This window comes from Gilvimarinus sp. 2_MG-2023 (assembly GCF_030547685.1).
Taxonomy (GTDB): domain Bacteria; phylum Pseudomonadota; class Gammaproteobacteria; order Pseudomonadales; family Cellvibrionaceae; genus Gilvimarinus.
In genome coordinates this window covers 115,343-219,486 of sequence record NZ_JAUOQM010000049.1, presented here as the reverse complement: position 1 = coordinate 219,486, position 104,144 = coordinate 115,343, and the positions used below count along the sequence as shown (strand labels likewise).

The following is a 104,144-nucleotide window of genomic DNA, read 5'->3' as shown; positions in this document are numbered from 1 at the left end:
ACGCTGAACGCTGAACGCTATAGTCATAGCATTTATTTTAATGAAAACCGTGGCGGTTGATGGGTGTTTGTATGGCGAGTACGGTGGAGCTTAAATGTTTTTGTGGGCAGTTGCGCGGCTCGTTGCAGGTGGTGCCGAGTTCCAGTTTTCATGTTCACTGTCTGTGTTGCGATTGTCAGAAGTACGCCGAGGTTTTGGGTGCTAAAGAGCGCATTCTCGATGAGCACGGTGGCTCGGAATTATTCCAAACCTATCCTGCCTTTCTCAAAATTACCCAAGGCCATGAGCACATTAGTTGTGTGCAGCTTGAGCCCAAGGGTATCTATCGCTGGTATGCATCCTGTTGCAACGCGCCTTTAGCTAACACCATGGGTAAGGCGTCGGTGCCGTTTGTGGGAGTGTCGGTAAAATTAATGCAGTTTGCCGGTGAAGACGAAAAGCGCAGAGCGCTTGGCCCGGTCTGCCTGAAAGCGTTTGGTAAGTACGCGGTGGGCGAGGCAATGCCTGTCGATGTACATCCGCGGTTTCCGGTCAGTTTTATGCCTAGAATTCTTTGGTTTATGCTTAAAGGTGCGCTGTCGGGTAAAGCCAAACCCTCTCCATTTTTTGCCGATGGCCGGCCAGTGGCTAAGGTGCTGCGCGCTGGCGTGTAAGCGTCAACATTTTAGTATTAACTCTTAATACTTAAGTTCGGCTCACATCTGGGCCTAACGTGCGTTCTGCAACCATTACCTCAAACACTAATTGTTCTGGTTCATTGTCTTGACGAGGTCGCAATACTTGCACAGTGACCTTGGTGCCGGGGTCGATATCCGCCACCTCATTTAGTCCCTGACGTTCAGTGCCTATCGGTTGGCCATCAATGTGAGTGAGTACATCCCCGGGGCGAATGCCAGCTACATAAGCCGGGTCGTTGATGGGGGTCTCGGTCACCAGTACCCCGGCAGTGCTGCCGAGTTTTAGTTCGTGCACCAGTGCCGGGGTTAATCGTTCAACGGTTAACCCGAGCCAGCCGCGCACAGCACGCCCGTATTTAATAATGTCTTTCAGTGAGTCGAAAGCGTCGTCGGCGGGTACCGCAAAGCCAATGCCGACCGTGTCGAAAATAATGGCGGCGTTAATGCCCAGTAAATTGCCTTGGGTGTCGATAAGAGCGCCGCCGGAGTTGCCGGGATTAATCGCGGCATCGGTCTGAATGTAATTCTCGTAGGTGCTAAGCCCAAGCCCGTAACGACTTAAGGCACTGACAATGCCTTGGGTGACGGTTTGGCCGACACCGAAGGGGTTGCCAATGGCGAGTACCACATCACCCACGCGGGTTTTGGTTGGGTCACCAATGGAGATGGGGGTGAGGTTGTCCAGTTCAATTTTTAGCACCGCGAGGTCGCTTTCCGGGTCATTGCCGATAAAGGTAGCACCTGCCCGACGACCATCGTGTAGCAGTACTAATATTTCATCGGCACCGTCGATAACGTGATTGTTGGTGAGCAAATAACCCTCGGCACTGACGATAACGCCGGAGCCTAGTGCCGATTGCACGCGCTTTTGTTGTTTGGGGTTGCGGTACAGCTGCTCAAACAAGGGGTGGTCGGCCAATGGATGGCGGCGGGTGGCAATCACTTTGCGCGAATAGATGTTGACCACCGAGCTGGCGGCGCGATCTACTGCATCGGCGTAAGAGGTTGCTTGTGTAGGCTCAGCTTTTTGACTTGCGGGGTTGGGCAGCTGCCAGGGCATCAAACCTGGAAACGCAATAAAAATAACCAGTGCGATACACAGGCCCGCCAAAGCGGGCCAAAAAACAAATTGCAGGGCGCGAGCAGTCATAGGGAGTTGGCCTGCCCGCTATTTATGGGCATCGGTTACGCCATCCTCGGGGAGGTTGTCACCGGTTGCTGGGGCGGGTTCTTCCATGCCGTAATCTTCACTCAGTGTGCCTTTGCTACCGGCGCGTTTGGGGGCCCAGTCGCGGGGCGCTTCAACATCTGTGTGTTCTAAATCGTGGCCTTTGTGGCCGGGCAGGTGGTGCTGGGACTCGTCCAGCAATTGGCGACCGATTTCAGGAGTGCTGAGTTTGAGGGCGCTGGACGCTAAATGCTCGTGCATGTCTCGGTAGCTGGCATTGAGGCTGTTGACCAGCTCAGTGGTGCGGGCGAAGTGATCGGTTACATCGTGTTGGTAGCTGTCCAGTGCCTGCTCGGCCTCTTGTAGGCGATTTTGCAAATCGCTGGAGCGATTGCTGCCGTTGCTGTTGCGCGACAGTAGATAACCCACAAGGCAGCCCACAAAGGTGGCTATTAATGCGGTGACTATAAGGGTGATCAATGAGTACACAAAACATCTCCTGACTGAATGCCTAACGTTGTAACACGCCGCAATTTCATTCGTGCGTGTTCAACCTCCTAATGAAACGGTATTATACGGCGTTTTCACTTGTAAAGAGAGGCCAGAGTCGCAGCTGGACCAATTCTTTTACAGGGTAGTCGCTTTAAAGTGGTCTTTCATGTCTGAATTACTGACTCAATCATCAACATTAATAGCTGGCCCCGCAGGCTCGCTGGAGGTGGCCGGTTCGCTGGGGCGCGAGACGGGCCCTTACTATCAAAGTGGTGCGGTGGCTGTGGTATGCCACCCGCACCCTTTACATGGCGGCACCATGAACAACAAGGTGGTAACCACGCTGGCCAGAACCTATCGCGATTTAGGGGTGGGTGTTCTGCGTTTTAATTTTCGCGGTGTGGGGCGCAGCGGTGGTGAGCATGACCACGCCCGTGGCGAGGTGGATGACGCCGTCGCGGTGGCCAGTGCTTTGCTGCAAGAGCGCCCTAAGGCGCCTTTATTGTTGGCCGGTTTTTCTTTTGGCGCGTCGGTCGCCGCTCAGGCCAGTTACCGGTTGCCCTGTCGGCACCTGACGCTGGTTGCGCCGCCTGTGCCGCGCTATGCGTTTGAACAGGGTGGCCGATTTGCCGCGCCGGTTACGGTGTTGCAGGGGGATCGGGATGAGCGCGTCGATGAGCTGACAGTGGAGGCCTGGGCGGGGCAGTTGGCGGGCAGTGTGGTTTACCGCTGCTTTGATGAGGCCGGCCATTTTTTTCACGGGCGTTTGACCGAATTGAAGCAATCGATGGCCGAGACGCTATTAGAGCAATTGCCGAGCGAGGCGTTATTGTGAGTCACAATCAGTTAAGCCCTGTAGGGCGCTATCAGTACGACCTGAAGTCTGAGGGCTTTCAGTATGATGCTGCACAAGAGCAGGCCGTGCTTCACTTGCAGCGACTGTACGAGCGTTTACAGAGGCCGCGGGTAGGCCCTGGTTTTTGGGCGAAATTAACGGGTAAAGCCAAATTGGAGCCTGAAAAAGGGCTGTATTTTTGGGGCGGAGTCGGCCGAGGCAAAACCTACTTGATGGACAACTTTTACGAGAGCTTGCCCTTTGAGCAGAAAATGCGTGTTCATTTTCATCGGTTTATGCGTCGGATTCATCGCGAGTTAAAATCGTTGGCAGGGCAAAAAAATCCATTGGAGCGGGTGGCAGAGAATATAGCCGCCGAGGCGAAGGTGATTTGTTTTGATGAGTTTTTTGTCAGTGACATCACTGATGCCATGATGTTAGCCGGACTGCTGGATGGGCTTTTTCGTCGCGGCGTGACCTTGGTGGCAACTTCGAATATTGAGCCGGCGGGCCTCTATAAAGATGGGTTGCAGCGCGCCCGATTTTTGCCGGCCATTGCTTTGCTGGAGCGGCATACGCAAGTGGTGAATGTGGATGGCGGGGTGGACTATCGGCTCAGAGCGCTAGAGCAGGCTGAGCTTTATTACACGCCGCTGGATGCGAATGCCGAGGTCGGGCTGGATGGCGCGTTTGCGCGCCTGTGTCCGCCGGGGGCCGAAGTTCGTTATCGGCAGCGCCTAGAGGTGGAAGGGCGCCACTTGCTGGCGGAGCGGGTGGCAGACGATGTCGCCTGGTTTAACTTCGGGCAATTGTGCGATGGGCCGCGTTCGCAAAACGATTACATTGAGCTGGCTCGTGAGTTTCACGCGGTAATCGTCTCCGATGTGCCGCAGCTGGGGCGCGAGCGCGACGATCAGACGCGCCGGTTTATTAACTTGGTTGATGAATTTTACGATCGCAATGTAAAGCTGGTACTGTCAGTGGCGGTACCCTTGACCGAGCTGTACGCTGGCGGGCGTTTAACCTTCGAGATTGAGCGCACCCAGAGTCGGCTGTTGGAGATGCGCAGCCACGACTATCTGGCCCGCCCACACCGCCCGTAAGCTTAATGATGCGGCTTGGTGTGGGCTGTAAATAATTCCTAAAAAGTGCTTGAAAAGCTGCAGCTCCTTATGTAGTATTCGCGCTCTTTTGTGGGAAGCACCACCTAGTAGGCAGGTATAACATGAAGACATATAGTGCTAAAGCAGAATCAGTCGTACGCGATTGGTTCGTGATTGATGCAGAAGGTAAAACTCTTGGCCGCATGGCGTCTGAGATTGCTACTCGTCTGCGCGGAAAGCACAAACCTGAGTACACCCCGCATGTTGACACCGGTGACTACATTGTAGTTATTAACGCAGAGAAAGTAGCTGTGACCGGTAAAAAAGCGACTGACAAGATGTATTATCGTCACACCGGCTATATTGGTGGCATCAAGTCAATAAGCTTTGAAAAGCTGATCGATAAGGCCCCAGAGCGTGTTATTCAGAGTGCTGTAAAAGGCATGCTGCCGCGCGGTCCTCTTGGTCGAGCTATGTTCAACAAGCTAAAAGTGTACGCAGGTAGTGAGCATCCGCACACTGCTCAGCAGCCGCAAGAACTCAACATCTAAACGGAAAGCTGATTATGGCAGTTACTCAATATTACGGTACCGGCCGTCGTAAGACCTCGACCGCTCGAGTGTTCATTACTCCAGGTAACGGTACAATCACCATCAATGGTCGTTCGCTTGATCAGTACTTCGGTCGCGATGTTGCACGCATGGTCGTGCGTCAGCCGCTGGAGAAGGTCGAGCTGCTCGAGAAATTTGACGTTAAAGCCACCGTCGCTGGCGGCGGTAGCTTTGGTCAGGCCGGTGCGATTCGCCACGGTTTGACTCGCGCGCTAATGGAGTATGACGAGACCTTACGTCAGCCTCTGCGCGGCGCCGGTTACGTGACTCGCGATTCTCGTGAAGTTGAACGTAAGAAAATCGGTCTGCGTAAAGCACGTAAGAAGCCACAATTTTCCAAGCGTTAATTTGGCTCTTCGACAGCTGTTACAGCGTGTTCGATCAAAAAAAGCGCTCAGGGGAAACCCTGGGCGCTTTTTTGTTTTGGGTTTAACCTAAATAAATGCCTGCAGGGGTGAGATTGGGTTGATTTGAGGCTGATTGAAATGCGTGCCACGTCTTTGCAGCCCTTATGTGGCGCGGGGTGGTAGGCTTTACCTTGTAACGGCTGAGTAATTTCATTAATATTGGCAAATTTTTAAAGACAATAAAATCTATCTAAATATTTGAAAATCAGTGAATTTTAGCCGTCGATGCTGTTAGGGGAGAAGTCGTCATGAGTAATGACGTTGTCAACAAAACACGCCGTCGCGTACTTACCGGTGCCACCACAGTTGTGGGTGCTATTGGTGCAGTAGGCGCAGCGGTTCCTTTTGTCGGATCTTGGAATCCGAGCGCAAAAGCCAAAGCGGCCGGGGCACCGGTCAAAGTGAATATCAGTAAAATAGAACCCGGTGCCATGATCACTGTAGAGTGGCGTGGCAAGCCGGTGTACATCGTGCGCCGCACCCAAGAGGCCCTGACTGGCTTAGAAAAAACAGCCGATCTCGTCAGTGACCCCAGCTCTGAAGAGCCTCAGCAGCCCGAATACGCTCAGAATGAGACCCGGTCGATTAAGCCCGAGTTATTGATTCTATTGGGGCTCTGTACCCATTTGGGGTGTGCTCCGATGTTCCGCCCCGATGTTGGCGCTCAAGATTTGGGTGGCGACAAGTGGCAGGGTGGTTTCTTCTGCCCGTGTCACGGTTCTAAATTCGACTTGGCGGGTCGTGTGTTCAAAGGTGTACCTGCTCCGATTAATCTGGAAGTTCCCCCCCACGCCTACGATGGCGATGATTGGGTAACGATTGGCGTGGATCAGGAGGCCTAAACATGAATTGGATGAAAGGATTGTGGACTTGGGTTGACGCCCGTCTGCCCGTGCAGCGCGCTTGGGATACCCATATGGGTAAATACTATGCGCCGAAAAACTTTAACTTTTGGTATTTCTTTGGTGTGCTGTCGATTCTGGTGCTGGTTAATCAGCTGATCACCGGTATCTGGCTGACCATGAACTACACCCCGAGTGCCGAAGAAGCCTTTGCCTCGGTCGAGTACATTATGCGCGATGTCGATTACGGCTGGATTCTGCGCTATATGCACTCCACGGGCGCCTCTGCCTTCTTTGTTGTGGTCTACCTGCACATGTTCCGCGGTTTGATGTACGGCTCTTACAAAGCGCCACGCGAGCTCGTTTGGATTTTTGGTATGACCATCTACCTGGTGCTGATGGCCGAAGCGTTTATGGGTTACGTTCTCCCCTGGGGGCAGATGTCCTATTGGGGTGCGCAAGTAATCGTATCTCTGGTGGGGGCTATCCCGGTTGTGGGTGAGTCTCTGGTGGAGTGGATTCGCGGTGACTACCTGATCTCGGGCATTACCCTGAACCGATTCTTCGCCTTGCACGTAGTGGCCTTGCCGATTGTGCTATTGGGCTTAGTGGTACTGCACTTGCTGGCTCTGCACGAAGTGGGTTCTAACAACCCGGACGGCATCGAAATTAAGAAAAACAAAGACGAAAACGGCATTCCTAAAGACGGCGTGGCTTTCCACCCCTTCTACACTGTGCACGATCTTGTGGGCGTTTCGGTCTTCCTGTTTGTGTTCTGCTTTGTCATGTTCTTTATGCCAGAGATGGGCGGGTTCTTCCTGGAGTACGCCAACTTTGAAGAAGCGAACAACTTAAAGACTCCTGCGCATATTGCTCCGGTGTGGTACTTCACGCCTTTCTACGCAATTTTGCGGGCGATTAACTTTCCGATTGGTCCTTTGGATGCCAAGTTCCTCGGTCTGGTTGCCATGGGTGCTGCTATCGCGATCTTATTTGTGCTGCCATGGCTGGATCGCAGCCCGGTTAAGTCAATGCGCTACAAAGGCAACTTTAGCCGTATTGCGCTGATTGTGTTTGCGGCCGCTTTTGTGATTCTGGGTTACCTTGGTGTGAAATCACCGACTCCAGGCCGTACTTACTTAGCACAGGCGTGTACCTTCCTGTACTTCGCCTATTTTATCGGTATGCCATTTTGGACCCGACGGGAAAAAACCTTGCCGGAGCCTAAGCGTGTGCAGATGAAAGGTTTACCTCTGCACTTGGTGCTCGGTGGTTTTGCCCTGTTTGTCTTCCTGGTTGTTGTACCCATTAAAGCGGTTGGTGCCGAAGGCAGCTTTGCCTGCGGTGCTGTCCCGTGCGATACCATGGAGCCCGATTTGGAAAACAAGGCATCGCTACAGCGCGGTGCCAAGTATTTCGTCAACTACTGTATGGGTTGTCACTCGGCCAAGTTCTCTCGCTATCAGCGAGTGGCCGATGATCTGGATATTCCACACGACTTGATGATGGATAACATGGTGTTTGGCGCCGATGATAAGCGTGTGGGTGATTTGATGAATAATGCCATGAGCGCCGACTTGGGAAAGCAGTGGTTTGGTGCAGCCCCACCGGACTTAACCTTGGTGGCTCGCGCTCGTTCACCTGAGTGGCTGTATACCTATCTGCGCAACTTCTATAAAGATGAGGAGCGCCCACTGGGTGTTAATAACCGAGTCTTTGCTAACGTGGGTATGCCCCATGTAATGATGGAGCTGCAAGGGCTATTGGAGTGTGGCGCCGGTCCTAAATTGGATTCACACGGTCATACCGAGCGCGATGACCTAGGTAATCCTGTCATAGAAGAACACTGCGGTGCACTGGTTGAAGGTGAGACCAAAGGCAGTATGACTGGTGAAGAGTTTGATCGGGCTATGTTTGATCTGGTCAACTTTCTTGAGTATGTGGCCGAGCCATCGCAGTTAGATCGCAAACGTATTGGCGTGTTTGTACTGCTGTTTATTTGTGTATTGTTTATATTTACCTACCTGCTCAATCGTGAATACTGGAAAGGTATTCATTGATTACATGGGCGAGTTTAAGCTCGCCCTTCGTTTTACATTTAATTGTTGAGGTGACCTAATGGGTGTTGTGACTAAGCGCTCATCCATGACTTTATTTTCTGGCCCAAGTGATCATTACAGTCATCGAGTACGCATTGTACTGGCTGAAAAAGGTGTTTCAGTAGATACAGTGGAAGTGGATACCGATAGTAAGCCCCGTGAGTTGGCGGATTTAAACCCCTATAATTCACTGCCTACATTGGTGGATCGAGACTTATCGCTCTATGAGTCGAAAGTTATCATGGAATACTTGGACGAGCGCTTTCCGCACCCGCCATTGCTACCTGTTTATCCGGTTGCACGGGCGCAGAGCCGTCTTTGGATGTATCGGTTAGAGCGCGATTGGGCGCCCAAAGTCGATGCAATATTGCAAGACCCTAACGGTACTAACTCCGACAAAGTTCGTAAGGACCTGCTGGATAGCCTGTTAAGTATTGCGCCGATCTTTAGTGAAATGCCATTCTTTATGAGTGACGAATTCACTATTGTCGACTGCTGTTTGGGGCCTATCTTGTGGCGCTTGGAAATGCTCGGGGTCGCTATACCGAATACCCGCCAAAGTCAGCCTTTAACGCAGTATATGGAGCGCTTGTTCAGTCGCGACTCTTTCCAGCAGAGCCTAACCGAAGCCGAGCGAGAGATGCGCGCAGCGGCTTAAATTCGTGGCAGCTAACCCTGCCCTTTGTAAACAGAGGTATTGATATGTCCATGAGTTCCAGACGCCCGTATATGCTTCGTGCACTTTACGAGTGGATCGTGGATAACAGTTGTACACCCTATGTTTTGGTCAATGCCAAAGCCACCGGGGTGGAGGTGCCTCTGGAGCATGTGAATAAAGATGGGCAAATTGTACTCAATATATCGCCTACCTCGGTAGTGGATTTGGATTTAGGTTTGGAGAGTGTGTCGTTCTCGGCGCGCTTTGGCGGTGTGCCTCGCGATTTATTTATTCCTATTTACGCGGTTTTGGGAATTTATGCCCGAGAAAATGGCCAAGGAATAGTTTTTGAGGCCGAGCCCGAACCACCCACACCACCTGAACCTACCCAGCCGGAAGGTGATAGTGATGCGAAACGACCCAGCTTACGGGTAGTGAAGTAACAAAAGGCGCTTAGGCGCCTTTTTTGTTTGTGATATATATTTTTCTCTATTTAAAAGCGACAGTTATATAGCGATTTCTTATTTGTTGCTGTTGCACAGCCCTTGTTATCTTTGACCTACAGACAGTGTTTCGAATAATAAGAACGACCGAAGTAGGAGTAGTAATTATGGCAATGTTCCAACACACCTTGGGTATTTTCACCAACCCTGACCGCGAGTGGCAACGTATTCGCAGTGAAGAGCAGAGCTTCTTTCGTGTCTATTGGACCCACGTACCTCTGTTAGCTCTAATACCGGTTATTTGCGCCTATTTTGGTGTGACTCAACAGGGGTGGAGTATTGGCAATGGCGGTGTGGTCAAGCTGACCTCTGACAGTGCGCTGATCCTGTGTGGCTTTGCGTATCTTGCCCAATTGGCTGCCGTCTATATTCTGGGAGAGTACATCAACTGGATGAGTCAGAGCTTTGGCGTATCGGATGAGCCCAATAAGCGTCACTATGAGGGCACCGCACTGGCGGTGTATTCCGCCGCTCCGATGATGCTGGCGGGCGTGGTTCTGCTATGGCCGGAACTGTGGCTGGTAGCGGGCGTTTTCATTGCGGCAGCATGTTACTCCATTTATTTGATTTATGAGGGTATTCCTATCTTGATGAATATCCCCCAGGAGCGCGGCTTTATCTACGCCAGCTCTGTTATTACCGTTGGCTTGGTGCTGGCTATCGTGGTGATGGTAGCCACCGTTATTGTCTGGGCTTCAGGCATGGGACCAATCTATGTAAGTTGATGCATTTTTAGAACGACAAATTCTATATACGACTTAAAAGCGGCTCCGGCCGCTTTTTTGTTGGCCCTGCAATAGTAACTGCTGGTTAGGGTTACCGGAATGTGACAGTTTCTTTACCGGCTGTCACATAACTGTCATAAACCCTCGATAGAGTGCGCCCAATGACCAAGTGGACTCAACCGAGGAATCATCCATGAACGTAAAAACATTCATCAAGAGCTTGACGGTAGCCGCTTCGCTGACCTGTGCGCCAGTGTTTGCCGATGTAGACCCCAACTTAGAAGATTACCAAACCACCTCCGGTATCTCGGGCAACATCAGCAGTATCGGTTCCGATACCCTGAATAACCTGATGACCCTGTGGGCGGAAGAGTTCGCCAAATTTTACCCTAACGTCAATATTCAAATTCAAGGTGCTGGTTCATCGACCGCTCCCCCCGCACTGACCGAAGGCACTGCCAACTTTGGCCCGATGAGCCGTGAAATGAAAAGCTCAGAGATTCAGTCCTTTGAAGCGCACTTCGGTTACAAGCCCACCGCTGTGCCCGTTGCAATCGATGTGGTTGCGGTTTACGTAAACAAAGACAACCCGATTGAAGGTTTGACCATGGCTCAGGTGGATGCCATTTTTTCTGCGACGCGCAGCTGTGGTCACAATGAGGATATTACCCGCTGGGGGCAGGTTGGCCTGGAAGGCAATTGGGAGAACCGCGATTTTACAATGTACAGCCGCAACGCGGTGTCAGGTACTTACGGCTACTTTAAAGATATCGCCCTGTGTGGTGGAGACTTTAAGGCCAGCATCAACGAGCAACCGGGCTCGGCCTCTGTGGTTCAGGGCGTGAGTGAATCGATTAACGGCATTGGTTACTCGGGTATTGGTTATGTGACTTCTAGTGTACGTGCCTTGCCTCTGGCCGCCGAAGAAGGCATGCCTTATGCGCCAGCGGACGCCGAGCACTCAGCTGACGGCAGCTACCCAATGGCGCGTTTCCTCTACGTTTACATTAACAAGCACCCCAACCGCGATCTCGACCCTATGCAAGCGGAGTTCCTGAAAATGGTGACTTCTAAGCAAGGGCAAGAGGTTGTTGTACGCGACGGCTATATCCCATTACCAGCCGCCGTTGCAGAGCGTGTTCACAAAGAGTTAGGCCTGTAATTTACAGTTTGCCAGACGTCTAATAATGCGCCTACGGGCGCATTATTACTTTGTAACAAAAATGTCATAAATCGTTGCTACGATCGCCGCCGATGGCAAAGTAAACGCGGCGTACCACGTCTAAACATCCGGTCAACATAATCAGGAACCAGACTATGAGCGAGACATCTCCCGCTGTGAACGGGACAGAGAGTCTGATGCCAAGTGCCAGTGAAAGGGCTAGGCTGCGAAACGTGAGGCGCCTTAAGGATAGTATATCCAAATGGGGCATCACGACAGCGGGCTTGGCGGTTGTAGGTGCTCTCGGCCTAATCTTTTTCTACTTATTTTCCGAAGTCTTTCCCCTGATGAAAGACGCCGATGTGAACGTGATTGAGAGTTACCCGGTCAGTCAGGTGAGCAGCGCCGACAATCGCCATATGGTGTTGGAGCGCTACGAGCAGATTGGCGCCTCTCTAACCAGCGCTGGCAGCGTCGAGTTTTTTGCCGCCGACCAAGGTAAGACCATGTCCCGCACGCAGTTACCTCTGCCGGCGGGTGCGAAGGTTACCAGTGTGGGTACCAGTACACCCAATGAACGCCTGGCGGCTTACGGCTTATCCAGCGGTGAAATGCTCGTAACGCGCATTGACTACTCACTGTCCTATCCCAACGATCAGCGCAAAATTACCCCAGAAGTGGTGTTCCCTCTAGGAGAGGCGCCTATCGCACTGGACCCGCAAGGGCAGAGTTTGCGCGCTGTGGCCGTGCAAGCCACCGGACGCGGACATGTGCTGGCCGGTATTACGGCAGATAATCGTATTCAGCTGGGGGTCTACACCAGCCGAACGAATATGATCACAGGCAAAGTAAGTACTAGCGGTAAAGTCTATACGCTGCCCAGACTCCCCGATGGTGCTCAAGCCCAAATAATTCAGGTCGATAAGACCGCGCGCCATCTGTTGGTGGCCGATGACAGCGCGCAAGTACATTTGTTTTCTGTGGAAAAGCCTGCTGTTGCGACGCTTACCGGGTCGGTGGCAACCGAGCGTGGTCAGATAACGGCAATGGAGTTTTTGGTGGGCACAGGTTCGGTCGTGATTGGCACCGAAGAGGGCAGTGTCAGTCAGTGGCTTTTGGTGCGCAACCCGAACAATATTTATCACTTACTACCTACTCGCGACTTTGACAGCTTGCCCGGCGCGATCACTACCATAGCGCCGGAATATACACGCCGCGGGTTTTTGGTGGGTGACAGTGAGGGCTACCTGGGTATTTACCACGGCACGGCTGCACGCACCCTGTTAGTTGAACAGGTGGCCGATGCGCCGATTGAGCAGTTAGCGATTTCGCCTATTAACGGCAAAATGCTGATTCTCGATCAAGCGGGGTTGGTACAAGTGACCGAGCTGTGGAACGAGCACCCAGAAATATCTTTCAGTTCGCTCTGGCAAAAAGTGTGGTACGAGGGTCGGTCCGAGCCCGAGTATGTTTGGCAGGCATCGTCGGGTGGCGATGAGTTCGAACCCAAAATGAGTTTGGTGCCCTTGTCCATTGGCACATTAAAAGCCGCACTGTTTGCCATGCTGTTCGCTATTCCGCTAGGCATTATGGGTGCACTATACACCGCATATTTTATGACGCCGAAAATGCGCGGCTTGGTTAAACCGACCATTGAAATTATGGAAGCCCTGCCTACGGTTATTTTGGGTTTCTTGGCCGGTCTGTGGTTGGCGCCATTTTTGGAAAATCATTTACCGGCTGTGTTCAGTGTGCTGATCCTAATGCCGCTGATGATGGTGATGGTTGGCTACGGTTGGTCGCATTTGCCCCAATCGATTCGTCACCGCGTCTCCGACGGTTGGGAAGCAGCCATCTTGATTGTTCCCATTTTGCTTACCGGTTGGTTCTGCGTGGCCATATCGCCGCACATCGAGGTGTGGTTCTTCGACGGCAGTATGCGCCAGTGGTTTACCAACAACGGCATCAACTACGATCAGCGCAACGCTCTGGTGGTGGGGATTGCCATGGGCTTTGCCGTTATTCCAACGATTTTCTCAATCGCTGAGGATGCCGTTTTTAACGTGCCGCGTCACCTCACTCAAGGTTCACTGGCGCTGGGCGCGACCCGTTGGCAAACCGTTATTGGGGTTGTTTTACCGACCGCGAGCCCGGGTATTTTTTCCGCCGTTATGATGGGTTTTGGTCGCGCCGTGGGTGAAACCATGATTGTACTGATGGCGACGGGTAACAGCCCGGTGGTTAACTTCAATATCTTTGAAGGGATGCGCACTCTGTCGGCCAATGTCGCCGTAGAGCTGCCAGAAACTGCCGTTGACAGTACACACTTTAGGGTGCTGTTTTTGGCCTCGCTGGTGCTCTTGGCGTTGACCTTTGTTGTTAACACCTGTGCCGAAATTATTCGCCAGCGCTTACGCAAGCGCTATAGCAACCTGTAAGTAGAGGCGATCACGAAATGAAAAATTGGATGAAAAGTGGTGCCCCCTGGATTTGGCTTAATGGCGGTGCGGTGGCTTTGTGTATTGTGATGGTGGTCGGCCTGCTCGGGTTGATTGCCATTCGAGGTTTCGGTCATTTTTGGCCGGCCGATATTGTGCAAACCACCATTATTAATAAAGCGGGTCAAGAGAAAGCCATCCTGGGTGAGCGGGTGCGCTCGGAGGTCATTCCGGCGGCTGTTGCGCGCGATGGCGGTTATGAAGTCGCGAGCGATGTTGAATTGATTACTCGCTTTTTGATTAAAGAGGGTAATCGCGATGTCAGCCCGCGCGATTTTAATTGGTACCTTGAAACAGGTATGGGCGAGCTGAATTACCCCGAGAACGCAGTATCAATTGAACGTCGGGAGTGGGGCAACTTTTACGGTTTTCCTCAGGCATTGACAGAAAACGGTAAAGTGATTGCCACTATCGATGATGAAAACTTTTGGCAGGAGCTTTCCCAGCGAGTGGAGCGTAGTGTCGATCTTCACTCTGACATCAACCATATTGAAAAAGTCGATATTGGGCGAATAAACCATAAGCTAGAGCGTATGCGTTTGGACAAGCGCCGTCTGGAGCTACAAAACGCAGATTCGGCCACCATGGCCGAAGCCGAGGCAGAGTTTAGCGCTCAACGGGCGGAGTTGGATGCTCAGTATCTGGAAGTGAAGGCAGAGCGCGATGCTTTGTACAAATTGCTCGAGCGAGACAGCCTTTTGGCCACCATAGCCAGCGGCAAAGAGACCAGTATTGCACTGCAAAACATTGTGCGTGTGACCCGGCCTAACGCCATGGGTGTGTTTGGCAAAATGGGCCAATACGTGGAGCGTTTTTGGGAGTTCTTAACCGACGAGCCGCGCGAAGCGAATACCGAAGGGGGTATCTTCCCCGCGATCTTTGGTACTGTCACCATGGTAATGGTGATGTCCATCATTGTGACGCCCTTTGGTGTTCTGGCGGCGATTTACCTGCGTGAATACGCGAAACAAGGGCCTATTCTTCGCCTGATACGAATTTCGGTGTACAACCTCGCCGGTGTCCCGTCCATTGTGTACGGTGTGTTTGGTCTGGGCTTTTTTGTCTACTTTCTCGGTGGCAGTTTGGATGAGTTGTTCTATCCCGAGTCTCTACCGGCGCCGACGTTTGGTACCCCCGGCTTGTTTTGGGCCTCATTAACCCTGGCCCTGCTGACCCTGCCGGTGGTTATTGTCTCCACCGAAGAGGGTTTGTCCCGTATACCGACCACTATCCGTCAAGGCTCTTTAGCGCTGGGTGCGACTAAGGCGGAAACTCTGTGGAAAGTGGTAGTGCCCCTGGCGACACCGGCTATGATGACCGGCTTAATTCTCGCGATTGCCCGCGCAGCGGGTGAGGTGGCGCCATTGATGTTGGTAGGTGTGGTCAAGTTGGCTCCATCGCTTCCGATTGATGGCAATTACCCATATCTTCACCTCGACCAGAAAATTATGCATCTGGGTTTTCATATTTACGATGTGGGTTTTCAAAGCCCCAACGTTGAGGCCGCGCGCCCGCTGGTATATGCCACGGCACTGACTCTGGTGTTGTTAATTATTGTGTTAAACCTGACCGCGATTCGCATCCGCAACAGCTTGCGGGAAAAATATCGCAGTGCATCCGATTGATCACGGGGACTAAATCATGTTAGAAACCACAGATGTTGTCGAACGCAGCGACATAAGTACCGATAGCGGTCAAGCCACTGAGCAGGCCGCCGGTGAACAACTAGGCAGCCAACAGACTTTTGCAACTACAGATACTTACCCTATGGATAATGAAACAGTGAAGCTCGAGGTGAAAGACCTCAACTTGTACTACGGCTCTGATAAAGCATTGAAAAATATTAGCTTACAGATTCCTGAGAAGAAGGTTACGGCTTTTATTGGTCCGTCCGGCTGTGGTAAGTCTACTTTGCTGCGCTGTTTCAACCGAATGAATGATTTGGTGGATAGCTGCCGTATCGAGGGTGAAATAGTGCTCGATGGCAGTGATATTTACGCGCCGGGTGTGGATGTTGCCGAGTTGCGCCGCCAGGTGGGAATGGTGTTTCAAAAGCCCAACCCCTTCCCCAAATCTATTTATGAAAATGTGGCTTATGGGTTGCGATTGCAGGGGGTAAAATCAAAGCGAGTGCTCGACACCGTCGTTGAAAACTCTCTGCGCGGCGCGGCCTTGTGGGATGAGGTTAAAGATCGTTTGCACGACAATGCATTTGGCTTGTCCGGCGGTCAACAGCAGCGTTTGGTGATTGCCCGCGCAATCGCCATCGAGCCCGAAGTCATTCTGTTGGATGAGCCGGCCTCGGCATTGGACCCGATCTCAACCCTTAAGATTGAAGAGTTGATTTACGAGTTAAAAGATAAGTACACCATCGTGATTGTGACGCACAACATGCAGCAAGCTGCGCGGGTATCGGACTACACGGCCTTTATGTATATGGGGGATCTGATTGAGTTTGGTGATACAGACACCCTGTTTACCAACCCGAGCAAGAAGAAAACAGAAGATTATATTACAGGGCGTTACGGCTAATTGCTTGCCTTGACAGGAATGAACACCCGGTCATTATGACCCTTTGAAACAAGCGAAGGTCGCTATGGAAATTACCAGTCATACTCATCATATTTCTCAACAGTTTAACATTGAGCTGGATGACATCAAAACTCATCTGTCGGAAATGGGCGGCATGGCCGAGCGTCAGGTGAACGACGCGATTACGGCTATGATCGAAGTGGACATCGAGAAGGCTGAGCAAGTTGTGCGCGGTGACCGCAAAGTAAACTCGATGGAAGTGTCTATTGACGAAGAGTGTGCGCGTATCCTGGCCAAACGTCAGCCGGCTGCGGGCGATTTGCGGTTGGTAATCACGGTGACTAAGGCGATCACAGATTTAGAGCGTATCGGTGATGAAGCAGCCAAGATAGCCCGCCAGGCTATGGCACTGGGGCGCGATGGCGCGGCACCGCGTGGCTACGTAGAGATGCGCCATATCGGCCAGCATGTATCGCGTATGTTGCACGACTCGCTCGATGCCTTCGCGCGTCTGGATCTGGATGTGGCGCTTAAGGTGGTGCAAACCGACAAAACGGTAGACATGGAATACAGTACCGCCATGCGCGAAATGATCACCTATATGATCGAAGACCCGCGCAGTATTACTCGTGTGCTCAATATCATGTGGTCTCTGCGCTCGTTGGAGCGTATTGGCGATCACGCGCGCAATATTGCTCAGTATGTGGTTTACCTGGTTATGGGTGAAGATGTGCGTCACGGCAGTTATGAAGAGATTGAAGAGCAAGTACAGCAGGAGCAGCAGGAGCAAAAGAACTCAGATAAATCCTAGCCTCTTGCGGTAGGGGTTTGCATACATAGGGCCGGCTTTGCCGGCCTTTTGCGTGTTTGGGTGCATTTACATTTGTGCGCTGAGGCGGTTAAATGAGCTGACACTATAATCGAGGAGGTCATATGGCTCGTACACCGTCCAACATGCTGCCGCTGGGTACAGCTCTACCAGAGGTGCTGCTGCCCGACGGCGCCGGAGACTCATACCCATTGCGAGATAGCGTCAAGAACAATGGTTTGTTGGTGATGTTTATTTGCAATCACTGTCCCTTTGTTTTGCATATTGCCGATTATCTACCTACCTTAGCGCGAGAATTATCAGCACTGGAGATCGGTACGGTGGCGATAAGTTCCAATGACGCGGTGCAGCACCCCGAGGATGGCCCCGACAAAATGGTGGCTTTTGCGGCCCACCACAATTTCCCATTCCCCTATTTGTACGATGAGGCCCAGACCGTGGCGCAAGCGTTTGATGCCGCCTGCACACCCGACTTCTTTTTGTTTGATGGCAATTTAAATCTGGCCTACCGTGGGCAGATTGATGCTGCCCGGCCGGGTAATGACACCCCGGTCAATGGCGTGGATGTTTTGGCTGCAGCCCGGGCACTTGCCGCTCAAGAGAAAGTCAGTGATCGGCAAGTACCTAGCCTGGGGTGTGGTATCAAGTGGAAGCTCTAAATGAGTATCCATCTCTTAGTGTTAATCTTTCACTTCGCTCCCGGGTAGCTTGACGGTAAAGCGCGCTCCCCCCAAAGGCGAGCGAGATATTTTTAATTGGCCGTGATAACCCGCGGCGATATCGGCACAAATAGCCAGCCCTATACCCTGGCCGGGTTTGGAGGTGTCCAAGCGCTGGCCCCGCTCCAGAGAATTGTCGCGCAAGGTTTCGGCAATACCGTCGCCGTCGTCGTCCACCGTAATCTGCAATTGCTCTTGTTGTAGCTGAGCGCTTAAGGTGACTTGTCCCTGGCCGTATTTGCAGGCGTTATCGAGCAAGTTGCCGAGTATTTCCAATAAGTCTTGTTCATCACCGACAAACGCCAACCTCGCGGGGACATCAATCGTGAAGTTGATGTTTTTATCGCGGTAGATTTTTTTTAATGATGCGGTAATACGCTCTGCCGCCTCGGTAAGTAAAATACGGCTGCGAGTCCCTGAGCCGTGTTGATTAGCGGCGCGTTGCAATTGATATTTCACGACTTGATCCATCCTTTCGATTTGTTCAAGCACCTGGCGTCCATACACGCCGGCCCCGTCGGGTATCGGTGCGGATTTTAACACTGCCAGCGGCGTTTTAAGGCTGTGAGCCAAATCGCTCAAACTGTCTCGGTAGCGTTGGCGCAAATGACTTTCGCTTTGCAGAACCCGGTTAAGCCGGGTGACTACTTCTTGTATTTCACCTGGGTATTCACCGCGTAATTGAGCGGTTTCGCCCCGGTGCATTTGGCCCAGCGCACGGGCTAAATAACTGAGTGGTCGCAGCGCCCAGACAAGCAGTAAAGCCTGTATGAATATCACCGATGCAGTGGCGAGTAAAAGACCGCGCCACTGCTGCTGGCGGAAGGCCTTAAGGGCACTGTAGTAGCTTTCGCCGCTGTGTACCAGAGCAAAACGGTATGGATTTGTAACACCTCGGTCCGTTTCCCACAAAACATCAAAGCTGGCGTAGAAGCTATCTTCAGCGTCGGTCGGCAAGTGCGAGAGAACAAGCTCGCCCGGAGATGGTTGAGCGCCAAAAACACCGGCTCCGGGGGTCGGCTCAATCAAGCGGCTAGAGCTAGACTGCCAGATTAAATCACCCTGTGCGTTATACACAAAAGCATAGACGCCGGAGTTGGTTTGTTCCAGATCGGGTTCAATCAGTACACTGGGCAGATTCAGTGAATCTCCATCCATTTCCGCCAAAGAGAATAGCAAATAAAAATAGCGCTCTAAGCGGACTTGCTCGGCGGCTGATAAGCTGCTGCGATAGGCTCGGTCTTGCGCGAGGCCCGCTAAAATCAATACCAGCGGCAATACTATCAACGAGCCGACCAGCAAGCGGGCTTTTAGCGTGGTTTGAGCCACTAGCCGTTTTGCTCCAGGTTAAAACGATAACCCAGCCCGCGCTGAGTGCTAATCATATTGAGGCTGCCATCGGGGTCGAGTTTTTTGCGCAGCCGGCCGATAAACACCTCAATAACATTGCTGTCGCGATCAAAATCTTGATCGTATAAATGCTCTGTTAGTTCAGTTTTGGAAATGGCTTTGCCGGTGTTGAGCGCTAGGTAGGCCAGAGTATTGTACTCGTAGCTGGTCAGCTCGATGATATTGCCATCCAGGCGAACGGTCTTGGCCTGGGTGTCTAGCGCTAAAGGACCAAAGTGAGCGACGTTTTTGGCCAAGCCGTGAGCGCGGCGCAGTAGCGCTTGCACCCGCGCCATCAATTCCTCGGGGTGAAAGGGTTTGGTTAAATAGTCGTCAGCGCCGGCCTCGAGCCCCTCAACCTTATCTTGCCAGGCGTCGCGTGCGGTGAGAATGAATACTGGGTAGAGGATGTTTTGCTCGCGCAGCCGGCGAATCAGGCTTATACCGTCAATTTCGGGTAGACCGAGGTCAATAATGGCCAGATCATAGGGGTTTTCACTGGCTAAAAATAGGCCTTCCCGGCCATCGGTGGCACTGTCACAGGCAAAGCCCGCTTGTTGGCATTTCTCTACGATGGTGTTGTTTAAAGTTACTTCGTCTTCGACTACGAGCAGTCGCATAGGGGTTACCCCATTGGGCGGCCATTAGCCGCGTCGATGATAACCGAGTGTATTCGTCCCGATTTTTGCAAAATCTTCACCCGATAAGCGCGCCGACCTTTCAGGTTGATGGCCTTGACATCAATCACCTTGCCGCCGTATTTCTTGCGGGCAATTTGGCTTGCTTGGGCGGCGCTAATAGCGCACTTGGCCGCTGTTAAATAGGGCGTGTTAGTAACTGGGCTGGCCCAGGCCGCCCCGTTGATGCATAACAGGCAAGAGAAAATAGCGCTAAGTAACAGTGGTTTCATGGTTGCGATTTCAGCTGCTTTGGTGGTGTTATTGTAGCACTATCGATGGTGCCTTTGCGGTCTGTGGTGCGATGCATGTTTGGGGGTTTGGCGACCGTGCAGCTCAATTCGGTGACCCGGCTTGTGAGGTGTCACCATGCTATAGGTGTCTCCATGGTAGCGATAGGTGACTCGATAGCCGGTCACAACCGTTTGGCGTTGGGTTTGGAATTGGGTGCTACAGTGGCGCAGCTTCGAGGTTGAGTGGCGATCAATACTGTGGCCGATTCCAGCCCCGATCAGACCGCCAATCAGTGCACCTTTGTGGTCGCGTTGTTGATGCAGGCCAACTATGCTGCCGATAGCACCACCGATGACGGTGTGTGCCCGCGAGCCTTTTGAGGATGTGCAGTGCTGCACCGGTTGACGGTTCACACGGGTCTCATACACAGGCTCACTATGTATCACCAGTCCGTAATCTGCGCGTGGCTGGTGGGCTTGGGTATGGCCACTCAAGGTTAGGGTCGAGACTGCCAAAAATACGGTAAAGGATGGAAGATATTTCATTGTCATTCTCCAGATATTAACCAGTTCAGGCTCAGTCTGACGTAAGTAGTCTGAACGGAAACTGAAGCATTAATTCGAACTGAGAATGCAGTAAACGTCACGAAGAGGCGACATCGGTGTCGCAGTTGGGGTAATAAGTCGTTTTGAGGGCATACTCAAATAGTATGAAAGGGCCTTAAGCAGGTATAATTGCCACCATTATATGAAAACGGCTACAGGTTGGATGATGTTGGATAAGGTCTCTGTCAAAGAATACATGGCTCGACTGGGTGTCGAGGCGCGAGCGGCTTCGCGTGTACTGGCGGCAAGCAGCACTGGGGTGAAAAATGAAGCGCTACAGGCGATGGCCCGTGCCCTCGATGCCAATCGCGAGCTGTTAACACAAGAAAATGCCAAAGATTTGGCCGCCGGTCGCAATAATGGCCTGGATGCTGCCTTACTGGATCGTTTGGCGCTGACGCCAAAAACCATTGATGGCATGATTGAAGGCTTGCTTCAGGTCGCAGCCTTGCCTGACCCCTGTGGTGAAATCACCGATATGAGTTTTCGCCCCAGTGGTATCCAGGTGGGTAAAATGCGAGTGCCTCTCGGGGTGGTCGGGATTATTTATGAATCTCGTCCCAACGTCACCATCGATGCGGCCAGTTTGTGTTTGAAGTCCGGCAATGCGGCTATTTTGCGCGGTGGTAAAGAGGCGATTCACTCCAATAAAGCCATTGCTCAGTGTATTGAAAAAGGCTTGGCCGAGGCAGGTCTGCCGCTGGGGTGCGTGCAAGTCGTGCAAACCACGGATCGCGCCGCGGTAGGTGAAATGATCACCATGCCCGACTATATCGATGTGATTGTACCGCGCGGTGGTAAAGGCTTGATCGAGCGTATCGCCAGCGATGCTCGCGTGCCCGTCATTAAACATTTGGATGGCATCTGCCACGTTTATATCGATGCCAAGGCCGACCTGGACAAAGCCTACAGCATTGCCTTGAATTCGAAGACTCATCGCTATGGTGTTTGTAATGCCATGGAAACCTTACTGGTGGATGAGTCTGTCGCGCCTGCGATCTTACCCAGACTTGCTACCGCCTATCTGGAAAAGGGGGTGGAGCTGCGCGGTTGTGCGAAAACCTGCGCCTTGATTGACGCTAAAGCGGCGAGTGAAGAAGATTGGGCAACCGAATATTTGGCGCCTGTATTGGCGATCCGTGTGGTGGCCTCGCTGGACGAAGCGATGGACCATATCGCACAGTACAGCTCGCAACATACAGAATCAATTGTGACGGAAGACTACACTCGCGGCCGCCGTTTTATTACCGAGGTCGACTCTAGCTCGGTGATGATTAACGCCTCAACGCGCTTTGCCGATGGCTTTGAGTATGGTCTGGGGGCTGAAATTGGCATTTCCACCGATAAAATTCACGCGCGTGGCCCCGTGGGGCTGGAGGGGTTAACCTCGCAGAAATGGCTCGTGCTGGGCGATGGCCATATTCGCACCTAATGCGGCGTAAAATCGCATTACTAGGCGGTACTTTTAACCCGATTCATCACGGTCATTTGCGGCTGGCCTTGGATTTGGTGGAATCGGTGGGCTTTGAGCAATTGCGTTTAGTGCCCTGCCATTTACCGCAGCATCGCCAGCAACCCACCGTTAGCAGTGACCGGCGGGCGCAAATGGTGGCCCAGGCTATTGCCGGGTGCGATGTTCTGCAGTTGGACCGATGTGAGTTGGAGCGCGGTAGTGCCACTTATTCGATCGATACCCTGACTCAGCTGCGGCGCGAACTTGGTGACGATGCATCGCTGACTATGGTGATGGGGATTGATGCCTATTTGGGTTTGCCTCGCTGGCACCGTTGGCGCGAACTTTTGACTCAGGCACACCTGTTAGTGGTGGCGCGGCCAGGTTATTCGTTTAAACCTGACGCGGAGCTGGCCGAATACGACCGGGTTCACCGAGCAGAGGTGGGCGTTTTGGCAGAAAAACCGGCGGGTAGTGTAGTGCATTTATCGGCGCGCCTACTGGATATCAGTGCCACAGAAGTGCGTGAGCTCACAGCCCAGGGGCGCTCAACACAGTATTTAATTCCCGATGCCGTTCGGCACTATATTTCCGAGCACGGCCTGTATTCGGCCGACGCTCATTCTTCGTAAAAGGTAAGGTATGACTGACAAATTAATTAACGTTCTGCACAGTGCATTGGACGATTTAAAAGCGAAAGATTTAACCCAAGTCGATGTGCGCGGTAAAAGTGACGTGACGGATGTATTAATGATTGCCTCGGGCACCTCTAATCGCCATGTTAAATCACTGGCTTCCAGTGCCGTAGAAGATGCCAAACAAGCGGGTTTTCAGCCTCTGGGGGTGGAAGGCTTGGAAGGTGGTGAATGGGTGTTGGTAGATTTTGGAGATATCGTACTGCATGTGATGAAGCCCGATACCCGAGAGTTTTATGACCTGGAAAAACTTTGGTCGGTGGAACCTGCCGGTCGCTCTGCTGACTAAATAAGGATTAGCTCCGTGCGCATCAAATTGATTGCCGTGGGAACCCGCATGCCTAGCTGGGTAGAAGAGGGCTATGGGGAATACGCTAAGCGTTTGCCGCGCGGTGATATGAGTGTTGAGCTGGTTGAGTTGCCACTGGCTAAACGAGGCAAAAACGCGGATATTCCCCGGGCAATGGAAAGTGAAGGGGAGGCTATGATTGCCGCCATCGGTAAAGGCGATCGCGTCATCGCCCTCGATGTCCAGGGCCGCAGTTTTAGTACTGAAAAACTGGCAGAGAAACTGGCCACTTGGCGCATGGATGGGCAAGGGATCAGTTTATTGGTGGGTGGGCCCGACGGCCTTTCGGCCAAGGCTTTAGCACTGGCCGATGAAAAATGGTCACTGTCAGCGTTAACCTTGCCACACCCTTTGGTGCGGGTATTGTTGATGGAACAGCTGTATCGAGCTTGGACGGTTTTACATAACCATCCCTACCATAAATAAAAACCTATAATGAACCTGCTGGAATTGCATGTCTGACGCACGTCATTTTAAAGACCACCATCGTGAAGCGAGAGTTTTTATTGCTCGTACGGTCTTTACCGCTGTGTTCATTATATTGTTAACCGGCTTGCTGGTGACGCGTTTCTATTCGCTGCAAGTGACTCATCACCAAGATTACGTTACCCAGTCGGATCGCAACCGCGTACATGTATTGCCTATCCCCCCAACTCGCGGCCTTGTCTACGATCGCAACGGTGAACTGTTAGCCGAAAACCGCGCCAGCTATACCCTATCTATCGTTTACGAACGGGTATCCGACTTGGAAGCAACGCTTGAAGTGGTGGGGGGGCTGGTTAATGTCTCTGCCAATGATATTGAAAAGTTTAACGATCAGCTGCGGCAAAAGCGCCGCCCATTTGACCCTGTGCCTTTGCGCTATAACCTAACAGAAGAAGAAATTGCTCGGTTGGCGGTCAATGAGTATCGGCTTGATGGGGTCGAGGTGCATGCTCAGTTGGTACGCAACTATACCCACGGCGAATTATTTGCACATACCTTGGGGTATGTGGGACGAATTAATGAAAGAGAGTTGGCCGGCTTCAGCGAAGAGGTATATCAACAATATATCGGCACCCATTCCATTGGTAAAATTGGTCTTGAGCGCGAGTACGAGCAACAACTGCTAGGGCAGGTAGGTTACCAAAACGTCGAAACTAACGCTCGGGGGCGTGTGCTTCGTGTATTGGACAGTCGAGCCCCTAAACCCGGGCAAGATATCGTGTTGCATATGGATAAGGCTCTGCAACGCGAAGCGTACCAAGCACTGGACGGGCGGCGCGGGGCGGTGGTCGCCATTGATGTGAACAGCGGTGGTGTACTGGCCGCTATTAGCGCCCCGAGCTTTGATGCCAATTTATTTGTAACCGGTATTAGCTATAAAGATTACCGTTTATTAAACCAATCGCGAGATTTGCCATTGTTCAACCGGTTTTTGCAGGGGCAATATCCGGCAGGCTCCACAATTAAACCTGTGATTGGCTTGGCAGGTTTACATCATGAAGTGATTACCCCGCAAGATACGATTTATGATCCTGGTTACTATCGACTCAAAAATGATAACCGCTTATACCGAGACTGGAAACGTCAGGGGCACGGCAGTGAGGTGGATATCACACAGGCGATTGTCGAATCCTGTGATACGTACTTTTATGATCTAGGGCATAACCTCGGCATCGATCGAATGCATAATTTTGGCGATCAATTTGGTTTGGGGGAAAAAACCGGGATTGATATTCCCAGTGAGCGCCGCGGGTTATGGCCCTCCAAACAGTGGAAGCGCGGTGCTCGCGGCGTGGGTTGGTACCCAGGTGACAGCCTGAATGTTTCTATTGGCCAAGGAGATGTGTTGACGACGCCCTTGCAGCTGGCGGTAATGACGGCCACCTTGGCGAATCAAGGCAAACATTTTCGTCCACAAGTGGTGAGTCAGGTGGGCGCAGAGGCCAAACAGCCTGAGTTAGTACAAAGTGTCGATGTCGCACAAGAGCATTGGGATGTCGTGCTCGACGCCATGCGCGAAGTAATTCACGGACGACATGGCACAGCCAAAAGTATCAGTGGTGGAGCAAACTATGAAATGGCCGGTAAAACTGGCACCGCCCAGGTGGTGGCGATTGCGCAGGGAGAGAAGTATGACTCAGACGCGCTGTCGGAGCGCAATCGGGATCATGCGCTGTTTGTTGGCTATGCCCCTTTTGATAAGCCGGAGATTGCTGTGGCTGTTATTCTGGAAAACGCCGAGTCTAGCTCATCGGCGGCAAAAATTTCGCGCCGATTGTTCGACAACTGGCTGAACCGTGAGAGTCGCTAATGCCTAACCAAGATTTCTTACGCCGCCTCCCCGAATCGGATCAAACCTTGCGACGGCGAGATCGTCTGCAGCAGCGCATCCATTTGGACTTTTGGCTCCTGTTGCTGCTTATAACCATCACCGCTGGAGGGTTGGTTGTTTTATTCAGTGCCAGTGATCAGTCGACCGGAACGATAAAGCGCCAAGGGGTGTATTTTATTATCGCTTATATTGCGATGTTTGTTGTCGCGCAAGTGCCCGTGCATTTTATGCGGCGTTTAGCACCTTGGGCCTATGTGGTGGCAGTGGGTTTGCTAGTGTTAGTGATTTTTTATGGTGTTGGCGCCAAAGGTGCGCAGCGTTGGTTGAGTATCGGCGGCTTTCGTTTCCAGCCCTCGGAATTAATGAAATTAGCCATGCCTGTCGCCATTGCGGCCTATCTGGGGCAGCGCCATCTTCCTCCTGCGTTCAAACACATTTTTTGGACACTTGTTTTTGTGGCGATGCCTGTGGTGCTAATCATTAAACAGCCAGACTTGGGTACTTCAATTTTGGTGGCGGCTTCGGGCCTGATGGTATTGTTTTACGCTGGTATTTCTTGGCGCTATATATTGGCGGCCCTGTGCGCTACGGTATTGAGTATTTGGCCGTTGTGGCAATTTGTTTTACATGATTATCAAAAACGCCGGGTATTAACTTTATTGAATCCAGAGGCTGATCGTTTAGGAGCCGGTTGGAATATTATCCAATCCAAAACCGCTATTGGCTCTGGCGGTGTGCCAGGCAAAGGGTGGCTGCAGGGCACTCAGTCACACTTAGAATTTTTGCCCGAAGGGCATACGGATTTTATTATTGCTGTGCTCGCTGAAGAGTTTGGCTTGATCGGTGTGTTGATGTTGATGGGTTTGTATTTATTGGTCGTTGCGCGCGGTTTGACGATTGCACTGCGGGCGCAGGATAGTTTTGGTCGGCTGTTGGCTGCAAGCATTACTCTGACATTTTTTGTGTATGTCTTTGTCAATATCGGTATGGTATCTGGCTTGTTGCCCGTAGTGGGTGTGCCTCTGCCTTTGGTTAGTCAGGGCGGGACCTCTCTGGTGACCCTAATGATTGGCTTTGGTATTTTAATGGCTATTGCCACCGAGCCGCGTAAGGTAATTCGATGAAAATATTCCAACGCCCTTATTGGCTGTGGGCTGTATGGCTTTGCTTTTGGCCTGTCTGTGCTAATGCTGACTATACTCAACACCCAAATGCTCAAGTGTTTATCGACCGTATGGTGCAGGAACATCGTTTTGAGCGCGAGCCAGTTTTGGCCATTTTAGCTGAAGCAAAACAACAACAATCTATTCTTGATGCCATAGCCCGTCCGGCGGAAAAAACCAAAACCTGGGCCGAGTATCGCCCGATTTTTTTGCAACCCCAGCGTATCGATAACGGTGTGCAGTTTTGGTTAGATAACCAACAAGCCTTGCAGCGAGCGGAACGCACTTATGGCGTACCCGCTGAATATATTGTCGCCATTATTGGGGTGGAAACCCTGTATGGAAAATTTACCGGTAAGCATCGGGTAATTGATGCGTTGAGTACACTGGCTTTTGACTATCCGCCGCGCAGTGATTTTTTCCGCAAAGAACTAGAGCAATATTTCCTACTTACCCGTGAGCATAATCAAGACCCACTGATAAACAAAGGTTCCTACGCCGGCGCCATGGGGTTGGGGCAATTTATGCCCTCCAGCTATCGAGAGTATGCGGTCGATTTTAGTGGCGACGACTGGCCTGACATTTGGCAAAATAAAGCAGATGCCATTGCCTCTGTGGCCAATTATTTGCACCGGCACGGTTGGCAAGCAGGGCAGTGGGTGGGCGTGCGAGCAAGGCCTGAAAACAAAATTGTGCTGGATGAACCTCTTTCCATCGCTCCGCCGTCACTTACTGTTGCCGACTGGCAAGCTCGGGGCTTACAACCGGTCATTGCTGTTGATGCCGCCAGCCAAGCCAACAGCCTTGCATTGATGGGGGTGTTGGGCACAGAATACTGGCTCACCTTTAATAACTTTTATGTCATCACTCGCTATAACCACAGTGCGCTTTATGCTATGGCCGTACACCAATTGGCGCAAGCTATTTATCGGCAGGGGTTTGAGAAAATACAGGAGAAAAAGCCACAATGAAGGTTTGTTTGCAGTGGGTCGTATGGGCAATGGTACTAACGCTGGTGGCTTGCTCGCAAAGTCAAAACTCTCGCTATTCCATGAAGCATGACACTGGCCCCGATGAACATATCGATGTTAGCCATATTCCCGACGCCGTACCTAAATATGAGCCGCGTACCCGTGCTGGTAATAAAAACCCTTACACGGTTTTAGGCAAAACTTATTACTTGTTAGAAGATGAAACGCGCTACAAAGAACGCGGTATTGCTTCTTGGTATGGGAAAAAATTCCACGGTCACGACACCTCCAATGGCGAAGTGTATGACATGTACGGTATGACCGCAGCGCATAAAACCCTACCGATCCCCTCCTACGTGCGGGTGACACATTTGGATAATAACCGCAGCGTTGTGGTTCGCGTCAATGATCGTGGTCCGTTTCACGAAGGGCGAATCATTGATCTAAGTTATGCTGCAGCGCAAAAGCTGGGTATTGCCAGCGCGGGTACGGGGCCGGTTGAAGTGGAGATTATTGTGCCTGGCGATGTACCGCCCCCGCCATTGCGCCCCGAGCATCGAGCTGCAACCGAGGCCAGTGGTGTGTACTTACAGGTAGGGGCTTTTGGCAGTTCGAACAATGCAGCGGCGCTGCGTGATGATATTACCGATCTGTTAGATGCGCGCGTATTTATCAGCGAGTTTATGGCGGCCAAACCCCTGTACCGTGTTCGTATAGGGCCGTTAAAGGGGATGACAGAAGTCAACCAAGTACGTGAGCGTCTTAATGAGGTGGGCTATCGCACCAGTCATATTGTTAACGACTAGTATGACAAATGAGTGCTTTAGGGCAGCAAAAATTTTAAATGTGAGGCGGGCGGGTGCCGAATGGCGCTAGATTGCGGTAAACTACGTGATACTTTTAATCAATGAAACGGGTGTAAACGGTCGAGACATGCTATCCAAAATACTCTCCTTCGCAGGAATTTTCACACTCTCTGTCGTCGCTCACGCGCAGCAGGTATTGATCCCGGCACCACCACAATTAGCGGCGACTGGCTATTTACTGTTGGATGCCGATACCGGTGAGGTTTTAGTTGAGCATAATGCAGATGAGCAGTTGCCACCAGCAAGCCTGACCAAAATGATGACCAGTTATATCGTCACCAATGAGCTGGAGCACGGCCGGTTAGGAGAGCAAGACCTCGTCAATGTGAGTGTAAAAGCCTGGAAAATGGGTGGCTCCAAAATGTTTGTGCGCGAGGGTACACAGGTGCCGGTCATGGATTTGCTCCGTGGCGTTATTATTCAATCGGGCAATGATGCCAGTGTCGCCTTGGCAGAACATATCGCCGGAGGTGAAGATGCTTTTGCCGATGTGATGAACCAGTCAGCCCGTTTATTGGGTATGAATAATACGCACTTTGTGAATAGCACCGGTTGGCCCGCTGAGGGGCACCTGACCACGGCTCGGGATTTGGCGCTGCTGGCCAAAGCCATTATTGAAGACCACCCTCAGTATTATCCGCTCTACGCGGAGAAGTATTTCGAATACAACGAAATTAACCAGCCCAACCGGAACCGCTTACTCTTTCGTGATGCCACCGTCGATGGCTTGAAAACTGGTCATACCGAAGCGGCAGGTTACTGCTTGGTGGCTTCGGCTAAGCGCAACAATATGCGTTTAATCTCGGTAGTGATGGGCACCAAAACTGAATCTTCACGGGCGGCAGAAACCCAAAAGCTGCTCGCATACGGGTTTCGTTATTTTGAGAATGCCACCCTCTACAGCGCGGGCGCCGAACTGGAGAGCGCGCCGGTCTGGTATGGTAAGTCCGATCGAGTGGCGCTATCGGTGGACGAAGATGTCATTATGACCATCCCCAGAGGCAGCCGCGACAACATTGAGGCTAACCTGACCGTTGCTGAAACCTTAAAAGCGCCCATTGCTAAGGGCGACGAGCTGGGGCAGCTGATTCTAACGCTCAACGGTGAAACACTGGCGACTTTGCCGGTGGTTGCCTCCCACGAGGTGGAACAGGCCGGTTTATTTGCCCGTTTGATTGACGCAATCAAACTCTTTATTGCCAGTTTATTGAGCTAACACCCCTTGAGCCGTGGGCGCACGCCCACGGCGATATACGGCTAATGGCTATAAACCTGCTACAATAGCGGGCTCGTTAAAGACTGTTGAAGGCCGCATGACTCAGCAAGAACCCCCTAAAATTGAATTTCCCTGCCCCGGCTACCCGATTAAGGTATTGGGTGAGGCTGGCGAGAGCTTGAAATCCACCGTAATCGAGGTGATGCAAAAGCACGCCCCCAGCTTCGACGCTACTCGACTGAAAATCAAAGACAGTGGTAAAGGGCGTTATCAATCGATAACGGTCTATATTACCGCTACAGGCATTGAGCAATTGGAAGCGATTCATCAAGATTTGCGGGCCAATCCAGTTGTGAAAATCGTTCTCTAATGAACGAGTTTTCTTCTGTGGCGAAGTCTCTTGCGGTAAAGTCTCTCGGGCTGCGCGACTATCCGTCGGTCTGGCAAGCCATGCAGGATTTTACCAACCAGCGAACTTCCGGGAGTCTCGATCAGCTTTGGTTGGTTGAGCACCCGCCGGTGTTTACCCAAGGCCAGGCTGGAAAAAGTGAGCACTTACTCTCGGTAAATGATATACCGATTGTCCAGTCTGATCGCGGCGGTCAGGTTACTTACCACGGTCCAGGCCAGCTGGTGGCTTATCCGCTGCTGGATTTACGCCGGCTCAAGCTGGGGGTGCGTGACCTGGTGACCGTGCTGGAGCAGAGCTTGGTTGCGCTGCTCCAACACTACGATATTAACGCTTACGCCAAACCCGATGCACCCGGTGTGTATATCGATGATAGCAAAATAGCCTCGCTAGGCTTACGAGTGCGCCGCGGTTGCAGCTTTCACGGTTTGGCGCTTAACGTGGATATGGACTTATCGCCTTTTGCCCAAATTAACCCCTGTGGGTATGCGGGCATGGCGATGACCGATATGACCCGCCAGCTCGGGCTTGCGCCCTCTATGGAGCAAGTGCAGTCGCGCTGGGTGGATTGTTTTGTACAGAAATTGTTCGACAAAACCGGTATAATGCTCGCGGCGCAAAACGCCGACCCGTCTACTATTTAAAGAGTTTTCTATGACCACCGATATCCCCGATATTCAACCGGTGAAACGTACTCGCCGCCACAAGCAAGGTGAGAAGCTGCGCGATGCTGACAAAGTAGAGCGTATACCGGTAAAAGTGATCGCCAGCGATTCCAACGACATTCCTCGCAAACCCGACTGGATACGGGTACGAGTACCCGCTTCGCCAGAGGTGGATAGAATTAAAAAATTGCTGCGTAAAAATGGCCTATCTTCCGTGTGTGAAGAAGCCAACTGCCCCAATTTGAGTGAGTGTTTCTCGGGCGGTACAGCCACCTTTATGATTATGGGTGACATCTGTACCCGCCGCTGCCCCTTTTGTGATGTAGGCCATGGTAAACCCAACCCGTTAGACAGCAAAGAGCCCACCCAGTTGGCCGAGGCTATTGCCGATATGGGGCTTAAATATGTCGTGATTACTTCGGTCGATCGCGATGATTTGCGCGATGGCGGAGCGGGACATTTTGCCGACTGCATCCGCGAGTCGCGCCAGCGCTCACCCAAACTTCAGGTGGAAATCCTGACGCCAGATTTCCGTGGTCGTATGGAGCCTGCGCTGGACATTCTGGAGCGCGAAGCGCCGGATGTGTTTAACCACAATTTGGAAACCGTTCCTCGCTTGTATCGCCAGGCTCGCCCTGGCGCCAACTACAAGTGGAGCCTTAAGCTGTTGGCGGAATATAAAAAACGCCGTCCCGATGTCTTAACCAAGTCGGGCTTAATGGTCGGCTTAGGGGAAACCAAAGAAGAGATTATCGAGGTGATGCGCGATATGCGTGAGCATCAAATCGACATGATTACCATCGGTCAGTACTTACAGCCTTCGCGGGATCACTTGCCGGTGGAACGCTATGTTCACCCGGATGAGTTCGCCGAATACACCGAACTTGCCAATGAGCTAGGTTTTAAACACGCCGCTTGCGGACCACTGGTACGCTCCTCTTATCACGCCGATAAACAGGCGCACGGTGAAGATGTGCAGTGGTTTGACACCAAGTCATAATGTCGTGGCGTTCGATTCAGGGACGAACGTCGCCATTAAAACCTTACGCCAAAGGCCGGACTTGCTCGATCAGGTTGCCGCTTGGCACCATCGTGAATGCCTGCGTCAGGGCATTCAGACCACTCTTGCCAAGCGCAAGACTCGCCTGCACAAACATTTGTCTACTGACAACGCTATCCCCCAAACATGGCTGGCACTAAATGCTCGCCATCTGGTGGGGTGCATCAGTCTAGTCAGCTACCACTTAACACCCATTGCGAGCCAAGAGCCTGAGCCCGAACCTTTATGGTTGAGCAATTTGTATGTGCAACCCGACTTTCGCTGCACGGGGGTGGGAACACAACTGGTGGACTTTGTGGCCGCGTTTGCACGCGGTGTCGGTGAGTCAGAGTTGTGGTTAATGGCCAGTGAACAGACCGAGTTTTATCACCAGCGCGGCTGGCAGCTTGTGCGCCAAGCTCGCATTGCTAAGCAGCCGGTCAATGTGATGCGTCGCGCGCTATAATTTTGTGGCAAGACATTGCTCTGTGCGGTCGGTAAAAACCGCATCGGCGCGCCACTGGGCCAGTTCGCGCCATTCCTCCGGATAATTCGCCGTATAAACCCAGCTTTGCATACCCCTTCTATGAATATCGTTTATCAATGCCGGCGTCGTTAGGTCGATATGGCTATTAAACGAATAAGCCTGCAGGGCGCTGGCGCAAGCAGAATAATCCAGACTTAACCCCGCCATTAATACCCCAATTTTTATGTCGGGTAGGGCTTGTTGGCAGGCAAATAGTTCGTGGTGATTGAAGCTTGAGAGTATTAAATGCTCCCGAGTTAATTGATGCTCGCGGCAGGCGCTGTCTAGCGCCTTGGCTAAAGCATTGGCCCCGCCGGCATTCTTTATCTCCAAATTAAGCAGGCAGCGGCCCTTAACAAGACGTAATACGTCGTAAAGGTCAGCCAGCGGCTCACCGTTACTAAGGCGAACAGAATTCAGCTCAGCTCGGGTAAGCGTGTCAATTCGGGCGTTGTTAGATTGCGGCAGGCGCCGATCGTGATAGACCCAAAAACGGTTTTGATAAAACCAAAGGTCTATTTCAATACCGTCCGCACCTAAATCCAGGGCAGCTTGGATAGCCGCTAATGAATTTTCTGGTCTATCTGGTGCACTGTATCCGCGATGAGCGATGCATTTCATATTCGAGCCTTGGCCCCGATTCGTTATGTATTACCAATGTGGCGTGGTGGGGCTCAACAGGGCTGAACCTACATGTGGTTTGGCTTGATTACGACTCAATTATGGGGCCGGGCCGACCGTAGAGAAACCCTTGAATTAAATGAATGCCCATCTCCCGGCACAACTGAGCCGTTCTTTCGGTTTCGACGCCCTCGGCTAGAGTTTTTATACCCAGCCCGCAAATAAGCTCATTTAATGTCGATAGCAGTTGGTAGCGGCCAGTGGTGGACCCTTCGAGATCGCGCACCAGTGCAATATCGAATTTTAGGTAATCTGGGGGAACCTCTACCACTTCTAATAGCCGCGCTTGGCCCGCGCCAAAGTCATCATAGGCCAGCCCGATGTCGAGCTTATTTAGAGCACGCCTAACCTCGGCCATGGCATCGAGGTCGGTAATAGCCGCCTCGTGCACCTCGAACACTAGCGTGAGCATGGGGAATAGTGTGCGCAAACGGGTAAGCTCACTCAGTAGCGTATCGAAGTCCTTCGATTCATTGGGGTGGGTATTAAAAAATAATGGCACATCGAGCTTTGCTTTGGCGGCGTCTGCAAAACATTCTTGCCGGAAAAGCTGGCTTAGAGCTACCTCAGAGTCGAGGGTTTCGGCCAAATTAAACAACACCGCCGGACTTTCACCTATGACAGGGTGCGCCCCTCGCCCCAAAAGTTCATAGCCAAAAGGGGTGCCGTCATTATGAGTAATGACCTGTTTATAGCCGTGAACCAGACGCTGTTGCAGCAATTCAAAAAATTCACGGGTGTGCAGCGGGAATTGGCTGGGAAGGTTGCCGATACCGACCCGGGTAGAGTCACGGGCAATCTGGGTGTGCGAGTCGGACTCGACCATTAAGCGAAATTCGTGATCACCTAAATGCAGTACATCCCCGGGATCGAGTTCAGTGGGCTCGGTGATCGACTGTCGATTGACGAAAGTACCATTGGTACTGCCCAAGTCGGTGACCAGCAACTTGCCGTTGAGGAGCTCAAAGCGAGCGTGTTGGCGAGAGACACTCTCCATATTCAACTGCAGAGCACAATCGGCATGCCGGCCTGCCACCGCTGGCAATTGGCGCAGTTCATAGCGTCGCGACTTCAAACTGTCGGCCGAATAACCTTCCAGATAGTAGTGAATACTCACCGCGTGCTCCAAGCTCCTGTCGTTATTAGAGATGCCTTTTAATAGTAGCGTTTTTCTGTGGGTAATAGCGGCAGCGCTCATGTCTAATCGTCATAAGCATTCAAGCTTTTATAAAACTTTGCTAATTGCTCTTGCTAAGTACGGCAGGTTACTCGCCGAAATTCCCGCAATATTAATGCGGCTGTTGTCGGTCATATACACACTGAACTCTTGTTTTAGGCGCTGCACTTGGCCAGAGCTTAGCCCCAAAAAGCTAAACATACCCTGTTCGCGTTGAATAAACGAAAAATCTCGTTCACTTTCCTGCGCGAGGGCCGCGACCAAATCCTGGCGCAATTGCTGGATGCGTTGGCGCATGGCGGTTAACTCTTCCAGCCATAAAGCGTTGAGAGTGTCGTCGTGGTAAACCCTATCCACAATCGCGGCGCCGTGAGCAGGTGGCATGGAATAGAGCCCGCGGGCGATACTCAATACTTGGCTTTGCACCGCTTGAGCCTGGCTCGCGGATTGACTAACTACACTTAAACTGCCCGCTCGCTCGCGATAGAGCCCTAGGTTTTTAGAGTAAGAGGTGGCTAAGACTAATTCTGGCAACTGTTCGGCCAAGGTGCGAACACCGAAGGCGTCTTGCTCAATGCCCTCGCCAAAGCCTTGGTAGGCCATATCAATAAAGGGGGTAAAGCCCTTTTGGTGCGCAAGCTCGGCTATGCTTTGCCACTGTTCGCGGTTAAGGTCGGCGCCGCTTGGGTTGTGGCAGCAAGCGTGCAGTAAGACAAGGTCGCCGGCTCGGGCATGGCTTAGGGCGCTGTGCATGGCATCAAAATCGATCGCGTGTTGGGCAAAGTCGTAATAGGGGTATTCAATCAATTCCAGCCCGGCGTTGCCCAACAGAGGGATATGGTTGGCCCAAGTGGGGGTGCTCACCCAAATGCGCGCATCGGGGCGGGATTTTTTTATTAATTCCGCCGCCAGTCTTAAGGCGCCACAGCCACCGGGGGTCTGCACTGTGGCAACTCGTTGCTCTATTAATACACGGTGTCCGGTGCCAAAAGCGAGTTGCTGCGAGGCGAAATTGGCACCATCAATGCCTGCAGGTGATGTATAAGACTTACTGGTTTGCTCGGTCAGCAGCTGAGCTTCGGCCTGGCTTACCGCCGCCAGAACTGGAGTCAGCCCCGCTTCTGTTTTGTAAACCCCCACGCCTAAATCGACCTTGAGGGGATTAGGGTCGGCTTTATAGGAGGCACTGAGCCCCAAAATGGGGTCGGCGGGGAGCAGGGGCAGCTCATTAAACATGGGGGGTTCCTTAGTGCTGTGAGTGAAACTGTGCTGATGATAGCGTAATTTATCCCAAAAGGTGGCATTCCTTATTCGCCGCGAGCACTTCAGGGTTGTTATAATCGAGCTTTTTAAAGGCGCTTATTGTATGTCCAAATACTGGAGTGAAGTTGTTCGAACCATCGAGCCCTATGTGCCCGGAGAGCAACCGCAAGTGGATGGCTTAATTAAGCTCAACACCAATGAGAGCCCCTACCCACCATCGCCTGAGGTCAACCGCGTTTTGTCGCAAGAGGTTGTCGATCGATTGCGCTTTTATCCCGACCCAAATGCAACCGAATTGCGCCAGTCGATTGCCCGCTATTACGACCTGGATGCAGGCTATGTATTTGCCGGCAATAGCTCCGATGAAGTGCTGGCGCAAACCTTTATGGCTTTTTTTCAGCAAGAACAACCGCTGTTGTTTCCTGATATTACCTACGGATTTTACCCAGTCTATTGCCAGTTGTTTGGTATTGAATCGAAAAAAATACCGCTGACAGAAGATTTTACTTTAGGTTTGGAACAGTACCGTCAGGCCAATGGCGGCATTATTTTTCCCAACCCTAACGCTCCCACCGGACAGCTAACGCCGCTGGAGGCTATTGAAGCGCTACTGGTGGATAATACCGAATCGGTGGTGGTCGTGGATGAAGCCTATATCGATTTCGGCGGAGCCAGTGCGGTATCATTGTTAGAGCGCTTTGAAAATTTATTGGTAGTGCAGACCTTTTCAAAATCCCGTGCCCTGGCGGGTATGCGAGTAGGATTTGCGCTGGGTAACCCGGCTTTAATCGAAGGGTTGGAGCGGGTTAAAAACTCGTTTAATTCTTACCCGCTGGATGCGATTGCCCAGCTAGCTGCTCAGGCGGCCATGGAAGATCGTGATTACTTTGATCAGTGTTGTCGCAAAGTTATTGCAACCCGTGTTACGACCATCGATGCTTTAGTGCAATTAGGGTTTGATGTTTTACCCTCTCAGGCCAACTTTGTTATGGCGAAACCACCCGCTCACATAACCGCAAAACACATGGCCGAAAAATTGCGAGAGCGAAAAATCATTGTTCGCTATTTTGCCAAGCCGCGTATTAGCGATTACCTTAGAATCAGCATCGGCACCGACGAACAGATGCAACAATTGCTTGTCTGTGTGCGCGAGATTCTTGAACTTACTGGCGTGGCCGAATAATAAATTCTTCGGTCAGGCCACTCCAAATCAGTCTTTTATACAGTTCACGACTGCATTGATTGAGAGAAATATCACCGCTGCCCGCTTTTTTTTGATCTTTAAAAAGCAATAGCATCGCCAGGCCTGACAAACTCATGTTATCGGTGTTTTTTAGATCGATTTCAAACTGGTGAATGCCGTTACCGGCGGTTTCTCGCAGTAATTGCTGCCACTGGTTGATCATTTTTAAATCCATATCGCCATGAATGCTGACGCGAATACCGTGGCCGTGGTTGATTGGGTGCCAATCAACCCGTGTGACCTGCACTTGTTTTTTTTTGTTGGATGCTGGCACAGTAATACTGGGCTTGGTTTTATGGGGGCGCGCAGGTATATTTTTATGTGCTTTATCGTCTAGGCTGTCGCTGCAATGATCAGCTTGCAATAGCTCATTTAGCAAAGCAGTCTCATCGCTAAAGGCATGATTGTCACCGTCCCGGGCGAAAAATTCTTCTCCTATAAAGGGCACTTGCTTCTTCATAGAGTGTTCTCGCGTTCGCCGCTTGAAAGCGGCGAATAAACTTTGTGTAATGTTTATTATAGCGCCACTTTAGCTTAATACTTAACCAGACTTGTAGTTTTTTAACCAAGTGCGAACAATAAATGTCAATTATGGTTTTTTATAAAACAATGAACTATATATTGTGATTTTTACTGTCAGTGGATATATGAGTTAAGGCTGCTGGCAACTCTGTTCTTTGGTTAATTCAAAAATATCTAAAATCCCCCCTTGCTTAGTCGGCATTATTCTAATAGATTGGGTTTTATTACTAGCCCTTATAGATAACAGCGTGAATATGCATAAAAGCCCAAATATCATGGGCATTGGGCTGTGTTGCCTAAGAGGCAGCCGTATTCACAGAGCGTGGCCGCACGTTTCTTGTACTGACTTAATGTCGATAAGTGTATTAACGGGTCATTCGCCGCTTGCGAATTGACAGTGTCCTGTGGAAGTATATGCAAGAGAAGTTAACAGCCGCATCGCTCATTAAAAAGTACCAACGATTATTTCAGCAATACGACCATCATCAAATTGCTGAAAGATTGGTCTGCATGGTGGCGGCAAAACAAGGTATTAACCGAGTCGCTCTCGTTCTGAAACGAGAGAGCGAGCCGGTATTGTGCGCTCTGGCGATGCACAACGATGATACGCTCGAATCGCGCAGCTTAACGGTGCCTCTGTCTAATTCTCGCAATCTTCCGGTCGACCTTATTTCCTCGGTTTTACACAGTGGTCAGCATTACAGTCTGTCCGCCAGCGAGCTGCAACCTTTTGCTGCACAAAGCGGCATTGTTATTCCTATTTTAGAAGTGGAAACTTGTCTAGCTGCTTTTTATATAGAGGCAAGTGTAGAGGCAGCTAAGCTAAGCTCTGTTGTTGAGCAGCTGGAGCCGATATGGTTGATGGCATCGCTGATGACTCGTCAGGTGTCGGATCGACAGTGTCTGGACGAGCAAGCCGAACGCCATCGGATGTCGGAACAGGCACTGTGGGCCAACGAAACCTATCTGAACGCTATATTGCGCTACTCGCCGGCTTTGATCGCTGTCAAAGACCTCAATGGCAATGTGGTAATGGCCAGCGATCATTACAAACAATTGGCACATATCGAAGATGATTCCCTGGTCGGAAAAAACGCGCTGGATATTTATCCAGAGAGTCTCGTGGAATCTCTGACAACCATGGAAGCGGCGGCGCTCGATAATAGCCGTCCCTATGAAACAGAGCTAGATTTACTGCACAAAGATGGCACTCTTCACACCTATTTGATGGTGAAGTTCCCGCTTAGTGATTGCAATGAAGAAGTGTTCGGTGTGTGTACTATTTGTACCGACGTGTCGGACCGAAAAATGGCAGAAAGTGCCCTACGTGAACAGCAGTCACGATTAAACTACATGGCTTTTCACGACTCATTAACCGCGTTGCCCAATCGTTCGTTATTTTATGATCGTATTAATAATGGCGTCGCACGGGCTACTCGCTCGGGGGGGAAACTCGCCTTAATGTTACTGGATGTCGACCGGTTTAAAAACATTAATGATAGCTTGGGACACGATTCGGGTGACTTGCTGCTTAAAGCGATTGCCGGCCGCTTGAGCGAAGGCGTTCGAGAAATGGATACCGTAGCCCGCTTGGGGGGGGATGAGTTCGTCGTTTTGTTGGAAGGTATTCAAGATTTGGACGATGTTCGTTTTGTCGCCAATAAATTATTGGCGCACGTCTCTCGTCCGATGGAAATAGCGGGGCATGACATTTCCATTACCGCCAGTATTGGTATCAGTGTTTATCCTACCGATGGCGACAATACCGATGAGTTATTGAAAAATGCCGATATCGCTATGTATAAAGCGAAAGAGGCTGGGAAAAACAACTGCCAGTTTTACGCTAAAGGTATGAGCGCTTCGGCGGTTAATTTTTTACTGCTGGAAAATGATTTACGTCGTGGTATCGAGCAAGATCAGCTGATACTGCATTATCAACCTCAAATCGATATGCGCACCGGTGCGTTGACGGGCGTTGAAGCTCTGGTGCGCTGGCAGCACCCTGAACGTGGAGTGGTTTCACCTGCTCACTTTATTCCGCTGGCCGAAGAGACGGGACTTATCGTGCCTCTGGGTGACTGGGTGTTAAAAGCCGCTTGCGAACAGCAAAAGCAATGGCTTAATGCGGGGTTAAATGTTCCGCAGATGGCGGTAAATTTATCCACGCGTCAGTTTCGACAAAGAGATTTTCCTGGCAAAGTGGCCACAGTCCTGCGAGAAACGGGATTGCCGGCGGAGTTTCTGGAGTTGGAAATTACCGAAAGCTGCGCCATGGAGCATGCCGGAGAAACCATTAATCAATTAAATCAGCTCAATCAAATGGGGCTGTCACTGTCTATTGATGATTTTGGTACAGGCTATTCTTCACTGGCGTATCTTAAGCGCTTTCCGATCGATAAACTAAAAATCGATAGCAGTTTTATTCACGACATTCCCATCGATCAAAACGACGCCGCTATCGCCAAATCTATTATTGGTTTGGCGCATAATATGCAATTAACTGTCGTGGCGGAAGGGGTCGAGCAAGAACAGCAAGCCAGTTGGCTGCGAGACAATGACTGCGACCAGGTGCAGGGCTATTTATTTGCCAAGCCTATGCCGGCGAGTAGCTTTGCCAGCCATTTTTGTGCGCGGGGCGAGTTTGATGTCACAGCAAATGTCGTCTCGCTAAAAGATTTTGCTCAAACCTAACCTCTAATTCTGCGGATATGAAATAGCCTTGATTACACACTTGGCTCAGTCGGCACTCTAATTAAGCAAAGACTCATCTTCGCCAATAAAAAAGGGCTCATCTTCGTCTTGAGAGGGGTCAAACGTTTCGTGAAAATCTACCACCTGGTCGGCCACTTGATGGATTTGCTTGCTGTAGTTAGCAAGGTGAAATAAAGCTTCGCCTTCATGCACTAAAGGCAGATTGGTTAGCCCAATCACAATGGATTCGGCCGGTGCGATTACCGGAATTTGTGTCATGCCAATGGGATCGGATACATAGGCTAGTGTGGTGCCTTTTTCGACCTTGGCGCCCAGTTGTACCAGAGGGCGCATCACCCCGCTCATGGGTGCGCGAACCCAGCGACTGTCATCGGCGATAGTCACTTTCGTTTCTTTTCCGATACGGCGTTTTTTGGGCAGCATATTCAGGTGACGCATCACATTGATAATGCCACGGGTGCCCGCTCGTATGCTGAACTCGTCAAAGCGCAGCGCTTCACCGGCCTCGTACAGTAGCAATGGAATACCCTGTTGGGCGGCCGTTTCTCGCAGTGATCCCTCTCGCAGCTTTGCATCCAGTACAACAGGGGAGCCAAAGGCCAAACCAAGGTCGCGGTTTTCTTCGAGAGATAAGTCAACGCGTATTTGCGGCAAATTCGCGCGGTGACGTGCTCCGGTGTGCAAATCGATACAGTGTGTGCAGTGCTGCAAAATATCGGTGACTAGGGTGTGGGCCACCCGGCCCGCCAGTGAGCCGCGTTGACTGCCCGGAAAGCAGCGGTTGAGGTCGCGCCCATCGGGCAGATAGCGCGACTGGTTTAAAAACCCGTGTACATTCACCACCGGAATTGCCAGTAACGTACCGCGCAGTTTATTAAGCTGCTTAATGCCGAGTACCCGGCGAATAATATCCACGCCATTAATCTCGTCACCGTGCACAGCGGCCGTTACCAATAAGCATGGCCCTGGACGTTTGCCGTGGATAACGTGAACGGTTAAGCCGACATCGGTGTGCGTGTACATGGCTGCCAGGGGAATATCGACACTGCGAGTTTCTCCGGGTGCAATTGTTTCTCCGCCAATAACAATCGGAGTATTTTTCTCGTTCATCCCTTACCTTTGGTTTTATTAGCGTGTGGCCTGGCATTCTCTTCAATAAATTTTATAATGGCGCCAGCTACATCTTTATTAGTGGCTCCTTCAATACCCTCGAGCCCGGGTGAAGAGTTAACCTCCATAATTAACGGGCCACGGGTGGAGCGCAATACATCAACCCCTGCCACTTTTAACCCCATGGTTTGCGCCGCTTTAATCGCAGTACTGCGCTCGTTGGGGCGCAATTTAACCAGCTCGGCACTGCCGCCACGATGCAAGTTAGAGCGAAACTCACCTTCGGGGGCGGTGCGTTGCATGGCCGCGATAACCTTAGTGCCAATAACCAAGCAGCGAATATCACTGCCGCCGGCCTCTTTGATAAACTCCTGCACTAGAAACTCGGCGCGCAGTTCGCGAAAGGCCTCGATCACACTTTCGGCGGCTTTGGCGGTTTCGGCCAAGACCACACCGCGCCCCTGGGTGCCTTCACACAGTTTTACTACCAAGGGGGCGCCACCGACCAATTTAATCAATTCTTTGGTGTTGTGGACGTTGTGGGCAAAGCTGGTTCGGGGCATTCCAATACCTTTGCGCGATAATAATTGCAGAGCGCGCAGCTTGTCGCGCGAGCGGCCCAACGCAACTGACTCTGTGAGGCAGTAAACCCCCATCATTTCAAATTGACGGATAACGGCTAAGCCGTAGTGGGTGACCGAAGCGCCAATACGCGGGATGACGGCATCAAACCCTTCCAGCTCTTCACCGCGATACCAAATAGCCGGCTTCGATGGGGTAATGTCCATATAACACTTTAGGATATCGATGACGTGAGGTTCGTGCCCGCGCTCCAGGCAAGCCTCTACCAATCGGCGGGTGGAGTAAAGTCGCGCGTTGCGTGACAGTATGGCAATTTTCATTTAGTGTCCTAAAGAAGTTGGAATATTTACGCTGAAAAAAAACGGTCTTTTTATGCCTTAGGCCCTGAGTCGGTATCGCCACCGCACAAAAAAGATGCCTGAGGGTCTACCACAAAGCGTCCAGCAAGAGAGTTGCGGCCCAGCAACATACGAAACAGCATAGTTTCTCGGTTCGTTAAGGTCATCTCGGTAACCAAAGTATGGCCGCCAATACGCAGAGCAGTTTCAATGACATAGCGCTCTTCTTGATGCCCCCCAGAGTCGGTGACTCTGCGCGTTTCAACCACCTTAGCTTCACAGGTGTACTCTGGGTCTAGTGTTTTTTGCATGGGGTGTAGGCCAAAGCGTACCCACGGTTCCCCATCGCGGCTAAACTCCTCAACAAAAAAAGCGTGAATGGCCGAGGTTTTAGCGCCTGTGTCTATTTTGGCTTTGACTGGGCAATCGACCAAATCGGGTAAATGCACCCATTCTCGCCAACCAACAGATTGCTTTTCATGCATATTCAGATCTCAATACAGAAAACATAGGAGTGCCCATAACTGTAGCGGGTATAGCTTGAAGGTCAAACCCAGATAAAGCAATTCCCTTTTGTAAAGAGAAAACAATAGAGCTCTAATGAATTTAAGGGGGATTATTAGTGTTTAAGGTCGCTGGGGTTTGAGCGGCTCTTTATTGACCGCTTACAACGCTGGCAACCTACCTTAAGTGTTGACTAAGCTAAAGCCGTTATGCGGACAATATTTAAGGATAAACCCGCTGAGATAGGCGCTAGAGGCTAGCCATTGGTGCAAGGGATGGTGCGCGCATTGTCCTGAGTGTGCACAGCTGTTGGTGTATCTATGCGACAAACCTGCTGAATTTGGTATAAGCTTAAAGTAACAATAACAAGCTTTGGAATCCGGTATGCCCCATAGCTGGCGATTAGAAACGGTACTCTTGCTGTTGGTTCTGGCCACTGCGCTGAGTATATTCGCGCGTGATACGTTGCTGCGTGAAACTTTGATCATTGAGCCGGGAGAAGACTATAGCGTACGACTTTATGATGATGGTCGCGACGGCGGTAGCACTGAGGCTGTCATGTTGCCGGACAATCAAAGCGGTTATCAGTGGCAGTGCGATTTAAAAGCCGATTATCAATACCCATACTGTGGTTTTGAGATCCGGTTGGTGCAAGGCTGGGATGGCCTAGAGCTATCCAGCTTTGATAAAGTCGAGCTGTGGTTGGATTACAGCGGGGCCAATAAATCAATTCGTATATTTCTACGTAATTATGACATTCGTTATTCCAACCCGAATGACGAAACCTCCACCAAGCATAATCAAATAGAGTTTTCTGCCGATCGAAAAGATCAGCACTATGAGTTTAGCTTCAGTGATTTCTTTGTTGCCAATTGGTGGTTGTTGGAAAATGACATTCCTCCTAATCTCTCGCACCCGCAATTCGATAATATTATCAGTTTTGATGTGCAAACCGGGTCGGAGCATAAGCTTGGGGTTCATAACTTTCACCTCAAAAAAGTGAAGTTCGTTGGTCAACGCATAGACACTGCAGACTGGTATCTTGCCATTATTAGCATTTGGTCTGTTTTAATACTTGGGTTTTTGGCGTATCGGATTGTTGTGCTTTCAAAAGAGGTTCGTGAGCGCCAAATGCGCGAGAAAGAATTGTTGGCAATAAATAAGCTATTGGATTTTCGCAGTCAAGAGTTGGAGGTGTTAAGTAAAACAGACCATCTAACAGGCGCCTTTAATCGTCAGGGCATAGAAGGCGCCATCAAAAGTGGGTTGTCGGAATGGCGCCGTGATGGTAAATCGTTGTCGGTAGTTATGATCGACATCGACTACTTCAAGGCGATTAATGATAACCATGGGCATGCGGTGGGTGATGCGGTATTAGCCGGTATCTCACAGTTAGTGCAAGAGCGAATACGTTCTTCTGATTTGTTTGCTCGTTGGGGCGGGGAAGAGTTTGTTTTAGTGTGTCGTGATACAAGCATGAATTATGCGGCGCACATTGCCGAAAAGCTTCGCCGTTTAATTGAAGAGTGCTCTTTTGCTGATATTAAGGGGGTGACGGCAAGCTTTGGGGTGGCGAGTTTGCAGGGTAATGCAGATGTTGATGATCTGTTTAAAAAAGCAGATGAAGCATTGTATCGAGCCAAAAGAAAGGGTCGGAATCGGGTAGAAGTGTCCGATAATGACTAACCTGAATGGTGCAGGCGATGATGTGCAGTAGCGTTGACTTTATGTGATAACTACTTACATTTTACTCGGAATATTTCACCATCGTTCAATCGCATAGCACTTAAGCAGCCGCCCCATACGCAACCGGTGTCCAGTGCGGTCACGTGCTCGGGCTCAGCTTTGCCCTCAAGCGCAGCCCAGTGGCCGAATACAATGCGCTGCCCGCCACACAGATGGTTGGGGTGCTCAAACCAAGGTAAAAACTCTGACGTATTACTGCTGCATGGTGCCGATTTGTTGGTCAGCTCCAGCTCGCCCTCGGCGTTGCAAAAGCGCATTCGGGTAAGGTAATTGGTAATCAGCCGTAGCCGGTCTTGGCCGATTAGTTTGTTTTTCCATTTGTTGGGCTGATTACCGTACATACCGCTTAGAAACTCTTCGATATAATCACTTTGCAGTACGGCTTCTACCTCGCGCGCGTGGGCTGTGGCCTCGGGTAGTGTCCAGTTGGGGGGGATGCCTGCATGCACCATGGTGTAACCGAGCTCGTGGTCGGTGTGCAGCAATTTCATATGGCGCAGCCAGTTAATCAATAAAGGGCCATCGGGTGCGGTGAGGATGGCATCCAGTGTGTCGGATGGGCCGCTCCTTTTTTTGCCCCAAGCCACCGCCAACAAATGCAAATCATGATTGCCTAAAACCGCTGTTACACAATGGCGAATAGAATACAAAAAGCGCAGAGTGGCCAGAGATTTGGGGCCGCGATTGACCAGGTCACCCGCTAGCCATAATCGATCAACGGTGGGGTCAAAGGCAACCTTGTCGAGCAGCTTGTGTAAAGGCTTGAGGCAACCTTGTAAATCGCCAACAGCGTAGGTACTCACGATGCGCAATCTCGGTGTTAATGTAGGGCGTTGGGTTCGACCAGGGCAAAGGTCGGTATTGTTGTTTCGTACTCGGTGCCATCTGCGGTACGCATTTGATAGCTGCCCTCCATGGTGCCGGCAAAAGTATGTAGAACCGCACCGCTGGTGTAGCGATAAAACGAGCCGGGCTCAATGGTTGGCTGCTCGCCGACCACACCAGCGCCGCGCACTTCGCGCACTTGGTCCTCGGCATCGGTGATGCGCCAGTAACGGCTTAACAGCTGCGCCGATTCGCTGCCCTGATTGTGAATGGTAACAGTATAACGAAAAGCAAAACGGTTTTGCTCGGGTTGTGACTGTTCCGGCAAATAACCGGTTTCCACTTCAATGTGTATATTGCTCATGATTCTTTCTGTATGTAGGGTTCAATGGCATCACTGAGTTCAACGAACTCCGCAATCGATAGCGCTTCAGCCCGCTTGCTTAAATCGACGGGCATTGTTTGTAGTTGTTCTGGGTCGCACAATGTTTTTAACGCATTGCGCAGTGTTTTGCGGCGCTGGCCAAACGCGGCCGTTACCAGTTTTTCCAGTACCGCTACATTGCGAGCCGGGTGGGGTAGTTGTTTATACGGCGCCAAGCGCACAATCGCCGAGTCGACCTTGGGCGCTGGGTCAAAGGAGCCTGGCGGCACATCAAACAACCAATTAATGTCGCAATAATACTGCGCCATTACCGTAAGGCGACCATAGGCTTTGCTGCCGGGTTGGGCGGCCAAGCGTTTAACCACCTCTTTTTGCAGCATAAAGTGCATATCTTGTACTTGCTGCGCGTAGCTGATGAGATGAAAAATCAGCGGAGTGGAAATATTATAAGGCAGGTTGCCAACGATACGCAGCGGGCGATCATCTTCGGCCAATTGAGCAAAGTCAAACTTTAGGGCATCGGCTTGGTGTAGGGCAAAGCCCGGATATTTTTCGAAACGCACTTTTAGCCAAGGCACCAAGTCGCGATCCAATTCAATGACATGTAATGTTTCCGCGCTTTCGGCCAAAGGCTCGGTAAGCGCGCCTTGGCCCGGGCCAATTTCTACCACGATATCGCCTGCACGCGGGGCAACCGAACGCGCAATTTGGTTGATAATGGTATGGTCAATCAAAAAGTTTTGGCCGAAACGTTTGCGCGCTTTATGGGGTGCGCCGGGATTAAAGTTCTGCTTCACGAGGTTAACCTCTTGCGGGCTTGAGTCATGGTTTGCGCGTAGCGTATAGCTGTATATAAGCTGCCACTATCGGCCTGGCCGGTGCCGGCCAAATCGAGCGCAGTGCCATGGTCAACCGAGGTGCGAATAATAGGCAGTCCGAGGGTGATGTTCACCGCTTGGCCAAAGCCTTTGTATTTCAGTACTGGTAAGCCTTGATCGTGATACATCGCCAGTACGGCGTCGGCTTGCTCTAAATACTTGGGCGTGAATAAAGTGTCGGCCGGTAGCGGTACCGATACATCGAGCCCTTGTTGTCTAAATTCGGCCAGTACCGGTTCTATAGTATCGATTTCTTCGTGCCCCATGTGACCACCTTCGCCAGCGTGAGGGTTTAACCCCGCCACTAAAATTGAGGGGGCCGCGATGGCAAACTTCTCTTGTAAATCGCGCCTGAGAATATCGATAATCTCCCGTAACAGCGGACGAGTGATAGCGCTTGCCACATCTTTTAAAGGCAGGTGGGTGGTCACTAGCGCGACCCGTAAGCCTTCGGTAGCTAACATCATGACCACGCGCGGAGTGTCGGTTTTGGCCGCCAAATATTCGGTGTGGCCGGAGAACGTAATACCGGCATCATTGATAACGCCTTTATGAACCGGGCCGGTAATCACAGCGGCAAAGTGTTGTTGCTGGCAGCCGGCAATAGCGCTATCAAGCGTGTCCAGTACATAGTGGCTGTTGGCTGGGTTGAGCTTGCCCGCTACCACTGGCGCCCGTAAAGTCACGGGCAATACGTGCAGCGTGCCGGCGGCTGCAGGCTTGGGTGGGGCATCCAGTGCCACTGTATGGATGTTAACGTTTAGGCCGAGCGCTTTAGCACGTGCAGCTAATAAGTCTGGATCAGCAATAATAACCAGCTCGTCCTGCCAGGGGTGCGCCGCCAACGACAGGGCTAGGTCGGGGCCAATGCCGGCGGGCTCACCCGGTGTTATCGCCAGACGCTGAGGTTGGTTCAATCTTCAAAGTCCTTATTTTTAATATCGAGATAAGCACCCTCGCGCAGTTCGATCTGCCAGACTTTGAGTTCTTGCTCAAAGCGTTTTTCGCGCAACATTTGGGCGGCTTTATTGCGAATAACCACACCGCTCATGTCTTCTTGGCGGCGATCTTCTACCTGTAAAATATGCCAGCCGTACTGGCTTTTAAACGGCTCGGTTATCTCTTCAATGGCGGTCTTGGCCATAGCGCTTTCAAATGCGGGTACGAACATACCGGGAGAAGACCAGCCCAAATCGCCACCTTCTAGCATCGAGCCAATATCTTCTGAGTGCTCGCGCGCCATGTCGGCAAAATCGGCACCGTCGATAATTTGCTGTTTAATCTCGAGTAATTTTTCGCGCGCGGTCTCGTCATCCATGATTTCACTGGTTTTCAGCAGAATATGGCGGGCTTTGGTTTGTTCAACCAGTTGTTCGCCGCCACCGCGTTGGTCAATAATTTTCAGCAAGTGAAAACCGGCCCCGGAGCGCAAAGGTTCAGATACCTCACCGACGTTGAGCTGGCTCACCGCTTCGGCGAACAGTTCTGGCAACTGAGCCAGCTTGCGCCAACCCAAATTGCCGCCTTCTAGGGCCGTGGTGTCATCCGAGTGTGCAATGGCAAGCTGGTTAAAATCGGCTCCGTCTTGCAATTGTTGGTAGAGATCGTCCACTTTTTGTTGGGCCTGTTGCAACTCGTCGGTTTCAGCCGATGAGGAGGCACCGACCAAGATATGGCCTAAGTTGTAATCGGGCGAGGTGGCAAACTTACCGTCGCTGGATTCGAGAAAATTATCGATTTCTTGCTCGGTAACGCGAATACGGCTGTTGACCACGCCTTGCTGAACTTGGTTAAGCAATATGTCGCGACTTATGCGGTGGCGTAAACTGGCGATACTTAAACCGTCTTGGGCCAGGCTGGCGGCCAACTCGTCCATACTGTTCAGGCCGTTGCTGGTAACGACTTGCTGTAAGGTGGCGTTGATTTGCTGGTCGCTCACCTCCATGCCGTAGCGCTTAGCCTCTTCGAGCTGTAATTGCTCCAATATCAAGGTGTCGAAGATTTGTTTTTCCAGCACTTCCATTGGTGGCAGCTGGCCGTACTGGCCTTGTAGGCGCTGCACAATAGACGCTTTGCGCTCTTCAAACTCACTTTGCAGCACCACACCTTCGTTAACGACCGCGATGACCTTATCCAGTATTTGGGTTTGCGCCTGGCTGCTGTTGGCAATGCCAAAAGCCAGTAAGCCGAGCGTTAAGGTCAATGATAGGCGGAGGTGTTTATGAGCGAAATCTTTTAATTGCATATAAGTCACTGATTATTGGAGGTTGTCTTCACGTTCGGCATAGCCGGGAATGGTTTTGCGTAATAAATTCCCGACCCGGTCACTGATGCTGGCCAGCCCTTTTAACTGTAAATCAATAAAAAAGCCACGATCGTAATCGTCGCTGTTGGCGCTTTCCAGATCATAGCCGCTGTTGTAATCGAAATTAAGCCATTCGCGCCATAACAAACGCACGCGGTAACAGCAGTCGTTGTATTCGAACCCGGCAAAGGTGTCGAGTTCCAAGTCAAAATTAAAATCGTAGTGGCTGCGGCCAATCAGGCTCCAGTTGCCATCGAGCGGTATAAAAGCGCCGACATCCAGCTGGTTCAAGCGCTGATTGTAAACGATGTCGGTGTCTGGGTCTGCGCTCAGTGCCAAATCGGTCGTCTGGCGTTGGTAGCGGTAGGTTAGATTCACTAAGCGCTGGCTATCATCGCTGTACTCCACCGAGGCACTGGCACTGGTCAGGGCGTTGTTTCGATGGTCGTAAACCACATCGGAGCTGAGGCGAAAATGTTCTGAGGCTCGCGCACTGATTCGCCCCACATATTCCGATTGGCGGTAGCTGTAGGCTTCACTAGGTGCGCTGGGGTCGAGCACAACTTTAGGTGTTTCAAACCGATAAATCTGCCCCAAACTAAGCGCTAAATGCTCTTCGCCGGTACGGGCGGATATAAAGCGAGTGGTAAGGCCTACGCTGAGCTGATTGGCATCGTCTAGGCGGTCTAAGCCATTGAAGCGGGTGCTGCGAAACAGCTGATTGTAGTCCATTTGAAACAGACGAGTATCGAAATCAAGTGCCTGGTTACTGTCGTTTAAAGGGTTGTACAGCGCCTGGTGATCGACATACTCGCTGTACAGGTAAAACAAGCGTGGCTCTAGGGTTTGAATCAGCGGTGTATCGCCCCATTGTGTCCAGCGCTCAAAGAACATACCCAAGTCGAGGCTCGCCTGCGGGGCGTTCAACTGCGGACTGCGATTGTTTATCGTGGGGTCAGGGGTACTGTCAGTGTTTATAATCGGCGCCTGTTCCAGCTGATAGCGCAGGTCGCGTACACCTACGGTGGGAGTTGCATAGCCCCACTGCCAGCGCGTGGGCCACGCTAAATTCACCGCCGTATGCAGTCTTTCACCCACCACTAATTCATGGCTGGGGCGCTGATAATAGCTGATTAAATCAAATTTCGAGTAATGACTATCGATGCTTAGTTGCAAGTCGCTGAGTGAATACTGTCCGCGGGCAAACGCGTGGGGCAGCTCTTTATAGGGTTGTTGGGCGCTTTCATTTAGGTAGCGCACTTCATTGGCGCTTATGCCCAAGTTCCAGTGATCACCGGTGTAGCTGACCTGGCCAAATTTGCGAATACTGGCCGCGTACTCCAAGTCAGTTTCGCCGCTGGTAATGTCGCGCAAGTAATCCACATCGCTCACGTCGGTATAATCAATCACTGTTTTTAATCGCGATTGAGCCCCGCCGGTCTGGTTCAGTTGCAGTAGCCAGCGATCCTCGCCTCGGTGAGGGTAGGCCTCCTCCTCGGTTAACTCGCCGCTGGCAATGGCGCTGTCTGATTGTTGATCATAGCCGCCCCTGTCATCGGGTAAATAGCTGGCGTTGAGCTCACTGCTAAAAAAGCTCGATAAATGTCGAACATTGATGTCCAGCAGTGTGCCGTGTTTTTCCATATAACTGGGCGTCAGCGTAGCGTCCAGTTGCGGGGCAATATTCCAGTAAAAGGGCTGGGCGTATTCCACCCCGTTGTTGGTACTTTGACTAAACGAGGGGAATAACAGACCCGATTGTCGTTCATCTCCAATCGGGAATGCCAAATAAGGAATATAAAGCACCGGGATATCAGCCACTTCTAGACGGGCATTTTTGGCCACGCCGTAGTTTTTATCCGAATACAGAGTTAATTCTTTGGCTTTCAGGCGCCAAAAGGCGTTGTCGGGCTCGCAGGTGGTGAAATCACCGTGGCGCATCCTTAATAACCGGTCGCCAAATTTCTGCAGGTGGCCCGCGCTGCCGTTCAATCGACTTTCGTGCAGAACAAAGCGGGCATTATCGACACTGGCATCTTCATTGGTAGTGGACATTTGCGCATTGTCGGCGCGAATCAGCAATCCGGTCTCACGCAAAGTGACATTGCCATCCAATACAATCTCGCCACTTACCTGGTCCAGGGTGGCGCTCTCGGTTTCCAGTAGGCGCGGGCCCTGCTCAAGGCGTACACCGCCATGTAGCTCAAAAGCACGATTGCCATCGGCTTGAATGCTTTGGGCAGTGGCGGAAATGGGGGTTTGCTCAACGGGCAGGGCGTCGGCAGGTGCCGTATAGGGGTCGATAAAGGCGCCGCAGCAGCCTGCTGGCAATTGTTTTTGTTGGCTTTCGGTTAGCTGGTCGGCATCCACCCAGTCCAACTCTTGGCCCGACGCTGGTTCGGTTTGAGCAATAATGAGAGGCGAGGTTAATGCGCCACATGCCGCCAGACAGGGCAGGAGCTTTCGGTGGTGTCGGCGGTAAGCGGTCATTCGTGGTTCTCGGCCTCTCAATGTGCCGGCAATTCTACTGCATAAAGGGGGCGCTAGACCAATTATAACGGGCATTTACCGCGCTGATGCCCAATGGCATCACAAAGTGTGCTTTCGCAGAGGCCTCAGACCTTACGAATCGTTATGCACTACTTGCCAGTGCCTCGGTGGTTAAAGGTAGAATAGCCGTAAAGCACTGGGCGTTTAGTAAGCCATACAGGATAACAATATTTTGGTTGCACGCAGTATTGATCCGGCCGCGCGAAAGCAAGCTCTCCAGCAATGGCTGGCGGCCACCTTGGGGGACCGACCTCATTTATCACCATGCGGAGGCGATGCTGGTGGACGGCGTTACTACACACTGGCGGAAAATCCTGATTGGCTGGCGGTAGATGCCCCGCCCTGCAGTGAGGATACGCGGCAATTTGTCTCCATAGCCCAATGCCTTTCGGCTGGTGGAGTACGGGTACCGGCTATTTATCATGTGGATGAGGACAACGGCTTTTTGTTGGTGGAAAATTTAGGCCGGCAACTGCTGGCCGGGGCAGTGGGGCAGGCCGGTGCCGCCAGCTGGTATCCGCGCGCGCTTGACGCACTGAGCCAAATGGCACAATTGCCAACCAATAGCGTTTATCTGCCTATATTCGATGCCGCGTTTATCGTGCGTGAGCTGGGTATTTTCCGCCATTGGTTCGTCGAGCAGTTGCTCGGGGTGCATATTAATGAAGCAATAGCCCAAAAGCTTGATCGTTTGGATGCGGCCCTCGCTCAGAGTGCCCTCCGGCAACCGCAAGTGTTTATGCATCGCGATTATCATTCGCGCAACCTATTGTTGACCGATCGCGAGATTGCCGTTATCGACTTTCAGGACGCCGTGGTGGGCCCGCTCACCTATGATCTAGTGTCACTGCTCAAAGATTGTTATCTGGTTTTGCCTCAGGCGCAAGTCACCACCTGGGCGCTCAACTATAAAAAGCAGGCAGAGAGCTTAGGGCTGCTAAAGCCCATTTCCAACGAGGCTTTTATACAAGCGTTTGATTGGATGGGGCTGCAGCGTCATATCAAAGTGCTGGGCATTTTTGCCCGGCTGCATCTGCGCGACGCTAAGTCGGGCTACTTGGCCGATTTGCCGCGTGTATTGAGCTATGTTCGTCAAATATTGGCCCAATACCCCGAATTTGCCTCAATTCAGCAATGGTTTGAGCAAGATTTAATGCCCATCTGCCGCCAGCAGTCGTGGTATCAGCCGGCGGATGACAACAACCCGTTTACCTCGGTGCAAGGGCCAGTCCAATGAAAGCTATGATTCTCGCAGCGGGCCTCGGCAAGCGCATGCGACCGTTAACCGACACACTTCCCAAGCCGTTGATTCCGGTGCGCGGCAAACCGCTGATTGAGTGGCATCTGGAGCGGCTTGCCGATGCGCGAATAAGCGAAGTGCTAATCAATATTTCCTACTTGGGCGATAAAATCCGCCAAGCACTGGGCGATGGCAGCCGCTGGGGGCTGCAGATCACCTATTCAGAAGAATCCGAGCCCCTGGAGACCGGCGGTGCCATTCGTTACGCCGCTCACTGGTTGGGTGACGAGCCCTTCTTGTTGGTGAATGCCGATGTGTTTACCCAGTTTGATTTTGCAACGCTTACCCGGCGTGGCTTGCCGGCGAGTGAGTTAGGTCATTTAGTGTTGGTGCCCAACCCAGAGTTTAAGCCGCGGGGTGACTTTGATCTAATAGACGGAAAGTTGGCCATAATGACAGGCGGCTCACCAGGCTATACCTTCGCGGGCATCAGCGTTTTACGCCCCGCACTCATCACTGACTACCCTCAGGCCCGCTCAGTATTTGGGCTGGCCGAGGTGTTTCGCAGCGCGCTGACAGATCGGCAGTTGGGTGCCGAACTGTATACTGGGCATTGGAGTGATGTGGGCACGCCCAGTCGACTTGAAGAAATTGAAAATCACAGAGAATTATGAGAGTCTTTCGCGCTAATCACAAATTAATCGGCATACTAAGCCTACTGTAGGGACTGTGACACGTCTGCGTCGCATCGGTCAGTGCTGGCCAAAAGGAAATATCAGTATGAAACGTATAAAATTGCTGGATCGTAAACAGCGCTTAGCGCTCGATATTATGCAAAAGGATCGTTTTCTACCTTTGGAGAAAATGCAAAATCATTTAGACAGTTGGCATCAGCAGTATGTCCGGGCCAAGCCTTTTCGCCATATTGTGCTGGATAATTTTTTGATTCCGACATCGTTGAGTGCCTCAATGAAGAATTCCCAGACGTACAAGAGCAAAAAAAGTGGCAGGAATTTCGGCGCGGTAATGAGTGGCTGAAAAATGCCACCAATGACGATCGGCATATCCCTTTCTTTACTCGACATTTTCTCTACGCATTAAATTCGCAAACGTTTCTGCTCTGGCTGGAAAAGCTAACGGGAATCAGTGGGCTGATCGCTGATATGGAGTTTACCGGCGGTGGATTTCACAGTACGTTACCGGGCGGCAAGCTGGACCTGCATGCAGATTTCAACATTCACCTACGCAATGGTCTGGACCGGCGCATCAACCTGATTTTATTTCTTAATAAAGACTGGTGTGAAAGCTATGGTGGCCACTTGGAGCTCTGGGATGAAAACTTGGCGGCGCAGCCGAAACGAGTGCTTCCCGTATTCAATCGGGCCGTTATATTTGGAACCACAGATTTTACCTACCACGGTCAGCCGATCGAGCTTAATTGCCCGGAGGATAGATTTCGAAAATCATTGGCATTGTATTATTACTCCAATGGCCGACCCGAAGCGGAAAAGTCCGGAGAAAAGCACCTCACTTTGTTTAAAGAGCGCCCAGCTCTCAATGAGAATTCCAGTTATTCGTAATAGAATTTGATATATGAAACGTCTTTGTAGGGGGGGGGCGACTTATCCCTTGGATTCAGGTGCTAGGTGGTGGGTTAGTCTTGATGTGAATAGATGCCACTTGTCTACTGGTGGTCTGAGCGATCGGCCAATGCAATGCCGGTACTTGCCGTTCGTGGACGGCCTTTAGCTTTGATTGTGAATCTGGGCAGCTGTTAGCTTTTAATAATAGTTTCAGGTAACCGTGCGCATCTTTATTATGGGGTGCGGCCGTGTCATGTTTGCAGGTAAGCTTCATTCAAAGTCCTGCCTTGTCAGCGGGAGCCGCATTGGTCGCCGAGCCTGCATATTACCGAAAAAGGAATCATCGATTGAGATCTTCAGCAGGGGTGCACTATTTGGCGCTTGCGTTGCGAGCGTGGTTGTGGGAGGGGCGCGGGGAAATACAGCCCCTATCCTACTGGACGCTGTTGGGGTGAGCGGATCAACTCTTGTTGGGTATGCTTGCTTATTGGTATCGCCATGCGGTAGCGGGAAGGCATGGTGCGGTGGCCCTATTAATGCTGCTATTTGCCGCGTTTTACGCGTGGTTTGATGTTCGTGGGGGGTATTTATTTGCCTGGTATGACGCCTCCTTTCACCCTGCTCGGGGTGGTGTGTCCGGTTTTGTGGCACAAATGGGGGCCTACTCTTACTCTATCGGTTTCACTTCTTTGTGTTTTTTCGGGCTACCGACTGGGTGCGCAGGCACATAATGATGTCAGTAGCCTATATGTGGCATTGTGGTGGGCGCTGCTGTGCTTTGGTTTGATGTGGCCTGTTGGCTATTTGAGTTTTTACTATATAGAATCGCCATTTTTGCGCTGACGTCGGCGCTAGCTTCGTGGTTGACGTTTTGTGGCAACTTTGGGCAAGCTGTGACTTGCCGTTGAGGTAAAATGTTGCCAGCTTAGTGCTGGGGTGACGTTGTTGGTAAAATTATAAAGGGGTGTGCATGAGCTATCGGTCTGGTGAAATGATTGTTGCGGCATCGGTGTTAAACGCCGACTTCGCCCGATTGGGGCAAGAGTGTGATGAAGTGGTGGCTGCCGGGGCGGGTCTTATTCATCTAGATGTCATGGATAACCATTATGTTCCCAATATGACTGTTGGCCCGCTGGTGTGTCAGGCGTTGAATGACTATGGGGTTTCGGTACCCATTGATGTGCACTTAATGGTTGAGCCGGTGGATGCTCTAATTGAGCAGTTTGCTGCTGCTGGTGCTTCCTTTATAAGCATCCACCCTGAAGCTACTCGTCATTTGGATCGATCGCTGGCTCTAATTCGGGATTTAGGGTGTCGGGCCGGTTTGGTGCTAAACCCTGGTACGCCACTGGCGGTGGTTGAGCAAGTGTTGCCCAGATTGGATATGCTGTTGCTAATGTCGGTTAACCCAGGTTTTGGCGGTCAAGCGTTTATTCCCTATGTGCTGGACAAGATCCGCGCTGCCAGACAAATAATTGATGGCAGTGGGTTGCCAGTGCGGCTGGAGGTCGACGGTGGCATAAAGGTGCATAATATCGCTGATGTGGCTCACGCTGGTGCAGATACTTTTGTGGTGGGGTCTGAGATATTTGGTGCCAGCTGTTATAAGGAGGCGGTGGCGTCTCTGAGTAAGGCGATCGCAGAAGGTGCTGGTTAGCCTGGGTCAGCTGTATTAGGCATTTAAAACTAAATGCGCATCAGCGCAGGGTGGTCATGCGGCACAATTAACGAGCGTGCATACGTTCTGGAACGTTTTTCGCTTACATTTATATTAGGTTTAAAAGTGTGAGCTAAGTGATTGCGTGACTTGGGTTTACTTTGAGAGATTTTTTTCACAGTAGGTCTTCCCAGTTGCGTAAACAGCAGGTAAACTGCGTGCGTCTGGTAAAGTTGGATTCAGTGGTTTAGTGGCTTGCGTTTGGCGCTAGAGCATGAATGCCTAACTTTTGAACGAGGAGTGAGTCGTTAGGCTTAAGCCTCAAATTGCACCCCAAGGCTATTGTTAAGGCTGGAAGGGTGTGTTAATTTAGAACGCGATTGGGTGTTCGTCGAGCATCTGGCCGGTCATGTGCTGGTGGTAAATCGAGTTTGTAGGGTTGAATATTCAGCCCGCTTACAGAAAACAATACGATACTTTGTAAATCTAGGAGCTAGACAATGAAGAAAAAACTTCTACCTTTGGCAATGCTGGCAGGACTGGCTGGCGCAGCGGGTACCGCCCAGGCTGTACACGTAAATTCCGACGGTTTAGGTGAAGCCTTGATCTACCCCTTCTACACCGTAGAAGAAGGTCAAAACACTTACGTAACCGTGGTTAACACCACTGAAGAGTACAAAGCAGTTAAAGTTCGCTTCATTGAAGCTGAAAACTCTGCTGAGGTTCTCGACTTTAACTTGTACCTGTCTCCTGAAGACGTTTGGACCGGTGCAATTGTTCCAGACGGCGACGGCACTAAGTTGATCACTCGTGACAACTCTTGTACTGCTCCTTACATTCAGCGTCCTGACGAAGATGGCGAAGGCACTGACGGCGTTAGCTTCGTAGATTACGAATTTGACGGCGACGGCGGTACTCAGACTATCGATCGTACCCGTGAAGGTTACATCGAAATCATCGAAATGGGCGTGATCACCGACGGCGACATCCAAGACGAAATTCAGCACGACTCTTCTGGCATGCCAGGCGATTGTGACTCGATGCGTGCTCGTTGGTTAGACTCTGGCCGTGTTTCAACTGGCGGTTTCGAAGAAGAAACTACCGGTACCGGTGAGTGGCTGGCTGACGCACAAGACGGCTTCGCTCAGTACGCGGATCTGGACGAAGGCGGCAGCACTTCTACCTTGGGTGGTCTGTACGGTTACGGTGTAATCATCAACCCAGCTGGCGGTACTAACGCTTCTTACAGCGCTGTTGCTCTGGACGAAGTATTCGGTGCTGAAGCTCAGCCTCTTGTTGACGGCGGTTCTGCATCTTACACCTCACAGCACGCCGACCCAGGTACTGTTGACCCATCATTCGGCGACGCTTACGAGCTGGCTGTAGTTATCGATGGTAGCGACGCGACTCAGTACGTAACCTACGACGGTTGGGATGCGGTATCTGCAGTATTCATGCACGAAACTGTATCTAACGACTTCATGCTGGACAGCTTTGTAAACGGCGACACCGACTGGGTTATCTCTATGCCCACTAAGCGTGTTTACGTAAACAACGTTGTTGACGCTGCTACCGGTGATGACGGTGCAACTCCATGGGATGATACGCTGCCACGTCCTCCGTTCACCTCTGAGTGGGACGGTAACGCATGTGAGTACGTTGACCTGAGCGCTTGGGACCGTGAAGAAGCGATCACCACTTTGACTGGCGACCTGGACTTCTCTCCACGTCCACCAGCAGACGACAGCTCTGAAGAGTTCGAAATCTGTAAAGAAGTGAACGTACTGAGCTTCGGCGAAGGTACTGCTCTGTACCCATCTGAGCGTATTCAGTACGGTGTGCCAGATCTGGGCTACGAGAACGGTTGGGCTCGCTTGAGCTTCGCTTCTGATTCCGATGGTGACCCACGTTATTTGGCAGTTGATCCTAACCCAGGTACTCCTGGTGACAGTGAATACCTGCGCGGCCTGCCTGTTACCGGTTTTTCGGTACAGAAGTTCGTAAACGGTGCTCTGGATGGTGGCTTGCTGGCTAACTACGCTGGTCTGATTCACCACGCCTACACCCGCGTAGCTGACCTGTCTGACCCTGCTGATGAAACTACTGATGTGGAACCAGCAGCAAGCGTAAACTACGATTTCGAAATCTAAGCCCCGCTTAGATTAGAATCGGAAGTACGTTGCCGGGCTTAGCTCGGCAAGCGAAAAAACGCAACCTTCGGGTTGCGTTTTTTTTTGCTTGTTAGGCTGATCATCTTGCGCTTGCGATGGAAGGGGCAATGTGTGTGTTTGGTTTTATTTTTTGTATGGCAGTAGGCGACCGCACAAAGGCGGTTAAAGCTTGCCGGTAAGGTGGGAGTTGTTATACTTTTTCCGCATTCCGCATTCCGCATTCCGCATTCCGCATTCCGCATTCCGCATTCCGCATTCCGCATTCAACGCTTGTCACTCCCACTTACCGTTTATCAGTCAGTTGGCTGTTTAGTGTAAAAACATAGAGCGGCCGGCTGAACTTGTGATAATTTGTACACACAATTGACATGTGGCGTATTTTCCTGCCTAATCGAGATTAGAAATTTAGAAACCACTGCATATAATGAATTCTAATGAACGGAATCTGTGCGATGGTGTCAAAGAGTAGATAAGCTCTGTGCTGGCCCAGTTACTGCATAATGATTTGCCAGCAACGAAAAATGACAAAAAAGCGGCAGCCGCTAAAAAATTTGAAAAACTTTAAATGTATGAGGGTGATGTATGAAACACATAAAACAAACGGCTATTGCGATGGCTTTAGCGGGTATGGCGTGCGCGGCTGTGGCCGACACGGTTTACATTCAGGACGGTAATGAGAACACTTTGGTCGAATACAGTGCCGATGCAGTCTCCATTACTGGCGGTGTTATTACGCTAACCAATGGTCAATACCAAACCGGCGCGGTGCCAGGTTCTGGGGTGGGTGAGAGCGTAGCTTGCGATCCCGTTACGACCACTCTCGACTCTGCGAATAATTTGTGCGTAGGTGCTGCCACGCCAGACCCGTCTATCTATTGCGGTGACGATGCAGTTTGGAACCCTAGTAGTGAAATGTGTGAAGGCGTAGCCCCATTAGGCCCTGCCCCGACACTGTCAATCTCCACCAATGACTCTAATTTAGGCACGGGCGAAACCGCCACCCTGACCTTTAGCTTTAGTGAAGATGTAATGGACTTTACTGTGGGCGATATCAGTGCCACTAACGGTTCAATTGGCAGCTTCTCCGGTTCAGGCGATACCTACACCGCCACCTTTACCCCCACGCCGGAAATTGACGCCACCGCCGTTATTACCGTGGATGATGATTCCTATGTTGATACCGACAACCTGGACGGCGAGGGTGACAGCCTCAGCATTACCCTGTCGGGTGAGCCGGCTCAGGTCGGTAACTGTACTGTGCCAAGCAATGTTAACGTGTCAAACGAATCGGCATTGGCCTCTATTGGTACGGTGGGCAGCATGCAGGAGTTCCGCATTCCACAAAACAATATTTTGTCTGTACCATTCACTACCGACAGCAGCATGTCTGAGCGCGGGAAAACCGACTTGTTTGGTGAGGCGGGCGAGTCTTCTACCCTGACCCGTAAAATCTGGGTGTCTGAGTGCCCGGGCGGTGAGCCGGTAGCGACTTGCGCACAGAAGCTGGGGAACGATATCTCCCTTAAATGGTCGAAAGATTATTACCATTGGTCGTACTGCGCCATTGGCAACAACGTCGATTTGTACCTGAACGTTAAGCATGTCAATGAAGATTCATGCTCTAATAGTTCTAGAGGCTGTGTGGCACGGGTGTCTCATACCTCGTCGTAAACTTTTCGTTCAAACCGCAGTCTGTAAGGTGGCACAAGTTTTCTTGTGCCACCTTTGTGTTATAAGGAGCTTAAAATTGTCTATCCATACTTTTCCAAAGTCCATTTGCCTGGTCTTGGCCGCTTGTGCGCTGAGCACTCAGGCGTTAGCAGAGCCTGCCCCCAAGGTGTTGGCGAGCTGGGGTGATGTACAAGTCACCGAAGAAGATTTAAAACGCTATGTCGCGTTTAAACTGCCCGATCGCGATCCGGTTGAGGTCATGACCCGTCCGGGGGTGATGGAGCAACATATTCAAACCCTTTTGATGTTGCGCACCTTGGCCGATAGGGCCGAGGACGAGGGTTTAGGCTTAAGCAAAGAACAGCTAGAATGGCAGCTGCGCAATCAGCGCAACGAGTGGTTGGTGGCCTCCTACCAGCGTATGTTGGTGGATCAGTCAATGGAGGGTGTCGACTGGGAAAGCCTGGCGCAGGAGCAGTACAAGGCCGAGCCGGAGTTGTTTGGCAAGCCGGCCCAGGTGGATGCCGCCCATATTCTGATTCGCACCGAAGAGCGCACCGAAGACGAGGCCTTGGCTTTGGCGCAAGAAGTGTATGCCAAAGCGCAACAAGAAGGCGCTGATTTTACTGAATTGGCGAAACAATATTCCGAAGGTGAAAGGGTTGACTCAAATGGTGGTGAGCTGGGTACGTTTAGCGCCGACCGTATGGTGCCACCGTTTTCCAAAGCGGCCTTTGCTTTGCAAAACCCAGGCGATATTTCTGAGCCGGTAAAAACGCAATTTGGTTACCATGTGATTAAACTTAACCGCCACATTGAACCGCAAAACCACCCATTCGCCGCGGTGAAGGGAACGATTATTGAGCGACTACAAAAGAGTATGCAGCGCGAGGTGATCGGCGATTTACTGGCCAATGCGCGCACCGATTCTACCCACGCTGAGGTGGATGAAGAGGCAATAGAAGCCTTTAAAAAATCGCTTAACGCTCAACAGTAAACGGAGGAGCAGCACTTGCGACTGGGTGAATACCTGCTAGAGCAGAACAAGTTGTCCGCGCGCGATCTGGAGCGTTCGCTCTTGGCTCAAGCGGAAATGGGCGGCTATTTGGGGCAGGTATTGGTCAAGTTAGGCCTTGTCTCGGAAATGGATATCGTGCGGGCACTGGAAGTGTTGCTTCAAGTTCAGTTTGTACCGGCCGCGCAGTACCCACAGGAACCGGTAGTGGTAGAGGGGGTGGCGGAGACATTCTTTACCAGCAACTCCGTCGTACCTCTCAATTGCACGCCCGCACGGCTTGAGTGTGTGTGCTTAACCCCACAAGACCCGTATTTAAGCAAGGCGCTGGCGCTGGCTGCTGGCCGTCAGGTGTCTTTGTGCTTGGGCTTGGAAAACGACTTAGTGGCTGCGCTGGAGCTGCGCACTAAGGCGGAGGAAGAAGCCTTAGATGAAGACACGGATGAGGTTGCGGGTGTCGATATCAATGATGTGGAATTTGTTGAGCATTTAAAAGATCTGGCAAGCGAAGCACCAGTGATTCGCTTGGTGAATCAGATTATCCACAAAGCGTTGGATATTGGCGCCTCGGATATTCATGTGGAGCCCTTCGATGATAGATTGCACTTGCGCTACCGGGTAGACGGTGTGATTCAGGATGAGATCGACCCGCCTGCGCTGAACTTGGCGCCGGCGATTGCCTCGCGTATTAAGTTGTTGTCACATATGAATATCGCCGAGCGCCGCCTGCCTCAAGATGGCCGCATTATGACGCGAGTAAAAGGCCATGAGTTGGATTTGCGGGTATCGACTATTCCCACCGTACACGGTGAGAGTATCGTGATGCGGGTATTGGATCGCGACAGTATTCAGTTGAGCTTATCCAGTATGGGATTTGCGCAGGATACCCTGAGTAAGTATCAGACATTACTTGATCGCCCGCATGGTGTGTTATTGGTTACCGGCCCGACGGGCTCGGGTAAAACCACAACGCTTTACGCCTCTCTGGCGACGCTGGATGCCTCTGAGTTGAAAATCATTACGGTGGAAGATCCGGTTGAGTACCAGCTAGAGGGGGTGAATCAAATTCAGGTGCAGTCACAAATTGACCTGACCTTTGCCCGTTCATTGCGCGCCATTCTACGGCAAGACCCGGACATCATTATGATTGGTGAGATGCGCGATGGTGAAACCGCACAAATTGCGGTGCAGTCGGCACTGACTGGGCATTTAGTGTTGTCTACCTTGCATACCAATACCGCCGCTGGGGCCATTACCCGGCTGGAGGATATGGGGATTGAGCGTTACTTGATAACCTCGTCGGTGAACGGCGTTTTGGCACAGAGGCTGGTGCGTAAACTCTGTTCGCACTGTAAGCAAGAGCAACCAGTCGATGCGGCTGCAGCGCAAAACTCCGGCTTAGCGCGCTTTTTAGCGCCTGAGCAAACCGTCACTTATTCTGCTGCCGGTTGCGCGCACTGCAAAAATTCAGGTTATCAGGGCCGCACCGCTATCCATGAATTATTCGTGATGGACACTGCTATGCATGCGGCCATTCAAAGTGGTGCCGATGCCACCGAGTTGCACAAAGAGGCCAGAAAAGCCGGTATGTTGACGTTGTACGAAGACGGTTTGCGCAAAGTGGCCAGCGGTGAAACTTCGCTGGAGGAGGTCTTGCGGGTGACGCAGGATCAAACAGAAACCGCTGAGGTGGCATAGACTTTTTGAAGTCTTTTGTTTGAGTGCGATTCGATTATGCCTAGCTACACATACAAAGCGTTAAAAAAAGACGGCTCAGTACTGCAAGGCAGCATTGAGGCGGCAACTGAGGGGCATGTTGGGCGCGAGTTGCGAGGTCAGGGGCTAATGGTGATTGATGTCTCTGTAGCCCGTGAGGGCGAGAGTGGACGCCAGCGCACAGGCCCCGGTTTTAATAAAAAACAAGTGTTATCGTTTACCAGTGAGCTCGCCGTTTTGTTGCGCGCCGGTTTACCCCTTGATCGCGCCCTTAAAGTGTTGATTGATATGAGCGAAAGCGGGTCAGCCAAGAGCTTGCTAGAAGGTTTGCTGACGACGGTTAAAGGGGGTAAGGGCTTAAGTTTCGCGCTGGCTGAAAAACCCGATGTGTTCGATGATTTTTATATCAGCATGATTCGCTCCGGCGAGGCGAGCGGTAATCTGGCTGCTGTTTTAAACCGCCTGGCAGAACAGCTAGAAAATGCTAAGCAAGTTCGCTCTAACGTTGTATCAGCACTTATTTACCCCGCTATTTTAGCCGTTGTGGCCCTGGTGTCGGTGCTGGTGATGCTGGGCTTTGTTGTTCCTCAATTTGACGCGCTGTTTGCCGACATGGGAGAGGCTTTGCCCGCTGTGACTCAGTTGGTGATTTCAGGCGGAGAAGCAATAAAAAATAACGGGTTATATATACTGATTGTTGCGGCGCTGATTGTTTGGTTTGTTCGGCGTTGGTTAACCACGGTGGCGGGTAAAGAGTGGTTAGACACGCGCATGCTGAAGCTGCCCGTGTTGGGCACGGTTGTGTTTAAATACGAAGTGGCGCGGTTTGCCAGAACGATTGGTACATTGATTGAAAGTGGTGTTCCGCTGATACAGTCGTTAAATATATCGACCGGTACGGTAGGCAATAATATTGTACGCAGGGCGTTGCAAGGAATCACGCCTGATGTCAAAAAAGGCGGCCGAGTGTCACAGTCAATGGCTGACGCCGAGTTGTTTTCCCCGATGGTTATTCAAATGGTTCGCGTAGGCGAAGAGTCGGGGCAGTTGGATCAAATGATGCTGGAGTTGGCGCGTGTCTATGATGATGAGGTGAGCGCTGGTGTTAAACGCAGCTTAACCTTGCTTGAGCCAGTTTTGATTTTGGCAATGGGCGGGATGATTGGTTTTATTATTGTGGCTATTTTGTTGGGCATATTGTCCGTTAATGATTTGGCCGGTTAAGAGGGGAATCGAGCATGATGAATATCAGAAAAAATAAAGGCTTTACCTTGGTGGAGCTGTTGGTGGTTTTGGCTATTATCGGTTTATTGGCAGGTTTGGTGGGCCCTCGGGTGCTGAATCAATTGGGTGGGGCTAAAAGTAAAACAGCCAAGGTGCAAATTCGCGATTTCGAACAAGCGCTGGAAGTGTATATGCTGGATACCGGTAAATTCCCTACTTCCGAGCAAGGGTTGGAGGCGTTGGTGCGCAACCCCGGCAGTGTGACTGGCTGGAATGGCCCTTACTTAAGAAAGTCCGAAATCCCTCAAGATCCGTGGAATAACAATTACCAATATCGCTACCCCGGCGATAACGCTGAGTTTGATCTGTCCTCGCTGGGCGCCGATGGTAAACCAGGTGGCGAGGGTGATAACCAAGACTTGGGTAATTGGCAGTTGTAGCCCGCCGTGGCCTGCTCATGTTAACCCGCGCTAAAGGTTTTACGTTACTGGAATTGATGGTGGCTTTATCCATCGCTGCTATTTTGTTGGCAGTGTCGTCGCCTGCGGTAAAAGCCATGTTTCAAGGCGCGCAATACCGCTCAAGCGTTGGTGAAATTGTACGGTTGTTGAATGCGGCCAAATACGAGTCGATGACATCGGGTCATTTTGTCGATTTGAAAATCACTCCGAAATCAAGCCAGCTCAGTGTCGCTGGGCGAGAGCCTTTACAGTTGGCTGATCATTTAACCTTGGAAGCCAGTGTCGCAGAGGAGTATATGCAAGACGCCTCAACCGGTGTGATTCGGTTTTACCCCGATGCGACCTCAACCGGCGGTTCGGTCAGGCTACTGCGCCATGATGGTAGTGGCGTGTTGATACAAGTGGGTTGGCTGTTGTCCGATATCCACCAGTACCCGATCTCTGAGTCTCTTTAAGTGGCGATGCCATGAAATGCGTTCGTTCAACTAACAAAGGATTTTCGCTTATTGAGGTGATGGTGGCGATCGCTATTTTAGGTATCTCACTGGGAATGATTTACCAAGCGGCAGGTGGCTCTGTGCGCAGTGTGTCTACCTCGGAAGATTATGCCTATGCCGTCGAGCTGGCTCAGTCCCTTTTGGCTATGAATGCCTTGGTGCCTGCCGAAGGGGTAAGCACCGCTGGGGTCACGCAAGACGGCTATCACTGGAGTGTTTTGTCTGCCGTTGCCGCTGTGGATGACGCCGACGTACCTGCATTGCACAGTGTCGAGGTTAGTGTGCGCTGGGGCAGCACGGTTCGCCCGAGAGAGTTTCAGTTGCATTCAATGGTGCCTACCTGGGTTGAAAAAGATGCGCGCTAGGCACAGCGGTTTTACCCTGATTGAGGTGGTGGTTGCGTTAACGATTTTGTCGTTAATTGTAACGGCGACTCTCACGGCCATGCGCACTATTGGTAAAACCCAAACGACTTTGGTGGCTAAAACCGAAAATGTGGGCCGCATGCGCTCGGTGAGCCAATTTTTGCGTACTTCACTAGAGCGAGCCAAACCCGTGCCCGTTTATGCGATGGGGCGGCGCACAGGTTTTTTAATGCACGGCGATAAGGAACAGTTGGTGTGGGTAACGCCAATGCCTATTCCCGGCTCTATGGGGGGCTTAGTCACTGTTCAGTTAAGTGTTAATAAAGCCCGTCAGTTGGTGCTGAAGATTCGTGATGGTGTTGGACGTTGGAGCTGGGATGATGTCAAAGAGCATATTTTAGCCGAGTCGGTCGAGGACTTTGCGGTTTCTTTCAGTGCCGACCCGCTGGCGGGACAATGGGTAAACCAGTGGGGCATTGGTGAGTATGATGAGCCGCCACAGCGGCTGCAAATCGAGCTTAAAGTCGCCGGTAAATACTGGCCGCCGATTGTGGTGGTGGTGCCTACATTATGAGATTTCGGCAGATTAGAGTCGTGTCTGGGCGCCAGCGCGGCATGGCGCTGGCGCTTTTATTGTGGTTTCTTGCTGCGCTGACGCTGATGGTGGGGGGGCTCATGCTGCTGGCTCGCACGGACATCACTTATGCCAATCTACATCGCCACAGTGCCCAAGCCGCAGCCTTGGGTGATGGCGCTGCGCTGTCGCTGTTAGCTGGGGTTAATGCGCAGCACGTGGGTCATTTGAGCTATCAGGTGAGCATGCCAGGCCATTCGGTTGCGCTGCAAGCTGTACCAGCGGTGGGGTTGGTGAACATTTACCAGGCTGATGAGGTATTACTGACAAGACTCTTTAGCGACTTAGGCGGTATACCCTCGGCGCAGGCAATAGAACTGGCTAATTCTGTGGTAAAGTGGCGGGATTTGCGAGCGGAAGAAATAAAGCGCAGCACCCGAGATGCCAAGCAGGCAAACTCTATTGAAGATTTGTTGTCTGTCAGAGGGGTTACGCGGGAAGTCTTTGAGCGTATTAAGCCCTGGATTCACGCAGAGTCGACCAGCGGGCGCGTTAATATGGAGTGGGCGCCCGCTCAGGTTATGGCCCTGCTGGATGCCGAGCAAGAATCGCCGCCGATTGATGAATACACGGGTGATGAAAGTGTGTCGGATACTTTGTATAACGGCACACTGCGTATTTCAGCGAAGGTCAGTTTTGACGGACGCAAGATATTTAAGAGAACAGTCTGGGTGCGGCGCTCGAGCCGCACTTTATTGGGTTGGGCCATTTTGCGCAGGGAGCCGGTCACCGTGACAACAGCGGAAAATAAATGAAATCGAGTACAAGCAACTGGAATCTATTTGGCGTTGATTTATCCACCGTGTTAACGGGGTATCTCAGTGCCTGGAAAGAAACCTTTTGGCTGCAGGGGTCGTGGGGTCGGCGGCACCTTGATTTACCCGTTGAGGTGCATGATTTTGCCAGTTCAGATGCGGCTGTGGGCTCGGCGGATAAACTGCAGGCGTGGCGCTTAAATGATGATTATGTTCTGTTTCGCGAGTTGCATTTGCCTGTGCAGGTTGCCAGTAGTGCTATCGAAGGTATTGTAACGGCCGAGGTCAATGTTGCCAGCCCATTTCCAGCCGAAGACACTGTTTTTGGCTGGAAGGTCATTAACAGGCAAGCTGATATTGTGGATGTGGTTGTGGCTATTAGTAGTCGACACACCTTAAATCAGTTGTTTGCCGCATTGCCAGAATCGCTGCGAGATACTCAACATCAATTTGAAGTCTGGGCAGAGTTTAAGGGCGAATCAATCGTTATCGAAGGGTTTGCTGAGCGTCGCAGAAATACGTTATACCGGCGTCGACTGGTAATGTTAGCGGCCGCTTTGCTGGTGTCGGCCAGTTTATTGGTGTTGGCAGCGGCGGCGCCGGTAGTACAAAAGAAATTAGAGTTGAGCTATTTGCAAGACCTGCATCAGCAAGCGAGGGCTGATGCGCGAGAGGCTGTCAGTTTGAGAACGCAACTGGCGCAAAAGAATGATCAAATAGCGGCGCTTAACTCAGCCTTTAGGCAATCGGTTGAGCCTTTAGGATCACTTGCGTTGTTGACCTACAGTATTCCCGAGTCGGGTTGGTTGCTTTCTTTTGAGCAGCGCGGCAACCGAATTGAAATTCAGGGGTTGGCTGAAAACGCTGCTACTTTGATGCAAGACTTAAGTGGCATTGAGTTGTTTGAGCAGGTACGTCCAACCTCCGCTATCCGTAAAACTGGGAATCAAGCCAAAGAGCGTTATCAGCTAGAAATTCTTCTGCCGCAAGTAGGTGAGGAGGTGGCAGATGGCCAATAAGCTGCGGTTTCGAAAATCATCACTGATGGTGTTAGTCAGTGGTGCGATGTTGCTGGTGGTTATGTTTTGGCTACTGCTAACAGTGTTTGGATACTTTGTGGATTATTCCCGCCAAGTGTCCGACCTCAAGCCTAAACTGGCACGGTTGCAGGGCCTGGTGTCGGTCGAGCAGACGATGCTCAATGCGGTAAGCGAAGTTGACTACCAGCTCGAAAACTTGGTGCTGGATGCTGATATTGAAAGCAGCCGGCTAGGTACGCAGGTTCAACAAAAAAGCCGCGATATTTTTAGAGATACCGGTATGGTTGTCTCGGGTAGCCAGGTAGCTAAGCCGACAGAAACCGAGCAATTTTTAAAGATAGGGGTCACTCTGAATATTGAGGGAACCTTGGAGGATTTAGAGCTGGCTTTGCTGGAAGTGATACATGAGCGGCCGCTTATGCTGATTGATGAGATTGAGGTGACCCCTGAAAGGCGACATCGCAATAGTCGTGAACAAAAAATTGGCGCCTCTATTAAGCTGTATAGCCTCCAGTTGAGAGGTGACCATGAATAAATCGGTGAAAGCCCTCAGTGTGACAGCGTGGTTGTACTTAGGGATGCTGGGGGCGGTTATTATTCTGTGCCTGGCGGTGGGTTACGCACTGCTTGCTCACGCAACGCGTGGTGTCGATGACATTATTGTACCCAGCCCAGAAGTCTTAAGCTGGCAAACCTACAATCCGGGCGCGCTGCCTAACGAGACGGTGGGAATTACTCAGATCCCCCTGTTTTGGGAGGAGCGTCAGCCCTATGTGCCTGAAGAGTTGGTTGAAGAAACTAAAGAAGAGACGGTTGTCAAAACCAAACCCTTAAAAGGAGTTAAGTTGCTGGGGGTTTATGTCGATGGTTCTAGCTCTTATGCATTAGTAAAAAAAGGCGATGAAAGCCATCAAGTGAAGGTGGGTGATGTCTTTGATGGGTGGACATTAAAGTCTGTGAGTTTTGATAGTGTGACTTTTTATTCGACCGAGCCCGATGGCGCAGAGTCTACGGCACAGTTACCGCTGACGGACCGATCGCCTCTCCCGCAAGTTTGGAATAGAAATGATGAGGCCGCACTGACTCAGTGACGGTCGAAATGACTTAGGTATTTTCAATGCAGATAACGGCAAAAATATATCGCTTAAAAGTTACCGCCATGTGTGTGGCTTTGGCACTTGTGTCAGGCTGTACGTCAATCGGCGGGACTGACAAACAACCGGCTGAGGATGCTGCTGGTACGCTGGAGCTAACTGGCCAGTCAAGTGAAGAACAGACCTTTGGTGTAGATCAACCTTCAGACCAAGAGGAAGAGCCCGTCGAGAGAGGGGTTGAGTATTTTGAAGGTAATGGGCGGGTGATTGGTGATCTCCCCGTACAGCCTACCTTGACGTTGGGGGGCGGTGAAGTCGCCTTAAATTTTGAAGAGGCGCCGTTAACAGATGTCGTGCATGGGATACTGGGTGATATTCTGCAGCTCAACTATCGCATTGAAAATAAAATTCCGGGTACGGTCACTATTCGGTCGCAAGAGCCTATAGCCAAAGAAAATTTGCTGGCTGTGCTTGAGTCAATGTTGGCAGCTCACGACGTTAAAATGGTTTTTGATGGCAACAGTTATGTTGTCACCACCAGCGCCAGTATAGGTAATAGATTACCCGCATATTTTAGCCAGTCTACAAAGAACCCTGGCTTTAAAAATATTGTCGTGCCTCTGGAGTACATTAGTGCCGCGCAAATGGCCGATATTCTGAAGCCAGTGGCGAGTGATTCAGCTTTTGTTCGCATCGACGATTTGCGTAACATCTTGATTCTGGCTGGTACCCAGACGCAGCTAGATGGTTGGTTGGATATCGTTGAGACTTTCGATGTTGATTACGTTAGTGGCATGTCGGTTGCCATTTACCCTATTGAATATAATACCGTTGAAGAGGTGTCTAACGCGTTGGCCACATTGCTTGCCAGTTCTGCGAGCGATAAAAGTACCGTTTTAACGGGAATGGTGCGAGTTGAGCCTCTCGATACTCTTGGCAGTATTTTAGTGGTTTCCGCTAAGCCTGAATATCTAAAAAGAATAGAGGCTTGGATTGAACGTTTAGATCGCAGCCCGGAGGCCAGTGTTGAGCCTCAACTGTATGTATACGATGTACAAAATGCGAATGCTAGCCACTTGGCAAGCCTTGTCAGCCAAGTTTTTGGTGGAAGTGGCGGTAGCGGGGCATCGCGTACACAAAATACAGGTGTTGCTCCTGGTTTGAATCAAACGGATTTGTCTAGTTCAACGAGTACAAGCGGCACGTCGCGTACATCGAATACTCAAACCCGTACGGGTGGTTCAAGTTTTGATCTGGATGAAGACACACGCATTGTTGCTGATGAGTCGAATAATGCACTGTTGATCCACGCAACGTATCGCCAATATAAGAAGATTGAATCGGCACTTAAAAAGCTCGACATTATGCCGTCTCAGGTTCTTATTGAAGCAAGTATTATTGAGGTTACTCTAAGTGATAGTTTGGAGTACGGCTTGGAGTGGTATTTCGATAATGAATTCAGTGGCGGCCAATCAGGTACAGGTAATATAGGTTTTAGTCTAAGCGAAGCTGGGGGAGAGTTTTCTGGTTCGGTTCCAAACTTTGGCTATGCCTTTACTAACTCCCTTGGGCAGATTCAGTCAGTATTAAATGTATTGGCAGGGAATGGCCTGCTGAAGGTGCTTTCTACTCCATCATTAATGGTGCTTGATAATCAATCTGCGTCAATCCAGGTTGGTAGCTCTTTTGCGGTGGCATCAAGTACTACGCTAGGCGATTATGGGTCAACACAGAATATCTCTTATCGCGATACGGGTGTTGATTTGGAAGTGACGCCTTCGGTCAATGCTGGCGGGCTTGTCACTATGGATATTATGCAATCTGTTTCGAATGCATTGCCTGAAAGTGGGCAAGGGGGTAACCCATCTTTCTTTGAACGCTCAATTCAAAGTAAAGTTGCTGTGCGTAGCGGTGAGTCAGTAATACTTGGTGGGTTGATTAGTGACAGTGAAAATACAGAAAAAAGTGGTGTGCCATTTTTAAGTAGTTTGCCGTTGATAGGTTGGTTGTTTGGTAATACTACAGTTACCGAAGAGCGGCAAGAATTGTTGGTGATTATCACCCCTCACGTAATGAAATCTGACCAAGACTTGCGCGACGTCACTAAAGAGATGCGTGCTCGCATGAAAACTTTAAAAACATTTGAAGAGTCGCTTGACCCTTCAAGATCGATTGGTAAGTAGCAAAGAGAGTTTTATATGAAATCTTTATCGAAGTTTTTTTTAATTTCATTGATGGTTGGGGCCGTATCGTCATGTGCGAGCCTGACCAAGACCCCAGAGGAGCGCGTAACTAAGCGTGCAGGGGAGTTTGTTCAGTATTTAGTGGCCAAAGATCTTGAGTCGGCGCGTCAGTATACAACTCCTGCGTATCGTAAAAGTGTGCCAGTTGGAAGATTCAAATCTAAATTTTTGGGTGCGGCTAACTGGACTAGCGGCAAAATTAAAACGGTTGACTGTATCGAAGACTATTGCAAGGTGGTTTATGACATCGAGTACTATAGTCCCGTAGTGCGTGAGAGTCTTCGAACTGAATTAAGCTATCGCTGGATTGAAAGTGATGGTAAATGGTGGGTTTTTATTAAATAAAGATTCACTATTTAGCAATATTGGATTGCGCTGGATCAATGCTGCTTAGTTCTATAGGTCGATACATGCAGTAAGAATATTGGTTGATCTGGCGCACCCTCTCGAAAGTTGTCACAACGCCATAACCGCCAGCTACACAACCCAGCCAACCTAATTAAACGTACCCATAAAGTCTGGACTTGGAACGATAATTTGATTTTGAGGTTTCACAAGCAATGACGCCAAAGTATAGGCTTTTGTCGCCCTTAACCGTTGTTGTGCCTGTCTATCGTGGCTTGAGCGAAATTCAGGCGTGCTTACGTTCTGTAGCCGCTACATTACCGCCTGCAACGCAAGTTATTATTGTGAACGATTGTTCGCCGGAGGCTGGGGTAGCTGAACTCTGCCGAGAATACGCTTTACTCAGCCATTTCGATTTAATTGAGCACCGCGAAAACCTAGGTTTTGTGAAAACGGTCAACGAGGCCATGCGCAAGGCGGCTGACCGAGATGTTGTGTTGCTTAATTGCGATACTGAAGTCTCCGCAGATTGGCTGTTACGCCTGCAAAAGACCGCATATCGTGAAGAATCGATAGCGACTGTCACCCCATTTTCGAATAACGCGACCATTTGCTCCTACCCCGACTTCTGCCAAGAAAATGAGTGCCTGCCCGGTTTCGATGTCGCGGCTATGGATGCCCTTTTTCAGACGGCCAATCGTGGCTTAAGCCAAGAGATTCCCACCGCGGTTGGCTTTTGTATGTACATCAAAAGAAAGTGTCTGGAAGATGTTGGCTATTTTGATGAAGAAGCCTTTGGTAAAGGCTATGGCGAGGAAAATGATTTTTGTGAGCGCGCCAAGCGTACCGGTTGGAAGCATATGATTGCGGCCGATTGCTATGTTTACCACAAGGGCAGCGTAAGCTTTCTGGGAGATAAAAGTAAACTTACTCACAATGCCGAACAAGTTATTGCCACTCGATACCCACAGTTTTTTTCACAAGTGCAGCGCTTTATTGAATTAGATCCGCTGGAATCCAGTCGCGACCGAGTGACCCGATTGGTAAACACTTTAAAACAAAACTCACATTCATTTGCTGATAGTATCGCGCAGAATGTGAATAACCCAAAGATGATGATGAATAGTTCAGCTAATAGTTTAGAGATTACCCCATTTGTAGCGCAGGTGTGTGATGAAATACTTCGCTCAGAAACGCCCACATTACTTTTTATATCACACGGATGGGGTGGGGGTGTCGAGCAATATATCCAATCTTTAATTGGTTTGAGCAATGTCAATGTATTGGTGTTGCGTGGCCTGGGTGCTTCTTCTGTAGAGATTGGGTTTTACAGTGAGTCGGGCCAACAGGCGACGCAAACTCTAGGTGGGTTTAATGCTGACAACCAAGAGTTGTGGTTAGGCGTGATTAATGCCTTTAACGTTGATCGGGTGCACTTGCATCATGTGCAAGGTTGGCCCAGTGAAATTGTCGACTTTATATTGGCATTAAATAAACCGCTTGATATTTCATTGCACGATCATTACCTAATGACTCCCAAATATCACGGTATTGAGTCTGGCCCACGCTGTGATGATGCGAGCTGGCCGCAAGATGATATGGCATGGCAGCAGCGTTTGCGGCCTTTGGTTGATCGGGCTAGCAGAATTATTGCGCCCTCGGAGAGTATAAAAGCTGAATGTGAAAACGTTTATTCCGGTGTGGCAATCGAGTACCAGCCACACCCAGAGAAGATTGAGCGAACACCTAATATTTACAAGGTTGTGGTGATCGGTGCGCTAACCGATGAGAAAGGGCTGCAAGTGGTCGAAGAGGTGGCTGCATTAAGTGCCGAGCAATCACCGCAATTGCAAATTACTCTGTTGGGTTACCCGACCCGAGCCGTTACCAAAAATATTCATATTACTGGCGATTATCAATCTGATGAGTTGCCGCGTTTACTGGCAGCTGAAAAGCCAGATGCAGTATGGTTTCCGGCCCAAGTGGCGGAAACCTACAGTTATACCCTAAGCCAGGCTATGGCATTAGGTTGTCCAATCGTTGCGACCGACCTAGGTGCTTTGGCGTGTCGACTGGCTGACTATCAGTTCGCGACATTGTTAGCCAAAACATCAAATGCTCATGGCTGGTTGGCGGCTTTACACAAGGCGGTCAATTACCAGACCGAGACTACTGCCACTTATATGGATAATACCGCTGAGTATAAGTCTTGGTATTGTCAGCCATTAAAGCAAGCTGAACCTGCCGTGCAGCAAGATATATTGACACTGCTCAATACTCTGCAACAACTGCCGGGCGCTATCCAAGCAGATGATAAACCGTTTAAGTCGCTCTACGATTTTGCTTATAACGCCAACCATCGTGGTATTTTTAAAGAGATTCGCCGCCGTTTGCAGGTAGTGCCAGATACCGAAACCGAAGTGGCGGGCATGGATCAGTACCGAGCTGCCTTATCTCAGTTCCATCAAGTGTCTGAAGATTACGAAAGTCTGAAGCATGATTTCATCATACAAGTTAATGGTCTGAAGGATGAATTGTCTATTCAAGTCGCTGAGTTTAATGAGCTAAAACGATCTAGCACAGAGACAATTGAGCTTTATGACAGCAACTTGAGCGCGGCGCAAAAGGATATTGGCAGCTTGCAAGAGCAGGCGCACCATGCTCGGCAGCAGATTGTTAATCTTGAGCAAGAGCGCGATGCCGCGAGAGATCATGTCCGTCAAGTTGAACGGTTTGCGAATGATCTAGAACGCGAGCGCTCTGATCTCTTAAATAGCACCTCCTGGAAAATAACTCGCCCCATGCGAGTTGCCATGCGAGCGCTCCGGGTTATTGTTTCATTTGCAAAGTTTTCTTTACGACTTCTTATGCGTCCGGCTTCCTACTCTCGAGCAATGAGTATGTTGCGCCGTGGGCAGTGGCGTGAAATTGGTAGCAGACTTGGACTTGAGGTAACAAAGCACAAGGCACATGAGCGAGCACAAGAGATCGCTCAGACCGAGAAAAGCCAGAAGTTAGCGGAATTCTCTGAGATTACCTCTCCTGGCGCCAGTTTAGAACCGTTAGTGCTTAATACTTCTGATGCGCCTACATTGTCAATTGTGATCCCCGTTTACGGGCAGCATGAAACGACTTATCAATGTTTGTCGAGTATCTCCAAGCATCCGCCCAAGGTTCCCTTCGAAGTAATCATTGCTGATGATTGCTCACCCGATAATGCGGAAGTGGCATTAAATATGGTGAGCGGAGTGTCCTTCTGCCGGGGCGAGAAAAACCTTGGTTTTGTTGGCAATATGAACTTTGGTGCCGAGCAAGCCAATGGGGATATGCTGGTGTTGTTAAATAACGACACGGTGGTCTGTGCAGGTGCTTTTGATCGCTTGTTGGAGACATTTTCCGAGCACGAAAATGTTGGATTAGTGGGGGCTAAACTGCTCAATAAAGATGGTACCTTGCAAGAGGCCGGCGGTATCATTTGGCGTGATGGCAGTGGTTGGAATTGGGGGCGCAATATGGATGCTGATGACCCAAGATTCAATTATGTGCGTGATGTGGATTATTGTTCTGGCGCCGTACTAGCTGTACGGCGCGAGCTATTTTCTGAAATGGGAGGTTTTGATACCCATTATATGCCCGCTTATTATGAGGATACTGATTTAGCTTTTAGAGTGCGTGAGCGAGGTTTGCGGGTACTGTATCAGCCCGCGGCGGAAGTCTTTCATATTGAAGGAGTTAGCCATGGTACCGACGAGCGTTCTGGTATTAAAGCAAGTCAGGTCACCAATGGAGAAAAATTCTATCAACGCTGGAAAGATGTACTGAAACTGCACAATGAAAATGCGGTGGATCCAGAAAATCAGGCACATCGTTATTGCAAAGGGAATGTGTTGATTATTGAAGCTTGTATGATTACTCCGGATCAGGACTCTGGTTCTATTCGCATGTTTAATCTCCTCAAAGTATTAAAAGAAGAGGGGTATCATGTGACTTTTGTGGCTGATAATTTAGAGTATCGTGAAAAAGTGATTCGTCAGCTCAACGCTTTGGGTGTTGAAGTGTTGTTTGATCAGTGGGCAGGCTCAGTGCGTAATGTTCTGCGAAAACGTGGGGGCTCATTAGACGCCGTTTTCATTAGTCGCCATTACATTGCATCCCAATACGACAACTTGGTGCGTTTAGTGGCGCCCCAAGCCAAGCTGGTGTTTGATACGGTCGATTTGCACTATATACGCGAAGAGCGCGAAGCCGAAATCGCTAATGACTCAGCTCTAAAAGCTCAGGCTGCTATCACTAAGCGCAAAGAACTTAGGTTGATTGATAATGCCGACGTCACTATTGTTGTGTCGGAATACGAGAAGGCATTGTTGGCTGAGATTAAACCCGAGGCGAGGGTGGAGGTTGTGTCTAATATTCATGCGCACACCCCCGAGCGGCCAGACTATGAACAACGCGAAGGCATTTTATTTGTCGGCGGCTTCCGGCACCCGCCCAATATTGATGCCGTGCATTGGTATGCCAGTGAAATATTGCCTGAGTTGCGTAAGTTACTGCCAGATGTAGTAACAACTATAATTGGTAGTCATATGCCGGATGATATTAAAGCTTTGGCGACTGACGATATTAGAATTTTAGGTTTCGTGGAAGATATCGAGCCGGAACTTAAAGCGGCACGAGTATCGATTGCGCCGCTACGTTACGGTGCCGGGGTGAAAGGTAAGGTCAATGAAGCAATGAACTATGGCATACCGGTTGTGGCCACGGATTGTGCGGTAGAGGGGATGCATGTTGTTGACGGTGAAGATGTTCTGGTTGCGGAGAATGCTAAGGTTTTTGCGAAGCAAATAGCCGATGTTTATCAAAGCCAATCGCTTTGGAATAAGGTTTCGCAGGGTGGCATCCGTAACTTGGAAACGTACTTCTCCCCAGATGCGGCCAGGCCTGCATTGCGTAATATACTGACTAAATAGTGTTTAATTGGTTATGGGTGGATCATTTTAGGTGGTAAATGTGGAGGCTGAATCGCTAACGCCGAATTCACCGAATCACGTGGCGGTGTTGATGGCTACGTGCAATGGCGCGAATTTTTTGCGTGAGCAATTAGACTCCATTGGTGCTCAGACTCATAAGAATTGGTGTTTGTGGGTTTCGGATGATAACTCTACCGATGCAACCCCAACACTACTCAAAGAGTATCAAGGTAAATTCGTTGATCGAGTGCGTATAGTGCCTGGCCCGGCCAGAGGTGTGGCTGAAAATTTTCTGTCCTTAGTGTACCAGTCTGGTCTAGATGCCGATTACTTCTCGTATTGTGATCAGGATGATATTTGGCTCGAAAACAAAATTGAACGTGCGCTTGAACAGTTAGCCTCCGTTGATTCTTCAATACCGGCTGTTTATTTTTCACGTACATTGTTGGTGACGGAGGATAATAAACCTATCTGTGAGTCTGGCGTTCATGCTTTCCCTCCAGGTTTTTGTAACGCATTAGTACAAAATATTGGCCCCGGAAACACTATGGTGTTTAATCGAGCCGCCCGTGAATTGTTGTGTGAAGCACGAATTTCCCAAACGGTGTATCACGATTGGTGGACTTATATGCTGGTGACTGGCGCGGGCGGAGAAGTGATATACGACGATGAGGCGGTTCTGGTTCGCTATCGTCAGCATCAGAGAAATGTGATTGGTACCGGTGTGGGCTGGATGGCCCGGGCGAGGCGAGCTGTTCAGTTAATCGCAGGCGATTACAAATCATGGAATGATATTAATGTACGTTCGTTAGAGTCGAGTCGTTCCTTGCTCAACGGACCTAACCAGGCGGCTTTCGATAACTTTTGTCGTGCCAGAAGAGATGTATTCAAAAGTGTCTTTTATTTGAGAAAATCAGGTGTTTACAGGCAAACGTTACTGGAAAATATTGCGCTGTACTTCAGCGCAATATTTCAACGTTTATAGGGCAAGCTTGAACTGTGCGCAGTTGGACCACATGTTCCTGTTCTATTGTGCTTGTATGTCTTTTAACGCACGGACCAGGGAGTGGTGCCAATAGGGAGGCCGAACGCCAAAATCTTCGTATATTTTGCGGCAATCGAGCACGCTGTAATATGGACGTTTGGCCGGTGTTGGATACTCTTCAGTGCGAATAGGGCTTAATTGACAGTCGAGGTTTTGCGCTTGAAAAATATGCGCTGCTAAGTCGTACCAGCTGCATACACCGCTATTACTGTAGTGGTAAATCTCTCCCGTTTTTTGTGCCAAATCCGGGTGTATAGCCAACTGCATAAGTGCTTGGGCTAAATCGCGCGCCCAAGTGGGGCTACCGATTTGATCGGCGACTACCTGTAACGCAGGCTTTGCAGCCCCGAGACGCAGCATGGTTTTTACAAAGTTATTGCCAAATGTGCTGTAAACCCAACTGGTGCGCACAATGACCCCGTTCACCCCAGATGCTCGTAGCGTTTGTTCGCCACGTAATTTGCTCAAGCCATAGTGTCCAGCGGGGGCAGTGGCATCCTGCGGGCGATAGGGCTGGCAGTGTGTGCCTGAGAAAACGTAATCGGTGGAGATGTGGATTAAGCAAGCTCCTAAGGCTTGGCAGGTTTGGGCCAGTGCCCGAACGGCTAGATGGTTAATTTGATCGGCCAGTTCCGGTTCTTGCTCGGCTTTATCAACCGCCGTGTAGGCGGCGCAGTTAATAACCACCGTTGGCCGGCATTGCGTAAGCGCCGTTTCGATGGCGTCGGTATCGGTTAAATCCAAATCGGAGCGCTGCCAGAATATCCACTCATTGTGGTCTGGCTGTTGGCGCTGCAAGTATTTAATTTCGCTGCCAACTTGTCCGTTGCAACCGAGTACCAGAATGCGTATCTCACTGCTCATAGAGTGAACTCCCGTATTGGAAGAGGGCGTTCGGCGTGCCGGTTTGCAATTGTGTGAGGCTAGGGAGCGTGCTGTCTTTGGCGGATGTTTGAATCTCGCTCTGGGTCAATTGCCAGTCGATGGCTAATTGCTCGTCGGCAAAATGAATACCGCAGTCGTGTTCGGGCGCGTATGGATTGTCGACTTTATAAGCAAAAATAGCCGTCTCGCTGAGCACGACAAAACCGTGGGCGAAGCCACGCGGCACAAACAGTTGGTGTTTATTGTCACCGCTTAATACCGCGCTGACACTTTGGCCGAAAGTAAGGCTGCCCATGCGTATATCGACCGCTACATCCAGTACTTCGCCGTCGATTACCCGCACCAATTTACTTTGTGCGTAGGGGGCGCGCTGGAAGTGTAGGCCGCGCAGCACACCGCGACTGGAGCGCGATTCGTTATCCTGTATAAAGTTAACCGGGTGGCCGGTGGCCTGCTCGAATATGTCCTGACGGAAAGACTCGAAAAAATAGCCGCGTTCATCCCCAAACACCTTGGGTTCGATTAGCAGTACATCGGCAATGGCTTGCGGCGTAATCTTCACTTAATCCACTCCTCTTGTGCACGCTGTAACAGGTATTGGCCGTATTGGTTTTTTGCCAGCGGAGTTGCCAGTTCAATAAGTTGCTCTTTGCTGATATAGCCCAGTTCGTAAGCAATCTCTTCAATGCAGGCAACTTTTAATCCCTGCCGTTTTTCGATGGTTTCGATAAACTGTGCGGCTTCCAGCAGGCTTTCGTGGGTGCCGGTGTCCAGCCAAGCGTAACCGCGCCCCATAAGCTCTACCTTGAGCCGGCTGTCATCCAGGTACATTTGGTTAACGCTGGTGATTTCTAGCTCGCCGCGATGTGATGGGGTAACCGCTTGGGCTTTTTTAATCACATCGTTGGGGTAAAAATATAAGCCGGTGACCGCGTAGTTAGATTTGGGTTGCTCGGGTTTCTCTTCAATGCTCACGGCATTGCCTGCCGCATCGAACTCCACCACGCCGTAGCGTTCCGGGTCGTGTACATGGTAGCCAAATACGGTGGCTTGATCGTCCGAGGCGTTGGCCACAGCATTTTGCAGCGTATGGGTGAGCTGGTGGCCATAGTAAATGTTGTCGCCCAACACCAGACACACAGCATCGTCGCCGATAAAGTCTTCACCCAAAATAAAGGCTTGTGCCAGACCATCGGGTGAGGGCTGAGCGATATATTGGAAAGACAGCCCCAGGTGCGAACCATCACCCAATAGGCGTTGAAAGCTGGCTTGGTCTTCCGGTGTGGTGATAATTAAAATTTCCCGAATGCCCGCAAACATCAAAATAGAGAGCGGGTAGTAAATCATCGGCTTGTCGTACACCGGTATCAGCTGTTTGGATACACCCTGGGTGATTGGGTAGAGTCGTGTGCCGCTACCGCCGGCGAGTATGATGCCTTTCATTGCGTCAGTCCTATCCGTTCTAGTTGGTAGTTGCCGTTGAGTACGTCCTGCCACCAGCCGGGGTTGTTTAAGTACCACTGCACGGTTTTGCGCATTCCACTGGCAAACGTTTCTTGCGGCTTCCAGCCCAATTCTTGTTCGATTTTGCTGGCGTCAATGGCATAGCGTAGATCGTGGCCGGGACGATCGGCGACAAAGGTAATTAAATCGCGATACTGTGTCACGCCCTCGGGCTTTTTATCGGCGGCCAGCTCTTCTAATAAATCGCACAGAGTTTGGACTACATCGATATTGCGCTTCTCATTCAGCCCGCCAATATTATAAGTTTCGCCAGCCTTGCCCTCTAACATGACGTGTACCAGCGCCCGGGCGTGATCTTCCACATAGAGCCAATCGCGAATTTGCGTACCGTCGCCGTAAACGGGCAAGGGTTTGCCGTCCAGCGCATTGAGAATCATATGCGGAATAAATTTTTCCGGAAAGTGATAGGGGCCGTAGTTGTTGGAGCAGTTGGTCAAAACTACCGGTAGGTCGTAGGTTCGATGCCAAGCGCGCACTAAATGATCGGAGCTGGCCTTGCTGGCCGAGTAAGGCGAGCTGGGTGCATAGGGGGTTTGCTCGGTGAACAAAGCATCGGTGCCTTCCAGGTCGCCATAGACTTCATCGGTGGAGACGTGATGGAAGATAAAGTGCGACTCGCGCGGGTGCGCAGCAAGATAGTGACGCACTTGTTCAAGCAAGGTATAGGTGCCGATAATGTTGGTTTGCATAAAGCTGGCGGCGTCGGTGATGGAGCGGTCTACGTGGCTCTCGGCTGCCAGATGCATAATGGCATCGGGCTGGTAGTCTTGCAGCAACTCGGCAACGGCGGCGGCATCGCAAATGTCGATTTGTGCGAAGCGATAGCGCTCGGACTGGCTAATCTCTTGCAGCGATGCCAAATTGCCGGCGTAGGTGAGTTTGTCTAGGTTGAGAACCTGATGGTCAGTCTCTTGAATTAGATAACGGACCACCGCAGAGCCGATAAAACCAGCTCCGCCTGTAACGATGACTTTCATAGGCGAACTTGCTTGCGTGGATAATGGGCGGCCGGGTGCCAAGGGCGTGAAAATCCGGCTCGATAATAGCCGCCCATGATACCGTAATGCCTATGCCGGTTGAAGTTAAAAACTGTGTTGGCGGAAGGCTGTAAGCTGCCAGTGAGCACTGCTTTGTGCTAACCTTGCCACCCCCGTCACGGTGCCGCTGGGGCCTGCATGCTATTGATGATCGACAACTACGATTCTTTTACCTATAACCTGGTTCATTATTTTGATGAATTGGGGGCGCAGGTGCAGGTGGCGCGTAATGACCAATTAACGCTAGACCAGATTGCGGCGCTGCAACCTTCTCATATTGTGATTTCGCCCGGCCCTGGCCGACCGCAAGACGCGGGCGTGTCGGTCGAGGTTATTCGCCGATTTTCTGGTAATATCCCCATGCTGGGGGTGTGCTTAGGCCACCAATGCATTGCCGAGGCGCTGGGCGGGCGCACGGTACACGCCGGGCAGATAATGCACGGCAAAACCTCTTTGGTTGATCACAATCACCAGGGCGTGTTTGCCGGTTTAAAAAATCCGCTTAGAGTGACCCGCTACCATTCGCTGGTTACTGATATAGAGCATCTGCCCAAGTCGCTGGAAATCACCGCCCGAACCCAGCCTGCGGCCCGCAGTGGTCAGCCGGAAATTATGGGTTTAAAGCATAAGCACTGGCCGCTGGAAGGGGTGCAATTTCACCCGGAATCGGTTCTGAGTGAACAAGGGCATCAACTTTTGGCAAACTTTTTAACCTATTCGTGCTGACCCGCGCGACATTGGCAGTGGGCAGAACTTACTACGGAGAGAGCTGTGGACATTAAACAGGCACTGGCTAAGGTAGTCGATAGCATTGACTTGAGCACCGATGAAATGATCGCGGTCATGCGTCAGGTGATGACCGGCGAGGCGAGCGATGCGCAGATTGGCGCCTTACTTGTTGCGTTGCGTATGAAAGGTGAGTCGCTGGATGAAATGACCGGCGCGGCCACTGTTATGCGCGAGCTGGCAAGTCAAGTCAGTATTGACGCCGAGCACCTAGTGGACACCTGTGGCACCGGCGGCGATGGTGCTAATTTATTTAATGTCTCTACCGCCAGCGCCTTTGTGGTTGCTGCCGCTGGCGGCAGTGTTGCAAAACACGGCAATCGCTCGGTGTCGAGTTCAACCGGCAGCGCGGATGTATTGGAGGCGGCTGGCGTGAACTTAACCATTAATGCCGAGCAAGTGGCTCGCTGTGTGGAGGCATTGGGGGTGGGCTTTATGTTTGCTCCAGCGCACCACAGCGCCATGAAACACGCCATTGGCCCGCGCAAAGAGCTGGGCCTGCGCACCATCTTTAATATGTTGGGCCCCATGACCAACCCCGCTGGGGTTAAGCGGCAGGTGATCGGCGTTTTCAGTGAAAAATTGTGCAAGCCCATGGCCGAAGTGCTGGGCCGGCTCGGCAGTGAGCATGTCATGGTGGTGCACGCGGCGGATGGCCTGGATGAGATTTCGCTGGCCAGCGTTACCCATGTGGCCGAGTTGAAAAATGGTGAGGTTTGCGAATACACCATTGCGCCGGAAGATTTTGGCCTTGAGAGTCAGAGTTTGATTGGCTTGGCGGTAGAGGATGCCGAGCAGTCCCTGGCCATTATTCACGCGGCACTGGGGCGTAAGCCCGATGAGCTGGGGCAGAAGGCGGGCGATGTTATTGCGTTAAACGCCGGCGCCGCTATTTATGTGTGCGGTGTTGCCGACTCACTGGCCGAAGGGGTTGCTATGGCGCAAGACGCGATTGGCTCGGGTCTGGCCGGCGAGAAACTGCGCGAACTGGTGTCGTTCACCCAGTGCTTTTAAATAATTTAATCAAGGTAGTTTTGAAATGAATGATACGCCGACGATATTGCGTAAAATTATCGCCCGCAAATGGGAAGAAATTGCCGAGCGCAAGACTCAACAATCTATCAGCGGCTTAGAAAAAGCCGTGGCTGAACAAGGGGTTGTGCGAGGCTTTGTGCGGGCGCTGGAGTCACGTATCGCCGCCGGTGAGTCGGGCGTTATTGCCGAAATCAAAAAAGCCTCGCCCAGCAAAGGCGTTATTCGCGAACACTTTGTGCCCGCTGAATTGGCGGCGAGTTACCAGCGCGGCGGCGCGGCGTGCCTGTCTATTTTAACGGATGTGGACTTCTTTCAAGGCGCTGATGAATACCTGATACAGGCGCGCGAGGCGGTGAGTCTGCCGGTTATTCGCAAAGATTTTTTGGTGGATGAATATCAAGTGCTAGAGGCTCGCGCCATGGGGGCCGATTGCGTGCTGCTGATTGTGGCCGCGCTTAGCCCAGAGCGTTTGCGCGCACTTAACCAATTGGCGTTAGATGTGGGACTGGATGTTTTAGTCGAAGTGCACAACGAGCGCGAGCTGGATCAGGCAATGGCGCTACCTAATCGTTTGATTGGCATTAACAACCGCGACCTGCACACCTTCGATGTCACACTAGAGACGACCTATAAACTACTCGATGCCATCGGTGATGAGCGCTTGGTGGTTACCGAGAGCGGCATACTAGCCCCAGCCGATGTGCAGGCCATGCGCGAGCGCAATGTGAACGCCTTTTTGGTGGGCGAAGCATTTATGCGCCGCGACGATCCCGGCGCGGCGCTGGCAGAGTTTTTTGGCTTTACAGCCTAAACTGTTCGAGCTGGTCGCTTAGCTGATGGGCGGCGTCGCGGATTTGACGAGAGGTTGCCAAGGTGCCTTGTGCCGCCTCTTTAGTGTTCTGCGACGAGGCCTCCATATGGCTGACATAATCCAAAATCAAACCGCTGGCCTCAACGTGTTCGCTCATAGCTTGGCCAATGCGCGAGACAATATCCTCCACCGATTGGGTCTCGTTGCGAATGGATTCCACAATGGCTCCCCCTTCGCGAGTTTGCTCAATGCCCTCGCGCAGCTCACTCACCATCGCATCCATGTGGCCTTTACTTTCCTGGCTGCTTTTTTGTACAGCACTGATGCTTTCGCTGATTTCCTGGGTCGCCTGAGTTGTGCGCGATGCCAACTGGCGCACCTCGTCGGCAACAACCGCAAACCCGCGACCTTGCTCACCGGCCCGAGCCGCTTCAATGGCGGCGTTTAGAGCCAGCAGATTGGTCTGCTCGGCAACGGCACTAATCACCGAGACCACCGCGGAGATGTTGTCTACCCGGCTGGCCAAGGTGTCGATACTGGCCTGAGTGGTGCTCACACTGTGGTCAATTTCGGTAAATTTATCGACCGCGCTGGAAATTAAACGCTGGCCGTTTTCCGAGGTGGTGGAGGCGGCGTGGGTTTGTTGTTTGGCGTCTTCTGCCTGAATCATGGCGTGGCGCGTTTGTTGGTTAAACTCTTCCGCCGAGGCGGCAATTTTCACGGCGGTACCACTTTGCTCTTCGGCCATAGCGGTGCTGGTTTGCGCGCGATCGACAATATCGTCTCCCACCTGGTCCAAAGACTGAGCCGCCGAGGTGAGGGCGGACATAATGTCTCGCAGACTGTGGCGCATACGCATTACCGAGCCGTAAATACTGTCATCCGAAGCCTTAAGCAAGGTAGCCTGCTCGGTTAGGTCGCCATCGGCAACGCGCCTTACCAGATCTTGCACATCGCGCAATTCACCACCCAAGCCTCTTTGGATTCTGGTGGCATTGATTTGCACCGGAATCAAAATCAATACACTGAGGAAGATACAGATAAGCAGTTGACTGCTTGCGCTGTCCCAAAATCGAGCGTTGACCTCGTTAAAACCAATGCCCGTGCCGATAAACCAACCCCAGCGCGGTGAGCGCTGCGCGATCGATAGCTTGTCTTCGATTGAGCCGTCTTCCTGGCGCTGTGTCCAGTGATAAGAGGCGAGTTCATTGCCGGCAGCATTCACTGCTCGCAATAAAATTTCCCCAACACTTTTATTATCGCCGTCTTTAAATTCGTGAAAGCTGGTGCCGTGCAGCTGGGGGTCGAGCGGTGTGGCGATAAAGTTGAGGTCATTATCGGCAACGTAGACATACTCTGACTTGTGGTAAATGTTGTCGCGCAGCAATCGCGTGGCAATTTGCTGCGCCTGCTCATCACTGAGCACCCCCTCTTGGGCCAATTGTTCCATTTCGACAACGGTGGCATAGGTGCTTGCCAATAGCTGTTTTACGCGTGCTTCATTATCATCACTGGTCGCCTGGCGCAAGGTAAACAGACCGACACTGGTAATAATCAGTAGGCCGATAAAAATCAGTCCCGATAATACCCACATTTTTACTCTAAGAGACATTTGGTACCTCACCAATATTCATAACACGTCGGTTCATAACTCTGAAAATTATTACCATACCCCTCGGGGTGTCAATCAAAAATGGCGCATTATTCCCCTTTTGATTGATCGCAATGGTTTTTGTTCGATTGCGGTATAACTCCGTGTTTTCTTTGGTGCAGTTCGGTTGTGCTGTGAGCACAAACGGTGCAAAAGGCGGACGTTCGAGCAATTTTCCGTAATATTGTGAGCGCTCTTTAGCTATAAAACCTTATCGGCCACATTTTGCTTAACCTAAGCCAATCTGTGTAAAGTGATGGGCGTTGGTTTGTATTTAATGTATGCTGGACAACGTTGTCAAGCGGTTTACAATGTGCCGCTGGCCGCATAAAAACAGTATTGAGGAAAACAACAATGCGTAGATTGCTACTTACCATAGCCGCCTGTTGGCCGGCACTGACGTTGGCGACCGAGTGGTCACAGCAACAATTGGCCGACTTTGCCGACCATACTGAGTTAACATTTGAAGTGGTGGACAACCTGGCCGAACCCGGGCGTGTTATGCGTCTGTCGCTGGATAATCAGTCGGAGCATGCCTTGCCGGCGCAAGGCTGGGCCCTTTACTTTCACGCGGTGCGTTTAGTTGAGGCGCGCCCAGATGCTGATCTACGTATTGAGCATGTACAAGGTGACTTGCACCGTCTGGTTCCCTCCGAGGCATTTGCCGGCTTGGCCGAGGGCAAGCAACTGCAAGTAGAGTTTACGCCCAGTGCCCATATGGTGACTTACTCCGATTTTATGCCCCGCGCATTTGTGGTCTTGGCTGACCTGGAACCGGAAGTTTTTGCCAATACTGACACCGAGCGTTTAACCGATTATGTGGCGCCTATCACCGCAACCGAGCAACTGCGCCGCAACGCCGACGATCAGTATTCAATTGTCAGTCCAGAGCAGCGCTATCAGTGGGCGGCCAACCTGGCTGAAGTTAGTGCACAGACGCGTCTTATTCCCGCACCGGCGCAGGCCAAATTTCGTCGCGCCGAAGTCGTTCTGGACGAACAGTGGCAAATTCGCTACTCCGGTGGTGCGCGCTTTGAAGCTACTTATTTACAAGAGCGCTTGGCGGCCGACTTCGCCTTGGAGCTCAGCGCCGAACCCGATCATATCTCGGTCGATGGGCCTGTCATTTACGTTCTGGCTGGCAATACTGACGCCGTCGACGCCGAGGTGCCCGCAACCGACGAGAGCTATGTGTTAGAGGTCGACAAAGACCGTATTGCGGTGGTTGGCCGTGACGTGGCCGGTGCTTTCTACGGCGTACAGAGCCTGCTGGGGTTAACCGTTAACGCCGATAATAGCGCTCAGCTGCCACGGGCCAGTATTACCGATAGCCCGCGCGCTCACTGGCGCGGCATGCACTACGATATGGGGCGTAACTTCCACGGCAAAGAGGTGACGCTGCGCCTGATTGAGCAAATGGCGCGCTACAAGCTTAATAAGCTGCACTTGCACCTGACCGAAGATGAAGGCTGGCGCTTGCAAATCCCCGGCTTGCCAGAGTTGACTGATATCGGCGCCAAACGCTGTTTTGATCTTGCTGAGAGCGAATGCTTAATGACTCAGCTGGGCACCGGGCCCTTTGCATCGGGCAGTGGCAACGGTTATTACACGGTCGATGATTTTGTCGAAATTTTGCAGTTTGCTGCCGAGCGTCATATTACTGTTATTCCGGAAATTGATATGCCGGGTCACGCTCGGGCGGCGGTAAAATCCATGGACGCGCGCTACCAGCGCTTGATGCAGGCCGGACAACCCGAGGCGGCAGAACAATATTTATTGTCCGACCCGCAAGATACCTCTGAGTATATTACCGTCCAGAGCTATACCGATAACTCGATCAACGTTTGCCGCGAATCGACCTATCACTTTGTCGATAAGGTGATTTACGAGCTGCAGCAGATGTACCGTCAGGCAGGCGTCAAGCTGGATACTTTCCATATGGGGGGGGATGAGGTTGGTGCTGGCTCCTGGACCGAATCGCCATTGTGCGATGAGCTCTTTGCCAAAACGCTGGGGGTGTCGGGCCCTGCCGATCTTAAGCCTTATTTTGTCAGTCGTGTGTCGGCCATTGCCGAGCAGCGCGGGTTAGACTTAATGGGTTGGGAAGACGGTTTGATGTATGACCAGAAAAACACCTTTAACCGAGACCAGTTCGTCAATGATAAGGTGATTGCTAACGTCTGGGACAATATTTGGGAGTGGGGGGTTGCCGACCGGGCTCACCGTTTAGCCAATGCGGGTTACCAAGTGGTGTTGTCGCACGGCACGCATTTGTACTTTGACCATCCGCACGAGGTTCACCCACAAGAGCGCGGTTACTATTGGGCGGCGCGCTATACCGACTTGGCGAAGGTGTTTTCTTATATGCCGGATGATGTCTATGCCAACGCCGATTTTACCCGCAATGGTGTGGCAATAGATAACTTGGAAGCGCTGGTTGGGCGCCCGCTGCCGGCATTGGAGAAGCCTGAAAATGTTTTGGGCATTCAAGGGCAGGTATGGAGTGAAACGATTCGCACCGCCCAGCAGTTAGAGCAGATGATCTATCCGCGCATGTTTGCCCTAGCTGAGCGCGCCTGGCATAAGGCCAGCTGGGAGGACTCCAACTCTGCTGCGGGACGGCTGGCGGATTATCAGCGGTTTGTCAGTGCGCTGGTGCAGCGTGAACTGCCGCGTTTGCAGGCGCAGGGTGCCGCCTTTTATTTACCACCACCGGGCGCAAAGCTCGATTCTGGCAGGCTCACAATGAATAGTCTCTATCCTGGGGTGACGCTCGAATACAGTCAGGATGGTGAGCAGTGGCTGACTTATCAGGATGCCGTGGCAATAGGTGATGGAAAGGTATTATTACGTGCGCGATTAGGTGATGTGCTCAGTCGCACCGAGATGTTACCTGCCCGTTAGGCTAATATCCTTTGTGCACCTAAAAAGCCCGAGTCGGTAGTGATCGCTCGGGCTTTTTTGTGCCTTCTTGCTGGGTGTGCGCACAACGAGGGTGCGTCATGCGTGGCAGTATTGCTAAGCAGGCCGGATAAGTGTTCGAGCTGGAAGTGAACGTTAACGTTGAGGCCCTTGTGCTGCGGGCTCTTGGGGTTGATCGGTAACAATTTGAGCTGCAGAAATAAGAAGGGGTTATGCGCCATTTACGTTATTTTTTGGCGCATAAAATCGATAAAAATAGTGTCGTGAACAACGTTGTCATTGGTTGGGTTAAAACTTTTTTTAGGCGATTTCAAGGGTTGGCTTTCTAGGTGAAATATTCCTGTAATCTATTGATTGTAAAGAGGATGTTGGTTTTTTATGAAGGTTGCTATGAATTTCTTCTTTAACTTGGCCTAAAAAACTATCTTGACAACGTTGTCGCGGCGGGTGTAAAACTATACTCCGTAGGCTGCAAGTCTTGTTAACACAGGTGCACGGCTTGTTGGGGAATAAATGGTATGACGCAAAATAGCGCGGCCTTTGTTCCATCATTAGAGAATTGACGACAACCGTTGTCTGGCAAAGTGGATAGTGGACACTGCGCAGGCCGTCATCAGTTTCACAAAAAACATTAAAATGATAGTGAGGAGACAGTTATGGAAACTACCAAAGGCAATTTTCGCAAGAAGTTACTGGTTACCAGTATTTCGTCCTGCCTGTTAGCGTCCGCGTTTGTACAAGCTCAAGAAGAAGAGATGTTCGAAGAAGTTGTGGTCACCGGTATTCGTGGCTCACTGGAAACTTCTTTGGATATGAAGCGCGATGCAAGTTCTTTTGTTGACGCAATTACTGCCGAAGATATCGGTAAGTTCCCCGATAAGAACGTGGCAGAGTCTCTGGCTCGTATTCCCGGTATTACCATTGATCGTGACTTCGGTGAAGGCCAGGGCGTAACCATTCGTGGTGTTTCTCCTGACCAGAACATCACCCTGCTAAACGGTCAGGCCGTAGGTACCAGTAACTGGTTCGTACTGTCTAACGCTACGCGTAACTTTAACTATGAAATTCTCGCCTCAGAAATGATTGGCGGCGTTGAAGTGTACAAGTCGGCGCAAGCGGACATCGATGAAGGTGGTCTGGGTGGTACGGTTATTCTGCGTACCCGTAAGCCTTTGGATATGGATGCCAACACTGTTCATGTCAGTGCTGAAGGTCAGTACAGTTCAAACGGTGAAAACTTTGATCCTACCTTGTCTGGTATGTACAGCTGGAAAAACGACAATGAAACCTTTGGTTTCTTAGTGTCTTTGTCTCAGCAAGAGCGCTCTGTACACCGTGAAGGTATGGAAGACTTTGGTTGGTTTGGTCCATCGATTGACCGTATCGATCCTCTGATGGAAGGTCCTGCATTGGCCGGTGGTGGCAATGACGACAAGGGTGCAATTCCTTGGGGTAACGGTTCGGTATTGTTCGAGCAAGAGCGTGAGCGCACCGGTATCGACCTGACTGCTCAGTTTGCGCCTAGTGATAACCTGGACATGACTGTTCATTACCTGTCATCTGAAATGAAAGCTGACAACGTAAACTCTAACTTGATCGGTATTGGTTTCCGTGGTGTTGCCTACTTGGGTACCGACACTGACATGGGTATGACCAACGACCAGAATGTGATCGAAGAGTTGTACGTTCGCGGTGGTGAAAACCACGAAGCGGCCTCTTGGTCTCGCTTTATGGCTTATGACAACATCTATCGTGATGGCTCGGAAATGAGCACCGAGGTTATCGATTTTGAAGGTAATTTCTTTAACGGTCCTCACACCATTCACTGGCAGTTGGGTCAAACCACAGGTGAAGGCACCAACCGTGACTTCTTCACTGAGTTCTGGGCTGATCCTACAGATGAGCGCACCGGTTTGGACTTCTATAACCCAGGCGGCACCGCTCCTTACATTGACTTCACCACTTACAACCAGTGGATGATTAATCCAGGCGACGAAATGTGGCTCGGTGGTATCTTCGATCAGGTCAACATGGCCGAAGATCAGGAAAACTACGCCCAGGTTGATTATGATCTGGAAGTTGATTTAGGTGCGGTGAATACCTTGAGCTTCGGTGCTAAAGTACGCGATCGCTCTTTCTCGCAGCAGCGTTTCCAAACTAATTTGTCTAACCTGGCGCCTACCGGTGAAGGCAGCCTGGGTGCGGCCAGCGATTTCTGGAATGGCGATCTGATCACTGTTGATCACTCTGCAACGACCAATCGCGGCAGCCAAACTTACTTTATGCCTGACCGCGAGCTGATGTACAACGCTCTGTATGCGGTTGATGTGTGTGGTGTTGACGATACTTCACTGTGTCGTAATGACAGCTTGATTCAGAACCTGGCTTCTTTTGATGTAGAAGAAGACATTACAGCGCTTTACGCAATGGCTACTTTTGAAGCCAATGGTATTCGCGGTAACGTTGGTATGCGTTACGTTGAAACCGAGCAGCAAGCTAACGGTTACAATGCCGATGGCAGCGCACAAGACGCTTATGAGTCTGATTACTCAGCTTGGTTGCCTAGCTTGAACGTTGCATACGATCTGAGCGAAGAGCTGGTGTTGCGTTTCGCCGCCGGTCGTGCTCTTACCCGTCCAGCGCCGTTCCAGTTGGCTCCATCGTTCAACCTGACGCCTGAAACAGGCCGTGGTAGCTCGGGTAACCCAGATCTGAAACCACTGTTGGCTGATCAGTACGAAATGGGTATCGAGTGGTACTTTGCTGATGCCTCTAACGCCAGTGCAACAGCGTTCAAAAAAGACATTACCAACTTTATTTTTAACCAAGTTGTGAGTGCTGAGATCGAAGGTGTTCAGTACAACCAGCTGCAACGTCCTGAGAACGGCGGTGCTTCAACCATCGAAGGTGTTGAGGTTCAGTTTACTCACTCGTTCGATTCTGGTTTCGGCGTATTGGCCAACTACACCTACACTGACGTAAGCAGTGCTGAAGTTCAAAGCGCGGTATCTATTGTCGATGACGAAGGCACAATCACGGGCTCTACCCTAGAGACCACTTATGTGCAGTTCCCTAATGCGTCTAAAAACGCGTACAACCTGGGCGCTTTCTTCGAAAATGACACTCTCAGTGCTCGTCTGAACTACAGCTATCGTTCAGAGTACTTCATCGCGCAAACCGAAATCGGTAACCAAATGCGTGACGAACAGGTTCAGTTAGACGCCCAATTGTCTTACTATGTGACTGACAACCTGACTTTGAAACTCGAAGCGCTAAACCTGACTGATGAAGTGGTCGAGAACTATTACGTACGTGCTACCGATGGCGTTCGCTTGGGCGGTACGACTTTGTCGAACGGCCAGCGTGTGTTCATCGGCGCGAGCTACAAGTTCTAATACGACATCACTTATCTCACCTTGGCTGGCCTTCGGGCCAGCCTTTTTAAGGTGACGACCTTATGATTAACAAATCTCTCAATGGTATGCATGTTGCGATTGTCGGCGGTGGAACAGCCGGCTGGATGGCAGCAAACCTGTTAAAGCATCACTGTAAAGATGCTCAAATCACCTTAATAGAATCCGATAAGCTCGACCCAATTGGGGTCGGAGAAGGGTCTACGCCCTATCTCAAACAATTTTTTCAAACACTGGGGATTACTGACGCTGACTGGATGCCCGAGTGTGATGCCACCTACAAGGCGGGCATACGTTTTCCCGGCTGGTCTACCGTGGCCGGTTTTACCAGCTACTTCCATCCTTTTTACTCGCAGTTGGATATTCCTACCGCAGAGCGCTTTTTCACGAACAGCAAACAGGCTCTTAGCGAAGGGGCCAATCCAGTCCACCCAGATGACTATTTTGTTAATCAGCCATTAGCGGCGCAGGGGCTCGCGCCTATCTCAGATAGTCTGGCGACGGATGTGGATTTCGGCTATCACTTTAATGCAGCTAAACTGGGGCAGTTTTTAAAAAAGCATGCGCAAAAACTTGGTGTGCACTGTATTGTCGACCATATCGATAGCGTCGAAACCTGTGCGCAAGACGGGCGCGTAACCCGTTTGCTTAGCGAAAAAAACGGCCCTCTTAACGCTGATTTTTTTATTGATTGCACCGGTTTTCACGGATTGATTGGTCGCAAAACCTTTCAATTGCCCGTAAAAAGCTATTCCGACTACCTGTTTAACGATCGTGCCGTAACGGTTATGACACCCGCACAAGAATGTCTGCGTTCGGAAACTACCTCGACCGCGCTGCAACATGGGTGGGCTTGGCAAATTCCGTTATACACGCGCACGGGCAATGGCTATGTCTATAGCTCGCGCCACTGCTCTCCCGAGCAGGCACAAAGTGAGCTGCTAAACCATTTGGGTGTGGCCGGACAAGATTTTCCTGTGCGCCATTTGAAAATGTCGCTGGGGCGGCTGGATGAACACTGGCACAAGAACTGTCTCAGTGTGGGGCTGTCGCAAGGGTTTATTGAGCCGTTAGAGGCCACGGCCCTAATGTTAGTGCAATACACCGTGGACATGTTTATTAAGCATTTTGATGCCAATAAACCTGTGCTGGCCAATAACCAGAACTTGGTTAATAAAAACGTCAATACCTTAACCGATGGCGTACTGGATTATATTTGCGCCCACTACCGTATGAATACCCGTTCCGATACAGCCTATTGGCGCGAGTGCCGCGAAGCGCCAATGCCGGATAATCTCGCGCGACTAGTGCAGGCGTGGCGCTCGGGGTGCGGCTTTGAGCAGACACTGCACGAGCTGCGTGGTGAGCTGGCCTATTTGCGCCCCTCTTGGTACGTGTTGTTTGCCGGGATGGGTTGCTTTAACGCGGCTAACGGGGCGCGGCAGATCGATCGGCAGGCGGCCGAACAGTGCCAGCAAACGGCACAGCAATATTTTGGCGATCAACGCGAGCTGCTGACGCGCTACGCGGCGCAATCGAGGGCTGGTGTATGCAACTGAAAAAGATCGTTATTGTTGGGGGCGGAGCGGCAGGCTGGATGAGTGCTTGCTTAATGGCCCAGCAGTGGCGTGGCGATATTGCCATCACCTTGGTGGAATCGAGCGCGATTGGCACTGTTGGTGTCGGCGAAGGATCAACCCCATTTTTACGCGATTTTTTTCAAACGCTAAATATCCCTGAAGACGAATGGATGCCCGCCTGCAATGCGACTTATAAGTGTGGCATTCGCTTTCCCGGTTGGTCCAGTCGGGAAGATTTTGCCAGTTATTTTCATCCGTTTAATACCGAGCTGGATCAGAGTGGAGCCATTCAATTTTTTAAAGACTGCTACGCACGCCGAATGGGGTATGACTTAACTCCGGTGCCCGATGATTATTTTGCCGCGAGTGCTATTGCAAAAATGGGGCGCGCCCCGTTTGCGAAAATGTCCGATGGCTCGGTACAGGTTGCCACCGATTTCGGTTACCATTTTGATTCCCATCTATTGGGTGAATTTTTAAAACAGCACGCCAAGCGTCTCGGCGTGGTTCATATTGATGATAAAGTCGTTGACGTAAAATGCACCGAAGCCGGGGGCATAGACTCTGTGCAATTGGCTCAGTCCGGCCGTTTGGCGGGTGACTTCTTTGTCGATTGCACAGGCTTTAAGTCGCTGTTAATGCGCGAGGCATTGGCGGTGCCTTTTATCAGTTGCCAGGACCGGCTCAGCAACAACGCCGCTGTGGCACTGCCTGCACGTTATGCCGAGAATAAAGCGCAAGAGTCCGCACAACCTCAGGCGAGATTCCCCACCGAAACCATCGCCCAAGCGATGCCCTACGGTTGGATGTGGCGCATTCCGTTAACTCAGCGCTGGGGCAATGGTTATGTGTTTGACCGAAACTATGCCGATTTTGATCAAATCGAGGCGCAACTTAGAGAACAGTTAGGTAGCGCTTGTGATGACTTCAGCGCGCGCCGTATTATGTGGGAGCCCGGTCGTCTGCAGCACCACTGGGAGAAAAACTGCATCGCCATCGGTTTATCGCAAGGTTTTTTGGAACCCTTAGAGGCACCGATGCTGCGTATTATTCAGTTTACCTGCGAGCGTTTTGTCGAGCTTTATCAGAGCGATGGTTTGTCGGGGCGGGCACAACAGCGGTTTAATCAATCGGTCAATCAGTTGATCGACGGCAATATAGATTATTTACAGGCACATTATTTGGTGAGTTCACGCACCGATACTGCCTATTGGAAAACGGTGCAGAACAATCAGGTGATGTCGCCCGAACTTGCTCGTCTACTGCGCGCCTGGCGCAGTAAGGAGAGTTTTGATTCTGTCTTATCGGAGCTGAGTGACGCTTTGGTGTACCACAAAACATCTTGGTACTGTTTACTGGCGGGCAAGGGTGAGTTTAACTTGCCCACCAAACAAGCACCTGCATCGGCTCATGCTCCTAAGCAACGTTTAAAAGAGTACAATGCGAAAGGGGCGCAGAACTGTCTATTGACCGAAGGTGGTTAGTGGCTCGGTTGCAAATATCTTTAGTGTTGTGCGCGATTAGGCTGGCGCGCTTAGACTAACTCGCTTTCAGCTTCACCGCCAAACGCCAGTAAAGCCGCGTTAATAAATGCGGTTAGCTCCAACCCCATAATTGAAAACTCATGGTCAAATTGTTCGGCTAGCGATTCTGGCGTGCGATCTCCTGCGCGCTCTAGTAGGGCGTCAGAAAATTTAACTCGTTTGAATGAAAACTGATCATCAATCACGCAGCTGAGTGTTTCTTTCCATTGAATAGCCAGCTTGCTGACGAACATCCCCGTTTCTAAGTGCTGGATTAATTGCTCGTCTAGTAAGTCGAGTTTCTTGCCACGTATGATGCGCTCATCCTGACTTGACATTAACTCGCACTCATCCCCGAGGGTAAAGTCGCCGGGCAAGTCCCCGCTTTTTAGCCAGTGAGTAAGGGTGTTGGTGGTGGCGTTGTGCGGCATTAAAGGAATGCAACGCAAAGACCCCAGCGCATCACGCAGGGCGCTGATCAAGTCTTCGGCGCGATTGGCGCTGGCGCTATCGATCACTAACAGCTTGTTGCGGGTATCGATATAGGCGTGGCTAATGCTGGATTTAGCAAAGGCTTGGGGAAGCATTGAAAAAGTAATTTCGTCTTTTAAATTTTCTCTTTCTTTGCGGCCAACCGGTCGACCTTCTTTCGTTTTAATATCTCGAATGGTGTCTTCTAGCTGTTCTTTGATCACACCAGCGGGAAGAATTTTGTCTTGTTTTTTTGTGCAAATGGCAATGAGACCGTTGGCACCATGTGTCAGTGACTGGCCATCGGGCCCCAGGGGCGATACCCAGCCGTAACGAGTGAGATCCATTTTCCCGCAGGGAGTAAATTCGGCGGTGGCAAGTTTTTCAGCCAATGCTTCTGCTGATAGGGTAAAGGCATCTTGTAAGCGAAAAACTCGCAGGTTTTTATACCACATAATCGTTGTCGGTCCGTTTATCTGCTGGGCGATTGAAATTAAAGGGGGGCGAGTTTAGCACCTTTAATTAAAGGAGTGGCGAGCTGGGGTGGTCTGGTTGTGACTCGCGACGGGTGTATTGAAATATTTCCGTTGGGTTTATTGAGAAAGCTGATGAGTCTTGAATTCAAAAAAATAGATAAATTTCGCTCGATTTGTAATGATTTTTATCGAATATATATTCTAAGTCATTGAAATACAGAGAAATAATAGTCTTATGCGATGTTGAGTTAGAGTGCAGAAACCCCTTGACAACGTTGTCTCGCTATCATAAAGTAAGACAACGTTGTCTTGGGGCGTATTTGTTTCAAGGAACGCAAAATTTTGGTTCGGTCATCGTTATTATGGGCATTTTAGCGGTGACAGGCCAAATCGCGATGTTAAGGAAGGCGTTGCGCGATACTTAGGGACTGAATGTATCATCTATCATGGCTCTCCTTATGGCTGGTGCCCACTGGGCATCAGCCATCTTTTTCAGAGCCTGCCAATTGAATATGTTTTATGTCGGTTCGCTGCGCTACACTGCGAATCGTTTGAGCCGTAAGGCAATACTAAAAATAGCAACGGGGTTACCATGGCAAATCGACCAACAATCAATGACCTAATGTATCTAGGTGTCGATGGCGGAGGCACTAAGTGCCGCGCAATTTTGGTCGATCAAGAAAATCGGGTAATCGGCGAAGGTAACGGTGGCCCGGCGAATCCTTACCATGGTGTGCCGCGCGCTTTAGAATCGATAGTCAATGCCACTGATAACGCATTGCGCTCTGCAGGCCTAAAACCTGAAGACAAGTCTCGCGTCGTTGCCGGTTTGGGGCTGGCGGGTGTTAATGTACCTAGCCTTTACACTATCGTTAAGCAGTGGGATCACCCTTATTACGCCCAGTACTTAACCACTGATTTGCATATTGCCTGTATCGCCGCTCACAATCAGATTGATGGTGCTGTGATTGTCTCTGGTACTGGCTCTTGTGGCTTTGCCCATGTTGGCAATGACACGCTTACTTTAGGCGCTCATGGGTTTCCGTTGGGTGATGTCGGCAGCGGCGCCTGGATGGGACTTGAGTGTATTAAAGCCGTCTTACTGGACTCCGATGATTTGGGTCCCAAAACGGCAATGACTGAGTTGGTGGCAGAGCAGCTCCAAGCTCGCGGGATTATGATTGTGGAGCGCTTAAATGGCGCCAAGTCCAGCGACTACGCAAAAATGGCACCGCTGGTTTTTGCCGCCGCAGAGCAGGGCGATGAAATTGCATTAAGTATTGTTCACGAAGGCGCAGGGTATCTAACTGATGTTGCACGCAAGTTGTGGCAACTAAACCCTCCCCGCATGGCAATGCTTGGCGGCGTGTCACAACGTATTGTCGATTGGATGGATAAAGACATTGCCGCTAAAATGTCGGAAGCATTAAACCAACCAGAGTTTGGTGCGGTTCAATTTGCCCGCACACAGTTCGAAACTCAATCTCGGATAGCTGTCGAATAACCGTGTCTTGAAATAAAGGCTAAGGAGAGGCATGTCCAAGCAACGCTATATTGCACTCGATGCTATGCGTGGCTTAACGCTAGCCCTAATGATTCTGGTGAATACTCCAGGCTCATGGTCTTATGTCTATTCGCCATTGCGTCACGCCGTCTGGCATGGCGCTACGTTTACCGATTTTATTTTCCCCTTTTTCCTTTTTATTGTTGGCTCGGCGATGTTTTTTTCCAATCGCTCACAGGCCGATGTGCCATATTCTGTACGCACGATTAAAATTCTCAAACGCACAATGCTTATGTTTGTCATAGGTATTGGATTGAATTTCTATCCCTTTTCTTCCGATGTTTCCGAATTAAGAATTTTAGGCGTATTGCAAAGAATCGGCCTGGCCTACTGCGCTGCTGCGTTTATTGTTTGGTTGCCGGGCGTTGTGCGGCTTGTAATCAGTGTTGGATTATTGTTGGGTTATTGGGGGTTGTTGAATGCAGTGGCTGAGCCATACAGCTTACTCAACAACTTAGTGCGCCAGGTGGATATCGCTGTTTTGGGAGCGGAGCACCTGTGGCAAGGTAAGGGCATAGCGTTTGATCCGGAAGGGTTGTTGAGTTCGCTGCCTGCCATTGTTAGTGTGATTGCCGGCTTTGAGGCGGCGCGAATATTGATTGCGAGCGAGAATAAGCGCAAGGCTCAATGGGTGTTGGTCGTTATAGCGCTTGCCAGTATTGTGCTTGCGTTGCTGTGGCATCAAGCGTTTCCGCTTAATAAATACTTGTGGACCAGCTCCTTTGTATTGTTAACCAGTGGTGCGGCAATTTTTGTATTGTTGGCCTTGGTGCAGCTGGAAAAATTGAGTGTGTCTAAATCGGTAGAAGTTGCTTTGGCGACACTGGGTAAAAATCCGCTTTTTATTTATTGCTTAAGCATCGTCTGGGTGAAAACCTATTACCTGTTCAGTGTTGGTGGGCAATCACTGTATCAACTCATTTATTCAGGGCTGTGTGTTTTCTTTAATACGTATAACGCATCACTGGTATTTGCATTGGCTCACGTCACAGCACTTTGGCTGATTGCCTGGGGGATGGATCGCAAAAAGATTGTGATTTCGATCTGAAGTCACGTAGGCCGGCTAGGTGCAAGCCTGATACGATGAGAGGATAAGGCGCTAAGGCGCTTGGGTAGATTCGCGAATAATTAGCTCGGGATAAAACCCTTCGCTTTCTACTTTGCGACCATTGCGCAGGCTTTTAATCAGTAAGTTAGTGGCTTTTTGTGCGATAGTGCTGGTCGGCTGGGCCGCTGTGGTTAAATTGGGCCAAGCTTGGCGCGAGAACGGGCTGTCTTCAAAGCCGGCAATCGACAGACGGTTCGGAACATCAACGCCTTGGATGCGTGCCGCAAATAAAGTGCCCGCCGCAATTTCATCGTTACAGGCGAAAATGGCCGTGGGGCGTGCTCCGGGGCTGGACAATACGTTGCGTGTACGCTCAACCCCCGACTCAAACGAGTAGCTACCCGGCAGTACACGTTTATCGATAAATTCTATTTTATTGTCGGCTAAAGCCTGTTTGTATCCTTCCAGACGCTCGCCGCTGGATTGGTGCTCTTCGTCCCCGCCTAAAAATGCAATATCACGATGGCCGAGTTTAATTAAGTGCTCGGTAATAGCGTAGGCTGCATTGCGATCGTCAATAAACACGCAGGGAGATAAGTCGTCGGGCGCGCTGGCGCCGGATAAAACCCGCACAAACTGAATGCCACGCTCGGTAATAGCGGCTAGAATGTCTTTGTTTTCAGAAATTGGGGGCGTTAATACTAAGCCACCCACTCGGCTGCGATCAATCATCTCCATCACTTCTTGGATAATAGTGTGGCTTTTCGCATCGCACGGATGAATCACCAGCTCGTAGCCTTGTGCACGGCATTCATCGAGAATCCCGCGCTGCATGTCAATGACATAGTTGCTGTTGGGGTTGTCGTAAATAAAACCGATAGAGGAAGCTGCACCGCGCAAACCACGGGCTGACAAGTTAGGCTTGTAATTCAGCTGCTTAACCGCCTTCCAGACTTTATCTTGCAAGTCTTGACCTACGGTGCCTTCGTTATTAATAACGCGCGATACCGTTTTAAACGATACCCCGGCAAGCTTTGCTACATCTTTAATAGTTGGTTTCATGGTGCCGAGAGGCTGCTCAATCCGTGTTGAAATTATTATCCCTCGCTAATCAGACCACTTTAGATGGCCGAGCCCTGAGAGAGTGGTTGCGGTAATTTTACAGCCTTTTCACGGCTTATTCGAGCATAATTTATTGCGTGAGTTGTGGGGCTCAGTTTGCCTTAAAAAAAGTAAACTTAACCGCCTGGCTCAAAGGCATCACAGAACACGTTGCGTGGCTTTACCCCAGCTAAAAAACATTGTTTTCGCATTTTATTGACGAAACTTGCGGCACCGCATAAATACACATCAACATTGTTTAATGGAGCAAACTCTTGCCGGATAAGCGGGTAAACATCCGCAATTTCACCTCCGGTAAGTGGTGTTCCTTCCAGGGCCAAAAAGCGAGGTTGAAAGTGGCTGTGCTGGCGAGCGAGCTTGTTAATCTCGTGCTGCCAATACATCGACTGAAAATGTCGAGCGCACATCAAGAAATGAATAGGGCCGGTATGCCCTTGTGTGAGGGCCTCTTTCGCCAGTGCGGTTAAGGTGCCAGCACCGGTGCCAGTGGCTGCCAATAGTAAGGGGGTGGCGGCTTCACTTTGGTAGACGCAATCCCCCAGTGGGCCCTGTAGGCTGAGCGAATCACCAAGCTGTAATGTTTGAGCGGCCCACTGGCTGAATTGTCCATTGGGGCGCACGTCGATATGAAAGCTGAGAAAACGCTCTGTGGGTTGACTGGCCAGAGAAAAGCTACGGGCAATGGTATCGTTACGCCAGAGCGTGACATACTGCCCCGCTTGGTATTTCAGTTCGCCATCGAGCTTGAGCTCAAGGACATCGGGGCGCAGCATCCGTTTACTGACGACACGGGTGGTCAGCATCTCTTGTTTGGGGTTGTAACGCTGTAGTTTAAGGTCACTTTGCGGGTAGCAGCTGCAGCTCAGCATGAGCCCTTTGCTTATTTGTCCGGCCTTGAGCCCAGCTTGTGCTTGGGCGGGTATCTCTCCCGCGCCCACTTGTATTAGGCAGGACTGACACACACCCTGTTTGCAGCTGTGGGGAATTTGTACGCCGGCTTGCAGCAATGTATCCAGTACACTCTGCCCGGGGCCGGGTATTAGGGTTTGGTTTTCAAAGGTCAATTTACTCATAACATCTAGGTTGAGAGTGTGATCACAGCTTCTATTAGGCCATAGAACCTCCGGCGGGGTAAACTGTCAACAGTGCTGGCAGTAGCTTACTTGGTGATACAGAAGCTACTTGGGGGCGGACAATTTACATTGATAAGTGAGGTTGGGATGAGATATACACTAACAATAGTGCTGATGCTGTTGTGCGCTACGGCCGGGGCACAAGAGCCTTATCAGGCTACGGTGGATATATTTAAAAAATCACCCGAGGTGCAAAAATTCTTTCAAAGTGCCTACGGCTACGCGGTGTTTCCTACCATTGGTAAAGGGGCGATAGGCGTCGGTGGCGCGCATGGAAAAGGGCGGGTCTACCAAAATAATCGGCATGTTGGCAACACCAGCATGACCCAACTTAGTATCGGCTTACAGATTGGTGGTCAGGCTTTTAGTGAAATTATTTTCTTTGCCAGCAAAGCCGATTTACGGCGCTTTCAAACCGGTAAGTTTGAGTTTGGTGCTCAGGCTAGCGCCGTGGCGATAACCGCCAGTGCCAGTGCTCAGGTGGGAACCACCGGTATGGCAGCCGGAGCCTCAGGGACATCCGACCAGGCGGGGATACAACGAGCTAAATACAATAATGGTATTGCCATTTTTACCCATGCTAAGGGTGGTTTAATGTATGAGGCGGCGGTGAGTGGGCAAAAGTTTAACTACCAGCCTCTTTAATGAATATCTCTCCCACAAAAAAAGGCCCCACTTAGGGGCCTTTTTTTGTGGCGTTTAAAGTCAATTAGGTTGAAAGTGCGCGGCGCCGATACAGCCACGCCCCTGTTCCCAGCAAGCTTAATAACGCCGCTAGTACAGCCAGAGGACTGTTCACAGGTAAGCCGGCGCCTGCCCCAGTCGTGGAAGCCACACCAACGGGATCCACTAAGCGACCATCGTCGCCTGTACTGTCACCTAAGGTGTCGTCGGTCAGAGTAAAGCTGATCATCGATGCACCTGTGTTCAGTGTGGCACTCGTGAGTTCGTACCACACGTTACCTGCGCCGTAGTTGGGAGACTGGGGGCCGTATTTATGCACCGAGTAGCCCTGAGCGAGATTGCCGCCTTGCCAATGGATTTCAATCGGTGAGGTTTCGCATACAAGCTCAAAACTTGCCAGACCGTCAGGGTATCGGTGTTCCCCGTTGGCCGGTAAGCTGGCGGCATCGATGATTTCGAAACTATCCAGTGTGCAGTTACTGTCGTCAAAGACTAGGGCAACTGGTTTTCCGGTTACAGAGCTAACAATACTGGCTACGCCTGCCTGTAAGTAGTCGTCAGTTCCGTCGTTGTTCACGTCCCCCAGAGGTTGTTCAATGGTTGAGTCTATGCCGTCGCCATCCGGGTCCGGATCAATTGCCGGACCGATGGGGTCGATGATGATATTGGCACTGATTGATTGATCACCCGCCGCATTGTCGGTCAGGCTCCAGCTCATCATTTCATTGGTTGCATCAATCGTACCGGCAAAGTCAAACCAATGCAGTGCCACCACAGAGTTTGGTGTTTCGACGCCAAATTTTCGTATTTGTGTCGCATTGCCCATGCTGCCGCCAGGCAAATGCAACTCCATGTTAGAGCTGCTGCAGCCTTGCAGTTCAAAGCGTGCTATGCCATCGGGGAATGTACGTGGGCCGTCAGTCCCTAGTGTGCTGGCATCGACCATGGTAAAGCTGGCCAGCGTACACGCAGGGTCAAATACTAACGAGGCAGGTAGGCCTGTGACTGGATTGATAATACTGGCTACATGATCTTGCAGGGCGTCGTCGATGGTATCGCCGTTGACATCCCCGAGCGTGCCTTCAATGATAGGATCAACCCCTAAAACTTGTCCCGCGTCTACATCGGACTCGTCGGCAATATCACCCGAGGCTAAAACATTAAAGCTAACCGGATGATCTCTAGAAACATCAGTCGCCCCATCAATTGTGTAAGTTATATTATCTACAATATGCTGGTAAGTACCGGAGGCTGTGCCGGCTGGCACTTCAAGTGAGAGGCTAAACGTACAGCTGTCACCAATGGCAATACTGGCATCGTTTAAAGTGAAGTTACTGGTATTTCCGATGATTTGTGAGCCGGGGCCACAGGGTGTAAGCGGTGTAGTCGTTAAAGACGTTGCCGCCATGGAGTTAATCAATTGATTTGGTCTGAAGTTTAGAGAGGCCAAGGTCACGTCATGCTCACTGGATGTGTTGGTCAGTGTAAAGAACATATCCACAATGTCGCCAGGCTCGGCTGGTTGAGTGCTAAAGCTAGTTTCAATGGTTAACCCCGCCACCTCAATGGACAGAGAGTTTAACGTTTTTTGTATGGTTTCCCCCATATGACTAGAGCTTACAAGCGGCCCAGTTAATGGGTAAATGCCATAGACGGTATCCACGGGTACATGAGTACTGAAAGTAAGCTCGCAACTTTCTCCCGAGGCCAGTGAGCCACCGCTTAAATTGACCACCGTAGTGCCAGTTAATGTGCTATTACAGCCCGCTATGGGAGTGCCAATTGCGCTTAATCCAGGTATGACGGAGTTCAGGTCCAAATTGAACCCGAGGTTGGTGTAAGCCGGGTAAAGATCTTGATCGATAAGTTCTGACCCTGCTCCCGCGCCTAACGCAAGGGTGAAATCGATTAGGCTGCCGGGTTGCGCCAGCAGTGTATTAGCACTAAGAGTGGCTTCAATAGCGCCGACTATCTCAAGTGTATCTGAGCTGACCTGTGCTTTTAGTTCATCCTCGGAGTCTAGTGTGTAAGTGGCCAGATCGGTTCCAGACTCTACAGCGAGGCTCGAGGCTGCATCAGCGCTAATGTTTAAAACAAGGGTAAAAGTACAACTTGTGCCGCCGGATAAGCTCGCATCACTGACTAAGAATCTGGCTGGGTTGAAGTTGGAGTGGGGTTGAAAGGCGAATGTGCCCGTGCCGTTACAGCTCCCGTCTAAGGGAACTGTCACCGCCGTGGCCAGCTCTGGTGGGATAATCTCCGTTACAGTAATGTTAGTAGCCGCGTTTGCTGGGTCCGTATTGGTTAAAGTGAATTCAAGGGAGATGTCGTTGCCGGCCCCCGCTACGGATTCTAAAAAGTCTTTGCTTACCTGCAATGAGTTTGCGATAGATAGGCCTTGGGCGCTGGCGTTACCTATGACAGGTGCGCTGTTAATGGTGCCAGCTGGGTCTGAGTGTATTAAAGGGTAGTTGCCTGCAACCGCACCGGCAGGAACCAGCAGCGGTACATCAAAACTACAGCTAGTGCCGGGGGCGAGACTAAGGCCGGTAGCGCTTAAAATTGCCGTGCCGCTTAAAGAACTGCCGACACCGCAATTGTCATTTAACGGTAGCCCTGTAGCTGTCAGGCCGGTTAAGGCGGCGTCTAAATCTGTGCTAAAACTGATATTTGAGGCTGAGAATTGGCGGTTTGTGTTGGTAAGTGTATAAGTCAGCGTGGCTTGCTCGTTAGGCCGCACAATGGCTGGTGTTAACCGGGATGTCAGATTAATGCTTGAACTCGCTACATTAATTAATTCTGTGGCATAGCCGCTGCTTATAGAAAAATCGGCCAAAACGTCAGACGTTGAAATCAGTACTTCCGGGTGGGTTGCGATCTTTGCATCAAACGTAACGTTACATGTGCTATTTGCCGCTACTGCGGGAAAAGTGGCGTTGCCTGAGTAGTTATAGCTTAAAGTTTGGTTTTCTAGTGTGACGGTCGGCGCAACAGCCGCTGTTCGACAGTCAGTTGTGAAATTGGGGTTGCTGGCAAAGTCCACCCCCTGTGGCAGCAGCACTTCAAATGTCAGAGCTGTGTGCGCCGCCGCATTGGCTGAGTTGTCGATGGTCACCGTTAATGTGGTGGTGGCGCCAAAGGCAAGGTTGTTGGGTGTGGCTAATAGAGAAACGCCAGGGCGAGAGCTATCGACAGTTAAATCAGTGGGTACCGACATACTGCTACCAGCACTGCCACTCAATGTTGTGCCGGCTAGCGTGTGGCTGCCGATTGTTGAGCTGGTGACGGGAATGCGAATGTCGCATTCACTTTGGCCACCTAATCTGCCATTCATTAATGATATGGTACTGCCACCGGTTGGTGCTGTGACATTGCCATAACAGTTAGTCTGGTAGGCGCCTTCGCCGATGGTGACGTCCGCGGGCAAGGAGCTGGTAAATTGCAGGCTGAGATTAGGGAAGGCTGCGCTATTGGTCAAAGTAAAAACCAGCGTGCTTTGGC

The 104,144-nt window shown here is 50.9% G+C and carries 92 protein-coding genes (1 of these 92 cut by a window edge); 64 read left to right on the top strand and 28 right to left on the bottom strand.

Translation table 11 applies throughout. From position 1 onward, the window contains the following. Positions 1 to 71 precede the first annotated feature (71 nt). Positions 72 to 653: a DUF6151 family protein gene (locus Q4526_RS15245; protein ID WP_215977955.1), complete on the top strand. Its 582-nt coding sequence runs from the start codon at positions 72 to 74 to the stop codon at positions 651 to 653. A gap of 31 nt (positions 654 to 684) precedes the next feature. Here the strand turns inward: Q4526_RS15245 and Q4526_RS15240 are convergent, their stop codons facing one another. Both Q4526_RS15240 and Q4526_RS15235 read right to left on the bottom strand, forming a co-directional pair. Further along, complete coding sequence (locus Q4526_RS15240; protein ID WP_215977954.1) at positions 685 to 1,827, bottom strand: trypsin-like peptidase domain-containing protein; 1,143 nt, start codon at positions 1,825 to 1,827, stop codon at positions 685 to 687. 18 nt (positions 1,828 to 1,845) lie between these two features. Next, complete coding sequence (locus Q4526_RS15235; protein WP_215977953.1) at positions 1,846 to 2,334, bottom strand: YhcB family protein; 489 nt, start codon at positions 2,332 to 2,334, stop codon at positions 1,846 to 1,848. A 169-nt stretch (positions 2,335 to 2,503) separates the two neighbouring features. Here Q4526_RS15235 and Q4526_RS15230 point away from each other — a divergent pair, with 169 nt between their 5' ends. The 15 genes from Q4526_RS15230 (at position 2,504) to Q4526_RS15160 (ending at position 17,800) form a co-directional block, all read left to right on the top strand. Continuing rightward, positions 2,504 to 3,172 (top strand): alpha/beta hydrolase, encoded by a 669-nt coding sequence (locus Q4526_RS15230; RefSeq protein ID WP_215977952.1) that lies wholly within the window; start codon positions 2,504 to 2,506, stop codon positions 3,170 to 3,172. Continuing rightward, positions 3,169 to 4,275 carry a cell division protein ZapE gene (zapE, locus tag Q4526_RS15225; protein WP_215977951.1) on the top strand — a complete coding sequence of 369 codons (1,107 nt, stop codon included), beginning with the start codon at positions 3,169 to 3,171 and terminating at the stop codon, positions 4,273 to 4,275. Before Q4526_RS15230 ends, zapE begins: the two co-directional genes overlap by 4 nt. A gap of 122 nt (positions 4,276 to 4,397) precedes the next feature. Further along, the gene (gene rplM / locus Q4526_RS15220; protein WP_215977950.1) at positions 4,398 to 4,826 is read left to right on the top strand and encodes a 50S ribosomal protein L13; all 429 of its coding nucleotides are present in this window, start codon (positions 4,398 to 4,400) and stop codon (positions 4,824 to 4,826) included. A gap of 14 nt (positions 4,827 to 4,840) precedes the next feature. Then, positions 4,841 to 5,233: a 30S ribosomal protein S9 gene (gene rpsI, locus Q4526_RS15215; RefSeq protein WP_215977949.1), complete on the top strand. Its 393-nt coding sequence runs from the start codon at positions 4,841 to 4,843 to the stop codon at positions 5,231 to 5,233. A 308-nt stretch (positions 5,234 to 5,541) separates the two neighbouring features. Continuing rightward, positions 5,542 to 6,135 (top strand): ubiquinol-cytochrome c reductase iron-sulfur subunit, encoded by a 594-nt coding sequence (petA, locus tag Q4526_RS15210; protein WP_215977948.1) that lies wholly within the window; start codon positions 5,542 to 5,544, stop codon positions 6,133 to 6,135. 2 nt (positions 6,136 to 6,137) lie between these two features. Beyond that, on the top strand, positions 6,138 to 8,195 hold the full coding sequence (locus Q4526_RS15205; protein ID WP_215977947.1) for a ubiquinol-cytochrome c reductase: 2,058 nt from the start codon (positions 6,138 to 6,140) through the stop codon (positions 8,193 to 8,195). A gap of 58 nt (positions 8,196 to 8,253) precedes the next feature. Beyond that, a complete protein-coding gene (locus tag Q4526_RS15200; protein WP_215977946.1) occupies positions 8,254 to 8,892 on the top strand; it encodes a glutathione S-transferase N-terminal domain-containing protein in 639 nt (212 codons plus the stop codon). A gap of 44 nt (positions 8,893 to 8,936) precedes the next feature. Next, positions 8,937 to 9,335, top strand: a complete 399-nt coding sequence (locus Q4526_RS15195) for a ClpXP protease specificity-enhancing factor (RefSeq protein ID WP_215977945.1) — start codon at positions 8,937 to 8,939, stop codon at positions 9,333 to 9,335. Between the two features lie 167 nt (positions 9,336 to 9,502). Next, a complete protein-coding gene (locus Q4526_RS15190; RefSeq protein WP_215977944.1) occupies positions 9,503 to 10,120 on the top strand; it encodes a Yip1 family protein in 618 nt (205 codons plus the stop codon). Positions 10,121 to 10,313: 193 nt separating this feature from the next. Further along, a complete protein-coding gene (locus Q4526_RS15185) occupies positions 10,314 to 11,282 on the top strand; it encodes a PstS family phosphate ABC transporter substrate-binding protein (protein WP_215977943.1) in 969 nt (322 codons plus the stop codon). 233 nt (positions 11,283 to 11,515) lie between these two features. Continuing rightward, on the top strand, positions 11,516 to 13,720 hold the full coding sequence (locus tag Q4526_RS15180) for an ABC transporter permease subunit (RefSeq protein ID WP_303609683.1): 2,205 nt from the start codon (positions 11,516 to 11,518) through the stop codon (positions 13,718 to 13,720). A 17-nt stretch (positions 13,721 to 13,737) separates the two neighbouring features. Beyond that, positions 13,738 to 15,405 carry a phosphate ABC transporter permease PstA gene (gene pstA, locus Q4526_RS15175; protein WP_215977941.1) on the top strand — a complete coding sequence of 556 codons (1,668 nt, stop codon included), beginning with the start codon at positions 13,738 to 13,740 and terminating at the stop codon, positions 15,403 to 15,405. Positions 15,406 to 15,547: 142 nt separating this feature from the next. Beyond that, positions 15,548 to 16,312 carry a phosphate ABC transporter ATP-binding protein PstB gene (pstB, locus tag Q4526_RS15170; protein WP_215977970.1) on the top strand — a complete coding sequence of 255 codons (765 nt, stop codon included), beginning with the start codon at positions 15,548 to 15,550 and terminating at the stop codon, positions 16,310 to 16,312. Positions 16,313 to 16,376: 64 nt separating this feature from the next. After that, complete coding sequence (gene phoU / locus Q4526_RS15165) at positions 16,377 to 17,123, top strand: phosphate signaling complex protein PhoU (protein WP_215977940.1); 747 nt, start codon at positions 16,377 to 16,379, stop codon at positions 17,121 to 17,123. Positions 17,124 to 17,245: 122 nt separating this feature from the next. After that, positions 17,246 to 17,800, top strand: coding sequence for a thioredoxin family protein (locus Q4526_RS15160; RefSeq protein ID WP_215977939.1), 555 nt, complete (start codon positions 17,246 to 17,248; stop codon positions 17,798 to 17,800). A 21-nt stretch (positions 17,801 to 17,821) separates the two neighbouring features. Here Q4526_RS15160 and Q4526_RS15155 read toward each other — a convergent pair whose 3' ends face one another. The 4 genes from Q4526_RS15155 to Q4526_RS15140 are packed head-to-tail and all read right to left on the bottom strand — an operon-like array spanning position 17,822 to position 20,705. Continuing rightward, the gene (locus Q4526_RS15155) at positions 17,822 to 19,189 is read right to left on the bottom strand and encodes an ATP-binding protein (RefSeq protein WP_215977938.1); all 1,368 of its coding nucleotides are present in this window, start codon (positions 19,187 to 19,189) and stop codon (positions 17,822 to 17,824) included. Next, positions 19,189 to 19,869 (bottom strand): response regulator transcription factor, encoded by a 681-nt coding sequence (locus tag Q4526_RS15150; RefSeq protein WP_215977937.1) that lies wholly within the window; start codon positions 19,867 to 19,869, stop codon positions 19,189 to 19,191. The genes Q4526_RS15155 and Q4526_RS15150 overlap by 1 nt, the downstream gene beginning before the upstream one ends. Positions 19,870 to 19,874: 5 nt before the next feature. Continuing rightward, complete coding sequence (locus tag Q4526_RS15145) at positions 19,875 to 20,159, bottom strand: PepSY domain-containing protein (protein ID WP_215977936.1); 285 nt, start codon at positions 20,157 to 20,159, stop codon at positions 19,875 to 19,877. A 39-nt stretch (positions 20,160 to 20,198) separates the two neighbouring features. Then, positions 20,199 to 20,705, bottom strand: coding sequence for a hypothetical protein (locus Q4526_RS15140; protein ID WP_215977935.1), 507 nt, complete (start codon positions 20,703 to 20,705; stop codon positions 20,199 to 20,201). A 202-nt stretch (positions 20,706 to 20,907) separates the two neighbouring features. Between Q4526_RS15140 and Q4526_RS15135 the strand changes: the two genes are divergently transcribed. From Q4526_RS15135 to Q4526_RS15075, 13 genes are all read left to right on the top strand, one after another. After that, the gene (locus tag Q4526_RS15135) at positions 20,908 to 22,197 is read left to right on the top strand and encodes a glutamate-5-semialdehyde dehydrogenase (protein WP_303603988.1); all 1,290 of its coding nucleotides are present in this window, start codon (positions 20,908 to 20,910) and stop codon (positions 22,195 to 22,197) included. Then, positions 22,197 to 22,850 (top strand): nicotinate-nucleotide adenylyltransferase, encoded by a 654-nt coding sequence (gene nadD / locus Q4526_RS15130; RefSeq protein ID WP_215977934.1) that lies wholly within the window; start codon positions 22,197 to 22,199, stop codon positions 22,848 to 22,850. Before Q4526_RS15135 ends, nadD begins: the two co-directional genes overlap by 1 nt. A 10-nt stretch (positions 22,851 to 22,860) precedes the next feature. Then, positions 22,861 to 23,202 carry a ribosome silencing factor gene (gene rsfS, locus Q4526_RS15125; RefSeq protein WP_215977933.1) on the top strand — a complete coding sequence of 114 codons (342 nt, stop codon included), beginning with the start codon at positions 22,861 to 22,863 and terminating at the stop codon, positions 23,200 to 23,202. 15 nt (positions 23,203 to 23,217) lie between these two features. Further along, the gene (gene rlmH, locus Q4526_RS15120) at positions 23,218 to 23,688 is read left to right on the top strand and encodes a 23S rRNA (pseudouridine(1915)-N(3))-methyltransferase RlmH (RefSeq protein ID WP_215977932.1); all 471 of its coding nucleotides are present in this window, start codon (positions 23,218 to 23,220) and stop codon (positions 23,686 to 23,688) included. A 28-nt stretch (positions 23,689 to 23,716) separates the two neighbouring features. After that, positions 23,717 to 25,558, top strand: a complete 1,842-nt coding sequence (gene mrdA, locus Q4526_RS15115) for a penicillin-binding protein 2 (protein WP_215977931.1) — start codon at positions 23,717 to 23,719, stop codon at positions 25,556 to 25,558. Beyond that, entirely contained in the window at positions 25,558 to 26,703 is a 1,146-nt protein-coding gene (rodA, locus tag Q4526_RS15110; protein WP_215977930.1) for a rod shape-determining protein RodA, read from the top strand. Before mrdA ends, rodA begins: the two co-directional genes overlap by 1 nt. Then, on the top strand, positions 26,700 to 27,713 hold the full coding sequence (gene mltB, locus Q4526_RS15105; RefSeq protein WP_215977929.1) for a lytic murein transglycosylase B: 1,014 nt from the start codon (positions 26,700 to 26,702) through the stop codon (positions 27,711 to 27,713). Before rodA ends, mltB begins: the two co-directional genes overlap by 4 nt. Next, the gene (locus tag Q4526_RS15100; protein WP_303603984.1) at positions 27,710 to 28,519 is read left to right on the top strand and encodes a septal ring lytic transglycosylase RlpA family protein; all 810 of its coding nucleotides are present in this window, start codon (positions 27,710 to 27,712) and stop codon (positions 28,517 to 28,519) included. The genes mltB and Q4526_RS15100 overlap by 4 nt, the downstream gene beginning before the upstream one ends. A 127-nt stretch (positions 28,520 to 28,646) precedes the next feature. Then, the gene (locus tag Q4526_RS15095) at positions 28,647 to 29,795 is read left to right on the top strand and encodes a D-alanyl-D-alanine carboxypeptidase family protein (protein WP_215977928.1); all 1,149 of its coding nucleotides are present in this window, start codon (positions 28,647 to 28,649) and stop codon (positions 29,793 to 29,795) included. A 97-nt stretch (positions 29,796 to 29,892) separates the two neighbouring features. Next, entirely contained in the window at positions 29,893 to 30,165 is a 273-nt protein-coding gene (locus Q4526_RS15090; RefSeq protein ID WP_215977927.1) for a YbeD family protein, read from the top strand. Further along, positions 30,165 to 30,848, top strand: a complete 684-nt coding sequence (gene lipB, locus Q4526_RS15085) for a lipoyl(octanoyl) transferase LipB (protein ID WP_215977926.1) — start codon at positions 30,165 to 30,167, stop codon at positions 30,846 to 30,848. Before Q4526_RS15090 ends, lipB begins: the two co-directional genes overlap by 1 nt. A gap of 10 nt (positions 30,849 to 30,858) precedes the next feature. Continuing rightward, entirely contained in the window at positions 30,859 to 31,869 is a 1,011-nt protein-coding gene (gene lipA / locus Q4526_RS15080) for a lipoyl synthase (RefSeq protein WP_215977925.1), read from the top strand. Next, the gene (locus Q4526_RS15075) at positions 31,853 to 32,374 is read left to right on the top strand and encodes a GNAT family N-acetyltransferase (protein WP_215977924.1); all 522 of its coding nucleotides are present in this window, start codon (positions 31,853 to 31,855) and stop codon (positions 32,372 to 32,374) included. The genes lipA and Q4526_RS15075 overlap by 17 nt, the downstream gene beginning before the upstream one ends. Here Q4526_RS15075 and Q4526_RS15070 read toward each other — a convergent pair. The 3 genes from Q4526_RS15070 to Q4526_RS15060 form a co-directional block, all read right to left on the bottom strand. Then, entirely contained in the window at positions 32,369 to 33,055 is a 687-nt protein-coding gene (locus tag Q4526_RS15070; protein WP_215977923.1) for a glycerophosphodiester phosphodiesterase, read from the bottom strand. The genes Q4526_RS15075 and Q4526_RS15070 overlap by 6 nt on opposite strands. Before the next feature lie 88 nt (positions 33,056 to 33,143). Further along, positions 33,144 to 34,313: an EAL domain-containing protein gene (locus Q4526_RS15065; protein WP_215977922.1), complete on the bottom strand. Its 1,170-nt coding sequence runs from the start codon at positions 34,311 to 34,313 to the stop codon at positions 33,144 to 33,146. A gap of 27 nt (positions 34,314 to 34,340) precedes the next feature. Continuing rightward, positions 34,341 to 35,528: an amino acid aminotransferase gene (locus tag Q4526_RS15060; protein ID WP_215977921.1), complete on the bottom strand. Its 1,188-nt coding sequence runs from the start codon at positions 35,526 to 35,528 to the stop codon at positions 34,341 to 34,343. Between the two features lie 130 nt (positions 35,529 to 35,658). Between Q4526_RS15060 and hisC the strand changes: the two genes are divergently transcribed. Next, positions 35,659 to 36,738, top strand: a complete 1,080-nt coding sequence (gene hisC / locus Q4526_RS15055) for a histidinol-phosphate transaminase (RefSeq protein WP_215977920.1) — start codon at positions 35,659 to 35,661, stop codon at positions 36,736 to 36,738. Here hisC and Q4526_RS15050 read toward each other — a convergent pair. Further along, positions 36,719 to 37,258 (bottom strand): STAS domain-containing protein, encoded by a 540-nt coding sequence (locus Q4526_RS15050; RefSeq protein ID WP_215977919.1) that lies wholly within the window; start codon positions 37,256 to 37,258, stop codon positions 36,719 to 36,721. The two genes, hisC and Q4526_RS15050, sit on opposite strands and share 20 nt — an antisense overlap. A gap of 476 nt (positions 37,259 to 37,734) precedes the next feature. On the opposite strand from Q4526_RS15050, the gene Q4526_RS15045 reads away from it, so the two are divergent. Further along, positions 37,735 to 40,011 carry a bifunctional diguanylate cyclase/phosphodiesterase gene (locus Q4526_RS15045; protein ID WP_215977918.1) on the top strand — a complete coding sequence of 759 codons (2,277 nt, stop codon included), beginning with the start codon at positions 37,735 to 37,737 and terminating at the stop codon, positions 40,009 to 40,011. A 57-nt stretch (positions 40,012 to 40,068) separates the two neighbouring features. Here the strand turns inward: Q4526_RS15045 and Q4526_RS15040 are convergent, their stop codons facing one another. From Q4526_RS15040 to Q4526_RS15030, 3 genes are read right to left on the bottom strand one after another with little or no spacing between them, the layout of a single operon-like run. Then, positions 40,069 to 41,142 (bottom strand): succinylglutamate desuccinylase/aspartoacylase family protein, encoded by a 1,074-nt coding sequence (locus Q4526_RS15040; protein ID WP_215977917.1) that lies wholly within the window; start codon positions 41,140 to 41,142, stop codon positions 40,069 to 40,071. Beyond that, on the bottom strand, positions 41,139 to 42,044 hold the full coding sequence (gene rimK, locus Q4526_RS15035; protein ID WP_215977916.1) for a 30S ribosomal protein S6--L-glutamate ligase: 906 nt from the start codon (positions 42,042 to 42,044) through the stop codon (positions 41,139 to 41,141). The genes Q4526_RS15040 and rimK overlap by 4 nt, the downstream gene beginning before the upstream one ends. Positions 42,045 to 42,094: 50 nt before the next feature. Beyond that, positions 42,095 to 42,547 (bottom strand): ATP-dependent zinc protease, encoded by a 453-nt coding sequence (locus Q4526_RS15030; RefSeq protein ID WP_215977915.1) that lies wholly within the window; start codon positions 42,545 to 42,547, stop codon positions 42,095 to 42,097. Positions 42,548 to 42,950: 403 nt separating this feature from the next. Here Q4526_RS15030 and Q4526_RS15025 point away from each other — a divergent pair, with 403 nt between their 5' ends. Beyond that, positions 42,951 to 44,252: a GGDEF domain-containing protein gene (locus Q4526_RS15025; RefSeq protein ID WP_215977914.1), complete on the top strand. Its 1,302-nt coding sequence runs from the start codon at positions 42,951 to 42,953 to the stop codon at positions 44,250 to 44,252. Between the two features lie 50 nt (positions 44,253 to 44,302). Here the strand turns inward: Q4526_RS15025 and Q4526_RS15020 are convergent, their stop codons facing one another. Genes Q4526_RS15020 through Q4526_RS14995 form a run of 6 tightly spaced genes read right to left on the bottom strand, consistent with a single transcriptional unit; the run spans position 44,303 to position 51,195 of the window. Next, positions 44,303 to 45,115: a symmetrical bis(5'-nucleosyl)-tetraphosphatase gene (locus tag Q4526_RS15020; RefSeq protein ID WP_215977913.1), complete on the bottom strand. Its 813-nt coding sequence runs from the start codon at positions 45,113 to 45,115 to the stop codon at positions 44,303 to 44,305. A gap of 17 nt (positions 45,116 to 45,132) precedes the next feature. After that, a complete protein-coding gene (apaG, locus tag Q4526_RS15015) occupies positions 45,133 to 45,501 on the bottom strand; it encodes a Co2+/Mg2+ efflux protein ApaG (protein WP_215977912.1) in 369 nt (122 codons plus the stop codon). Then, positions 45,498 to 46,319 (bottom strand): 16S rRNA (adenine(1518)-N(6)/adenine(1519)-N(6))-dimethyltransferase RsmA, encoded by an 822-nt coding sequence (gene rsmA, locus Q4526_RS15010; RefSeq protein ID WP_215977911.1) that lies wholly within the window; start codon positions 46,317 to 46,319, stop codon positions 45,498 to 45,500. The genes apaG and rsmA overlap by 4 nt, the downstream gene beginning before the upstream one ends. Beyond that, positions 46,316 to 47,317, bottom strand: coding sequence for a 4-hydroxythreonine-4-phosphate dehydrogenase PdxA (pdxA, locus tag Q4526_RS15005; RefSeq protein ID WP_215977910.1), 1,002 nt, complete (start codon positions 47,315 to 47,317; stop codon positions 46,316 to 46,318). The genes rsmA and pdxA overlap by 4 nt, the downstream gene beginning before the upstream one ends. Beyond that, positions 47,314 to 48,645 (bottom strand): peptidylprolyl isomerase, encoded by a 1,332-nt coding sequence (locus tag Q4526_RS15000; RefSeq protein ID WP_215977909.1) that lies wholly within the window; start codon positions 48,643 to 48,645, stop codon positions 47,314 to 47,316. Before Q4526_RS15000 ends, pdxA begins: the two co-directional genes overlap by 4 nt. Positions 48,646 to 48,657: 12 nt before the next feature. Next, on the bottom strand, positions 48,658 to 51,195 hold the full coding sequence (locus tag Q4526_RS14995) for an LPS-assembly protein LptD (RefSeq protein WP_215977908.1): 2,538 nt from the start codon (positions 51,193 to 51,195) through the stop codon (positions 48,658 to 48,660). 232 nt (positions 51,196 to 51,427) lie between these two features. On the opposite strand from Q4526_RS14995, the gene Q4526_RS14990 reads away from it, so the two are divergent. The 22 genes from Q4526_RS14990 to Q4526_RS14885 all read left to right on the top strand — a co-directional run bounded on the left by Q4526_RS14990 (position 51,428) and on the right by Q4526_RS14885 (position 76,918). Next, positions 51,428 to 52,492 (top strand): aminoglycoside phosphotransferase family protein, encoded by a 1,065-nt coding sequence (locus Q4526_RS14990; protein WP_215977907.1) that lies wholly within the window; start codon positions 51,428 to 51,430, stop codon positions 52,490 to 52,492. Continuing rightward, positions 52,489 to 53,169 (top strand): N-acetylmuramate alpha-1-phosphate uridylyltransferase MurU, encoded by a 681-nt coding sequence (gene murU / locus Q4526_RS14985; RefSeq protein ID WP_215977906.1) that lies wholly within the window; start codon positions 52,489 to 52,491, stop codon positions 53,167 to 53,169. The genes Q4526_RS14990 and murU overlap by 4 nt, the downstream gene beginning before the upstream one ends. A 106-nt stretch (positions 53,170 to 53,275) precedes the next feature. Further along, positions 53,276 to 53,533 (top strand): hypothetical protein, encoded by a 258-nt coding sequence (locus Q4526_RS14980; RefSeq protein WP_215977905.1) that lies wholly within the window; start codon positions 53,276 to 53,278, stop codon positions 53,531 to 53,533. A 125-nt stretch (positions 53,534 to 53,658) separates the two neighbouring features. After that, the gene (locus tag Q4526_RS14975; protein ID WP_215977904.1) at positions 53,659 to 54,075 is read left to right on the top strand and encodes a 2OG-Fe(II) oxygenase; all 417 of its coding nucleotides are present in this window, start codon (positions 53,659 to 53,661) and stop codon (positions 54,073 to 54,075) included. Positions 54,076 to 55,048: 973 nt separating this feature from the next. Next, positions 55,049 to 55,735 (top strand): ribulose-phosphate 3-epimerase, encoded by a 687-nt coding sequence (gene rpe / locus Q4526_RS14970; protein WP_215977903.1) that lies wholly within the window; start codon positions 55,049 to 55,051, stop codon positions 55,733 to 55,735. A 500-nt stretch (positions 55,736 to 56,235) separates the two neighbouring features. After that, positions 56,236 to 57,885: a hypothetical protein gene (locus Q4526_RS14965; RefSeq protein ID WP_215977902.1), complete on the top strand. Its 1,650-nt coding sequence runs from the start codon at positions 56,236 to 56,238 to the stop codon at positions 57,883 to 57,885. Between the two features lie 603 nt (positions 57,886 to 58,488). After that, entirely contained in the window at positions 58,489 to 59,577 is a 1,089-nt protein-coding gene (locus tag Q4526_RS14960; protein ID WP_215977901.1) for an Ig-like domain-containing protein, read from the top strand. A gap of 76 nt (positions 59,578 to 59,653) precedes the next feature. Further along, positions 59,654 to 60,574 carry a peptidylprolyl isomerase gene (locus Q4526_RS14955; protein WP_215977900.1) on the top strand — a complete coding sequence of 307 codons (921 nt, stop codon included), beginning with the start codon at positions 59,654 to 59,656 and terminating at the stop codon, positions 60,572 to 60,574. 15 nt (positions 60,575 to 60,589) lie between these two features. Next, positions 60,590 to 62,290 (top strand): GspE/PulE family protein, encoded by a 1,701-nt coding sequence (locus Q4526_RS14950; RefSeq protein ID WP_303609682.1) that lies wholly within the window; start codon positions 60,590 to 60,592, stop codon positions 62,288 to 62,290. Positions 62,291 to 62,326: 36 nt separating this feature from the next. Beyond that, positions 62,327 to 63,532, top strand: a complete 1,206-nt coding sequence (locus tag Q4526_RS14945) for a type II secretion system F family protein (protein ID WP_215977899.1) — start codon at positions 62,327 to 62,329, stop codon at positions 63,530 to 63,532. 14 nt (positions 63,533 to 63,546) lie between these two features. Beyond that, positions 63,547 to 63,972 carry a type II secretion system major pseudopilin GspG gene (gene gspG, locus Q4526_RS14940; protein ID WP_303609681.1) on the top strand — a complete coding sequence of 142 codons (426 nt, stop codon included), beginning with the start codon at positions 63,547 to 63,549 and terminating at the stop codon, positions 63,970 to 63,972. Next, on the top strand, positions 63,960 to 64,448 hold the full coding sequence (locus tag Q4526_RS14935; protein WP_215977898.1) for a prepilin-type N-terminal cleavage/methylation domain-containing protein: 489 nt from the start codon (positions 63,960 to 63,962) through the stop codon (positions 64,446 to 64,448). Before gspG ends, Q4526_RS14935 begins: the two co-directional genes overlap by 13 nt. An 11-nt stretch (positions 64,449 to 64,459) precedes the next feature. Beyond that, positions 64,460 to 64,855: a prepilin-type N-terminal cleavage/methylation domain-containing protein gene (locus Q4526_RS14930; RefSeq protein WP_215977897.1), complete on the top strand. Its 396-nt coding sequence runs from the start codon at positions 64,460 to 64,462 to the stop codon at positions 64,853 to 64,855. Then, positions 64,845 to 65,429, top strand: coding sequence for a prepilin-type N-terminal cleavage/methylation domain-containing protein (locus Q4526_RS14925; protein ID WP_215977896.1), 585 nt, complete (start codon positions 64,845 to 64,847; stop codon positions 65,427 to 65,429). Before Q4526_RS14930 ends, Q4526_RS14925 begins: the two co-directional genes overlap by 11 nt. Continuing rightward, positions 65,426 to 66,244: a type II secretion system protein GspK gene (locus Q4526_RS14920; RefSeq protein ID WP_215977895.1), complete on the top strand. Its 819-nt coding sequence runs from the start codon at positions 65,426 to 65,428 to the stop codon at positions 66,242 to 66,244. Before Q4526_RS14925 ends, Q4526_RS14920 begins: the two co-directional genes overlap by 4 nt. Beyond that, positions 66,241 to 67,263, top strand: coding sequence for a PilN domain-containing protein (locus Q4526_RS14915; protein ID WP_215977894.1), 1,023 nt, complete (start codon positions 66,241 to 66,243; stop codon positions 67,261 to 67,263). The genes Q4526_RS14920 and Q4526_RS14915 overlap by 4 nt, the downstream gene beginning before the upstream one ends. Then, positions 67,253 to 67,819: a type II secretion system protein GspM gene (gene gspM / locus Q4526_RS14910; RefSeq protein ID WP_215977893.1), complete on the top strand. Its 567-nt coding sequence runs from the start codon at positions 67,253 to 67,255 to the stop codon at positions 67,817 to 67,819. Before Q4526_RS14915 ends, gspM begins: the two co-directional genes overlap by 11 nt. After that, positions 67,812 to 68,375, top strand: a complete 564-nt coding sequence (locus Q4526_RS14905; RefSeq protein ID WP_215977892.1) for a hypothetical protein — start codon at positions 67,812 to 67,814, stop codon at positions 68,373 to 68,375. The genes gspM and Q4526_RS14905 overlap by 8 nt, the downstream gene beginning before the upstream one ends. Positions 68,376 to 68,641: 266 nt before the next feature. After that, positions 68,642 to 70,561 (top strand): type II secretion system secretin GspD, encoded by a 1,920-nt coding sequence (gene gspD, locus Q4526_RS14900; protein ID WP_303609680.1) that lies wholly within the window; start codon positions 68,642 to 68,644, stop codon positions 70,559 to 70,561. A 15-nt stretch (positions 70,562 to 70,576) separates the two neighbouring features. Beyond that, positions 70,577 to 70,966, top strand: a complete 390-nt coding sequence (locus Q4526_RS14895; RefSeq protein ID WP_215977890.1) for a hypothetical protein — start codon at positions 70,577 to 70,579, stop codon at positions 70,964 to 70,966. 215 nt (positions 70,967 to 71,181) lie between these two features. Continuing rightward, positions 71,182 to 75,933 (top strand): glycosyltransferase, encoded by a 4,752-nt coding sequence (locus tag Q4526_RS14890; RefSeq protein ID WP_215977889.1) that lies wholly within the window; start codon positions 71,182 to 71,184, stop codon positions 75,931 to 75,933. A gap of 91 nt (positions 75,934 to 76,024) precedes the next feature. Next, complete coding sequence (locus Q4526_RS14885; RefSeq protein WP_215977888.1) at positions 76,025 to 76,918, top strand: glycosyltransferase family 2 protein; 894 nt, start codon at positions 76,025 to 76,027, stop codon at positions 76,916 to 76,918. Between the two features lie 42 nt (positions 76,919 to 76,960). Here Q4526_RS14885 and rfbD read toward each other — a convergent pair whose 3' ends face one another. The 4 genes from rfbD to rfbB are packed head-to-tail and all read right to left on the bottom strand — an operon-like array spanning position 76,961 to position 80,364. Continuing rightward, positions 76,961 to 77,842: a dTDP-4-dehydrorhamnose reductase gene (gene rfbD / locus Q4526_RS14880; RefSeq protein ID WP_215977887.1), complete on the bottom strand. Its 882-nt coding sequence runs from the start codon at positions 77,840 to 77,842 to the stop codon at positions 76,961 to 76,963. Then, entirely contained in the window at positions 77,832 to 78,425 is a 594-nt protein-coding gene (gene rfbC, locus Q4526_RS14875) for a dTDP-4-dehydrorhamnose 3,5-epimerase (protein WP_215977886.1), read from the bottom strand. Before rfbC ends, rfbD begins: the two co-directional genes overlap by 11 nt. Further along, positions 78,422 to 79,306 (bottom strand): glucose-1-phosphate thymidylyltransferase RfbA, encoded by an 885-nt coding sequence (rfbA, locus tag Q4526_RS14870; RefSeq protein ID WP_215977885.1) that lies wholly within the window; start codon positions 79,304 to 79,306, stop codon positions 78,422 to 78,424. The genes rfbC and rfbA overlap by 4 nt, the downstream gene beginning before the upstream one ends. After that, positions 79,303 to 80,364: a dTDP-glucose 4,6-dehydratase gene (gene rfbB, locus Q4526_RS14865; RefSeq protein WP_215977884.1), complete on the bottom strand. Its 1,062-nt coding sequence runs from the start codon at positions 80,362 to 80,364 to the stop codon at positions 79,303 to 79,305. The genes rfbA and rfbB overlap by 4 nt, the downstream gene beginning before the upstream one ends. A gap of 198 nt (positions 80,365 to 80,562) precedes the next feature. Between rfbB and Q4526_RS14860 the strand changes: the two genes are divergently transcribed. From Q4526_RS14860 to trpC, 3 genes are read left to right on the top strand one after another with little or no spacing between them, the layout of a single operon-like run. Continuing rightward, positions 80,563 to 81,150, top strand: a complete 588-nt coding sequence (locus Q4526_RS14860) for an aminodeoxychorismate/anthranilate synthase component II (protein WP_215977883.1) — start codon at positions 80,563 to 80,565, stop codon at positions 81,148 to 81,150. 45 nt (positions 81,151 to 81,195) lie between these two features. Continuing rightward, positions 81,196 to 82,224, top strand: coding sequence for an anthranilate phosphoribosyltransferase (trpD, locus tag Q4526_RS14855; protein ID WP_215977882.1), 1,029 nt, complete (start codon positions 81,196 to 81,198; stop codon positions 82,222 to 82,224). Positions 82,225 to 82,249: 25 nt separating this feature from the next. Beyond that, on the top strand, positions 82,250 to 83,056 hold the full coding sequence (trpC, locus tag Q4526_RS14850) for an indole-3-glycerol phosphate synthase TrpC (protein WP_215977881.1): 807 nt from the start codon (positions 82,250 to 82,252) through the stop codon (positions 83,054 to 83,056). Here trpC and Q4526_RS14845 read toward each other — a convergent pair. Then, positions 83,046 to 84,650, bottom strand: coding sequence for a methyl-accepting chemotaxis protein (locus tag Q4526_RS14845; RefSeq protein WP_303603947.1), 1,605 nt, complete (start codon positions 84,648 to 84,650; stop codon positions 83,046 to 83,048). The genes trpC and Q4526_RS14845 overlap by 11 nt on opposite strands. 411 nt (positions 84,651 to 85,061) lie before the next feature. On the opposite strand from Q4526_RS14845, the gene Q4526_RS14840 reads away from it, so the two are divergent. The 4 genes from Q4526_RS14840 (at position 85,062) to Q4526_RS14825 (ending at position 94,106) form a co-directional block, all read left to right on the top strand. Continuing rightward, positions 85,062 to 87,611: a family 20 glycosylhydrolase gene (locus Q4526_RS14840; RefSeq protein WP_215977879.1), complete on the top strand. Its 2,550-nt coding sequence runs from the start codon at positions 85,062 to 85,064 to the stop codon at positions 87,609 to 87,611. A 674-nt stretch (positions 87,612 to 88,285) separates the two neighbouring features. Continuing rightward, positions 88,286 to 91,024 carry a TonB-dependent receptor gene (locus tag Q4526_RS14835; RefSeq protein WP_215977878.1) on the top strand — a complete coding sequence of 913 codons (2,739 nt, stop codon included), beginning with the start codon at positions 88,286 to 88,288 and terminating at the stop codon, positions 91,022 to 91,024. Between the two features lie 62 nt (positions 91,025 to 91,086). Continuing rightward, positions 91,087 to 92,601, top strand: coding sequence for a tryptophan halogenase family protein (locus tag Q4526_RS14830; protein WP_215977877.1), 1,515 nt, complete (start codon positions 91,087 to 91,089; stop codon positions 92,599 to 92,601). Beyond that, positions 92,592 to 94,106: a tryptophan halogenase family protein gene (locus Q4526_RS14825; protein WP_215977876.1), complete on the top strand. Its 1,515-nt coding sequence runs from the start codon at positions 92,592 to 92,594 to the stop codon at positions 94,104 to 94,106. Before Q4526_RS14830 ends, Q4526_RS14825 begins: the two co-directional genes overlap by 10 nt. A gap of 50 nt (positions 94,107 to 94,156) precedes the next feature. Here the strand turns inward: Q4526_RS14825 and rdgC are convergent, their stop codons facing one another. After that, positions 94,157 to 95,071 carry a recombination-associated protein RdgC gene (gene rdgC / locus Q4526_RS14820; RefSeq protein WP_215977875.1) on the bottom strand — a complete coding sequence of 305 codons (915 nt, stop codon included), beginning with the start codon at positions 95,069 to 95,071 and terminating at the stop codon, positions 94,157 to 94,159. Positions 95,072 to 95,684: 613 nt separating this feature from the next. Between rdgC and nagK the strand changes: the two genes are divergently transcribed. Together nagK and Q4526_RS14810 are read left to right on the top strand one after the other, a co-directional pair. Further along, positions 95,685 to 96,596: an N-acetylglucosamine kinase gene (nagK, locus tag Q4526_RS14815; RefSeq protein ID WP_215977874.1), complete on the top strand. Its 912-nt coding sequence runs from the start codon at positions 95,685 to 95,687 to the stop codon at positions 96,594 to 96,596. Positions 96,597 to 96,627: 31 nt separating this feature from the next. Then, entirely contained in the window at positions 96,628 to 97,704 is a 1,077-nt protein-coding gene (locus Q4526_RS14810; protein WP_215977873.1) for an acyltransferase family protein, read from the top strand. Positions 97,705 to 97,755: 51 nt separating this feature from the next. On the opposite strand, the gene Q4526_RS14805 is transcribed toward Q4526_RS14810, so the two are convergent. Continuing rightward, positions 97,756 to 98,766: a LacI family DNA-binding transcriptional regulator gene (locus Q4526_RS14805; protein ID WP_215977872.1), complete on the bottom strand. Its 1,011-nt coding sequence runs from the start codon at positions 98,764 to 98,766 to the stop codon at positions 97,756 to 97,758. A gap of 176 nt (positions 98,767 to 98,942) precedes the next feature. Then, entirely contained in the window at positions 98,943 to 99,899 is a 957-nt protein-coding gene (locus Q4526_RS14800) for a 2Fe-2S iron-sulfur cluster binding domain-containing protein (RefSeq protein ID WP_215977871.1), read from the bottom strand. 174 nt (positions 99,900 to 100,073) lie between these two features. Here Q4526_RS14800 and Q4526_RS14795 point away from each other — a divergent pair, with 174 nt between their 5' ends. Next, entirely contained in the window at positions 100,074 to 100,604 is a 531-nt protein-coding gene (locus tag Q4526_RS14795; protein ID WP_303609684.1) for a lipid-binding SYLF domain-containing protein, read from the top strand. 64 nt (positions 100,605 to 100,668) lie between these two features. Here Q4526_RS14795 and Q4526_RS14790 read toward each other — a convergent pair whose 3' ends face one another. Further along, positions 100,669 to 104,144, bottom strand: partial view of a choice-of-anchor U domain-containing protein gene (locus Q4526_RS14790; RefSeq protein WP_215977869.1) — the 3' portion only. Its footprint extends 112 nt past the window's final position; the window shows 3,476 of its 3,588 coding nt (coding positions 113-3,588); its start codon lies off the right edge, out of view; it ends in the stop codon at positions 100,669 to 100,671.

Excerpts from the sequence above, each read along its gene's own strand:
- Q4526_RS14905 (WP_215977892.1), top strand. The coding sequence starts at position 67,812 with ATGAATAAATCGGTGAAAGCCCTCAGTGTGACAGCGTGGTTGTACTTA.
- phoU (WP_215977940.1), top strand. The coding sequence starts at position 16,377 with ATGGAAATTACCAGTCATACTCATCATATTTCTCAACAGTTTAACATT.
- rpsI (WP_215977949.1), top strand. The coding sequence starts at position 4,841 with ATGGCAGTTACTCAATATTACGGTACCGGCCGTCGTAAGACCTCGACC.
- Q4526_RS14805 (WP_215977872.1), bottom strand. The coding sequence starts at position 98,766 with ATGAAACCAACTATTAAAGATGTAGCAAAGCTTGCCGGGGTATCGTTT.
- pstA (WP_215977941.1), top strand. The coding sequence starts at position 13,738 with ATGAAAAATTGGATGAAAAGTGGTGCCCCCTGGATTTGGCTTAATGGC.
- Q4526_RS14930 (WP_215977897.1), top strand. The coding sequence starts at position 64,460 with ATGAAATGCGTTCGTTCAACTAACAAAGGATTTTCGCTTATTGAGGTG.
- Q4526_RS14925 (WP_215977896.1), top strand. The coding sequence starts at position 64,845 with ATGCGCGCTAGGCACAGCGGTTTTACCCTGATTGAGGTGGTGGTTGCG.
- rfbB (WP_215977884.1), bottom strand. The coding sequence starts at position 80,364 with ATGAAAGTCATCGTTACAGGCGGAGCTGGTTTTATCGGCTCTGCGGTG.
- mltB (WP_215977929.1), top strand. The coding sequence starts at position 26,700 with ATGAAAATATTCCAACGCCCTTATTGGCTGTGGGCTGTATGGCTTTGC.
- Q4526_RS14825 (WP_215977876.1), top strand. The coding sequence starts at position 92,592 with ATGCAACTGAAAAAGATCGTTATTGTTGGGGGCGGAGCGGCAGGCTGG.
- rsfS (WP_215977933.1), top strand. The coding sequence starts at position 22,861 with ATGACTGACAAATTAATTAACGTTCTGCACAGTGCATTGGACGATTTA.
- Q4526_RS15240 (WP_215977954.1), bottom strand. The coding sequence starts at position 1,827 with ATGACTGCTCGCGCCCTGCAATTTGTTTTTTGGCCCGCTTTGGCGGGC.
- Q4526_RS15065 (WP_215977922.1), bottom strand. The coding sequence starts at position 34,313 with ATGAGCGCTGCCGCTATTACCCACAGAAAAACGCTACTATTAAAAGGC.
- Q4526_RS15185 (WP_215977943.1), top strand. The coding sequence starts at position 10,314 with ATGAACGTAAAAACATTCATCAAGAGCTTGACGGTAGCCGCTTCGCTG.
- gspG (WP_303609681.1), top strand. The coding sequence starts at position 63,547 with ATGATGAATATCAGAAAAAATAAAGGCTTTACCTTGGTGGAGCTGTTG.
- Q4526_RS15230 (WP_215977952.1), top strand. The coding sequence starts at position 2,504 with ATGTCTGAATTACTGACTCAATCATCAACATTAATAGCTGGCCCCGCA.
- Q4526_RS15245 (WP_215977955.1), top strand. The coding sequence starts at position 72 with ATGGCGAGTACGGTGGAGCTTAAATGTTTTTGTGGGCAGTTGCGCGGC.
- nadD (WP_215977934.1), top strand. The coding sequence starts at position 22,197 with ATGCGGCGTAAAATCGCATTACTAGGCGGTACTTTTAACCCGATTCAT.
- Q4526_RS15190 (WP_215977944.1), top strand. The coding sequence starts at position 9,503 with ATGGCAATGTTCCAACACACCTTGGGTATTTTCACCAACCCTGACCGC.
- Q4526_RS15135 (WP_303603988.1), top strand. The coding sequence starts at position 20,908 with ATGAAAACGGCTACAGGTTGGATGATGTTGGATAAGGTCTCTGTCAAA.
- Q4526_RS15160 (WP_215977939.1), top strand. The coding sequence starts at position 17,246 with ATGGCTCGTACACCGTCCAACATGCTGCCGCTGGGTACAGCTCTACCA.
- Q4526_RS14830 (WP_215977877.1), top strand. The coding sequence starts at position 91,087 with ATGATTAACAAATCTCTCAATGGTATGCATGTTGCGATTGTCGGCGGT.
- Q4526_RS14960 (WP_215977901.1), top strand. The coding sequence starts at position 58,489 with ATGAAACACATAAAACAAACGGCTATTGCGATGGCTTTAGCGGGTATG.
- Q4526_RS15095 (WP_215977928.1), top strand. The coding sequence starts at position 28,647 with ATGCTATCCAAAATACTCTCCTTCGCAGGAATTTTCACACTCTCTGTC.
- hisC (WP_215977920.1), top strand. The coding sequence starts at position 35,659 with ATGTCCAAATACTGGAGTGAAGTTGTTCGAACCATCGAGCCCTATGTG.
- Q4526_RS15090 (WP_215977927.1), top strand. The coding sequence starts at position 29,893 with ATGACTCAGCAAGAACCCCCTAAAATTGAATTTCCCTGCCCCGGCTAC.
- petA (WP_215977948.1), top strand. The coding sequence starts at position 5,542 with ATGAGTAATGACGTTGTCAACAAAACACGCCGTCGCGTACTTACCGGT.
- mrdA (WP_215977931.1), top strand. The coding sequence starts at position 23,717 with ATGTCTGACGCACGTCATTTTAAAGACCACCATCGTGAAGCGAGAGTT.
- Q4526_RS14810 (WP_215977873.1), top strand. The coding sequence starts at position 96,628 with ATGTCCAAGCAACGCTATATTGCACTCGATGCTATGCGTGGCTTAACG.
- Q4526_RS14890 (WP_215977889.1), top strand. The coding sequence starts at position 71,182 with ATGACGCCAAAGTATAGGCTTTTGTCGCCCTTAACCGTTGTTGTGCCT.
- Q4526_RS15195 (WP_215977945.1), top strand. The coding sequence starts at position 8,937 with ATGTCCATGAGTTCCAGACGCCCGTATATGCTTCGTGCACTTTACGAG.
- Q4526_RS14800 (WP_215977871.1), bottom strand. The coding sequence starts at position 99,899 with ATGAGTAAATTGACCTTTGAAAACCAAACCCTAATACCCGGCCCCGGG.
- Q4526_RS15025 (WP_215977914.1), top strand. The coding sequence starts at position 42,951 with ATGCCCCATAGCTGGCGATTAGAAACGGTACTCTTGCTGTTGGTTCTG.
- Q4526_RS15030 (WP_215977915.1), bottom strand. The coding sequence starts at position 42,547 with ATGCATGAAAAGCAATCTGTTGGTTGGCGAGAATGGGTGCATTTACCC.
- murU (WP_215977906.1), top strand. The coding sequence starts at position 52,489 with ATGAAAGCTATGATTCTCGCAGCGGGCCTCGGCAAGCGCATGCGACCG.
- Q4526_RS15145 (WP_215977936.1), bottom strand. The coding sequence starts at position 20,159 with ATGAAACCACTGTTACTTAGCGCTATTTTCTCTTGCCTGTTATGCATC.
- Q4526_RS14895 (WP_215977890.1), top strand. The coding sequence starts at position 70,577 with ATGAAATCTTTATCGAAGTTTTTTTTAATTTCATTGATGGTTGGGGCC.
- gspM (WP_215977893.1), top strand. The coding sequence starts at position 67,253 with ATGGCCAATAAGCTGCGGTTTCGAAAATCATCACTGATGGTGTTAGTC.
- Q4526_RS14995 (WP_215977908.1), bottom strand. The coding sequence starts at position 51,195 with ATGACCGCTTACCGCCGACACCACCGAAAGCTCCTGCCCTGTCTGGCG.
- Q4526_RS14980 (WP_215977905.1), top strand. The coding sequence starts at position 53,276 with ATGAAACGTATAAAATTGCTGGATCGTAAACAGCGCTTAGCGCTCGAT.
- Q4526_RS15050 (WP_215977919.1), bottom strand. The coding sequence starts at position 37,258 with ATGAAGAAGCAAGTGCCCTTTATAGGAGAAGAATTTTTCGCCCGGGAC.
- Q4526_RS15140 (WP_215977935.1), bottom strand. The coding sequence starts at position 20,705 with ATGAAATATCTTCCATCCTTTACCGTATTTTTGGCAGTCTCGACCCTA.
- rpe (WP_215977903.1), top strand. The coding sequence starts at position 55,049 with ATGAGCTATCGGTCTGGTGAAATGATTGTTGCGGCATCGGTGTTAAAC.
- Q4526_RS14835 (WP_215977878.1), top strand. The coding sequence starts at position 88,286 with ATGGAAACTACCAAAGGCAATTTTCGCAAGAAGTTACTGGTTACCAGT.
- lipB (WP_215977926.1), top strand. The coding sequence starts at position 30,165 with ATGAACGAGTTTTCTTCTGTGGCGAAGTCTCTTGCGGTAAAGTCTCTC.
- Q4526_RS14860 (WP_215977883.1), top strand. The coding sequence starts at position 80,563 with ATGCTATTGATGATCGACAACTACGATTCTTTTACCTATAACCTGGTT.
- rfbD (WP_215977887.1), bottom strand. The coding sequence starts at position 77,842 with ATGAGCAGTGAGATACGCATTCTGGTACTCGGTTGCAACGGACAAGTT.
- Q4526_RS15000 (WP_215977909.1), bottom strand. The coding sequence starts at position 48,645 with ATGCAATTAAAAGATTTCGCTCATAAACACCTCCGCCTATCATTGACC.
- rplM (WP_215977950.1), top strand. The coding sequence starts at position 4,398 with ATGAAGACATATAGTGCTAAAGCAGAATCAGTCGTACGCGATTGGTTC.
- rdgC (WP_215977875.1), bottom strand. The coding sequence starts at position 95,071 with ATGTGGTATAAAAACCTGCGAGTTTTTCGCTTACAAGATGCCTTTACC.
- rodA (WP_215977930.1), top strand. The coding sequence starts at position 25,558 with ATGCCTAACCAAGATTTCTTACGCCGCCTCCCCGAATCGGATCAAACC.
- apaG (WP_215977912.1), bottom strand. The coding sequence starts at position 45,501 with ATGAGCAATATACACATTGAAGTGGAAACCGGTTATTTGCCGGAACAG.
- Q4526_RS15045 (WP_215977918.1), top strand. The coding sequence starts at position 37,735 with ATGCAAGAGAAGTTAACAGCCGCATCGCTCATTAAAAAGTACCAACGA.
- rfbA (WP_215977885.1), bottom strand. The coding sequence starts at position 79,306 with ATGAAAGGCATCATACTCGCCGGCGGTAGCGGCACACGACTCTACCCA.
- Q4526_RS15205 (WP_215977947.1), top strand. The coding sequence starts at position 6,138 with ATGAATTGGATGAAAGGATTGTGGACTTGGGTTGACGCCCGTCTGCCC.
- Q4526_RS15150 (WP_215977937.1), bottom strand. The coding sequence starts at position 19,869 with ATGCGACTGCTCGTAGTCGAAGACGAAGTAACTTTAAACAACACCATC.
- Q4526_RS14840 (WP_215977879.1), top strand. The coding sequence starts at position 85,062 with ATGCGTAGATTGCTACTTACCATAGCCGCCTGTTGGCCGGCACTGACG.
- Q4526_RS14885 (WP_215977888.1), top strand. The coding sequence starts at position 76,025 with ATGGCTACGTGCAATGGCGCGAATTTTTTGCGTGAGCAATTAGACTCC.
- Q4526_RS14795 (WP_303609684.1), top strand. The coding sequence starts at position 100,074 with ATGCTGTTGTGCGCTACGGCCGGGGCACAAGAGCCTTATCAGGCTACG.
- nagK (WP_215977874.1), top strand. The coding sequence starts at position 95,685 with ATGGCAAATCGACCAACAATCAATGACCTAATGTATCTAGGTGTCGAT.
- Q4526_RS15200 (WP_215977946.1), top strand. The coding sequence starts at position 8,254 with ATGGGTGTTGTGACTAAGCGCTCATCCATGACTTTATTTTCTGGCCCA.
- lipA (WP_215977925.1), top strand. The coding sequence starts at position 30,859 with ATGACCACCGATATCCCCGATATTCAACCGGTGAAACGTACTCGCCGC.
- Q4526_RS14975 (WP_215977904.1), top strand. The coding sequence starts at position 53,659 with ATGGAGTTTACCGGCGGTGGATTTCACAGTACGTTACCGGGCGGCAAG.
- Q4526_RS14915 (WP_215977894.1), top strand. The coding sequence starts at position 66,241 with ATGAAATCGAGTACAAGCAACTGGAATCTATTTGGCGTTGATTTATCC.
- rimK (WP_215977916.1), bottom strand. The coding sequence starts at position 42,044 with ATGAAAATTGCCATACTGTCACGCAACGCGCGACTTTACTCCACCCGC.
- Q4526_RS14920 (WP_215977895.1), top strand. The coding sequence starts at position 65,426 with ATGAGATTTCGGCAGATTAGAGTCGTGTCTGGGCGCCAGCGCGGCATG.
- Q4526_RS15060 (WP_215977921.1), bottom strand. The coding sequence starts at position 35,528 with ATGTTTAATGAGCTGCCCCTGCTCCCCGCCGACCCCATTTTGGGGCTC.
- Q4526_RS14845 (WP_303603947.1), bottom strand. The coding sequence starts at position 84,650 with ATGTGGGTATTATCGGGACTGATTTTTATCGGCCTACTGATTATTACC.
- Q4526_RS15070 (WP_215977923.1), bottom strand. The coding sequence starts at position 33,055 with ATGAAATGCATCGCTCATCGCGGATACAGTGCACCAGATAGACCAGAA.
- Q4526_RS14965 (WP_215977902.1), top strand. The coding sequence starts at position 56,236 with ATGAAGAAAAAACTTCTACCTTTGGCAATGCTGGCAGGACTGGCTGGC.
- Q4526_RS15100 (WP_303603984.1), top strand. The coding sequence starts at position 27,710 with ATGAAGGTTTGTTTGCAGTGGGTCGTATGGGCAATGGTACTAACGCTG.
- Q4526_RS14945 (WP_215977899.1), top strand. The coding sequence starts at position 62,327 with ATGCCTAGCTACACATACAAAGCGTTAAAAAAAGACGGCTCAGTACTG.
- pstB (WP_215977970.1), top strand. The coding sequence starts at position 15,548 with ATGGATAATGAAACAGTGAAGCTCGAGGTGAAAGACCTCAACTTGTAC.
- Q4526_RS15040 (WP_215977917.1), bottom strand. The coding sequence starts at position 41,142 with ATGAACGAGAAAAATACTCCGATTGTTATTGGCGGAGAAACAATTGCA.
- trpC (WP_215977881.1), top strand. The coding sequence starts at position 82,250 with ATGAATGATACGCCGACGATATTGCGTAAAATTATCGCCCGCAAATGG.